Here is a 112,296-nt window from a genome sequence, read left to right as displayed (position 1 = left end):
AAGCGGCTGGTGGTGTTCACCCAGCGTTCCGGTGGGCAGTCACAATTCAGCCCATTCCTCACACCGCACGCGGAGCCGACCTCGGCGGTGGCGATGGTGCAGTTGTATGTGCTGGCCAATCTCACGGGCGATCTGACGATTGCCGATCTGGCCAATGCGGCGAACATGAGTGCGCGCAATTTCTCGCGGGTGTTTGCCCGGGAAGCCAAAGTCACCCCGGCGGAGTTCGTCGAGCGGGCGCGGGTGGATGCGGCGCGGGTGATGCTGGAAAGCACGGCGGCGCCGTTGAAGACGGTGGCCTATCAGTGCGGGTTTCGCGATGCGCAGCATATGCGCGGGGTGTTCAACCGGCGGTTGGGGGTTACGCCGCAGCAGTTTCGGCTGAATTTTGCGGTGATGGTTTGAGCCTTACCCTCACCCCAGCCCTCCCGAAACGTCGGACCGCCCATAGGGAGAGGGCGCCGATTGGGGGATGTTGAGGAGATACGCCGACCTGAGTGAGCGGTTGTGAATCCATAATCGACACCGTTCTTTCAGGTCGATGTATGGCGCAAGACACCTCAGTCGGCCCCCTCTCCCTCCGGGAGAGGGCTGGGGTGGGTAAAGACCGGGTACATCCTTTACGTTTGAGACCGGGGACATGGTTTACAGGTATCAATCATGGTCAGGAGGTGCTGACCATGCCCTGGAAACAAGAGTCCCCAATGGATCAACGAGTGAAGTTAATTAGCGATTGGCTCAGCGGCAGCTACACCAAAAGCCAATTAAGCCGGCGGTATGGCGTCAGTCGTCCAACCATCGACAAGTGGCTGGAACGGTATGCAGCGTTGGGCGTGGATGGCTTGAAAGAGCAGTCGCGTAAGCCGCTGAATTGCCCTCACCAAACTTCCGATGAAATCATCGCCAAGTTGCTGGCCAAGAAAAACGAACATCCCGATCGGGGACCCAAGCAGATCATTGGTCGCCTGCGCGATTCCGATCCGCATATCCAATGGCCGGCGGCGAGTACCGCCGGGGAGTGGTTGAAGAAAGCTGGTTTGGTGGTGGCGCGACGGCCCTATCCCCCGCGTCCCCGTGCTCCAACACATTTGCGTCCGGTCGACGCGCCCAACCAGACTTGGTGTGCTGATTACAAAGGGCAGTTCAAAATGCAGGACGGTAATTGGTGCTATCCGCTGACCATTACCGATCAGATGAGCCGCTTTTTATTCGTCTGTCGCGCTTTGCCCAGTACGCACGGAGCGCCGACGCGGGAAGGCTTCGAGTGGGCTTTTCGAGAATATGGGCTGCCGGATGTGATCCGCACTGATAATGGCGCTCCTTTTGCGTCGACAGGTCTGGCGCGACTTTCGAAGTTATCGGTTTGGTTCATCAGGCTCGGAATCCATGTCGAAACGACTACACCTGGCCGTCCCGACCAAAATGGTCGACATGAACGGATGCATCGAACGCTAAAGGCAGCAGTGCCACCGGCGGAAAACCTGGTGCGCCAGCAGCTGGCTTTTCAGGATTTCATCCAAGACTTCAACCACCACCGACCGCACACCGCGCTGGGCATGAAACCGCCGGCATCTGTCTATCGCCCGTCGATACGCGCTTATCCCGGTTACTTGCCTGCGCTTGAATACGGTTCCGATGTTGAAGTACGTAAGGTTCGGTCAAATGGGGAAATTAAATGGAAAGGACAGCTGATTTTTCTAGGAGAGGCTCTAATTGGAGAGGACATCGCGTTGAAGGAAGTGGCTGATGACGCTTGGGAACTGTACCTTTGCAGCCACTGTTTAGGCAGGCTTGAAAGAGGCGCCAAACGCGTTTCAAGCCTGTAAAGGTGTAAACGATGTCCCCGGTCTAATTTGTAAAGGATGTACCGGTCTCTACAGTGAGGGGCTTTTAAGGCGCTGCCCGCGCCGGCAACAACTTCAAGGTACTGCGCGTATTCGCTGTCACCTCTTCGGCATTGAAATGCGCCTGCACATACATCCCGTCAACATACGCCTCAGCCTGATCGTCATAGTGACTGTCAAACGGCACACCACTCTGACCGACCGGGTTGATCGTCAAGCCGTGCGCCGGGTCAGCGAAATCCACCAACCGCCGCGTCGACGGCCCATAAGTCACCGGCCACGGCGCCGGGCCGATCCTCGCCGAGAGGTTGTTCGGCACCTCATGACTGCCCGGCGCGGCAAACGGCCCGACATTGAAAATCCGCTCCAGCGGTTTCTGTTGCCCCAACGGATGGCCGTGGGTCAGCGTGTGCGCCGCGCCCCATTTCCACTCGGCCGAATTGTCGCCGAGGGTCAGCTTCAGGTGCTGCATGCTCGCCGCCCACGCCGCGCGCACGACATCGGCACGGGTCTCCTTGTTCGCCGTGTTGCGGTTATCCCACCAAGGTGAATCGGCGTTCGCCGCCAGCTTCGGCAACGCCGCATCGATCACCCGCGTCGACAGCAAGGTGTCGAAAAAATCATTGCCCAACTCATCACGCATCGCCGCATCGGCCAGGTCGTAGAGGAACTGGTTGAACAGCGTCGCACTGACCGAGTCCAGCGGATAGTCGCCCGGCCATTGCGCCAGTTGCTCGACCAGTTTCAGTTGCGCCGGATCGCTGACCACCTCGCGCAGCACCGGCAGCAATGGCGCCAGCAAGCGCGGGCCGTAGCCGGTGGCGGTGCCCAGTTGCAGTTTCTGGTTGGCTTCGTTGGTCCACTTCACGCTCTTGTCGCTGAGCTGACGATTCAGTTGCTGGCCGCGATCGGCGAGGTTGTAGTAACCAGGAATCTCCATGCCCGTCGGCGAGACGGGTTGGAAGTTGGCCGAGACGATATAACCGCGCGCCGGGTTCTCTTCCTGCGGGTTGGCGCTGAACGGGTAGAAGCCGTCCTTGTCCGCCTGATTGCTGCTGCCGTCGAGAATGAATTCCGGCCGCACCCCGGCCGGACGCTTGGGCAGCAGCGCCGAGGCCCACCAGGCGATATCGCCCTTGGCGTTGGCGTAGACGAGGTTCAGCCCCGGTGCCTGCACCTTGGATGCGGCGGCGCGGGCCTTGGCCAGCGTGTCGGCGCGGTTGAGCTGGTAGAAGCCTTCGAGGATCGGGTTCGGCGTTTCGAGGAAGGCCCACCACATGGCAATCGGCGTTTTCCCGGCAGCAGTCCCCAGCGCATCGTTGACGATCGGGCCGTGGGGCGATTGGCGCAGGGTGAGGGTGACCGGCGGCTGGCCCTTTACATTGATCTGCTGCTGTGTAACGACCATGTCGGTCCACTGGCCGCGATACCAGACCTGATTCGGATTACCCGGGTTGACCTTCTCGGCGATCAGGTCCAGATCGTCGTTCTGGAACATGGTCAGGCTCCAGCCGAAATCCAGGTTGTGTCCCAGAAACGCGAACGGCACCAGCGCCTGATGATGGCCGTACAGCTCGAAGCCCGGCGCCGACAATTGCGCCTCGTACCACACCGACGGCACCGAGAAGCGAATGTGCGGATCACCCGCCAGCAGAGGTTTGCCACTCTGGCTGCGGCTGCCGGCGATGACCCAGGCGTTGCTGCCTTCGAACTGCGGCAGGCCATGGTCGATCAGCGCTTGTTCGCTGAGGCGGGCAAGGGCGTTGAGGTCTTTCCAGTCGCCGGCGGCGAGGACCGGCGCAGGTTTGGCGTGACCGTTGGCCAGCACACCATTGGGTTGCCAGTCGAGATCGAAGACCTTGAGGTAATCAGCGCCGAGTTGATCGCGCACATAGGTCAGCAACGGCTCGGTGCGAAACGCCGCCGCAAAGCTGTAGGCCATGTAGCCGGCGACGCTGATGCTGTCTTCCGCGGTGAACGGCCGCTTGGGGATGCCCAGCACGTCGAACTCGATTGGCGCGGCGTGGGTGTCCTGATATTGGTTAATGCCATCCAGATAGGCTTGCAGGCCCTTCCACGCCGGTGACTGTTTATCGAGACTGGCGACGTAGCTGGCCGCGCGTTCACGGATGCGCAGGCTGCGGAACAGTTTGTCGGTGTCGAGCAGTTTCGGCCCGAGCACTTCGGCCAGTTCGCCGCGAGCGAGGCGGCGCATGGCTTCCATCTGGAACAGGCGATCCTGGGCATGCACGTAGCCGAGGGCGCGGTAGAGGTCGGTTTCGTTCTCGGCGCGCAGGTGTGGCACGCCGCGCTCGTCGTAGCGCACGGTCACCGAACCTTGCAGGTTGCGCAGTTCAACCTGGCCCTGGCGTGTGGGTTGTTTGCTGTAGACATACCAGCCGACGCCGGCAAGCAGAACAACGATGAGCAAGCCAAGTACGGTGAACACGCGCTTCATGGTGACTCCTTGTGCAAGCGGGATTGCCGCCCGTCGGGCTGCAAACAATTAGCACAGACCTTCTGTGCCGTGCAGCGCTGTCCTTGAAAAGTCCGGAATGCCTTACGGCGTTTCCACCGGCCACGGGCAATAACAACCGACCGCCAGGGTGTGCGTGGCATTGACCGGGCGATCCTCCGTCAGGGCATTCAAAATCGGTTCGATAAAGCTGTTGCTGGAATTGCAGGTCAGGCCTTCGCTGTAGGGGCCGAAGTACGCCAGCTTACCGCTGCGGTCCCAGATCGCCACGGCCGGGCTGGCCGGAACCTGTTCGGAGCCGGGCAATATCGTGATGGTTTTCAGACTGCTGAGGGTCGTGGGCAACTGACCGTGGCTGCCGGTTTTCTGCACGGCGAAGAACTCCACGCCTTTGCCGCCAAACCGCTCGACCATCTCGGTCAGGTGCTGTTGATTGCCGACGTTGCACGGGCAGGCCGGGTCCCAGAAATGTACCAGGCGAATCTTGCCGGGACCGGCGAGGTTGTCCGGCAGGCGCAGCGGATCACCGGAAAATACCGCCGTGTGTTCGCTGAACGCGCGCAGATAACGCCCCTGAAACCAGTCGTACGCCGCCCACAGTACCCCGGCGCAAATCAGCGCGAGCAGGCTGGCAAACAGTGCGGTGCGGTAGGGCGAACGCATGGTTTTCGTTCCAGAAGAGGTGGGCTAGCTTGCCATGCTTGCTCCGACAGATGAATATCGCAGGCCGATAAAGTCTGTTTACCGCTTTGGAATTCCCGCATGCCTGCCACTTTCGACCCCGATCAAATCCGCGCCAGCCTCAAGCCTTTGGCCGAGTGGCAGCCGTTGTCGGACGAGGCCAAGGCTTACCAGCGCTTCTACCAGACCGACTTTCCCCATCGCGATGTCTGGCGTGGCATGGGCCGTTTCGAGGTCGATGGCTATGAAGTGGTCAGCCATTGCTGGTGGCCGGAGAAGGTCAAGGCGACGCTGTTTCTGCTGCACGGTTACTACGATCACACCGGGCTGTATCGGCATGTGATCGAGTGGGCGCTGGATCAAGACTTTGCGGTAATCGCGTGTGATTTGCCGGGGCATGGTCTGTCGAGCGGGCCGCGTGCGAGCATCCGCGATTTCTCTGAATACCAGGACGTCCTGCAAGCGTTGTTCGCCGAGGCGCAGTCGATCGCGTTGCCGCAGCCGTGGCACTTGTGCGGGCAAAGCACCGGCGGGGCGATTGTGGTTGATCACCTGCTCAACCATGGCGAAAACAGCCCGGCGCAAGGCCAGGTGATTTTGCTGGCGCCGCTGGTGCGTCCAAGGGCATGGGGCTGGTCGCAATTTAGTTATTACCTGCTCCGGCCTTTCGTTCGGGGTGTCACGCGACGCTTTAGCGAGAATTCCAATGACCCGGATTTCCTGCCGTTTCTCCAGGCCGATCCGTTGCAGCCACGGCGCTTGCCGACCAAATGGGTGGGCGCGCTGTCACGCTGGATCATCCGCGTCGAGCACGCGAAAAAAAGTCCGCGACGGCCGCTGATCATTCAGGGACAGGCGGACATGACGGTGGACTGGCAACACAATTTGCAGGTGATGAAGTGGAAGTTCGACCGGCCGCAGATTCTGCTATTGGCCGAGGCGCGGCATCATCTGGCGAATGAGACGGTGGAGATGCGTGAGGAGTATTTCGAGTTTCTGAGCAAGCGCATCAGGGGCCGGAATCTTTAGCGCCTGTGAGGGCCTCTTCGCGAGCAAGCTCGCTCCCACAGGGGGGGGGGCGGGATGCTCACAAATTTTGTGTCCGCTGAAGATCCAATGTGGGAGTGTGCTTGCTCGCGAAGGCGGTTTGTCAGGCAACAAGGATCATTGCCCGACCGCCAACCCCGCGCGAATCGCCGCCAACGCTGCCTGGTAATAAGCCTTGCCCTCAGTCGATTCGGCAAATGTCGCAAACTCCTCCAGCTCTTCATCCGACAAGTCGCGATACACGTAGAGCAGCGTGTTGTTGATGTCCGCGCCAATCTGATCCATCAAACGCTGGCGCTGACCATTGAGCATGCCCTGCGCCTGACCGCCACCGAGCAATCCCGGGATCATCGAACTCAAACTGTCCGCCGCCACGCCGGCAATCGCCAGGCTCACTTCGGCGCCGGCCTCACGCGCCGGCAAGGCCTGAGCGAGGTGGCCAATGATCAGCAGACGGCTGTCGCTGGCCTGCATCTTCGGCAAGCCCTTGGCATTTTTCGCCAGTTGATCGCGACGGGTGGCGAGCAATTCAGCCGCGACAATTTTCTTGCCCAGCGGCGATTGAAAGAAAGTCAGGGCCGGTTTCGGGTCGGCAAGCTTCTGCCGCAGTTGCGCTTCGGCGCGTTGATCCACAGCTTGCGGGGCGAAGCGCTGGTTGCTGTTGTTCACCAGTGCCTGAAACACGGCGGGCGGCAGGCTGTTCTGGTAGCGCTGCTGCGCAGCAGTCAGGGCGTCATTGAAATGCGCACGTTGATCTGGCCAGCCGGCGACCTTGTACAACTGATCGTGGCCGTCCGCCCAAGCGGGCAAAACGCAGAACATCAACAGTGAAAAAAGCAAACGGCGCATAGGGACTCCTGTCAGCAGCGGACTATTCTCCGTGCGGTGCCGGTACTTGTCGAGAATTCGTAGCAAGCCGCCGCGTGGCTCTGTCGGATTTCTTGCCGCCGACATACTATGCGCGCCATGCAAATATCCTCTGAACACCCACTGCTGTTACGCATCGTCGACGACCTGGCGGAACACGGCTGGTCGCAGCAGAACATATTCCTGCCCGCCGGTTTGACCCGCGAGCTGGCGGCCGAGTGCCGTAAACGTGAGGCCGAGGGTGAGCTGGCGCCGGCGGCTGTCGGTCGCGGGCCGTTTTCAGAGATCCGCGAAGGGATTCGGGGCGACCACATTCAGTGGATCGACCCCGGCCAGGCCGAGGCCAGCGACCGTTATCTGAACTTGATGGAAAGCCTGCGTGAGGCGCTTAACCGTGGCCTGTTTCTCGGGCTTGAGGACTTTGAATGCCATTTCGCGCTGTATCCGCCGGGCGCGTTCTATCGCAGGCATGTCGACCGTTTTCGCGACGATGACAAACGCATGGTGTCAGTGGTGGTCTACCTCAATGATGCCTGGTTGCCGGAGGATGGCGGTCAATTGCGAATGTACCTGAGCGATGAGCGCGTGCACGACGTGCAGCCTACCGGCGGTTGCTTGGTGGTGTTCCTTTCCGGTGAAGTGCCTCATGAAGTGCTGCCGGCGAACCGCGAGCGCCTGTCGCTGACCGGCTGGTTCCGCCGCCGTGGCAACGAGCCGTTCTGAGATGGAAAAGATTCTGGTCAGCCGCTGCCTGTTGGGCCATCGCGTGCGTTACGACGGTGGCGCGAGCGGGCCGTTCGATCTGCTCGAACAGTGGATCGCTGAAGGGCGGGTGGTGCCGCTGTGTCCGGAGGTCGCTGGCGGATTGCCGACGCCACGGGCGGCGGCGGAGATTCCCGGAGGGCAGGGCGGTGAAGTGCTTGATGGTGTCGCGGCGGTGATCACCACTGAGGGCGAGGATGTCAGCGCGCAGTTTCTGGATGGTGCGCGGCAGGCGCTGGAGCTGGTGCAGAAGCACGGCATTCGCGTAGCAGTATTGAAAGCCAACAGTCCCTCCTGTGGAAACCTGCTGACCTATGACGGCACGTTCAGTGGCGTCAAAGTCAGTGGCGAGGGCGTGACGGCTGCGTTGCTCAAGCGCCATGGTGTGCAGGTGTTCAGTGAGCTTGAATTGCCTGAGGCGGCGGTGGCTCTGGCGGCTTTGGGCTGATCCGGAATCGTTGCCCTCACCCCAGCCCTCTCCCGGTGGGAGAGGTGGCCGACCGAGGTGTCTGGCGCTGTCCATCGACCTGAAAGACCTTATCGACTATGGATTCGAAACAGCCATGACTGATCGACTATGGATTCGACACAGGCATGACCGATCGATTATGGCGTCGACGAAGCCATGGTCAGTCGATTTCGGATTCGGTATAGCCATCCCAAGTCGGCGTATCTCTAAAGCATCCCCCAATCAGTCCCCTCTCCCTATGGGCGGTCCGACGTTTCGGGAGGGCCAGGGTGAGGGGCTTTTAAGGCTTCAACCACTTCTCAGTCAGCGCGGCCAAACGTCCATCCGCCTTGATCCGCTGCATCGCACTCGCAAGGCTGGCCTGAAACGCCGGATTACCCTTCTGGAACGGAATCGCCAAATCCACCGGCGCTGCCGCTTTCGGCTTCTCTTCCGTAAGCGCCTGCACCAGCACCATCGGCCGTGGCTGCTCATCCTTCTTCGCCAGCAGCTGCGAATCGACCTTGCCGTAAGGCTCGCTGAAGTCGAAACGATCCTTGAGCTCCGGTGTCAGTGCTATGTGGTTGAGCGCAACGTCGTACTTGCCGCTTTCAACGCCCTGGAGCAGGTCGGCTTCGTCAGTGACGATGAAGTCGGCGCGCACATCCAGCTCGTTGGCCACCAGTTGCCCAAGCTCGACCTCGAACCCCGTGAGTGTGTCGCCATCCTTGAAATTGAAGGGCGGTGTATTAGCCTCAAGGGCAATGCGCAGCTCGCCACGGTCATTGACGTCATCAATCAGTTCGGCGTGAGCCAAAGGGCTCAGAAGGGGTAGCAGGCAGATCAGGCCAGGCAGAAAGCGCATGGTCACTCCTTTGAAATCATTATCGCGACGCTCTGAGTGAGGCTCGCTTTGCTATGGTTGTCGAGTGCCTTCGACAACGAATGGTCATGAAGTTGTCATGACCCTGCGGATTTTACGGAAAAACTGGAGAAGAAAATGAAAAGCTTTATGTCACGTGCAGCGCTGGCGGGTGTGCTGATGGGTGTTTCGGTGCTGGCCAGTGCCGCCACACCGGCCCCCAAAGGTGCCGAAGTGTTCATCGTTTCTCCCGAAGACGGGGCCACGGTTTCGCAGACCTTCACCGTCAAATTCGGTACCAAGGACGTCGCGCTGGCACCGGCCGGTGACGTCACCAAGAACACCGGTCACCATCACCTGCTGATCGACGTCGACAAGCTGCCGGCCGCTGGCGCACCGATTCCGAATGACGCTAACCACATGCACTTCGGTAAAGCGCAGACTCAGGCGGACGTCAAGTTGGCGCCGGGCAAGCACACTCTGCAGCTTGAACTGGGCGACAGCGGCCACATGCCGTTCGATCCACCCATCGTCTCGAAGAAAATCACCGTCAACGTCGAATAACGTTTCGGCGTGCATGAAAAAGGGAGCCCGAAGGCTCCCTTTTTTTTGTCGCTCAACGCTTGATCAGAACAACACGCGGCTACGGATAGTGCCGTTGATGTGCTGCAGCTTCTCTTGCGCCAGATCCGAGTACTCGGCGTCGACGTCGATCACCACGTAGCCAACCTTCTCGTTGGTCTGCAGGAACTGACCGGAGATGTTGATGCCGTTTTCGGCGAAGACCTTGTTGATCTCGCTCATCACACCCGGGATGTTCTCGTGGATGTGCAGCAGGCGGTGCTTGCCAGGGTGAGCCGGCAGGGCCACTTCCGGGAAGTTCACCGACGAAACGGAGGTACCGTTGTCGCTGTACTTGACCAGTTTCTCTGCCACTTCCAGACCGATGTTGGCTTGCGCTTCGGCGGTCGAACCACCGATGTGCGGGGTCAGGATCACGTTGTCGAGGCCACGCAGCGGGCTTTCGAACTCTTCGTCGTTGGAACGAGGCTCCACCGGGAATACGTCGATGGCCGCGCCGATCAGGTGCTTGTCCTTGATCGCGTCCGCCAGGGCGTCCAGTTCGACCACGGTGCCGCGCGCGGCGTTGATCAGGATGCCGCCCTTCTTGATGGCGCGGATTTCCTTCTCGCCGATCATCCACTGGGTCGCGGCGGTTTCCGGAACGTGCAGGGTGACGATGTCGGACATGCCCAGCAGTTCGGTCAGGCTACCGATTTGAGTCGCGTTGCCCAGTGGCAGCTTGGTCACGGTGTCATAGAAGTACACCTGCATGCCCAGACCTTCAGCCAGAACCGACAACTGCGTACCGATCGAGCCGTAGCCGACGATGCCGAGTTTCTTGCCACGGATCTCGAAGGAGTTGGCTGCGGATTTGATCCAGCCGCCACGGTGGCAGGAAGCGTTTTTCTCAGGGATGCCGCGCAGCAGCAGGATCGCTTCGGCCAGCACCAGCTCGGCGACGGAGCGAGTGTTGGAGTACGGCGCGTTGAACACGGCGATACCGCGCTCGCGGGCAGCACTCAGGTCAACCTGGTTGGTGCCGATGCAGAAACAGCCGACCGCGACCAGCTTCTTCGCATGATCGAAGATCTCTTCGGTCAGTTGGGTGCGCGAACGAATGCCGATGAAGTGAGCGTCAGCGATCTTTTCCTTGAGCTGGGCTTCCGGCAAGGAACCTGTCAGGTATTCGATGCTGGTGTAGCCCGCCGCCTTGAGGACGTCGACAGCCGATTGGTGGACGCCTTCGAGAAGAAGGAACTTGATCTTGCTCTTATCGAGAGAAGTCTTGCTCATCTGCGTAAACCTGTATCCCGGAGAAAAATGGCAGGGAGGGGAGCAGCCTGGAGCTGACCCAAACGGCAGGAAAGCCGTTACCGCAGAACTGGCCTTGGGCACTGGCCTGCGGGGTCGGTATGCTAGCATAGCCTCCCCGCTAAACACTCATTCCTGCGACGTGAAGCGTTCTCAGGATGACCATGAATTGTTCGAGAGTTCTGTCGATGACCAATCCTGCCCTGATTGATGAACTGAAGACCCTGGTCGAGCCTGGCAAGGTCCTGACCGACACCGACTCCCTGAATGCTTACGGCAAGGATTGGACCAAGCACTTCGCCCCGGCGCCAAGCGCCATCGTGTTTCCCAAGACCATCGAGCAAGTGCAGGCCGTGGTGCGTTGGGCCAACACCCACAAGATTGCGCTGGTGCCGTCGGGCGGGCGCACCGGGCTTTCCGCCGCTGCGGTGGCGGCCAACGGCGAAGTGGTCGTCTCCTTCGACTACATGAATCAGATTCTCGACGTTAACCTCACCGACCGCACTGCCGTGTGTCAGCCGGGCGTGGTCACCGAGCATTTGCAGAACGTTGCCGAAGAAAAAGGCTTGTACTACCCGGTCGACTTCGCCTCGGCAGGTTCCAGTCAGATTGGCGGCAATATCGGCACCAATGCCGGCGGAATCAAGGTGATTCGCTACGGCATGACCCGCAACTGGGTGGCCGGCATGAAAGTCGTCACCGGCAAGGGTGATGTGCTGGAACTGAACAAAGACCTGATCAAGAACGCCACCGGTTACGACCTGCGTCAGCTGTTCATTGGCGCTGAAGGCACGCTCGGTTTCGTCGTCGAAGCGACCATGCGCCTCGATCGTGCGCCGAAAAACCTCACCGCGATGGTTCTCGGCACCGCCGATTTCGACTCGATCATGCCGGTGCTGCACGCCTTCCAGGGCAAGCTCGACCTGACCGCGTTCGAATTCTTCTCCGATAAGGCCCTGGCCAAGGTCATGGGCCGTGGCGACGTACCGGCGCCATTCGAAACCGACTGCCCGTTCTATGCGTTGCTGGAGTTTGAAGCGACTACTGAAGAAGTGGCCAACAGCGCACTGGAAACCTTCGAGCACTGCGTCGAACAGGGCTGGGTGCTCGACGGCGTGATGAGCCAGAGTGAAACCCAGCTGCAGAACCTGTGGAAGCTGCGCGAGTACATCTCCGAAACCATCTCGCACTGGACGCCGTACAAGAACGACATCTCGGTCACCGTGTCGAAAGTGCCAGCGTTCCTGAAGGAAATCGACGCGATCGTCGGCGAACACTATCCGGACTTCGAAATCGTCTGGTTCGGCCACATCGGCGACGGCAACCTGCACTTGAACATTCTCAAGCCGGATAACCTGAGCAAGGACGAGTTCTTCGCCAAATGCGCGACCGTCAACAAGTGGGTGTTCGAAACCGTCGAGAAGTACAACGGTTCGATCTCCGCCGAGCACGGCGTGGGCATGACAAAGCGCGATTACTTGACCTACAGCCGTTCCCCGGTCGAAATCGAGTACATGAAAGCGGTGAAAGCGGTGTTCGACCCGAACGGCATCATGAACCCGGGCAAGATTTTTGCGGTTTGATCGACAATCTTTGATGAATCAATGAAGGCAGGAGTCGGTAAATGAGCTATCAGCACCAGTACGTCGACGGTACGCGCATTCACTTCCCGATCGGGAAAGTCGTGTGCATTGGCCGCAATTACGCCGAACACGCCAAGGAACTGGACAATCCGGTGCCTACCGAGCCGTTGCTGTTCATCAAACCGGGCAGTTGCGTGGTGCCGCTGGAAGGCGGTTTCAGCATTCCGACCGAGCGCGGTTCAGTGCACTACGAAGCGGAAATCGCCGTGTTGATCGGCAAGCCGTTGTCGACCAAGCCGAGCCGTGAAGAAGTGCTCGACGCCATCTCTGGTTTTGCCCCGGCACTGGATCTGACCCTGCGCGACAAACAGGCCGAGCTGAAAGCCAAGGGCCTGCCGTGGGAAATCGCCAAGTCGTTCGACGGTGCGGCGGTGATCGCTCCGTTCGTGGTCGGCAGCACCTTTGCTGACGTGACCGACATCGGCATTCGCCTGACCATCAACGGCGAAGTGCGCCAGGACGGCAACAGCAGCGCGATGCTCAACCCGATCGTGCCGATGATCCAGCACATGGCCGGCTGCTTCTCGCTGCAGGCCGGTGACGTGATCCTCACCGGCACGCCAGTGGGCGTTGGCCCGCTGAACGTTGGCGATGACATCGTTCTCGAACTGGTTGGCGCGAGCAGCTTCAACAGCAGCGTGCGCTAACCGCGACACTGCAAATCCCCTGTGGGAGCGAGCTTGCTCGCGAAAGCATTTTGTCAGTCAACAAAGATGTCGACTGACACTCTGCCTTCGCGAGCAAGCTCGCTCCCACATTGTTTTGTGCTGCCCTGAAGATGGTTGGCAACACACGGCAATCCCGCCATTTGCCGTTTTTTTCACATCCTGTACGGATAATTCCTCTCATTCTGGCGTCTGAGCCGGCCTCTTTGTGCTATTACCCATAGCCTGAATTTTCGGAACGCGTCCCTCGATGTCATCTCAAACTCAGCTCAAACCCACCCGCCGTTCACGTTTCGCCCTGCGCTGGTATGTCTGGCTGTTGCTGGTGCTTGCCGCGGCATATGCCTTGGCGTTTGCCATGCATTGGGATGATCGCGGTGTGCTTTGGCTGCAGGAGCGCTTTGAAAGCCAGGCCGAGCAGAAGGAAAGCATCTGGCTGCCGGACTATCGGGTGGTCATCGATGCCAAACCGCTGAAGGGTATGGAGAAGGACGAGGCTTCGGATCTGGCTTACAACCCGCAGACCAAAACGCTGTTCTCGGTGATGGGCAAGAACCCGTTTCTCGCTGAACTGACGTTACAGGGCGATGTACTGCGCAAAATGCCGCTGGTGGGCTGGAGCAATCCGGAAGGCCTGACGATGATGGAAAACGGCTTGATGGCCATCGTCGACGAGCGCCAGCACATGCTGTCGATCGTCAAAGTCGATGCCGATACTCGCGAGCTGAATATCGCCGACTTCCCGAAATACGACCTCGGCCCGTCGAAAGACCAGAACAAAGCCTTCGAAGCTATTACCTGGGATTCCCACAACCAGCAATTGCTGCTCGGTGAGGAGCGGCCACCGGCGCTGTTCACCTGGAAGAGCGACGGCAGCCAGACCCTCAAGGGCGACAAGCAGAAACTTGCCAGTGATGAACTGGATATTCGCAACCTCTCGGCCTTGGCGATTGACCCGCGCACTCAGCACACACTGGTGCTGTCCGCCGACTCGCATCTGCTGCTGGAACTGGACGAGAAGGGCGAACAGGTCAGCTTCATGACCCTGCTTGGCGGCTTCAATGGCCTGAAAAACACCATTCCCCGCGCCGAAGGCGTGACCATGGACGAGGCAGGTACGCTGTACATAATCAGCGAGCCCAACCTGTTCTATCGCTTCGAAAAACAGAAATAGCAGCCTTCGGCAGCTCCTACAGGGGTTGGCTTGTGGTTTGAGGCAAGTGGCCATTAAGCTTCAGTTCAGACGGGCGTGGTATTTCATCCGCCTGTTTTGATCCCGAGCCATCCACATGCGTCGACTTGCCCGCCCCAAGCCTCTGATTATCTTCCTGTCGGTGATTGCCCTGATCGCGTTGATTGCGATCGGTCAATACATGCGCCTGTTCGAGCGCGCCTGGTTTAACTTGCACACCCTGTGGCAACCGCAGAGTAGCGAGTCGATTGGGCTGGATCAGTATCGCGTGGAGATTGAGGCGCGGGTGATTGACGGGCTGGACGACGATGTTTCGGCGCTGACCTTCGATCCGGTGCGCAAAAGCCTGTTCACCGTGACCAACAAGAATTCCGAGCTGGTCGAACTGTCGCTTGAAGGCAAGATCCTGCGGCGCATTGCCCTGATTGGTTTTGGCGATCCCGAAGCCGTCGAGTACATCAGCGCCGACACCTACGTGATCACTGATGAGCGTCAGCAGCGACTGATCAAGATTCACTTGGAGGCAGGCACCACATTCCTCGACGCGGCGGACGCCGAGCAGATGACCCTCGGCGTGCATATGGCCAGCAACAAAGGTTTTGAAGGCCTGGCGTATGACTCGGTGGGCAAGCGTCTGTTTGTCGCGAAAGAGCGTAATCCGATGCTCATCTACGAAGTGCACGGCTTTCCGCACTTCAATCCGGAAAAGTCCTACGCGGTGCATGTGATCAACGACCCCAAGCGTGACGCTGGGATGTTTGTGCGCGATCTGTCGAGTTTGCAATACGACGAGCGCAGCGGGCATTTGCTGGCGCTGTCGGATGAGTCGCGGTTGATTCTGGAGCTGGATGTCGGCGGACGGCCGTTGAGCACCATGTCCATCAGTGGCGGCCGGCAGGGTTTGAAGAAAACCGTGCCGCAGGCGGAAGGCATTGCGATGGATGATGACGGGACGTTGTATCTGGTGAGCGAGCCGAACCTGTTTTACGTCTTCAAAAAGCCTGCACAGCCCTAACCAACACCCCAAAACCATTGTAGGAGTGAGCCTGCTCGCGATAGCGGTCTGTCAGTCGACAACAATATCAACTGACAGACCGCTATCGCGAGCAGGCTCACTCCTACAGGGGGATTTCGTTTGCCCACAAATGTGTGGGTGACTGGGATTACTCAGCCTTGAGGGTTTTCACACCTTCACTGGTGCCCAGCAACAGCAAGTCCGCGGGACGCGCCGCGAACAAGCCGTTGGTGACCACGCCGACGATCGCATTGATCTGCGCTTCCAGCTCCACCGGGTTGGTGATCTGCAGGTTGAACACATCCAGAATGATGTTGCCGTTATCGGTCAAAACGCCTTCGCGGTACACCGGGTCGCCGCCCAGTTTCACCAATTGACGCGCGACGTGGCTGCGGGCCATCGGGATCACTTCGACCGGCAGCGGGAACTCGCCCAGCACCGGCACCAGTTTGCTGGCGTCGGCGATGCAGATGAAGGTCTTGGCCACGGCGGCAACGATCTTCTCGCGGGTCAGCGCTGCGCCGCCGCCCTTGATCAGGTTCAGGTGCGCGTCGCTTTCATCGGCGCCGTCGACGTAGAACTCCAGGTCGCTGACGGTGTTCAGCTCATACACCGGAATCCCGTGGCCCTTGAGGCGCGCGGCGGTAGCTTCGGAACTGGCCACCGCGCCATCGAAGGCGCCCTTGTGCTGGGCCAGGGCGTCGATGAAGCAGTTGGCGGTGGAGCCGGTGCCGACCCCGACGATGCTCTTGTCGTCGAGTTTCGGAAGGATGAAGTCGACGGCGGCCTGAGCCACTGCCTGTTTGAGTTGATCCTGGGTCATGCGGGCTCCGGAAGCGGGCAAGGTGAGAACGGAAAGGCCGGCATTATAGCCGCAAGCGAGGCTAAAACCTCTGGATTCGTGTGGTCGTCCGGGCAAAAGCCGGGTTAGACTCCTTGGCCCTGCCCAACCCGCTCAGTGATGCTTTCCGATGCTCGAACAGTACGTCAAAAAGATCCTCACCTCGCGCGTTTATGACGTTGCCGTAGAAACCCCTTTACAGAACGCTCGCCAGCTCTCCGAGCGGCTGGGCAATGACATCTGGCTCAAGCGTGAAGACTTGCAGCCGGTGTTCTCGTTCAAGATTCGCGGCGCCTACAACAAACTCACCCAGCTGACTGACGAAGAGCGCGCCCGTGGCGTGGTCACCGCGTCGGCGGGCAACCATGCGCAAGGTCTGGCCCTGGCGGCGAAAGTGCTGGGCGTCAAAGCCACCATCGTCATGCCCAAGACCACCCCCGAGATCAAAGTCGAAGGCGTGCGCTCGCGTGGCGGCAAAGTAGTGCTGCACGGGGATTCGTTCCCGGAAGCGCTGGCTTATTCGCTGAAACTGGTCGATGAAAAAGGCTATGTCTACATTCACCCGTACGATGATCCGCACACCATTGCCGGGCAGGGCACCGTGGCGATGGAAATTCTGCGCCAGCACCCGCAGCCATTGGACGCGATTTTCGTTCCGGTCGGCGGCGGAGGCCTGATCGCCGGCATCGCTGCCTACGTGAAATACCTGCGTCCGGACATCAAAGTCATCGGCGTCGAGCCGGACGACTCCAACTGCCTGCAAGCGGCGATGGCCGCCGGTGAGCGCGTGGTGTTGCCGACCGTGGGCATCTTCGCCGACGGCGTGGCGGTGGCGCAGATCGGCCAGCACACCTTCGACATCTGCAAGGAATACGTCGATGAAGTGATCACCGTCAGCACTGACGAGATCTGTGCGGCTATCAAGGATATCTACGACGATACCCGCTCGATCACCGAACCTGCCGGCGCATTGGGCGTGGCCGGGATCAAGAAGTACGTCGAGTTGCGCGGCGTCAGCGGCCAGACCTTTGTGGCCATCGACTCCGGCGCCAACGTCAACTTCGATCGCCTGCGCCACGTCGCCGAACGCGCCGAGCTGGGTGAAGGCCGCGAAGCGATAATCGCTGTGACCATCCCCGAGAAGGCCGGCAGCTTCAAGGCGTTCTGCGAAGCGATCGGCAAGCGCCAGATCACCGAATTCAACTACCGCTACAACACCGGCAGCGAAGCGCACATTTTCGTTGGCGTGCAGACCCATCCGGAAAACGATCCGCGCAGTGCATTGCTGGCGAGCCTGACCGAGCAGGGTTTCCCGGTACTCGACCTGACCGATAACGAACTGGCCAAGCTGCATATCCGCCACATGGTCGGCGGCCACGCGGCGCACGTGATTGATGAAGTGGTGTTCCGCTTCGAGTTCCCGGAGCGTCCGGGCGCGCTGTTCAATTTCCTCAACAAGCTCGGTGGGCGCTGGAACATCTCGATGTTCCACTACCGCAACCACGGCGCTGCCGATGGTCGCGTGGTCGCCGGTCTGCAAGTACCGCACGACGAACGTCATCTGGTGCCGGCGGCGCTTGAGGAAATCGGTTACCCGTACTGGGATGAAAGCGAAAACCCGGCCTATCAGCTGTTTCTTGGCTGAGCGGCTACGCTGATGGGCATGGCCCAAGGAAGAGAATTACATGGAAACCCTGACCACCCTGAAAGTCCTTCACGTCGCGGCGACCGTGGTCATACTCGCGAGCGGGCTGGGGCTTGCCGCCCTGACCTGGCGTAATCGCAGCGAAGGGCCGGCCAGCACGATGCAGCGTCCCTGGCTGTTTATCTGGTGTTTGATGCTGATCGGTATGCTGAGCATGCCTTTCACCGGCTGGTGGCTGGTGCACCTGATCGGCTGGCCATTGGGGCAGTTGTGGATTCTGGGGTCCAGCGTGATTTATGCCGTGGCCACGTTGAGTGCAGTGTGGTTGTTGGTGCGGCTTAATCGGCTGTGGACAACGGGGGTTGGCAACTGGAAATTCAATCTGGCCCTGGCGATTGTCAGCGGCGTCGGGTTTCTCGCCATTGCCGGGTTGATGGGGGCCAAGCCTGTTTAAGGCTTGAGACCGTGTCGACCCCATTCGCGAGCAGGCTCGCTCCTACATTGGAATGCGTTCCCCTGTAGGAGTGAGCCTGCTCGCGATAGCGATTTCAGTCGCGCAGAGTAATAACCGGCCAGCCACGCTTCTCGGCTTCAGCACGCAGATTCGGATCCGGATCCACCGCGACCGGATTCGCCACCTGCTCCAGCAGCGGCAAGTCATTCATCGAATCGCTATAAAAATAGCTGTCATCCAGCGAATACCCGGTTTCCTCCAGCCAACGGTTCAGGCGCGTGACCTTGCCTTCGCGAAAGCACGGAATGTCGGTGCTGCGCCCGCTGTAGCGGCCATCAACCATCTCGCATTCGGTGGCAATCAGGGTTTCAACGCCCAGGCGCACGGCAATCGGCGCCGTCACGAAGCGGTTGGTCGCGGTGATGATCACCAGTTTGTCGCCGGCGTCCCGGTGTTTTTTCAGCAGTTCCAGCGCCTTCGGCAATACGATCGGCTCAATGCAGTCGCGCATGTAATCGTTGTGCCATTGCTCAAGCACGGCCATTTCGGTGCGGCCGAGGATCTCCAGGCAGAAGTTCAGGTACGCGGCGTTATCCAGTTTGCCGGCCAGGTAATCCTGATAAAACTCGTCGTTGCGAGCCTTGTACGCAATCGGGTCGAGGAAGCCGCGTTCACACAGATAGTCGCCCCAGGCGTGATCGCTGTCGCCGCCCAGAAGGGTGTTGTCCAAATCGAATAGAGCCAGGCGCATTGCAGTTACCCGCTGAAAAGTCAGTAAAAAGGCGACAAGAATACGGTCTTTTCACAAGAGTGCACATAAGGTAGGAAGCCTCGTTGCCGCCTTATCAACCTTTGTGGAACAATGCGGCGACATGCGTTTGCGAGGTTGTTGCCGTGATCGACCCCGATGGTTTCCGCCCCAATGTCGGGATCATTCTGACGAATGACGCCGGCCAGGTGCTATGGGCTCGCCGTATCAATCAAGATGCCTGGCAGTTTCCGCAAGGGGGAATCAACCCTGAAGAGACGCCGGAAGACGCCTTGTACCGCGAGCTGAACGAAGAAGTTGGCCTGGAACGTGAAGATGTTGAAATACTGGCCTGTACCCGGGGCTGGTTACGCTATCGTTTGCCGCAACGTCTGGTGCGTACGCACAGCCAACCGCTGTGCATCGGCCAGAAACAGAAATGGTTTCTCCTGCGCCTGATCTCCAACGAGCAGCGGGTGCGGATGGATTTGACCGGTAAACCGGAGTTCGATGGCTGGCGCTGGGTCAGCTATTGGTATCCGTTGGGCCAGGTGGTGACATTCAAGCGCGAGGTGTATCGCCGCGCCCTCAAAGAGCTTGCCCCGCGCCTTTTAGCGCGCGACTGACGACGGAGTTCGACCCCGAGCCATGCTCAATACGCTGCGCAAGATCGTCCAGGAAGTTAACTCCGCCAAGGATCTCAAGGCGGCGTTGGGGATTATTGTGTTGCGCGTCAAAGAGGCCATGGGCAGCCAGGTCTGCTCGGTCTACCTGCTTGATCCCGAGACCAACCGCTTCGTCCTGATGGCCACCGAGGGCTTGAACAAGCGCTCGATCGGCAAGGTCAGCATGGCACCCAACGAAGGTCTGGTCGGTCTGGTCGGCACGCGTGAAGAACCCCTGAACCTCGAAAACGCTGCGGATCACCCGCGCTACCGTTACTTCGCCGAAACCGGTGAAGAACGTTACGCCTCGTTCCTCGGTGCACCGATCATTCACCACCGCCGCGTCGTCGGCGTGTTGGTTATCCAACAAAAAGAACGCCGCCAGTTCGACGAAGGTGAAGAAGCCTTCCTCGTGACCATGAGCGCACAGCTTGCAGGCGTTATCGCCCACGCCGAAGCCACCGGTTCGATCCGTGGTCTGGGCCGTCAGGGCAAAGGCATTCAGGAAGCCAAGTTCGTCGGCGTGCCGGGTTCGCCGGGGGCCGCAGTCGGTACTGCGGTGGTCATGCTGCCGCCGGCCGATCTCGACGTGGTGCCAGACAAGACCATCACCGACATCAATGCCGAACTGGCACTGTTCAAGACCGCCATCGAAGGCGTGCGCGCCGACATGCGCGCGTTGTCCGCCAAACTCGCGACCCAACTGCGCCCGGAAGAGCGCGCACTGTTCGACGTCTACCTGATGATGCTCGACGATGCCTCGCTGGGCAGCGAAATCACCACCGTGATCAAGACTGGCCAGTGGGCGCAGGGCGCGCTGCGTCAGGTGGTCACTGAGCACGTCAACCGTTTCGAACTGATGGACGACGCCTACCTGCGTGAGCGTGCGTCGGACGTCAAAGACCTCGGTCGCCGCCTGCTCGCCTACTTGCAGGAAGAGCGCCAGCAGAACCTGGTCTATCCGGAAAAAACCATTCTGGTCAGCGAAGAGCTGACGCCGGCGATGCTCGGCGAGGTGCCGGAAGGCACGCTGGTCGGTCTGGTTTCGGTACTCGGCTCGGGTAACTCGCACGTCGCGATTCTCGCCCGGGCCATGGGCATTCCGACGGTGATGGGTCTGGTCGACCTGCCGTACGCCAAGGTCGACGGCATCGAAATGATCGTCGATGGCACACGCGGCGAGGTCTACACCAACCCGAGCGAAGTGCTGCGCAAGCAGTTCGCCGAAGTCGTCGAAGAAGAGAAACAACTGGCGCTGGGCCTCGACACCCTGCGCGACCTACCGTGCGTGACCCTCGATGGCCACCGCATGCCGCTGTGGGTCAACACCGGCCTGCTGGCCGATGTGGCGCGGGCGCAGAAGCGTGGCGCCGAAGGTGTCGGCCTGTACCGCACCGAAGTGCCGTTCATGATCAACCAGCGCTTCCCGAGCGAGAAGGAACAACTGGCGATCTACCGCGAGCAACTCGCCGCGTTCCACCCGCAACCGGTGACCATGCGCAGCCTCGACATCGGCGGTGACAAGTCGCTGTCGTACTTCCCGATCAAGGAAGACAACCCGTTCCTCGGCTGGCGCGGCATTCGTGTGACTCTCGACCACCCTGAAATCTTCCTGGTGCAGACCCGCGCGATGCTCAAGGCCAGCGAAGGCCTGAACAACCTGCGGATTCTGCTGCCGATGATCTCCGGCACCCACGAACTCGAAGAAGCCCTGCACCTGATCCACCGGGCCTGGGGTGAAGTGCGCGACGAAGGCACCGACGTGCCGATGCCGCCGATCGGCGTGATGATCGAGATCCCGGCAGCGGTGTACCAGACCAAGGAGCTGGCGCGGATGGTCGACTTCCTGTCCGTCGGTTCCAACGACTTGACCCAGTATTTGCTGGCGGTCGACCGTAACAACCCGCGTGTGGCCGATCTCTACGACTACCTGCATCCGGCGGTGCTGCAAGCCCTGCAAACCGTGGTACGCGATGCCCATGCCGAAGGTAAACCGGTGAGTATCTGCGGCGAAATGGCCGGTGATCCGGCGGCGGCAGTGCTGTTGATGGCGATGGGTTTTGACAGTTTGTCGATGAACGCCACCAACTTGCCGAAGGTGAAGTGGATGCTGCGTCAGGTCAATCTGAGCAAGGCTCAGGAATTGCTGGCGGAGCTGATGACCATCGACAATCCGCAAGTTATCCACAGCTCGCTGCAATTGGCGCTGAAGAACCTTGGGTTGTCGAAGATGCATCCGCCGGCGGTGGTCAAGGCCCTCTGAATCAAAAGCCCCTCATCGGAACGCCGCCCGCCTAACCCTCTCCCAGAGGGAGAGGGGACTGATCCGGGGATGCTGTGGACTTACGCCGACCTGAAAGGGCTGTGCTGAATCCATAATCGAAGCGCCCCGACCTGATAGTGCTGTGCCGAATCCATAATCGACTCGGTCTTTCAGGTCGGTGTATGGCGCAAGACACCTCGGTCGGCCCCCTCTCCCTCCGGGAGAGGGCTGGGGTGAGGGTCAGCTCTTAGACACAAACCTCAACTTCCCCAAGATGCCCGCCATACGGCCCAAAACTCCGCTCCACCATCCGCCGAGTCCCGTCCGCCTGAACGATCAACGCCGTACTCGCCCGCGTCCCATAACTCTGACTGGCAATAAACACACTCGACAACAAAGTCTCAGTCGCCAACCCCACCCCTGTATCCGGCAGCTCAGCCGACGGCGCAACCTGCGCATCACTCAACAACCCCAACAACCGCGCAGGCGTCGGATCATCCAGCACTGCACCTAACGCTGCCTTGGCCTTGAGCAACTTCGGCCACGGCGTATCCAGCCCGGCATTGGATAATCCGTAAACCCCCGATCCCAGCATCACCGGTTCCGACATCCGCGCATTGAAATGCCACAGCTCATGACTATTACCGAGCAGCAGATTAAACCCGGCATATTCCGCCGCACGCCCGACCACTTCGCTCAAATAATCATCAATCGACGCATCGCCGGTCAGAAACCGCGCCACCAACTCACCCCGCGACTTACGCGCTGGCGCCTGCTGCGGATCGCGGATATTGGTCAGCGCGGCAAAGCGCCCGTTGGCGCCAATCCCCAGCCAACTCCCGCCGGCCTCAAGATCACGTCCGGCATGCACATGCGGCGCCTCTGGCCATGGCGCCAGTGGCAGGCTTGGCCGGGCGTAGAACTCGTCACGGTTGGCCGCGACGATCAGCGGCTGGGCATGGCCCGGGCGCCAGGCGAAAACAATCAGGCACATAAGGTGGTCCTTGTGTGTTTTTTGCTCACTCTACGCATCCGGCGTCCGTGCATCCATCGCCAGTGGAGCCAAAGGGTGTGCATCCGTTACCATGCCGCTCCGGTTTTGCGGATGCGGTCTGGGGAGACGGTCATGGAATTTCTGCTCTATCTGGCGCTGGGCGCCTGTGCGGGCGTGCTGGCCGGGCTGTTCGGGGTTGGCGGCGGGATCATCATCGTGCCGGTGCTGGTGTTCAGTTTCACCTTGCAGGGCTTCGATCAGTCGATCCTCACGCATCTGGCGGTCGGCACTTCGCTGGCGACGATCATCTTCACCTCGGTCAACGCCGTGCGTGAGCATCACCGTCGAGGCGCAGTGCGCTGGCCGATCTTCATGTGGATGGCCGTCGGCATTCTGTTGGGGGCCGGTTTTGGCGCGCTGACCGCTGAAGCGATTTCTGGCCCGCACCTGCAAAAGATCATCGGCGTGTTTGCCTTGATCATCTCGGTGCAACTGGCGCTGGACATCAAACCCAAGGCCAGCCGAACGGTGCCGGGTAAACTCGGTCTGACCGTGGCCGGCAGTGTGATCGGCTGGGCCTCGGCGATTTTTGGCGTGGGCGGCGGTTCGCTGACCGTGCCGTTCCTGACCTGGTGCAGCGTGCCGATGCAGCAAGCCGTGGCAACCTCATCGGCCTGTGGTCTGCCGATCGCCCTGGTCAGTGCATTAAGTTTCATGATTCTGGGGTGGCACGATCCGTTGTTGCCACCGCATAGTCTCGGTTTTGTTTATTTACCGGCGCTGCTGGGCATCGCCCTGACCAGCATGGTCTTCGCCCGCATCGGCGCGCGTTTGGCACATCGGTTGTCGCCGCGCTTGCTGAAACGGCTGTTCGCCGCTTTGCTGTTCAGCGTGGGTCTGAGCTTCTTGCTTTAACCACTTCGCAATCCTGGCTTAATCCTGTGGTGGCAGCGTCGCCCGGGAATTTTGGTTTCAACTCTAACGAGGAGTCGCAATGCTGCCTTACCCGCAGATCGACCCGGTGGCCCTGGCCATCGGTCCGCTGAAAATCCACTGGTACGGTCTCATGTACCTCGTCGGCATCGGCGGTGCGTGGCTGCTGGCGTCGCGCCGGCTCAACCGTTTCGACCCGACCTGGACCAAGGAGAAACTCTCCGACATGGTCTTCTGGATGTCGATGGGCGTGATCGTCGGCGGACGTCTGGGTTACGTGCTGTTCTACGATCTGAGTGCCTACCTGGCCAACCCGACGCTGATTTTCGAAGTGTGGAAGGGCGGCATGTCGTTCCACGGCGGTTTCATCGGCGTGATGCTCGCAGCCTTGTGGTTCGGCAAGCGTAACGGCAAGTCGTTCTTCCAGTTGATGGACTTCGTCGCACCAATGGTGCCGATCGGCCTGGGTGCTGGGCGCATCGGTAACTTCATCAACGCCGAGTTGTGGGGTAAGGCCACCGACGTGCCATGGGCGATGGTCTTCCCGCCGTTCAGCGATCCGGCGCAACTGCCGCGTCACCCGTCGCAGTTGTACCAATTCGCGCTTGAAGGCGTGGCGCTGTTCCTGATCTTGTGGATTTTCTCGCGCAAACCGCGTCCGACCATGGCCGTTTCCGGCATGTTCGCGCTGTTCTACGGCATCTTCCGGTTCATCGTCGAGTTCGTCCGCGTCCCGGATGCGCAACTGGGCTATCTGGCCTGGAACTGGCTGACCATGGGCCAGGTGCTCTGCGTACCGATGATCGTCGGCGGGCTGTTCCTGATCTGGCTGGCCTATCGTCGCGCACCGGCAGCACCGCTCGCGCCGACGGCTTAAACTACGAACCCCGGCGCGCGACGCCGGGGCTCAAAGGACACAGGTAACTCATGAAGCAATATCTCGAACTGGTCTCGCACGTCATTCAGAACGGCACCAAACAGGCCAACCGCACCGGCATCAACACCATCAGTTTCCCGGGTGCGATGCTGCGTTTCGATCTGCAGGAAGGTTTTCCGGCGATCACCACGCGCAAAATGGCCTTCAAATCGGCCATCGGCGAGATGTGCGGTTTTCTCCGTGGCGTGAACAATGCCGCTGAATTCCGGGCGCTGGGCTGCAAGGTCTGGGACCAGAACGCCAACGAAAACGCGCAGTGGCTGGCCAACCCGTTCCGTCAGGGCGACGACGACCTCGGCGAAATCTACGGCGTGCAATGGCGCAAATGGCCGGCGTACAAGCAGATCCCGCTGAGCAACACCGCTGCCATCGAACAAACCTTGAGCAACGGCTACAAGCAGATCGCTCAGGGCGAAGAAGACGGCCAGGCCTACGTGGTGTTGTACAAAGCCATCGACCAGGTGCGTCAGTGCGTCGACACGATCATCAACGATCCGGGCAGCCGCCGCATCCTGTTCCACGGCTGGAACGTCGCTCAGCTGGATGAAATGGCCCTGCCGCCGTGCCACCTGCTGTACCAGTTCCACCCGAACGTCGAGACCAAAGAGATCTCCCTGACCCTGTATATCCGCTCCAACGACTTGGGTCTGGGCACGCCGTTCAACCTCACCGAAGGCGCCGCGCTGCTGAGCCTGATTGGTCGCCTGACTGGCTACACGCCGCGCTGGTTCACCTATTTCATCGGTGATGCGCACGTCTACGAGAACCACCTGGACATGCTCAACGAACAGCTCAAGCGCGAGCCGTTCGCCATGCCGAAGCTGAAAATTTCGGATCGTGTGCCGGAGTTTGCCAAGACCGGTGTTTATCAGCCAGAGTGGCTGGAGCTGGTCGAGCCGAGCGATTTCTCGCTGGAAGGCTACGAACACCACGCGCCAATGACCGCGCCGATGGCGGTCTAAGCCGTTGCATAAAACCCCTGTGGGAGCGAGCCTGCTCGCGAAGAGGGCGTGTCAGTCATAGAGATGTCGACTGATATACCGCTTTCGCGAGCAGGCTCGCTCCCACATTTGGTTTTGCGTGAGTCTTAATGGCCGTGGCTGCGGCCTACGTGGGAATGCTCAACCTCCGTCGCGACAACCCCGCCACTCACTTCCAGCCGCTGCAAAATCCCGCATTGATCGGCCATCGGCCCTTCTCCACAACGTTGGCGCAGGTCGAGCAGTTGCGTCTGCAACGCCAACAAGCCATCAATCCGCGCCTTCACATGTTGGATGTGCTCGTCGATCAGCGTATTCACGCTTTCACACTGATCCTGCGGGCTATCACGCATGGCCAGCAGGCTGCGGATTTCTTCGAGGGTCATGTCGAGGGTGCGGCAGTTGCGGATAAAGGTCAGGCGTTCGGCGTGCGCCTGGGTGTAAACGCGGTAGTTGCCGTCGCTGCGAGCCGGTTCCGGCAGCAGGTTTTCGCGCTCGTAGTAGCGGATGGTTTCCACGGCGCAGTCGGTGAGTTTGGCCAGTTCTCCAATCTTCATGACGACAATCTCCAAAAGGGTGCTTGACCCTATAGTGGCTACAGGGTCTTTACTTGGCAACAGGCACCTTCATGGACGCGACCAATGAGCGATTCCCAGCACACCCACAAGCCCGGCGACGGACACGATCACAGTCATAAATTGCAGCCTGTGCATAAACATTCACAGGGTGGCGATTCTTGCTGCGGGTCGAAAGTCGCTGCGCCGGCACCGGTTCATGCGCACGAAGACGACTGCTGCTCGTCGAACGCTGCTGCGCCTGCGCTGGTTCAATTGAGCGAGAAGACCAGCGCCGATGCGCGGCTGAGCAGCTTTCGCATCGAGGCGATGGACTGCCCGACCGAGCAGACGCTGATCCAGAACAAGCTCGGCAAACTCGCCGGCGTGCAGCAACTGGAATTCAACCTGATCAATCGCGTACTAGGCGTGACCCACAATCTGCGGGGCACCGAACCGATCACCGAAGCGATCAAATCCCTCGGCATGCACGCCGAGCCCCTGGAGGCGGGCGTCGAAGCACCGGCCCCGGCGCCAGTGAAAAAGCACTGGTGGCCCCTGGCGCTGTCCGGTGTCGGCGCCCTCGCTGCCGAAGTCATCCACTTCACCAACGCCGCGCCCACCTGGGTGGTGGCGATCATCGCGCTGATCTCGATCCTCAGCGGTGGCCTCACCACTTATAAAAAGGGCTGGATCGCCCTGAAGAACCGCAACCTCAACATCAACGCGCTAATGAGCATCGCCGTCACCGGTGCCATCCTCATCGGCCAGTGGCCGGAAGCGGCGATGGTGATGTTCCTGTTCACCGTCGCCGAGTTGATCGAAGCGCGCTCGCTGGACCGTGCGCGCAACGCGATCAGTGGTCTGATGCAGATGACGCCGGAGCAAGCCACGGTGTTGCAGGCTGACGGTTCGTGGATTGAGCAGGACGTGAAGAGCGTCGAGCTCGGCGCCCGCGTGCGAGTGAAACCCGGCGAGCGCATCGCGCTGGACGGTGAAGTGGTCAGCGGCAGTTCGACCATCGACCAGGCGCCGATCACCGGTGAGAGCCTGCCGGTGGAGAAAACTGTCGGCGATAAAGTCTTCGCCGGCACCATCAACCAGGCCGGTTCGCTGGAATACGCGGTGACCGCAGCGGCGAACAACTCGACTCTTGCGCGGATCATCCACGCCGTCGAGCAGGCCCAAGGCGCGCGTGCGCCGACCCAGCGCTTCGTCGATCAGTTCTCGAAAATCTACACGCCCGTGGTGTTCGTATTTGCCTTGGCCGTGGCGATCATTCCGCCGCTGTTCATGGGCGCTGTGTGGTTTGACTGGATCTACCGTGCGCTGGTGTTGCTGGTGGTCGCGTGCCCATGTGCATTGGTGATTTCGACCCCGGTGACCATTGTCAGCGGCCTTGCGGCAGCTGCGCGCAAAGGCATTCTGGTCAAGGGCGGCGTGTACCTGGAGGGCGGCTTCAAACTGGATTATCTGGCGCTGGATAAAACCGGGACGATCACCCACGGCAAACCGGTGCAGACCGATTACCTGTCGCTCGATCCAACCGCCGATGCCACCGCACCGGCAATTGCCGCTGCCTTGGCCGGTCGCTCCGATCACCCGGTGTCGCTGGCCATCGCCAACGCTGCTGTGGATAAAAACTTCGCCGCGCTGATTGTGGATAACTTCGAAGCGCTGGGCGGGCGGGGCGTCAAAGGCGACATCAACGGCCAGACCTACCACTTGGGCAACCATCGTCTGGTCGAAGAACTCGGCCTGTGCTCGCCGGCGCTGGAAGAAAAACTCTTCGCGCTGGAGAAACAGGGCAAATCCGTGGTGTTGCTGCTCGACAGCTCCGGCCCGTTGGCACTGTTCGCTGTGGCCGACACCGTCAAGGAAACCAGCCGCGAAGCGATCCGCCAATTGCATGAACTCGGGGTGAAAACCCTGATGCTCACCGGCGACAACGTCCACACCGCCCAAGCGATTGCCGCACAGGTCGGGATCGACGAAGCGCGTGGCGACTTGCTGCCGACCGACAAGCTGCAAGCCATCGAAGAGCTTTATGCACAGGGCCGCCGAGTCGGCATGGTCGGCGACGGCATCAACGACGCGCCGGCACTGGCCCGCGCCGAGATTGGTTTTGCCATGGCCGCGGCCGGTACCGACACCGCGATTGAAACCGCCGATGTCGCCCTGATGGACGACGATCTGCGCAAGATTCCGGCATTCATCAGCCTGTCGCGCAATACCGCAAGCATCCTGAAACAGAACATTGCGTTGGCACTGGTGATCAAGGCTATCTTTCTTGGGGTAACCTTCGCCGGGCTCGCCACCATGTGGATGGCGGTGTTCGCCGACATGGGCGTAAGCCTGTTGGTGGTGTTCAACGGTTTGCGCCTGCTGCGCAAATAGATGAGGAAAGGTTGTGCTGAGTGCCGAGCTGAAAGCGTTTTACATGGTCGCCCGCCTGGGCAGCATCACGCTGGCGGCGAAAAAACTCGGCCTCAGCCAACCGACCGTGACCACGCAGATCCGCAATCTGGAAAGTCAGTATTCGGTGGAGTTGTTCTACCGTGGCGGCCGGCGTCTGAGCGTCAGCGACGAAGGTGCGCGGTTGCTGCCGATGGTCAAGACGCTGTTGCAGCAGGAGGCCGACATCGAGTTCTTTCTGCGCAACAGCGGTCAGGTGCAGGGTACTTTGCGCATTGCCGCGACGGCGCCGTATTACATCCTCGATCTGGTGAAGACCTTCCGCGAGCGCTTGCCGCAGGTGGAAGTGTCGGTGGAAATCGGTAACTCGCAGCAGGTGCTCGAAGCGCTGGAGGATTACCGAGTGGACGTCGCCGCTTCGTCACAGTTGCTCGACGATGCGCGATTGATTCGCCGGGTGCTCGGCACTGATCCACTGGTACTGGCGGTGCATCGCAACCATCCGCTGGCGGCCCATGATCATGTGACATTGGGCGCACTGGCCGGGCATACCTTGTTGATGCGCGAAACCGGGTCAACGACGCGGCGGCTGACTGAAGAGTTGCTGGCCAGCGCCGGGGTGAGTTTCGGTCCGTTGCTGGAGATTGGCAGCCGTGAGTCGATCCGTGAGGCGGTGTTGCGCAATATCGGCATCAGCATCATTGCCCGGCAGGAAGTGCCGCATGACCCGCAGTTGCGCGTGTTGACGATCGAGAATGCGCCGCAGATTCCTGAATATCTGTATTGCCTGAAGGAGAGGAAGGGCGCGCGGTTGCCGGCGGCGTTTCTCGGCCTGGCGCAGGAAATGTCTCCGGCCTGAGATGTTCAGTGCCTGCGCCGGCCTCTTCGCGAGCAAGCTCGCTCCCACATTGGATGCGTTCCCCCTGTGGGAGCGAGCTTGCTCGCGAAGGCGTCGGTTCAAACAACCCAAGACCTGAATCTTCTGAACCAAAATCCCCGAATACCACTATCACCAGTTTTTGCCTCACTGCCACATGACGGACGCATTACAACTCTAGGATTGGCCCCATCTGCTTGATGAGGTCTGTCCATGAATCCTGCCATCGCAACTGCCCTGACCAACCCCGGTGCGCCGATGAAAGTGCGCGGCGTACAGAAACGCTTCGGCGCGTTCACTGCGCTGGATAACGTCTCCCTCGACGTCGCCGCCGGTGAGCTGGTGTGCCTGCTCGGCCCGTCGGGCTGCGGCAAGACCACGTTGCTGCGCTGCATCGCCGGTCTGGAGAAGCAGGACAGTGGCGAGCTGTACCTCGGCGACCGCGACGTTTCGCACCTTGCCCCACAAGCCCGCGACTACGGGATTCTGTTCCAGTCCTATGCGCTGTTCCCCAATCTGACCGTCGAAGCGAACATTGCCTACGGCCTCGCTGGCAGCGGTCGTGATGAAGTACGCCGTCGCGTCGGGCAGATGCTCGAACTGGTCGGCCTCACTGGCAGCGAGAAAAAATTCCCCGGCCAATTGTCCGGCGGCCAGCAACAGCGCGTTGCTCTTGCTCGGGCCTTGGCACCAGCACCATCGCTGTTGTTGCTCGATGAACCGATGTCCGCCCTCGACGCCCGCGTCCGCGAGCATCTGTGCACCGAACTGCGCCAGCTGCAACGCAACCTCGGCATCACCACGCTGATGGTCACGCACAATCAGGACGAAGCCATGCTGATGGCCGACCGCATCGCCGTGATGAACAACGGCCGCGTCGAGCAGTACGCCACCCCGCAGGAAATCTACAACCGCCCGGCCACACCGGTCGTGGCCGAGTTCGTTGGTCAGGGCAACTGGCTGCCGTTCCAGCGCAGCAGCGACACTCACGCGCAGGTCGGCGGAATGAACCTGCGCCTCAGCGACGGCAGCATCCAGCGCGCCTCGGGCCGGTTGTTCTGCCGCCCGGAAGCGATCAACGTCAATCCGCCGGTGCACGAAGAAAACCTGTTCCCGGCCAAAGTCCGCGAGATCACCTTCCTCGGCAACCGCTGCCGCATGAGCTTCGAACTCGATCAACTGCCGGGCCACGCACTGCTCGCCGAACTCGCGCCGGAAGCCATGCCGCGCCTCGGCGCCCAGCAAATCATGGTCGCCTTGCCGCCGCGCAGCCTGCAGGTGTTTGCCTGATGAACAGCAATCTCGCGCTGCCGCTACCGCACAAGCAGGTGCGCCAGACTTCGAAAGCCGAGATCGGCGACCGCATTTTTGTCGTCGGCGGCAAAGTTGTCTTGTTGCTGTTGCTCGGCGTCGCGGTGTTGCTGCCGTTGCTGGCGATCTTCTGGCGCGGCTTCAGCAGTGAAGCCGGGCAGGGTGGTGGCTGGCTCGCGGCGAAGGAGTTGGTGACCAGCGAGAATTTCCACTGGCTGCTCGGCAACAGCCTGAAAGTTTCCCTCAGCGTCGCGGCCATCGTCGTACCGCTGGCCTACCTGTTTGCCTACGCGCTGCAACGCACGCTGATTCCGGCGAAAGGCATCTGGCGCGGGATTTCCCTGCTGCCGCTGATGGCGCCGTCGATGCTGCCGGGGATTGCGCTGGTCTATCTGTTCGGCAACCAAGGCATGTTGCGCGGGCTGCTCTCGGACAACATCTATGGATTCTGGGGGATTGTGCTGGGTGAGGTGATTTACACCTTCCCGCATGCGCTGATGATTCTGCTCTCGGCATTGTCGCTGGCCGATGCGCGCTTGTTCGATGCGGCGTCGAGCATGGGCGCCAGTCCCGCCAAGGCTTTCCGCAGCATCACCTGGCCGGCCACTCGCCAAGCGGTGTTTGCCGCGTTCTGTCTGGTGTTCACCCTGACCATCACCGATTTCGGCGTGCCGGTGGTGGTCGGTGGCGACTATCAAGTGCTGGCGCTGGAGGCCTACAAAGCCGTGGTCGGCCAACAGCAATTCGGTCGCGGCGCCTTGATCGGCATGGTGCTGTTGCTGCCGGCGCTGTTCAGCTTCGGCGTCGATGCCTGGCTGCGTCGTCGTCATGGTGATTCCATGAGCGGTCGCGCTCAGGTGTTCAAACCGGCGCCGTCGAAGTTGCGTGATGGCTGCTATCTGGCGATTGTTTTGCTGATCAGCGCCGCGTTGATTCTGGTGTTCGGCATGGCGGTGTTTTCCTCGCTGGTGAAGTTCTGGCCGTACAACCTGTCGCTGTCACTCAACCATTACCAGTTCAACGAAACCGCTGGCGGTGGCTGGCTGGCCTACAGCAACAGTTTGAAGATGGCTTTGGGCACGGCGTTGATCGGCAGCGTGCTGATTTTCACCGGCGCTTACCTGATGGAGAAAACCCGCACTCAGCGAGGCCTCAATCTGACCTTGCGCATGCTCAGTTTTGTGCCGATGGCGGTGCCAGGGCTGGTGCTCGGTCTGGGTTACGTCTTCTTCTTCAACCTCACGGGTAACCCTCTGCATGTGCTCTACGGGACGATGACGCTGCTGATCGTCTGCACGATTGCGCACTACCTGACCACCGCACAAATGACCGCGACCACCGCGCTGCGCCAACTCGATGCCGAGTTCGAAGCCGCCGCGCTGTCGCTCAAAGCGCCGCTGTACCGCCACTACCTGCGTGTCACTGTGCCGATCTGCCTGCCGGCGCTGCTCGACATCGTGCGCTACCTGTTCGTCTCGGCGATGACCACGGTTTCTGCTGCGATCTTCCTCTACAGCCCCGACACCATCCTTGCGGCGGTCGCGGTGCTGAATATGGATGACGCCGGCAACGTCGGCGGTGCGGCGGCGATGTCGACCCTGATTCTGTTCACCTCGGCGGGCGTGTCCTTGCTGCTGGCGTGGGCTTCGCGCGGCTTGCTGCGCCGTTCTCAAGCCTGGCGGCAAACCGCGCCCGGTCACTGATTCCAACCCCGTTCAACTCATTACAGGAAAACGATCATGTTCAAGCCTATGGCCCTGGCCGCTGCTGTGCTCGCTACTTTCAGCCTGAATGCCTTCGCGGCAAAAACCGAGTTGACGGTGTACACCGCCCTCGAGGCCGAGCAATTGAAGTCCTACAAAGAAGCCTTCGAAAAGGCCAACCCGGACGTCGAGATCAAGTGGGTGCGTGATTCCACCGGGATCATCACCGCCAAACTGCTCGCCGAAAAGGCCCGTCCGCAGGCTGATGCGGTGTGGGGCCTCGCGGCTTCCAGTCTGGCGATCCTCGATCAGCAAGGCATGTTGCAGAGCTACGCGCCAAAGGACCTCGGCAAGATCGGCGCGAACTACCGCGACGCTGCCAACCCGCCAGCGTGGGTCGGCATGGACGTCTGGGCCGCGACCATTTGCTTCAACACCGTCGAGGCCGAGAAGCAGGGCCTGAGCAAGCCCGTGAGCTGGCAGGACCTGACCAAACCTGAGTACAAGGGCAAGATCGTCATGCCCAACCCGGCGTCGTCCGGCACCGGTTTCCTCGACGTCAGCGCCTGGCTGCAAACCTTCGGCGAGAAGCAGGGCTGGGCCTACATGGACGGTCTGCACCAGAACATCGGCCAGTACGTTCACTCCGGTTCCAAGCCTTGCAAACTGGCAGCGGCGGGCGAATTCCCGATTGGTATTTCCTTTGAATACCCGGCAGTACAGCTCAAGCGTCAGGGCGCGCCGCTGGACATCATTCTGCCGAAGGAAGGTCTGGGTTGGGAGATCGAAGCGACGGCGGTGATCAAAGGTACGCCGCATGAAGAGGCAGCCAAGAAACTGGCTGACTTCTCAGCGAGTGCTGAGGCGATGGATCTGTACAAGGAGAACTTCGCTGTTCTTGCGCAGCCGGGGATCGCCAAGCCGCAGACCGAATTGCCGGCGGATTATGAGCAGCGTCTGATCAAGAACGACTTTGCCTGGGCGTCGAAGAATCGCGACGAGATCCTCACCGAGTGGCGCAAGCGTTATGACGGCAAGTCCGAGAAAGTGGTTGCCAAGTAAGATCTCCATCGACTGACAGGGCCCCTTCGCGAGCAGGCTCGCTCCCACATTGGATCTTCAGTGAACGCAAATGCTGTGGGCACTAAAAATCCCTGTGGGAGCGAGCCTGCTCGCGAAAGCGGTCTCTCATGCAGGACATCATCCAGATGACACAACACAAAGACCTGCTGATCGTCGGCGCCGGCATCCTTGGCCTGTCCCACGCCTACGCCGCCGCCAAACGCGGCCTCAAGGTCGCCGTTTTCGAACGCACCGCCACCCCCCTCGGCGCTTCGGTGCGCAACTTCGGTCAGGCCTTGGTCACCGGCCAACCGCCGGGCCCCATGCTCGAACTGGCCAAGGCCAGCCGCGAAATATGGGGCGACTGGGCGCAGCTCGCCGGTTTGCAAATCAAGCGCAACGGTTCCTATCTGTTCGCCCGCACTGAAGCCGAAGAACATCTGCTCGAAGCCTTCTGCAACGGTCGCGCCGTGGAACACGGTTACAACATCCAGTTGCTGCGCGGCGCTGCCTTGCGCGATCTGTATCACGGTCAGTTCAGCCACCACCGCGCCGCGTTGCACGGTATGGACGATCAACAGCTGTATTCGCGCGAAGCGATTCCGGCACTGATCGATTATCTGCGCCGCGACCTTGGTGTGGCGTTTCATTTCTCCACGCTGGTGCGCGACGTCGAACCGGGGCGTCTGCACAGCACTGTCGGCAGCTTTACGGCGAAGCAGATTATCGTCTGCTCGGGCCACGATTATCAGACTTTGCTGGCCGAGCCGATTGCCGCACTCGACCCGCAAATCTGCCGCCTGCAAATGCTCCGCGCCAAACCGCAGACCGAACTGAATCTGCAACACGCCTTGCTCACCGGCCTCAGCTGCGTGCATTACGGCGCCTTCGCCGATCTGCCGGAAGCGGCGGCGGTGCAGGCGCAAATCCTCCGTGAGCAACCGCACCTGCACGACAACGGCATCCACCTGTTGATCAGCCCGACGCCGTACGGCGAACTGATCATCGGCGACTCGCACCATTACGGCAGCGACCCTTCACCGTTCAACGCCGAGCAGGTGGATGACTGGATGCTCGAACTGGCCGAGCAGACGCTGGGCTGCAAGGTGCAAGTGGTCGAGCGCTGGCAGGGCGTCTATGGTTCCCGGGGGCCGGGGCCGTTCTCGTTCCTGCGCCCGGCAGCGGGGCTAAGTGTGGCGCTGATGCACACCGGCGTCGGCATGAGCGTCGGCCCGGCGTTGGCTGAGCGCAATATCGCGCAGTTGCTGGAGGAAGATTGATGACAGGTCACGAGCAAGTCGTCGCCCGGGTGTTCGGCTTGTATGAGCGCTTTGGCACTAGCGATTACATCGGCGAGCCGGTGTCGCAGATCGAGCACATGTCCCAGGCCGCTGAGCTGGCGATGGCCGAAGGCTTCGATGACGAAGTGGTGCTCGCGGCGTTCTTCCATGACATCGGCCATTTGTGTGCCGAGGGCGCGGAGAACATGGGCGGGTATGGCGTGGTCAGCCATGAACGGCTGGGTGCGGATTATTTGCGTGAGGCCGGGTTCAGTGAGCGTATGGCGCGGCTGGTGGAATATCACGTGCAGGCCAAGCGGTATCTGACGTTGCGTGAGCCGGGGTATTACGAACGCTTGAGTGAGGCGAGTCGGCGGACCCTGGAATATCAGGGCGGGGTGATGACCGAGGCTGAAGCGGATGCGTTTGCGCGGGATCCGTTGTGTGCGGTCAGTCTGCGGATGCGCCAGTGGGATGAGTTGGCCAAGGAGACGGCGGTGCCGGTTATTGATTTGGCGGTTCTCAAGCGCAAGGCTGAGGTTTTGTTGGCGGCTGAATGATTGCAACCCTCATCGGATCGCCGCCCGCCCAGCCCTCTCCCGGAGGGAGAGGGAGCCTACGGAGTTGTTCTCAGGTGATACATCGACCTGAAATATCCAGCCGAACTCAGGTTTTGAAAAGCCTGGAGATCTGCTCCCTTCCCCCTCTACCCCTTGGGGGAGAGGGCTGGGGTGGGTAAAGACCGGGTACATCCTTTACGTTTGAGACCGGGGACATGGTTTACAGGTATCAATCATGGTCAGGAGGTGCTGACCATGCCCTGGAAACAAGAGTCCCCAATGGATCAACGAGTGAAGTTAATTAGCGATTGGCTCAGCGGCAGCTACACCAAAAGCCAATTAAGCCGGCGGTATGGCGTCAGTCGTCCAACCATCGACAAGTGGCTGGAACGGTATGCAGCGTTGGGCGTGGATGGCTTGAAAGAGCAGTCGCGTAAGCCGCTGAATTGCCCTCACCAAACTTCCGATGAAATCATCGCCAAGTTGCTGGCCAAGAAAAACGAACATCCCGATCGGGGACCCAAGCAGATCATTGGTCGCCTGCGCGATTCCGATCCGCATATCCAATGGCCGGCGGCGAGTACCGCCGGGGAGTGGTTGAAGAAAGCTGGTTTGGTGGTGGCGCGACGGCCCTATCCCCCGCGTCCCCGTGCTCCAACACATTTGCGTCCGGTCGACGCGCCCAACCAGACTTGGTGTGCTGATTACAAAGGGCAGTTCAAAATGCAGGACGGTAATTGGTGCTATCCGCTGACCATTACCGATCAGATGAGCCGCTTTTTATTCGTCTGTCGCGCTTTGCCCAGTACGCACGGAGCGCCGACGCGGGAAGGCTTCGAGTGGGCTTTTCGAGAATATGGGCTGCCGGATGTGATCCGCACTGATAATGGCGCTCCTTTTGCGTCGACAGGTCTGGCGCGACTTTCGAAGTTATCGGTTTGGTTCATCAGGCTCGGAATCCATGTCGAAACGACTACACCTGGCCGTCCCGACCAAAATGGTCGACATGAACGGATGCATCGAACGCTAAAGGCAGCAGTGCCACCGGCGGAAAACCTGGTGCGCCAGCAGCTGGCTTTTCAGGATTTCATCCAAGACTTCAACCACCACCGACCGCACACCGCGCTGGGCATGAAACCGCCGGCATCTGTCTATCGCCCGTCGATACGCGCTTATCCCGGTTACTTGCCTGCGCTTGAATACGGTTCCGATGTTGAAGTACGTAAGGTTCGGTCAAATGGGGAAATTAAATGGAAAGGACAGCTGATTTTTCTAGGAGAGGCTCTAATTGGAGAGGACATCGCGTTGAAGGAAGTGGCTGGTGACGCTTGGGAACTGTACCTTTGCAGCCACTGTTTAGGCAGGCTTGAAAGAGGCGCCAAACGCGTTTCAAGCCTGTAAAGGTGTAAACGATGTCCCCGGTCTAATTTGTAAAGGATGTACCGGTCTCTACAGTGAGGGGGTAGCGATCTAAAGCTCAAGCACCCGATCAACCAACGCCTCAATCTGCTCCTGCCGTTCCGCTTGATTCAATTTCGCCTGCGGATTGAGCGACGACCACTGCGGATGCGCCCGCGCCTTGCTCAATGCCTCCGGCAACTTGCCCTCTCGCCAGGTCTTGTCCTGCGGTGTCGCCACCTGAACCGCATCCATCGCCGCATGCCCACGCTGATCCAGCGCCAACACCAACTGCCGCTGACGCAACGCCAGCAGCCGCAACACCCCGTCATCCACCGTCAGCTCACGCTGCCCTTTGATCTTGCCCAGCAAGCGACTGCCATAACTACGCGCCGTCTGCAGCGCACCACCGGCAATCGCCCCAGCCAACGCCGCAGCGCCGAGGGTAATCCCGCCAACCAGCAAATCCACACCAGCCCCCGCCGCCGCACCGGCAGCAATGCCGCCACCCACGCGCACGCCGAGTTGCTTTAAGGTCTCAGGGTTGAACAAATCATCGCCCCAGCGCCCATCCAGCAGCGGCAAATCACTCGCCGCCGCATCTTGCGGGCGGAACGCATACAGCTTGAGCAACGCCTCAACACACTTCTGCTCACGCTGGCGCACAGCTTTGCGCAGTTCACTGATCGCCTGCTGCTCCTGCTCAGCGTCGCTGACCACACTGCGCCGGCACGCGGCGCAGTCGATCAACAATTCAGCAATCAATCGCGCCGCACTTTGCTGACGCGCGAGGCGCTGAGCCTGTTGATCGGCAATCAACCGCTCCAATTGTGGCCGAGCATTCTCCAGCAACAACGCGAGACTTTCGTACAGCCGCCGCTCGCCATCTTCCGGCGGCGCCACGCTGTCGAAACGCACCAGCGCATGCAGCCCAAGCCGCGCCAGCGCCTCGCGCCAATCTGGTTCGCGATGGTTGGCGCTGCTGACGAAATTCAGCACTGGCAGCAGCGGTTTGCCGCAACTGGCGAGCACTTCCAGTTCATCGCGGTACTTGGCCAGCACCGGTTCGCGGGCATCGATCACATACAAACCGGCGTCGGAGGCGAGCAGTTGCCGTAGCACTTTTGCCTCCTGCTCGAAACGCTGGCGCGCTTCGCTGCCGTCGAGAAACCGCGCCAGCCGCGCCGGGCCATCGAGGCGTTCGCCGGGCCGCTCCAGGCGTTCGAGGAAGTCGAGCAGGGCGATGGCATCTTCCAGCCCTGGCGTGTCGTAGAGATCGAGCAACGGCTCGCCGTCCACCGACAACCGCGCACCTTCGACATGCCGCGTGGTACTCGGGCGATGGGAGACTTCGCCGAAGCCGACATCGCGGGTCAGCGTGCGTAGCAGCGAGGTTTTGCCGACGTTGGTGTGGCCGACCACCGCGAGTTTCAGCGGCGCTTTCCAGGTATCAGTCATGGCCAGTCTCCAGCCAGTTCAACGGTGCGCAATCGGCAAACTGCAGATCCAGCTGTTGCAGCGCGATGTGCCAGTCGCCGAGGCGCTCGGCATCCAGTGCTTCGCCCGGTGGCGCTTGCAGCAGCCACACGCGAGTCTCGCCCGCGCTGCGCGCCAGTTCAGCGATCAAGGCGAGGCTGCCGCGATCCGGCGAGCGCCGTGGGTCGCAGGCAATCGCCAGACGTGCCGGCGGGAAGCGGCTGAGTTGTTCGAGGAGTTTATGGCGCGATTCGCGACTGTCGAGGATGCCGGCGTTGCTGACATTCTTTGGCAGCGCGGGTGGCCATGGGCGTTGTTCATCGAGTTCGATGGCGACCAATAAGGCACCTTCGCTGGCGAGTCCGCCGACGCTGCTTTCGACGCGGTGCAGTTGCGCAGGCTCCGGATCGTTGACGCCGAGGCGTTCGCTGGTCGGCATCAGACGTTCACGCAACTGCGCGTAGCCGGGCAGGTTCAGCTCCAGACGCAAGCGATCCCGACCACGCTTCCAGCGCCAACGGCAGAACAGCATCAGCAGCAGACGGGGTAGCACGCCATAGATCAGCACCGCGCCGACCAGCCATATCGCCCACATCTGGCGAACCAGGACGCTGTTGTAATCGGTGTCCAGCGTCACGCGAATCATGTCCACGCTCGGCGCACTCCAGCCCAGCGCATGGGGAATCACCGTCAACGCATCAGTCAGTGCCGCGAAGAAGTCTGCGCCCAGCAGCGTGCTTTCCCAGATGAAGTCATATTGCCGAGTGGCCATCATCAATATCAGCATGCTTAGCGCGCTGAACATGATCAGCAGCCACAGGCCATTGACCAGCGTGCCAATCGCCCAGCGATTGAGTTTGTGGCGTTGCAGCAAGACCAGTAATGCGGGGGGTAATTGCGCGGCCTTGGCGTCCCGGGCAAATTTTTCGCTGAGCCACAGCCACAGGCGGCCGAGCGCTGCTCCGTGTTCGCCAGCGAAAAGCAGGCCCAGCGCCCAGCTCAGCAGGAGGATCAGATTGACCCCGAGCAAGGTGCCCAGCGCCCAGAAAATATTGACCGCTCGTGTGCCGTCGCCGAGCGCAGAAAATGCCATGCCTGCGCCAGTGACGCAGGCCAGTAGCGCCATCAGCACCAGCGCCAGACGCGCACCTTGCAGCCAGTGTTTGAGGGCAGCCGTCAGCCCGTCACGCTCGGCCAGCCATAAAGCCCGGCGCTGAATGCGGCTCGGCAGATCGCCGCCGGCCGTGCGCGCCAGTCGGTTGGCTTCCAGATCGTCCAAGGGGCCTGCGTGTTCTTCGCGCAGGCGCACGGTCTCGGTCAGCCAGAGGTTTTGCAGTGGAGTCAGTTCAGTCACGCGGCGTCCCGTCGCTTAAATGAGCGCTGAGCATAACCGCTGTGGCGCTTATCGGGGTAAGCGCGGCTCTGGTATCCTCGCCGGCATGACTAAATCACTCCCCCTCAGCCTGATCGCAGCCCTCGGTGAAAACCGCGTGATCGGCGTCGACAACAGCATGCCCTGGCACCTGCCGGGGGACTTCAAATACTTCAAGGCCACCACCTTGGGCAAGCCGATCATCATGGGTCGCAAGACCTGGGATTCGCTCGGCCGGCCATTGCCGGGGCGCTTGAACATCGTGGTCAGCCGTCAGGCCAATCTGGTGCTCGAAGGTGCGGAAGTTTATCCGTCGCTGGAAGCTGCTGTGGTTCGCGCCGAGGAATGGGCGAAGGAGCAGGGCGTCGATGAGCTGATGCTGATTGGCGGCGCGCAGTTGTACGCGCAAGGGCTGGCGCAGGCGGATCGTCTGTATCTGACTCGCGTGGCGTTGAGCCCTGAAGGGGATGCGTGGTTTCCAGAGTTTGATTTGGAGCAGTGGAAACTGGTCTCGAATGTGCCGAATCCGGCTGAGGGCGACAAACCTGCGTACAGCTTTGAGGTTTGGGAGAAAGCCTAAGAGCTTCGTCGGAACGCCGCCCGGAGCAAGCTCGCTCCCACAGGGGAAACGCATTCCTATGTGGGAGCGAGCCTGCTCGCGAAGAGGCCAGATCAGGCAAAGATGAGCTTAAGCCTGAGCCAGCTCCGCATGCTCATCCGCATCCAGCAATTCTTTATCAGTCTGCTGCATCACCTGACTGGTAATCGCCCCAGCGGTAATCGAGCCACTCACGTTCAACGCCGTGCGGCCCATGTCGATCAGCGGCTCAACCGAAATCAGCAACGCCACCAGTGACACCGGCAAGCCCATCGCCGGCAGCACGATCAGCGCCGCGAACGTCGCACCGCCACCCACACCGGCCACACCCGCCGAACTCAACGTCACAATCGCCACCAGCGTCGCGATCCACAGTGGATCCAGCGGATTGATGCCTACGGTTGGCGCAACCATCACCGCCAACATCGCCGGGTACAGACCCGCGCAACCGTTCTGGCCGATGGTCGCACCGAACGAAGCAGCAAAACTCGCCACCGATTGTGGAATGCCCAGACGACGGGTCTGCGCTTCAATGCTCAGCGGAATGCTCGCGGCGCTGGAACGGCTGGTGAACGCGAACGTCAGCACCGGCCAGATCTTGCGGAAGAAGCGCAGCGGGTTGATACCCGCCGCCGAAACCAGCAAACCGTGCACGACGAACATCAGGCCCAGACCGAGGTACGACACCACCACAAAACTGCCGAGTTTGATGATGTCTTGCAGGTTGGAACCGGCGACCACTTTGGTCATCAGCGCCAGCACGCCGTATGGGGTCAGTTTCATCACCAGACGCACCAGGCGCATCACCCAGGCTTGCAGGGTGTCGATGGCGTTGATCACTTTCTGACCTTTCTCGACGTCATCCTTGAGCAGTTGCAGCGCTGCGACCCCGAGGAACGCGGCGAAAATCACCACGCTGATGATCGAGGTTGGCTTGGCCCGCGCCAGATCGGCAAACGGGTTTTGCGGGATGAACGACAGCAGCAGTTGCGGCACATTCAGATCGGCGACCTTGCCGGCGTAGTCGGTCTGAATGGTTTGCAGACGGGCCATTTCCTGGGTGCCGGCGACCAGACCTTCAGCGGTGAGGCCGAACAGGTTGGTCAGTCCGATGCCGATCAGCGCCGCGATCGCAGTGGTGAACAGCAGGGTGCCGATGGTCAGGAAGCTGATCTTACCCAGCGACGAAGCATTGTGCAGGCGTGCCACGGCGCTGAGGATCGAGGCGAACACCAACGGGATGACGATCATTTGCAGCAACTGCACGTAGCCGTTGCCGACCAGATCGAACCAGCCGATCGATGCTTTCAGCACCGGGTTGCCGGCACCGTAAACGGCGTGCAGGGCCACGCCGAACGCAACACCCAGCACCAGCGCGAGCAGGACTTTTTTCGCCAGGCTCCACGTGGTGTGGCGGGTTTGTGCCAGACCGAAAAGCAGGGCGAGGAACACCAGCAGGTTGAGAATCAACGGTAGATTCATGAGATCTCCAGGAAAGACTGTGCCAACAGCCTTCCGGGGCTGCTGCGAACCGGCAAGCCTAACAGCTTGATTTGCAATGATTTAATACCGAAATCTTAGGGTGACCGTCGTTTTTGGAATAAGCGTGTGTCGCTCTCGGCAATGCATCTGGCGCGATAGGGACGCGGACGGTCGCTGACAGACGAGGACTGTCACACTAATTTGTTAGCGTCGGTCTCTTTGAATCAGGGAGAAGAGGCTTATGAAGTTCGCACCGAAATTTCTGGCTGTTGCACTGGCTGTGGGCATGGGACTGGCCACTCAGGCGTTCGCTACTGACCTGAAACACTGGCCGGCGGATCAGGCCAAGGCGCTGGACGCGATGATCGCCGCCAACGCCAACAAGGGTAACTACGCGGTGTTCGACATGGACAACACCAGTTACCGCTACGACCTCGAAGAATCCTTGTTGCCGTTCATGGAAAACAAGGGCCTGATCACCCGCGACAAGCTTGATCCTTCCCTGAAACTGATGCCGTTCAAGGACACCGCCGACCACAAGGAAAGCCTGTTCAGTTACTACTACCGCCTCTGCGAAGTCGACGACATGGTCTGCTACCCGTGGGTGGCGCAGGTGTTCTCCGGTTTCACCCTCAAGGAACTCAAAGGCTACGTCGATGAGCTGATGGCTTCGGGCAAGCCGGTGCCAGCGACTTACTACGAAGGCGATGTGGTCAAGAAACTCGACGTCAATCCGCCGAAGATCTTCACCGGCCAGCAAGAGCTGTACAACAAGCTGATGGAGAACGGCATTGAGGTCTACGTGATGACCGCCGCCTCTGAAGAGCTGGTGCGCATGGTCGCGGCGGATCCGAAGTATGGCTACAACGTCAAACCGCAAAACGTCATCGGCGTGACCACCCTGCTGAAGAACCGCGAGACCAACGAACTGACCACGGCACGCAAGCAGATTACCGCCGGCAAATATGACGAGAAGGCCAACCTTGGGCTCGAACTGACGCCGTATCTGTGGACGCCGGCGACGTGGATGGCCGGCAAGCACGCAGCGATTCTGACCTACATCGATGAATGGAAAAAACCGGTATTGGTCGGTGGCGATACCCCGACCAGCGACGGTTACATGCTGTTCCACGATGTCGATGTGGCCAAGGGCGGGATTCACTTGTGGGTCAACCGCAAGGACAAGTACATGACGCAGTTGAACGGCATGATGGCCAAGCACGCGGCGGCGCAGGCCAAGGAAGGTTTGCCGGTGACAGCGGACAAGAACTGGGTGATCGTCAAACCGGAGGAGATTCAGTAAGCCACACCGATCCAATGTGGGAGCGAGCCTGCTCGCGAAAGCGTAGTGTCAGTCACCTTCTTCGTTTCTGACATACCGCATTCGCGAGCAGGCTCGCACACAGTTTGATCTGCAGTGACTTTGGGATTTCGGCCAGACAAAAAAATGCCCCGCACTTGGCGGGGCATTTTCTTTTCGACAGCTGAGGCTTACAGCCCGTCGAGCATCGCTTTGTTACGCACAGCACCCTTGTCGGCACTGGTCGCCAGCAGGGCGTAGGCCTTGAGGGCGGTGGTCACTTTGCGTGGACGCACCTCGACCGGTTTCCAGCCTTTCTTGTCCTGCTCGGCACGGCGTGCCGCCAGTTCTTCGTCGCTGACCAACAGGTTGATCGAGCGGTTCGGAATGTCGATCAGCACCTTGTCGCCGTCCTGCACCAGACCGATAGCGCCGCCGGCTGCTGCTTCTGGCGAAGCGTGGCCGATGGACAGACCCGACGTGCCGCCGGAGAAACGGCCGTCGGTGAGCAGCGCACAGGCTTTGCCCAGACCTTTGGATTTCAGGTACGACGTCGGGTAGAGCATTTCCTGCATGCCCGGGCCGCCTTTCGGGCCTTCGTAGCGAATGATGACGATGTCGCCTTCCTTCACTTCGTCAGCGAGGATGCCGCGTACGGCGCTGTCCTGGCTTTCAAAGATCTTCGCGTTGCCTTCGAAGACGTGGATCGACTCGTCAACACCGGCGGTTTTCACCACGCAGCCATCGAGCGCGATGTTGCCGTACAGCACGGCCAAACCACCTTCTTGCGAATAGGCGTGTTCGAAACTGCGGATGCAGCCGTTTTCACGGTCGTCATCGAGGGTTTCCCAACGGGTCGACTGGCTGAACGCCGTCTGCGTCGGAATACCGGCAGGGCCGGCCTTGAAGAAGTGGTGCACCGCTTCATCGTCGGTCTGGGTGATGTCCCACTTGGCGATGGCTTCTTCCATGCTGCGGCTGTGCACAGTCGGCAGGTCGGTGTGCAGCAGACCGCCACGGGCCAGCGAGCCGAGGATGCTGAAGATGCCGCCGGCGCGGTGCACGTCTTCCATGTGGTACTTCTGGATGTTCGGCGCCACTTTGCACAGTTGCGGGACGCTGCGCGAGAGACGATCGATGTCGCGCAGGTCGAAATCGATCTCGGCTTCCTGAGCGGCAGCGAGCAAGTGCAGGATGGTATTGGTCGAACCGCCCATGGCGATGTCGAGCATCATCGCGTTCTCGAACGCCTTGAAGTTGGCGATGTTGCGCGGCAATACCGACTCATCGTTCTCGCCGTAGTAGCGTTTGCACAGCTCGACGATGGTGCGGCCGGCCTGCAGGAACAGTTGTTCGCGGTCGCTGTGGGTGGCGAGGGTCGAACCATTGCCGGGCAATGCCAGACCCAGTGCTTCGGTCAGGCAGTTCATCGAGTTGGCGGTGAACATGCCGGAGCACGAACCGCAGGTCGGACAGGCGCTGCGCTCGTACTCAGCGACTTTCTCGTCAGAAGCGCTGGCGTCGGCGGCGATCACCATGGCATCGACAAGGTCGAGGCCGTGGGAAGCGAGTTTGGTCTTGCCGGCTTCCATCGGGCCGCCGGAAACGAAAATCACCGGAATGTTCAGGCGCAGGGCAGCCATCAGCATGCCCGGGGTGATCTTGTCGCAGTTGGAGATGCAGACGATGGCGTCGGCGCAGTGGGCGTTGACCATGTACTCGACGGAGTCGGCGATGATTTCGCGACTCGGCAGCGAATACAGCATGCCGTCGTGGCCCATGGCGATGCCGTCATCCACGGCGATGGTGTTGAATTCCTTGGCCACGCCACCGGCGCGTTCGATTTCACGGGCGACCAGTTGACCGAGGTCCTTCAGGTGCACGTGGCCCGGTACGAACTGGGTAAACGAGTTGGCAATGGCGATGATCGGCTTTTTGAAGTCGTCATCTTTCATCCCCGTGGCGCGCCACAGTGCGCGGGCACCGGCCATGTTGCGGCCGTGGGTGGATGTTTTCGAGCGGTAATCTGGCATGGAGCACTCCGGGCGGCTAATCACTTACTAATCAGGTGCAAAAGGGGAGTGAGCTTCTATTGACGTCTGGAACACTCAGAAATGGCCGTGTGTCCGTGAAGTTGCCGATGACGTTGCGGGATCGCCGCTGGTCTCAGCCTGAGCTCATAAACCCGCCGGGGGATGAATGGCGATGAATCAGCCGATTCTACACCGCTGGCGTCTGGAGGGAATGGCGCAAAGCGTTGTTCCAGTGCCGACGGCGTGTATGGGATGACGACCGGCGGGTTTAATCACCGCCGGTCTGCGCCATGACGTTGCCTTCAAGGTTTTTCGCGCGACGGCTGAGCCGGTTGTTGAGCACCAGCGCGATCGCGCTCAGCAGCACAAAGCTGTAGCCCAGCGTCAATTGCAGATTGGCCGGACTGAGGCTGATCAATGCGCTGATCAGGCCGCCACAAATAAAGATAATCGTACTGCCCGCCGAGGCCGATGTGCCGGCGTTCTCAGGAAACAGGCCCATGGCCCGAGAGGTGGCGGCAGGGCGGGCAATGGTGGTGCCGGCGGTGCAGATCAGCATCGGGATCAACACCGTGGCCGGCGCCAACACATGATTGGCTGCCAGGTACAGCATTGCCAGTCCCGAAAGCAGTATCAGGCTCAGCCCGGTGAAGATTTGCTGAACCGGCGTGATGCGTCGATTGAGTACCGCGGCGATGATCCCGCCGACAACATACGCCGCACCGTAAACCAGCAGGATCAGCGAAAAGTCGTAAGGCGCGAGTTGCAGTTGGTCCATGAAAATCAGCGGCGAAATCACGATGAACGAGAAGTGGCAGGCGAAGGCGAACGCTGAAATCAGCCAGTAGCCGACAAACTCGAAGTCCCCCAACACGCGTCGGTAGGATTGAATGAAGCCGGTCGGCGAACCACCTGAGGCCGGTCGGCTGCTCGGTAAAAACAGCCAGGCCTTGATCAGCACCGTGGCGGACAGTGCGCAAAAGATCCAGAAGCTGCCGCGCCAACCAAGTGTCGCCTGGAGAAAAGTCCCGGCCAGCGGCGATACCGAAATGAATATCCCGGTCGCCGTGACCATCAGGATCCGTAACCGGTCGCGCTCTTCACCTTCGAACAGATCCTGCACCAGTGCCTGCGACAGCACGAAACATCCACAGCCCAAGGCCTGCATCACCCGAAATATCAGGAATAGCGTGTAATCGGAGGTCAGCACGCAACCGAACGCACCCAGCATCGATACGCTCATGCCGGCGAGTAACAGGCCCTTGCGCCCGATCACGTCCGAGAGGGGGCCGATCAAGAGCTGGGCAAACGCGATCCCCACGGCGAACAGGCTGATGGACAGTGCGATGTCTGCCGGTGAACGGAGAAAGTGCGTCGCCATTGCCGGAAAGGAGGGCAGCAGCACGTCCAGTGGAAACACACCCAGCAGCACCATGGCCAGCAACAGGCTGACAGCGGCGCGGCGCTGCCTGGTGGTTGCCACGGATTGTCCTTTATCCATCGATCAGTCCTGCCTTGGCGAAAAGTTTCTGGTTATGGGGAAGTGCGAAAAAACCGGCCTTGCGTAGTGCGTCCAGCGTTGCGACGGCGCCTGATCGTGCACGGGCCCGGTTGGCTTGCACCGTCGCCATGCCGCCGACGATTTGTTTCACGTCACTGTCGGCGATGCCTGCCCCTCGCAGGCTCTGTTGCAGCCAGCGTTCGTCGGCCTCGAAAAAAATCCCGATGATCTCCAGCAGTGTCCGGCTCACAAACGCACGCTGGCGGCTGTTCATCGACAGCCAGAAATAATGGAACACCTCGCTGAAGTAGCGGCTGTGGCGGGCTTCGTCAGTCAGGTGGTCGCGCAGCATGTCGTTGACGCTGGACACCAGGCTGTCGCGGCAGACGTCCAGCAGCTCGCGGGCAATGATGGTTTCCGAGACGAAACCGAGCAGAAACCATGCCAGTGGCCGGTTGTTTTCCGGGGTGCGGGCGATCAGTGCGTTGAGGCGGCTGATGCGCTTCGGAATCGTCGGACGTCCGGTGAACCCGTAAAACGCGGCGATCTGTTCGGCGAGACGATTGGAGAACAGCGCGTGATAACCCTCGTCGGTATAGAGCTGCAGCGCGGCGTGCTTCATCGGCAGAGGCACGTAAAGGGGCAGTTCCCGGTGCACGATGACTTCTACTGCACGATTGACGATGCGGTGTTCAAGCAAGGTGGTGTAATCGAGAAAATGCACCAGATGGTTGGCTGCCAGTCGATGCTGTACGTCGCGCCCCGCCGCCTGGATGGCCGGATGTGCCAGATAAGGCAGAAATGCCGGCGGGAACCAGTGGCGGGTTTGCAGTTGCAGCGGCACATCGGCGGGCAATTGATAGTCATGGGTACTGCTGCGCACCGAGGCCCGGCTTTCCCAGTCTCCCAAGGTAAATTTGAGCGCCCAGGACACCGGCGCTTGATCAGGGTCGGCCATCGACAGGGTCATGCCTGTCCCTCGCGCAACAGCTCGCGCATTTCGTGGCACATCACTTGCCCGTCGCTTTGTCCACAGCCAACAAAGAACAGCGGTTGTTCAGCGCTGCCCTCGAGATTGAGCAGTGCTTCGACCTGCTGGTCGGCAAATGCGCCGGTCAGCCAGGTGTTGAGGCCCAGTGCCGTGGCGACCAGTTGAAAGGTTTGCGACAAGTGGCCCGCTTCAACGAAGGCCATGCGATAGGCCCGCGAGTGTTCGTACTTCCACCAGAGCCGGTCAAAACGGGCGGTGATGAACAACCCCAGCGGCAGGTTGTTGATGAAGTGCTGACCGCCGAGCAATTGGCCCAGCGCTGGTTGAGGCAGCGGATTGATCCGGCTCAGGGTGTGGTCGGCCGGATGATAGGCATAGATGCCCGGTTCCAGGCCATCGACGTTCTGCACCAGGAGGAAGCCTTCGCAAGCGTTCAGGCCCCCCGCGGAAGGACTGCTTCGCCGTGCGCTTAGTCCTTGGGCGATGCTGTCGTCGCGATCATTGTCTCGTTCATGGAGATAACCGAGGGAAAGGTAAAGCAGGGTGCCGACGTCCTTCAGCGTTATCGCTGCACCTGTATAGGAACGGCAGGTTTTGCGCTGGAGCAGAACATTTCCCAGACTGTCGTTATTCAAAGCGCCCGGCGCAGGCAGGGCGATACGCTGCTCGGGTGCTGGCGTCGGGCGGTCTGCAGCAGGCTGTGGGGTGGCCAGTACTTCGTTGCAGTGCGCCAGATATTGCCTGGACCACTCGTGAATGTTCTGTGGGGTATGTTCGCAGGGAATATTTTGTGTGCCGATGTGATAAATTTTCGACAGCTCATCCCAGCCCCATGGCGGATTGTCTATTTTTGAAACGGTAAGAATATCTGCGCTCAATAGTTGTGTGTCTATTATGTTGTGCGCGTCGAACAGTTGAGGGTCGTTGATTAATTGCGCAAGGCGAGTTGCATAGTTCAGATCAAGTTCGTGTTGTGTATGGTTTTTATAATTCCACACAACTTGTCCGGTCTGGCGCGGCAATATAAACAAGTAAGGATTGATGTGCATATTGATCGTTTCACTCTGGAAGAAGTCAAAAGGACGCCGGGTTGCCGGCACTCCCCAGCGTCCTGACTTACTTAGCGGGCTTTAGGGGCAACCAGAAAAGCCAGGTTTGCGATTTTTTTACTTTCCAGAGAAATACTTTTCATGATGTGAACTCCTTGTTCATTGATAGTTGAAGTCACCTCGTGGTGACAACTTCATAATAGTTTGTAATGGATTATTGGCAAGGGGATATTAGGTAGGAAATTTCCAGTAATTTTGTCGGAGCAATCTTTAGCTGAAAATAAACTTGTGGGGCAAGTTTCAGTAATTAAAAGACGTAAGGAAATGTCCTGCATGTCTGCGGGAATATAATTGTAGGAAGTCCAGGAAGATAGTGAAGGGAAGGGCGATGCCAGAAACCAAAACGGGGAGCCTGCTGGCTCCCCGTTATCCGCAAAAAATCAGCTGTTGGGCAGCAGGCGGCAGGTGATGCTCTTGATGTAGCGTGTTTCGGCGATGGCAGGGTGCACCGGGTGATCCGGACCCTGGCCGCCCCGCTCGAGCAACTGGATGTTGCGATCCAGGTGACGGGCGCTGGTCAGCAGGATGTTCTGCAGGTCATCTTCCGGCAGGTGCATCGAGCACGACGCGCTGACCAGGATGCCGTCCTTGTTGAGCAGGCGCATGGCTTGCTCGTTCAGGCGACGGTAGGCGCCTTCGCCGTTTTTCATGTCTTTCTTGCGTTTGATGAACGCTGGCGGGTCGGCCACGATCACGTCGAAGCGCTCTTCGCTGGCTTTCAGCTCTTTCAAGGCCTCGAAGACGTCGCCTTCGATGCAGGTCATCTTGTCGGCGAAACCGTTCAGCGCGGCGTTGCGCTCAACGCCGTCGAGGGCGAAAGCCGAGGCGTCGACGCAGAACACTTCGCTGGCGCCGAACGCAGCAGCCTGCACGCCCCAGCCACCGATGTAGCTATAGAGGTCGAGGACGCGTTTGCCTTTGGCGTAAGGGGCCAGGCGTGCACGGTTCATGCGGTGGTCGTAGAACCAGCCGGTTTTCTGCCCCTGAATGACCGGGGCTTCGAACTTCACGCCGTTCTCTTCCAGCGCCACCCACTCCGGCACCAGGCCGAACACGGTTTCGACGTAGCGGTTGAGGCCTTCGGCATCACGGGCTGCGGAGTCGTTCTTGAACAGGATGCCGCTTGGCTTGAGCACTTGGGTCAGGGCCGCGATCACGTCATCTTTGTGCGCTTCCATGGTCGCCGAGGCGATCTGCACCACAAGAATGTCACCGAAACGGTCAACGACCAGGCCTGGCAACAGGTCGGAGTCACCGTAGACCAGACGGTAGAACGGTTTGTCGAACAGGCGCTCGCGCAGTGACAGGGCCACGTTCAGACGGTGCACCAGCAGCGACTTGTCCAGCGCAACTTTAATATCGCGCGACAGCAGGCGGGCGCAGATCAGGTTGTTCGGGCTCATCGCCACGATGCCCAACGGCTTGCCGCCAGCGGCTTCGAGGATGGCCTGGTCGCCGGCATTGAAGCCGTGAAGCGGGGTGGCGGCTACATCGATTTCGTTGCTGTAGACCCACAGGTGACCGGCGCGCAGGCGACGGTCGGCGTTGGCTTTGAGGCGCAAGCTAGGCAGGGACATGACGTCGCTCCGGAAAAAAGAGCGGGAGTATAGCGTGTTGCGACTTGTGCCGGGTTTGATGAGCGATGAAACGCTGATGGCCTCTTCGCGATCAAGCCCGCTCCCACAGGGACCTTGTGTCGATCCAGAATCTACTGTGTGAGCGAGCTTGCTCGCGAGACGGCCTCGAATACTACGCCGACAGCGCGGTGATCAGCTCCTTGCTGAACGCCGGAATATCATCCGGCTGACGGCTGCTGATCAGGTGACCATCCTTGACCACTTCTTTATCGACCCAGTTGGCCCCGGCATTCACCAGGTCATCCTTGAGTGTCTTGTAACTGGTCATGGTCTTGCCGTTGACCAGCCCGGCGGAAATCAGCAGCCATCCGCCATGGCAGATCACCGCAATCGGTTTGCCGGCAGAGGCGCCGGTCTTGACCAGGTGCTGGGCATCCTGATCGATGCGGATGGTGTCGGAGTTCTGCACGCCGCCCGGCAGGACGATCGCGTCGTACTGCTCGCTGCTGGCGCTCTGGAAAGTCTGGTCGACCTCGAAGTCGTCCGCTGGTTTATCGTGGTTCCAGCCTTTGACCTTACCGGCCTCGGCGGAGAGGATGTCGACTTGCGCGCCCGCTTGCTCCAGTGCCTGCTTGGGACCGGTCAGTTCGACCTGCTCGAAACCGTCTGTTACCAAAATGGCGACGCGTTTGCCGTTGAGGGAAGTGGCCATCGATAAGCTCCTGAGTCTGTGGGAGTTTGCCGCCGCAATGGGCCGGTGTGACCCGTTGGGCATTACAGATTCCGAAGCCTGGACGTGAATGAAAGTTCCTGACAATTGCCCACTGGTGTGTCGTCGTGCGGTTTTTAGAGGTTAGAATCGCCGCCTGTCCCAGAGTGTGTACTTATGTCCCAAGAGCTGACCACCGAACAGATTCAACAATCGCTGCAAGGCATCAGCGTGCCTGCGCAACCGCAGATCATGGTGGATCTGCAAATGGAGCAGTACATGCCCGACCCGGACCTGGAGGTGATCGCCAAGCTGATCGCCCAGGATCCCGGGCTGTCCGGCTCGTTGCTGAAGATCGTCAACTCGCCGTATTACGGCTTGAGCAACAAAATCACCTCGATTCAGCGCGCGGTGAACCTGCTGGGTAGCCGCTCGATCATCAACCTGATCAACGCGCAGTCGATCAAGGGCGAGATGAACGACGACACCATCGTCACCCTTAACCGCTTCTGGGACACCGCCCAGGATGTGGCGATGACCTGCCTGACGCTGGCCAAGCGTATCGGCACTCAGGCCGGTGACGAGGCTTACGCCTTGGGCCTGTTCCACGATTGTGGTGTGCCGTTGATGCTGCAACGGTTTCCCAATTACATGACGGTGCTGGAAAAGGCTTACGCCAATGCCAGCGCTGAATGTCGGGTGGTCGACACCGAGAACAGCGAGTTCAACACCAACCACGCGGTGGTCGGCTACTACACCGCCAAGTCGTGGCGCCTGCCGGAGCATGTCAGTGCGGCGATCGCCAATCACCACAACGCCCTGGCGATCTTCAGCGATGAATCGTCGCGCAACAGTCAGCTGAAAAACCTCCTGGCGATCCTGAAGATGGCCGAGCATATTTGTGCGTCATACCGTGTGCTGGGTAACCAGACCGAAGATTCCGAATGGAACGCCGTCGGCCCGCTGGTACTCGACTATGTAGGACTGTCGGATTACGACTTCGAAACTCTCAAACAAACAATCCGCGACCTCGGCGCGCATTGATCCGAGAACGCCATGCCTGAACTGCCAGAAGTCGAAACCACCCGTCGCGGGATTGCCCCGCACCTGGAAGGCCAGCGCGTCAGTCGGGTGATCGTGCGTGACCGGCGGTTGCGCTGGCCGATCCCCGAAGATCTCGATGTGCGCCTGTCGGGGCAGCGCATCGTGCTGGTCGAGCGTCGCGCCAAGTATCTGCTGATCAACGCCGAAGTCGGCACGCTGATCAGCCACTTGGGCATGTCGGGTAATTTGCGTCTGGTCGAAGCCGGTTTGCCGGCGCTCAAGCATGAACATGTCGATATCGAGCTGGAGTCAGGGCTGGCGCTGCGCTACACCGATCCGCGCCGGTTCGGCGCGATGTTGTGGAGCAACGACCCGCTCAATCATGAACTGCTGATTCGCTTGGGGCCTGAGCCACTGACCGATCTGTTCGACGGCGAGCGCTTGTTTCAGCTGTCACGCGGGCGGTCGATGGCGGTCAAGCCGTTCATCATGGACAACGCAGTGGTGGTCGGGGTCGGCAATATTTACGCGACCGAAGCGCTGTTCGCCGCCGGGATTGACCCGCGCCGCGAGGCCGGGGGCATTTCCCGGGGGCGCTATCTGAAGCTGGCGATAGAGATCAAACGCATTCTGGCCGCTGCCATCGAGCGCGGAGGTACGACGCTGCGCGATTTCATTGGCGGCGACGGTCAGCCGGGGTATTTCCAGCAGGAACTGTTTGTCTATGGCCGTGGCGGTGAACACTGCAAGGTCTGCGGTACCGGTTTGCGTGAAGTGAAGCTCGGCCAGCGTGCCAGTGTGTTCTGCCCGCGCTGCCAGACCTGAGACAACAGGCTGAAAAAGTCCTACGGTCTATAGTGAGTGGTCTCACTGTTTAGCCCGAAGGATCGTGCCATGAAATCCTTGCAAACCCTCGTTATTACGCTGCTGCTGTGTTCCAGTCTGGCGGTTCAGGCCACGGAAAACGGCAGCGGCGATCCGCGCTACACCATCCAGAATCCACCGGCCTACGCGATGATCGGCGACTTGCTGATTGCCCGACCTTTATTGGTGGTGGCGACGGTCATCGGTGCGGGGGCGTTCGTCGTGTCGTTGCCGTTCACCGCACTGGGCGGCGGGGTGGGCGATGCCGGGCAGGCGCTGGTAGTTGATCCGGCTAAAGCCGCTTTTGTGCGGTGCCTGGGGTGTATCGGGGAGGGGTTTGAGCAGCGCGAGTAAGCTGAGCAGGGATTTCCTGTGTGGCTGACGGCCTTTTCGCGAGCAAGCTCGCTCCCACATTGGAACGCATTTTAAATGTGGGAGCGAGCTTGCTCGCGAAGAGGCCCGAAAGAGCGCTACAAATCCGGCGGATCAAGCCTTGCCAGTGATCTTGCGGTATTTCTCCATCAACTGTTCTTCAGTCTCCGGATGCGCTTCGTCCAGCGGAATGCAATCCACCGGGCAGACCTGCTGGCATTGTGGTTCGTCGTAGTGGCCGACGCACTGGGTGCACAGGTTCGGGTCGATCACGTAGATCTCTTCGCCTTGGGAGATGGCGGCGTTCGGGCACTCGGGTTCGCAGACGTCGCAGTTGATGCAATCGTCGGTGATGATCAGGGACATGCTAACTCCAGCCGGGGCGGCAGGCCCGGGCGCTATAAATCAATGCGCGCAATTGTGCCGCATTGGCGAGCGCAGTGCACGCGGCTGCGATCAAGGGCACGAGACTGCAATCTTTTAAAAGCAAAAGATCACAGCCTTCGGCAGCTCCTACTTCTTGAAGCGCAGGGTCAACGCATCAGCCACGGCCGGGTGGACGAACTTGCTGATATCGCCGCCCAGCGCGGCAATTTCCCGCACCAGCGTCGAGGAAATGAACGAATAACGCTCGGACGGCGTGAGAAACAGGCTCTCCACATCCGGGGCCAACTGACGGTTCATGTTGGCCAGCTGGAATTCGTATTCGAAGTCCGACACCGCACGCAGGCCGCGCAGGAACACGTTAGCGTTCTGCTCTTTGGCGAAATGCGCCAGCAGTGTCGAGAAACCGACCACTTCCACGTTCGGCAGGTGTTTGGTCACTTCGCGAGCCAGTTCGACCCGTTGTTCCAGCGGGAACAGCGGGTTTTTCTTCGGGCTGGCAGCGACTGCAATAATCACGTGGTCGAACAGGCGCGAGGCGCGTTCGACCAGATCGCCATGGCCCTTGGTAATAGGGTCGAAGGTACCTGGGTACAACACTCGGTTCATCGCGTCGTCCTGGCGGGAGTCCGTTGGGGAGTCGGATGGTATCGCAGCCGTCCCGGTCGGCCAAGTCGCCTGTTGGGTAAGAAAGCACTATAGACGAGGCAATTAATTGGTTTTTTCACGGATTTCTCAGCCGATCGGCGAGGGAAGTCGCCAGTTGCGCGGTCAGGCCATACACCGATAGCTGCGGGTTGGCGCCGATGCTGGTAGGGAACAGCGAGCCGTCGTGAATCGACAGATTAGCCAGTTGATGATGCCGGCCGAGACTGTCGGTGACTGCGCTTTTCGGCTCTTCGCCCATCGCGCAACCGCCCATGACATGCGCGCTGCCCAGACGCGTGCGGTACAGCTCAAGGCTCAAACCATCGATCAACGTGCGGGCCTCGGCCAGGGTTTTCACGTAACGGGCGTCGGCGTGCATCGGCATCACCGCTTTTGCACCGCCGGCGAACTGGATTTCGGCCATGACGTGAAAAGCCCGGCGCAAGCCTTCCCAGGCGTAGGGTGACACCTGATAGTCGAGCACCGGCGAACCATCGCCACGCAGCTCGACGGTGCCGCCCGTGCTGTCCGGGTGAAAACCGTCACGTAGCAAGGCCAGCATGGCGTGGGTGTGCGGCAGGTCTGCCATGTGTTGCGCGCTCTCTGCGCCAAAGCCGCCGAGCAGGGTGGCAGCCAAGGCCGGATGCAACGGCGGCACTTCGAGTTTGAAGGCCATCGGCCCGCTGGTGCCGTCCTTCCACTGGAAATGGTCGGAATAGATCGACTGCGGCGCCCCGTAAAACGGGTTGATGACTTCGTCGAAGCGCGCTGCGGACATGTTCACCGGGTGCAGGAAGGTACGTTTTCCCAGGGTTTTATGTGGGTCCGCAGCATCCGAACGCAGCAGCAGCGCCGGGCTGTTGATGCCGCCGCCGGCGAGCACGTAATGCCGCGCCTTGACCGTGATCTTGCGCCCGGTCGGCGTGACGCAACGTTCGTCCATCGCCACGCATTGCAGGCCAGTGACCTTGTCGCCGTTGATCAGCAGCTTCTCCGCGCGGGCCAGATAAAGCAGTTCGCCGCCCTTTTCCAGAGTCGCCGGAATGGTCGTGACCATCATCGATTGTTTGGCATTGGTCGGACAGCCCATGCCGCAATAGCCGAGGTTCCAGCAGCCGCGCACGTTACGTGGGATCACGTGCCAGCTATAGCCAAGTTGTTCGCAGCCTTTACGGATCACGTCGTTGTTGGCATTGGGTGGCACCCTCCACGGGGCGACGCCGAGGCGCTGCTCCATTTTCTCGAACCACGGCGCCATCTCGGCAGGGCTGTGACCTTTGACGTTGTGTTCCTTGGCCCAGTGCTCGAGGGTCGGCTCCGGGGTGCGAAAGCTCGAGGTCCAGTTGATCAGCGTCGTGCCGCCGACCGCGCGGCCCTGAAGAATGGTGATCGCGCCGTCCTTGCTCATGCGCCCGATGCCTTCCTGATAAAGGCTGCTGTAGGCCTTGTCTTCGAGCATTTTGAAATCTGAACTGGTTTTCAGCGGGCCTTCTTCGATCAGCAGAACTTTGTAGCCGGCAGCGCTGAGGATTTCTGCCGTGGTGCCGCCACCGGCGCCGCTGCCGATGATGGCCACGTCGGCTTCAAGGCTGAGATCGTCGCTCAGTTGTGCGCCGTTGTAGGTTTTCCAGCCTCGGGCGAGGCCTTCGCGGAACGGGTCGGGTACGGGCATCGATCAGGTTCTCTTGTTTTTGTTGTTCTGGCGGGCCTCATCGCGAGCAGGCTCACTCCTACAGGGGAATGCATTTCAAATGTGGGAGCGAGCTTGCTCGCGAAGGGAGCGACACGGTTTCAGACGCTAGGCGGCCCTGGATAACCGCAATGCGCCCACGATTCTGCGCGGGTATACCAGGCCATCATCACCATCTGCTGCAACGAGCTATGCCCCATGCGCAGTAGGTTCAGCGAACTGTTTTCCCAGCGCTCGAGGAAATGGCGCATGGCCTCGGGGCTGGCATTTTCCCAGCTGCCCCAGATCCCGGTGAGTGGCCCGCGCGTCACGGCCATGCCGAGTACGTCGAACAGTTGCCGGGTGAGCTTGAGCATTTCCGGCGACAGGTGATCAAGGCTGTAGTCCAGCGACTTGAGCGTGCCATCAACCGCGCTCGGCATCTTCTCGGCTGCCACGGCGCCGTCGAGCATCACCGGAATCAGTGCGCGCAGAAACAGCAGGTCGCCGTCGCGCAACGAGACAAAGCCGTTGGCCGCGACGCTCGACGAACAGCCACTTAGGCTGGCGCCGAGTCCGGCGGTGGCGAGAAACGCCGTGGCGCCAAGGCTGAATTTCAGCAGGCCACGGCGCGACAGTGCAGGTGTTTCGGTCAGGCTTGGGTGCATTGTTTTTATTACCCGGCGATGACAAAGGTTTAGCGAATGAACAGCTTCTGGATCAGTTTCTGAATCGATGTGCCGTAGGGCGGGTAAATCAGTCGGGCTGCGTTGAAGCGCTGTTTAATCAGCACGCCCTTGGCCTTGCTGAAGGTCAGGAAGCCTTCGTGACCGTGGTAGTGGCCCATGCCCGAAGCGCCGATGCCACCGAATGGCATATCGTCCTGAGCCACATGCAGCAAGGTGTCGTTCAGGCACACACCGCCGGAATGAGTTTCGTGTAGCACCCGGTTCTGTTCGCGTTTGTCGTAGCCAAAGTAGTAAAGAGCCAGAGGACGTGGCCGCTGATTGATGTAAGCAAATGCCTGCTCCAGGTCCTGATACGGCACGATCGGCAGCAGCGGGCCGAAGATTTCGTCCTGCATCACCGTCATCTCATCGCTGACATTCAGCAGCACACTGTGCGGCATGCGTCGGCCCTGGCCCTGCTCGAACAGCGGAATCAACAGCGCGCCCTTGCTGGTGGCGTCGCTTACATAGCCGTTGAGCCGCGCCAGTTGGCGTTCGTTGATGATCGCCGTGTAGTCCGGATTGTCGGTGAGTGTCGGGTAAAAACCCTGCACCGCCTGGCGATAGGCTTCGACAAAAGCACCGACCCGGTCTTCCGGCACCAGCACGTAATCCGGGGCAACGCAGGTCTGGCCGGCGTTGAGGGTTTTACCGAAGGCTATGCGCTCGGCGGCATCCTTGAGCGGTACATCGCGGGAGACGATGGCCGGCGACTTGCCGCCCAGTTCCAGGGTGACCGGGGTGAGGTTTTCGGCGGCGGCGCGCATCACGTGTTTGCCGATGCTGGTGGCGCCGGTAAACAGCAAGTGGTCGAAGCGCAAGCGCGAGAACGCCACGCCGATGTCGGCTTCACCGAGCACCACGCAGACCAGGTCTTCGGGGAAGATCCGCGCCAGCAATTCCTTGAGCAATAGGCCGGTGGCGGGGGTTGATTCACTGAGTTTGAGCATCACCCGGTTACCCGCCGCCAAGGCGCCAACCAGCGGGCCAACCGCCAGATACAACGGGTAGTTCCACGGCACGATGACGCCAACCACGCCCAATGGTTGATACACCACTTTTGCCGAAGCGGGCTGAAACGCGATGCCGACCTTGCGCCGCGAAGCTTTCATCCAGCCTTTGAGATGGCGGTTGGCGTAATGAATGCCGTGCAGGCTCGGCATCAGTTCGGCGAGCAAGGTTTCGTCGGCGCTGCGATGGCTGAAATCGGAGCTGATCGCCTCGATCAAGGCCTGACGCTCGTTGTTGAGCAAATCACTCAGGGCCTTGAGCCATTGCTGGCGCTGGGCGGCGGGCGGCATCGGATTGGCGGCATACGCAGCCCGCTGCGCCTCGAACAACCGGTCCAGTTCGGCCAGCGGTTGTTGCAGCGTTTGCAGGTAAGCAACGTCGGCAGTCATGGTCTGCTCCGGATTTATTGTAGTGATGAACTTTTTAGAGTCTATGCTCTATAAAGTCAAATGACTTCCTTGCACGGCAGTGTTTTATCCATTTCCGGTTAGGTCGTAAGATGCCCCCCAACGCACTCTGAATTAAAGCTCAAGCCATGGCCCCACGAATAAAAACCAGCGAGCGTATCGTGCTGAACAGCCTTGAGCTGTTCAATCAACAGGGCGAGCGCAGCATCAGCACCAATCATATTGCCGCCCACATGGAGATTTCTCCGGGCAACCTGTACTACCACTTCCCCAACAAGCAGGCGATCATCGCCGTGTTGTTCAGTGAGTACGAAAGCCTCGTGGACAGCTTTCTGCGTCCGCCGCAGGGGCGCGCGGCGACGGTCGAGGACAAGCGTTTCTATCTCAAGGAATTGCTCTCGGCGATGTGGCGCTACCGCTTTCTGCACCGCGATCTGGAGCATCTGCTCGACAGCGATCCGGAACTGGCCGCCCGCTATCGGCGCTTTTCCCAGCGCTGCGTGATTCAGGGCGCGGCGATCTACGAAGGTTTTGTTTCCGCCGGGATCCTTGATATGGATCGCGTGCAGATCGAATCCCTGACCCTCAATGCCTGGATCATCCTGACGTCCTGGGTGCGCTTCCTGTGCACCACGCGCGAAAACTCCAACCACCTCAGTGAACAAGCTATTAAACGTGGCGTGTATCAGGTACTGGTGCTTGAAGCCGGGTTTGTCACCGAGCAGGCGCGTGACGAGGTCAATGCGTTGTTCGAGGAATTCTACGTGCCGCTGGCCCAGGCCCTCGAAGACGTGAAATAAACCGTTCTGTTGAAATCCCTCAGGGAGCCCGTTATGCCGATTGCGCAACTGATCAGCCCCGAAGCACTGGACGCCCGCAAGGCGCAGCCGGGACTGGTGATTCTCGATTGTCGTTTTGCCCTCGAAGACCCGGACTACGGTCAGCGCAGTTATGCCGAAGGGCACATTGCCGGGGCGAGCTTTGCCGACCTTGAGCGTGACCTCAGCGGTAAAGTGGTCAAAGGCGTGACTGGCCGTCACCCGTTGCCCGAGCCGGCGGCGTTTATCGAGCGGCTGCAGGCTTGGGGCATCAACAACGACAGCGACGTGGTTTTGTACGACGACGGTCCCGGTGCCTACGCGGCGCGGGCGTGGTGGTTGCTGGCGTGGCTGGGCAAGCGCGATGGCGTGTTCATTCTCGATGGTGGGCTCAAGGCGTGGCATGCGGCGGGGCTTCCGCTGAGCCTGGATGCGCCGACGGATACCCGTGGCAATTTCATTGGCCAGCCGGACACCCGCCTGCTGCTCAGCGCCGAGCAACTGCAACAGCGGCTTGGTCAACCGGCGCTGACGTTGATCGATGCCCGGGCTTTGCCGCGTTTCAAAGGTGAGGTCGAGCCGATTGATCCGGTTGCCGGGCATATTCCCGGTGCGCAATGCACGGCGTTCACCGACAACCTCGGCAGCGATGGACGATTCCTGCCGGCGGATCAACTCAAGCAGCGTTTTGCCGCGAAGCTGGGTGAGCGTTCGCCAGCGGATCTGGTTGCGTATTGCGGGTCCGGCGTGACGGCGTGTCATAACCTGTTTGCCTTGTGTCTGGCGGGTTATCCGTTGGGGTCGTTGTATGCCGGGTCGTGGAGTGAGTGGATCAACGAGCCTTCGCGCGGTATCGCCACCGGCGAATAACCAATACCTGTGGGAGCGAGCCTGCTCGCGAAGGCGTCGGATCAGTCGACATTAATGTTGAATGAACAACCGCTTTCGCGAGCAGGCTCGCTCCCACATTGGTTATTCGTTGTCTGAAGGACGCTGTCGGGCGCTACGGTAAGCGGCGGGCCCAACACCATAAGCCTGCTTGAACTGTCGACTCAGATGGCTCTGGTCGGCAAAGCCCAGTTGCGTGGCGACTTCAACCGGCAAGCAGCCGTGCTGCAGGAGTGTGCGGGCCTGTGCGATGCGCTGCTGCATCAGCCAGGTGTGCGGCGGCATGCCGGTGGCGCGACGGAATACTCGGGCGAAATGGAAGGGTGACAGATTGACCGCCGCCGCGAGCTCTTCCAGCGATGGCGGCGCCGCCAGTTGCGCGCGCAGCAGTTCTTTGCCCAACAGCACCGCGCGGTGTTCCTTGCCGGCTCGGCCGGGCACGGGCACTGCCGCATGGCGCTGCAACAGCCGCAACATCATCTCGCGCCACACCGTCTGCTGTTGCAGCGCGGTGGTCGGGCTTTCGAGCAAGCGGTGCAACTGCGCAAAGCCGTTGACCAGATCCGCATCGCGATACAACGTGGCGCCGAACGCCGGCAGGTTGCTGGTGGACAGCCCCAGCTCATCCAGCAGCGAAACGATTTGCGCGGTATCGGGATAGAACGCCCGATACAGCCAGCCATCCTCGGTGCCCTTGTGTCCGGTGTGCAGTTCGTCGGGATTGATCAACACCAGCGTGCCGCTGCCAGCCAGATGCTCGGCGCCGCGATAGCGATAACGCTGGGCGCCGGCCATGATCATGCCGATCACATAGCCGTCATGCACATGCGGGGCGAAACGATGATCGATGTAGCGCGCCGACAGCAACTCGACCCCGGCCAGCGGCGCGGTTTGCCAGAAGCGGATCGACTCGCCCTGATCGCTCATGCGGGCACGCGCGCCAGCCACTGCGGGATGCGTCGTTCCAGATAGTAGCCGGGCTGACGCAGCGAGCCGTCGACAAAGCCGACATGCCCACCACGCGCCTGCAGTTCGAAAGCGGTCGACGGCGACAGCTCATTGACCTGCGGCAAACTGTGGGGGAACACGAACGGATCGTCCGCCGCCTGAATGATCAGGGTCTGCGTGCGGATCTCGCCGAGGAAATAGCGGCTTGAGGCGCGACGATAGTAATCCTCGGCATCCTCGAACCCGTGCAACGGCGCGGTTACCCGGCCATCGAAATCCCAGAAGGTGCGCATGTTTTCCAGCGAGCCGAGGGCGGCCAGCGCGGCGAGTCCTTCTTCACGCCCGTCGTGTTGAAACTGCCGCTGCTTGTTCTTGATATAGGCGACCATCTCGCGCATGAAGTGCGCCTGATAGACCTTGGAAAATCCCTGGCCGATGCGGTCGGCGCATTGGTCGAGGCGAAACGGCACTGATACCGCCACGGCGCCGAGCACGCCGCTGGCGCTGCCGGTTTCCCCGAGGTGTTTAAGCAGCACGTTGCCGCCCAGGGAGTAGCCGACGGCATACAGCGGTGCCAGCGGTCGTTTGGCGCGCAGATGTCTGATGGTTTCGGCGAGGTCTTCGCTGGCGCCGGAGTGATAGCTGCGCGGCAGCAAATTCGGTTCGCCAGAGCAGCCGCGCCAGTTCAACGCAACACTGGCCCAGCCTTGATCAGCCAGTGACTTCTGGATGCCCGCTACATAAGGCGAATTGGAGGACCCGGTCAGACCGTGTAACACCAGCACCAGTGGTGCATCGGCGGTGTGCGGGCCGTGCCAGTCGAGATCGAGAAAGTCGCCATCCTCAAGCCACAGGCGTTCGCGTTCACGCTCGATATGTACGGTTTTGCGCCACAGCGGCCCCCACAAGGTTTGCAGGTGCGGATTGCCGAGGCCGAAGGCGGGGTTGAAGCGTTCTGAAGAGGTGGACACGATGGTTCTCGATGCAGAGCGGCGACCCTGTTGGAAGGGGCGCCGCTTATTCAGACCGGTCGGTTAACCGGCGATCTCTGCCGTACGTTGCCACAGCGCGTAGTAAACCCGGCCGGATTTCTGCTCGCGGTGCAGGCGCCAGTTGCCCGGCAGGCCCAGCGTCGATGGCGCCGTTTCGCTTTCAGTGTAGATCCACGAGTCCGGCGCCAGCCACTGGCGCTCTTCGAGCAAGGTGCAGACGGCAGGCAGCAGGTTCTGGTTGAACGGCGGGTCGAGGAATACCAGGTCGAACGGAGTTGCGGTCTGGGTTTCCAGATAACGCAGGGCGTCGGCGGTCTGTACCTGGCCGTTGGTGCAGCGCAGGGTACCGAGGTGTTCTTTCAGGCTGGACACTGCAATGTTGCTGGCATCCAGCGCCTGACCCATGGCTGCGCCACGGGACAGCGCTTCGAGAAACAGCGCGCCACTGCCGGCGAACGGATCAAGCACCTTGGCCCCTTCAACGTACGGTGCGAGCCAGTTGAACAAGGTTTCACGCACGCGATCCGGCGTCGGGCGCAGGCCCGGTGCGTCGGGGAAGCTCAGCTTGCGGCTGCGCCATTGGCCGCCAATGATGCGCAACTGGTTCACACCGTTGTGAACGTTTTGCGCAGGTTTCTTGGGTGCTCGAGTCGCCATTAGTGCTCCGGAACCCCGAGCGGTTGCTCGGCAGGTTTATCAGATGGGGCCGGTAACGGCTTTTGCGGCACGGTCGGGCCAGCGGTGACGATGACCATTTTGTCCGTGCTCAGGTGTTTGTTCAGAGCGTCGCGGACTTGTTCCACGGTCAGGCTTTGCGACTGACGCATGAAGTCATCCAGGTAGCTCAGCGGCAGATTATAGAAGCCCATCGCGCCGAGTTGGCCGACGATATCGGCATTGCTCGCGGTGGACAGCGGGAAGCTGCCGGCCAGTTCGCGTTTGGCGTCGTCGAGTTCCTTCTGCGTCGGCCCGGTTTTCAGGTAGTCAGCGAGCACGTCCTGCACCAGTTTCAGGGTGCCCTCGCTCATTTCTGCGCGGGTTTGCAGGTTGATCATGAACGGGCCACGTACCTGCATCGGGCTGAACGCCGAGTACACGCCGTAGGTCAGGCCGCGCTTCTCGCGCACTTCACTCATCAGGCGCGTGCCGAAACCGCCGCCACCGAGGATCTGGTTGCCCATCGACAGCGCGGCGTAATCCGGATCGTCACGGTCGATACCCAGTTGCGCGATCATCAGATTGGTCTGCTTCGACGGGAACTCGATATGGCCTGTGCTGGCCTTCGGTTCCTGTGGCTGGGCGATCTTCGCCAGCGCCGGGCCTTTCGGCAGGGCAGAAGAGACCTGATTGGCAATTGCTTCGGCGTCCGCCCGCGACAGGTCGCCGACCAGCGCGATCACCACGTTGCCAGCGGCGTAGGCCTTGGCGTGGAACTCACGCAACTGCGCGAGGGTGATCTTCGGCACGCTCTGCGGGTTACCGTCACTCGAATGCGCGTACGGGTGATCGCCGTATAGACGCTTCATCAGCTCAAGGCTGGCGAGTTTGCCGGGGTTCTGTTTCTGGTATTCGAAACCGGCGAGCAGCTGGTTCTTGATGCGTGCGAACGAATCGGCCGGGAAGGTCGGTTTGCCAACCACTTCCGAAAACAGCTTCAGCGCCGGTTCACGCTTGTCGGTGGCACTCAAGCTGCGTAGCGAAGCCAGCGCCATGTCCTTGAAAGCACCGTTGCCGAAATCCGCACCGAGGCCTTCGAAGCCTTGCGCGATGGCGCCGACGTCTTTACCGGCGACACCTTCGTTGAGCATTGCGTTGGTCAGCACCGCCAGACCCGATGCGCTGCCGTCCTGGCTGCTGCCGGCGGCGAAGATCAGGCGCATGTCGAACATCGGCAGCTCATGGGCTTCGACGAACAATACTTTGGCGCCTTCGGCGGTGTTCCAGGTTTGCACGTCGAGTTTGCGGCTGGCCGGGGCCTTGCCGTCGAGTTCGGTCAGTGATTGCAGCTTCTGGCTGGTCTTGGCGTTGTCGAGGGCTTCGCTGGCATTGCTGTCAGCGCCAGGCGACAGGTACAGCGCGGCAGAGCCGATCACCGCCACGGCGATCAGGCCGAGCAGCAGGCGTGGGGATTTGCGCTTACTCATGAGTCGTCTCCAGTGGCAGGACGTGGGCGACGCTGAGACGTTCGCGGGTGAAATACAGCTTGGCGGCGTTCTGGATGTCTTGCGGGGTCACGCTTTCCAGATCGGCGAGTTCGGTGTCCATCAGTTTCCACGACAGACCTACGGTCTCGAGTTGACCGATGGCGGTGGCCTGACTGGTGATCGAATCACGTTCGAAGACCAGACCGGCAATCACTTGTGCTCGCACGCGCTCCAGTTCTTCAGCGGACGGCGCGGTGGTTTTCAGCTGTTCCAGCAGTTTCCACAAGCCCGCCTCGGCTTGCGCGATAGTCTTTTTCTTCTGGGTGTTCGGGGTTGCCGACAGGGTGAACAGACTGTCGCCACGGGTATAGGCGTCGTAGCTCGACGAACCGCCGGAGACCAGCTCTTCGCCGCGCTCCAGTTGCGTCGGGATGCGCCCGCTGTAACCGCCGTCGAGCAACGCCGAGATCAGGCGCAAGGCGTTGACCGAGCGTTTGTCTTCAGCCGTGGCAATGCTTGGCACGTTGAAACCGAGCATCAAGCTAGGCAACTGAGTCTGCACGTGTAGGGTGATCTGGCGTTCGCCGGGTTCGGCCAGCTCCAGCGGTTTTTTCGCTGGCGGCACGTCGCGCTTGGCGATCGGGCCGAAATAGCGCTGGGCGAGGGTTTTCACTTCGTCCGGAGTAACGTCACCGACTACGACCAGCGTGGCGTTGTTCGGCACGTACCAGGATTGGTACCAGTGGCGCAGCTCCTCGACTTTCATCCGGTCGAGGTCGGCCATCCAGCCGATGGTCGGCGTATGGTAACCGCTGGCCGGGTAAGCCATGGCCTTGTAGCGCTCGTAGGCCTTGGACATCGGCTTGTCATCGGTGCGCAAGCGGCGCTCTTCCTTGATGACTTCGATTTCCTTGGCGAACTCGTCGGCCGGCAGGCGCAGATTGGCCATGCGGTCGGCTTCCAGTTCGAAGGCGACGCCCAGACGGTCGCGGGCCAGCACCTGGTAATAAGCGGTGAAATCGTCGCTGGTGAAGGCGTTCTCTTCGGCGCCGAGGTCACGCAGGATCAGCGAGGCTTCGCCGGGACCGACTTTTTCACTGCCCTTGAACATCATGTGCTCAAGCGCGTGGGACAGACCGGTCTGGCCCGGGGTTTCGTAGCTGGAGCCGACCTTGTACCAGACCTGCGAGACCACCACCGGCGCGCGATGGTCTTCGCGCACGACGACCTTGAGGCCGTTGTCGAGGGTGAATTCGTGAGTCGGTTGCGGGTCGGCCGCCAGGGCCGAAAGGGGCAGGCAGACTGTGCTGAGCAGCAGGCCTGCGGCGCGGCGGGCTAGAGCATTCATTCGTTTTTTAACCTGTTGGGCTGCCCGCTTGGTCTTAGCGTCGGCGGGCGAGAGGGTGCTAGGATACTGATCCGTTTTACCGGCGACCACGCCTATCAGGTTTTCAGACCTGATCTGGCTGAATGGGTTTGCGGCAGAAAGCTACGGTTTATCGACTAAACTTCGCTTTTTCGCCGAATTTGCCGGTTTAGTCCTTCGTTTATACGATTCTTTGAGGTGCCGCTGGCGCCTCGACAAAATGTTGCGCGTGAACAAGCTGGATGAAACACAGTCTGTTCTGCATCGAATATTTATTTGCCGGGGCGCCCTTATGGCGCGTCGCTACCGTGAGATAGCCGTCCTCCATGTTTGGTTCCAACGACGACAAGAAGACCCCAGCTGCGGCTGGCGAGAAGAAAAGCCTGTTCGGATGGCTGCGTAAGAAACCGCAGGAACCCGTCGTCGAACAGCCGCCGGTGACTCCTGAGCCAGCGCCTGCGCCGGCTCCAGTCATAGAAGAAGAGCCGGCACCGATTGTGCTGCCGATTGCCGAGCCGGTGTTGCAACCGGTTGAGCCAGAGCCAGAGCCAGAGCCTGAAGCGCCTGTGGCGGCTGAGCTACCGCTGACTCCTGCAGTTGAACCGTGGCTGACCTTGCCGGTGGCGGAAGAGCCGGTGGCGTTGGTTGAAGAAGCTGCGCCACACATCACCCCGGAAATTCCAGCGCCTGCTGCGTTGGTGCCCGAGGTGGCTCTGGCGCCTGTGGTTGAGCCGGTTGTCGAGCCTGTGCCGGTTGTTGCTGAGCCTGTTGCTCCGGTCGTTCAACAACCCGAGCCTGCACCTGCACCTGCACCTGCACCGGTCGTCGCTGCTCCAGTTGTGCCGGTTGAAGTGGTTACCGAGGCCCCAGTCGAAGCCCCGCGCACCGAAGAAGCCAAAGCCGGTTTCTTCGCCCGCCTCAAGCAAGGCCTGTCGAAAACCAGCGCCAGCATCGGCGAGGGCATGGCCAGCCTGTTCCTCGGCCGCAAAACCATCGATGACGATCTGCTCGATGACCTCGAAACCCGTCTGCTCACCGCCGACGTCGGCGTCGAAGCCACCACGCAGATCATCCAGCGCCTGACCCGGAAGGTCGCCCGCAAAGAGCTGGCCGACGCCGACGCGCTGTACAAATCCCTGCAGGCCGAACTGGCGGCGATGCTCAAGCCGGTCGAACAACCGCTGAAAATCGTTTCGCAGAACAAGCCGTTCGTGATTCTGGTGGTGGGCGTCAACGGCGCCGGCAAAACCACCACCATCGGCAAACTGGCGAAGAAGCTGCAACTGGAAGGCAAGAAAGTCATGCTCGCCGCCGGTGACACCTTCCGCGCCGCTGCCGTGGAACAGCTGCAAGTCTGGGGCGAGCGCAACAAGATCCCGGTCATCGCCCAGCACACCGGCGCCGACTCGGCTTCAGTGATCTTCGACGCCGTGCAGGCCGCCAAGGCCCGTGGTATCGATGTATTGATCGCCGACACCGCCGGTCGCCTGCACACCAAAGACAACCTGATGGAAGAACTGAAAAAAGTTCGCCGGGTGATCGGCAAGCTCGACGCCGACGCGCCGCACGAAGTGCTGCTGGTGCTCGACGCCGGCACCGGCCAGAACGCCATCAACCAGGCCAAGCAATTCAACCAGACCGTCGAACTGACCGGCCTGGCGCTGACCAAACTCGACGGTACCGCCAAGGGCGGCGTGATTTTCGCCCTGGCCAAGCAGTTCGGCCTGCCGATCCGCTACATCGGCGTCGGTGAAGGCATCGACGATTTGCGTACCTTTGAAGCCGAACCCTTTGTCCAGGCACTGTTTGCCGAGCGGGAGCGTTCATGATTCGTTTCGAACAGGTCGGTAAACGCTACCCGAACGGTCACGTCGGCTTGCATGAGCTGAGCTTTCGAGTCCGTCGTGGCGAGTTCTTGTTTGTCACCGGCCACTCCGGCGCCGGTAAATCCACGTTGTTGCGCCTGTTGCTGGCGATGGAGCGTCCGACCAGCGGCAAACTGCTGCTGGCCGGGCAAGACCTGAGCACCATCAGCAACGCGCAGATTCCGTTCCTGCGTCGGCAGATCGGCGTGGTGTTCCAGAATCACCAACTGCTGTTCGATCGCACGGTGTTCAACAACGTCGCCTTGCCGCTGCAGATTCTTGGCTTGTCCAAGGCCGAAATCGCCAAGCGTGTCGACTCGGCGCTGGAGCGCGTGGCGCTGTCGGATAAAACCGATCTGTACCCGGGCGACCTGTCCACCGGTCAGCAACAGCGCGTCGGCATCGCCCGCGCCATCGTGCACCGCCCGGCCTTGCTGCTGGCGGACGAACCGACCGGTAACCTCGACCCGCGTCTGGCGGCGGAAATCATGGGCGTATTCGAAGACATCAACCGTCTGGGCACCAGCGTGCTGATCGCCAGTCACGACCTGGCACTGATCGCGCGCATGCGTCACCGCATGCTGACCCTCCAACGCGGCCGATTGATTGGCGACGGGGAGGCCGGGGAATGAGTGCGACACGCAGTCCGAAGGTTTCCGAACGCGTGGCCCCGAAAGCCGCCGATCCGCAGCCACCGAAGAAGAAAAAACACGACGAAGACGATGGCCCGGACTTCGCCACGCTGTTCCGTGCCTGGATCGAAAGCCATCGCGCCAGTCTGCTCGACAGCCTGCGTCGTCTCGGCAAGCAGCCGATCGGCAGCTTCTTCACCTGCATGGTGATGGCGGTCGCGCTGAGTCTGCCAATGGGCTTGTCCCTGTTGCTCAACAACGTCGAGCGTCTTGGCGGTTCGTGGCAGCGTGCGGCGCAGATTTCGCTGTATCTGCAACTCGACGCCAGCCCGGAGCAGGGCGAGTCGTTGCGCGAGCAGATCAAAGGCATGCCCGGCGTAGCGGATGCTGAATATGTCGGCCGCGATCAGGCGCTGGAAGAGTTTCAGCAGCAATCCGGGTTGGGCGAAGCCCTGCGCGAGCTGCCGGAGAACCCGTTGCCGGGCGTGGTGCTGGTCACCCCGAACGAGGTCGACAAGCCGACGCTGGAAGCATTAAGACAAAAACTTTCCGAATTGCCCAAGGTACAACAGGCGCAACTTGATCTAGTCTGGGTCGAGCGTTTGGCCGCGATCCTCAAGCTTGGCGATCGTTTTGTCTTCGGTCTGACGGTGCTGCTGGTTTCTGCATTACTTTTGGTGATAGGCAATACCATTCGTCTTCATATTGAAAACCGCCGCACCGAGATAGAAGTGATTAAACTCGTCGGCGGCACTGACAGCTATGTGCGTCGTCCCTTCCTTTATATGGGGGCGTTGTATGGCTTCGGTGCGGGGCTACTGTCCTGGGGTGTATTGGCGTTCGGCCTGAACTGGCTGAACGATGCGGTGGTTGGACTGGCCGGCTTGTACGGCAGTGATTTCGCGCTGGCCGGAGTGCCAGTTGCCGACGGTCTGTCGCTCTTGCTTGGCGCGGTGCTGTTGGGTTATATCGGTGCATGGATTGCAGTCGCACGCCATCTCAGGGAGCTGGCGCCGAAGTAGAATCTTTTTTGCGCGTGATTGACCTCGCGGTTTTTTTGGGAACTTGCACTTGAATTCCCGGTCAATTTTTCGCAGTGCCGAGAGGCACGAGTATGTAAGTGGGAGGTTTTTTCGTATGACCAATTCTTTGCAACCTGCGTATGCGTTGGTTCCGGGTGCGAACCTGGAAGCCTACGTGCACACCGTCAACAGCATTCCATTGCTGACGCCGGAGCAGGAGCGTGAACTGGCCGAGAGTCTCTACTATGAGCAGGATTTGGGGGCGGCTCGGCAGATGGTGCTCGCCCACCTGCGTTTTGTCGTACACATTGCCCGTAGCTATTCCGGCTACGGTCTGGCTCAGGCTGACCTGATCCAGGAAGGTAACGTCGGCCTGATGAAGGCTGTGAAGCGCTTCAACCCGGAAATGGGTGTGCGTCTGGTGTCGTTCGCCGTGCACTGGATCAAGGCGGAAATTCACGAGTTCATCCTGCGCAACTGGCGCATTGTGAAAGTCGCGACCACCAAGGCCCAGCGCAAGCTGTTCTTCAACCTGCGCAGCCAGAAAAAACGTCTGGCGTGGCTGAACAACGAGGAAGTCCACCGTGTGGCGGAAAGCCTCGGCGTCGAGCCGCGTGAAGTGCGCGAAATGGAAAGTCGCCTGACCGGCCATGACATGGCCTTCGACCCGGCTGCTGAAGCCGACGACGACAGCGCTTTCCAGTCGCCGGCCAACTACCTGGAAGACCACCGGTACGACCCGGCGCGTCAACTGGAAGATGCCGACTGGAGCGACAACTCCAATCACAACCTGCACGAAGCGCTGGAAGTGCTGGACGAACGTAGCCGCGACATCCTCTACCAGCGCTGGCTGGCCGAAGAGAAAGCCACGCTGCACGATCTGGCGCAGAAGTACAACGTGTCGGCCGAGCGGATCCGTCAGCTCGAGAAGAGCGCGATGAACAAGCTCAAGTTGTCGATCGCCGCATAACCGGCGAGCAGGCAATAAAAAAACGCCCCGATCAGCGATGATCGGGGCGTTTTCATTTCCGGCTTCACACAAAACCCATGTGAGAGCGAGCTTGCTCGCGAAAGCGGAGTGTCAGTCACCGCCACTGCTGGATGATCCACCGCATTCGCGAGCAAGCTCGCTCCCACAGGGGATCTTCAGCGTTATTCAGACCAAGGTGCGCGGCGGGAATCGTTGAGCCCCAACAGATAACTGTCCCCACCCAACTGACTCATCTGCTGACGAATCCACCCGGCCCGGCGCGAGACATAAGCGGTCGGATGGCTAGCGCTCCACACCCGAGGGTTGGGCAGAACAGCCGCCAGATAACTCGCCTGCTGCCGCGACAACGACTTTGCGCTCACACCAAAGTGATGGCGGGCTGCGGCTTCGGCGCCAAACACCCCGTCATCCCACTCGACGCTGTTCAGGTACACCTCAAGAATCCGCTGCTTGGGCCAGAACACCTCGATCAGCGCGGTAAACCACGCCTCCAGGCCTTTACGCAGATAGCTGCGGCCGGCCCACAGAAACAGGTTTTTCGACACCTGCTGGCTCAAGGTGCTGGCGCCGCGAATCGACCCGCCAAGCTCGTTGTGGGCCAACGCTGCCTGGATCGCACTGAAATCAAAGCCCCAATGCTCGGGAAACTTCTGATCCTCACCGGCCATGACCGCGACTTTGAGGTCATCGGAGATCTCGTCCCACGGCTTCCACGTGCGTTGCAGGTCAATCGGCTCGCCATCGACCCAGGATTCGACCTTGCGCTCGACCATCAACGCCGTGCCCGGCGGCGGCACGAAGCGAAACACCAGCACCAGCAAGACGCTGCCGCCGGCGAACCAGAGCAGGGCCTTCGTGAGACGACGGAAAATAGTACGCAGCATAGAGATGGCTTGGCCGAACCGGTGGAGCGGGCCATTATACAGACCCTGCCGATCGCGTCTGACTGGAGTTCCCAATGCTGCGTGGCTTTTTGATGCTGGCCGCTTTTTTCGGTTTTACCGGGGTCGCCTTGGGTGCATTCGCCGCCCATGGCCTGAAAAACCGCCTGACACCCGAGTATCTGGCGATCTTCCATACCGGCGTCACCTATCAATTGGTGCACACCTTGGCGCTGTTTGGTGTGGCACTGTTGGCCACGCAGATTCAGGGCCGACTGGTCACTTGGGCCGGCGTGTCATTCACCATTGGCATCCTGCTGTTCTCCGGCAGCCTGTACGTGCTGACCACCACCGGCATCAGCAAGCTCGGCATCATCACCCCATTTGGTGGCCTGGCGTTCCTGATTGGCTGGCTATGCCTGGGCCTCGCCGCCTGGCGCTTGCAACCAACCGCTTGACGCTTGGTGCTGACCTTTAGGTCATGATCGGGCTAGAATGCCAGCCCCTAAAAATGATGGCGGCGTTACGCATGCGCATTCAGTTGAACGGCGAATCCCTTGAACTGCCCGACGGCGAGACCGTTGCGGCCCTGATCACTCGTCTGGAACTGACCGGACGCCGGGTGGCAGTCGAACTCAATCTGGATATCGTCCCGCGCAGCCAGCATGCCGACACCACGCTCAACGACGGCGACAACGTTGAAGTGGTGCACGCCATCGGCGGCGGCTGATCGCCCGCCCCGCAAGGGCACAGAATTCTGCAAGACCCTCACTCCTAAAGAGGATTCCCCATGAGCATCGTTCGTAGCGACAAGCCTTTTGTGCTGGCCGGTCGTACTTACCAGTCGCGTTTGCTGGTCGGTACCGGCAAGTACCGTGACATGGAAGAAACCCGTCAGGCCATCGAAGCCTCGGGTGCCGAGATCGTCACCTTCGCCGTGCGCCGCACCAACCTGGGCCAGATCGAAGGCGAGCCGAACCTGCTCGACGTGCTGTCGCCGGAGCGCTACACCTTCCTGCCGAACACCGCCGGTTGTTACGACGCCATCGAAGCTGTGCGCACCTGCCGCCTGGCCCGTGAGCTGCTCGATGGCCACAACCTGGTGAAGCTGGAAGTACTGGCCGACCAGAAGACCCTGTTCCCTAACGTCATCGAAACCCTCAAGGCCGCGGAAACGCTGGTCAAGGAAGGCTTCGACGTGATGGTGTACACCAGCGATGACCCGATCATCGCCCGCCAACTGGCGGAAATCGGCTGCATCGCGGTCATGCCGCTGGCCGGTCTGATCGGTTCCGGTCTGGGGATCTGCAACCCGTACAACCTGCAGATCATCCTCGAAGAAGCCAAAATCCCTGTGCTGGTCGATGCCGGTGTCGGCACTGCGTCCGATGCGACCATCGCCATGGAACTGGGTTGCGATGCGGTGCTGATGAACTCGGCCATCGCCCACGCCCAGCAGCCGGTGATGATGGCTGAAGCCATGAAACACGCCATCGTTGCAGGCCGTCTGGCCTACCTCGCTGGCCGTATGCCGAAAAAACTCTATGCCAGCGCCTCTTCGCCGCTGGATGGTCTGATCAAGTAAGAGCCATTGATGACTGAATCGAACGACACGCCTGTCCAGACGGAAGAGGGCGACGAGCGCCAACACCGCCGCATCAAGAGCTTCGTGATGCGCGCCGGGCGCATGACCGAAGGCCAGCAACGCGGCCTGGATCAGGGCGCGCCGCTTTACGTGCTGCCGCTGGCCGACACCCCGGTGGATTACGATCAAGTGTTCGGCCGTTCGGCACCGCGCTCGCTGGAGATCGGTTTCGGCATGGGCCACTCGCTGCTGGAAATGGCTGCGGCCGCGCCGGATCAGGACTTCATCGGCGTTGAGGTTCACCGTCCGGGTGTTGGCGCGCTGCTCAATGGCGTGCTGACTCAGGGCCTGACCAACCTGCGGGTCTATGATTGCGACGCGATCGAAGTGCTCAACCGCTGCATCGCCGACAACAGTCTCGATCGCCTGATGCTGTTCTTCCCGGATCCGTGGCACAAGAGCCGTCACCACAAGCGCCGTATCGTTCAGGCCTCGTTCGCTGAGCTAGTGCGCAGCAAGTTGAAGGTTGGCGGCATTCTGCACATGGCCACCGACTGGGAACCGTACGCCGAGTACATGCTGGAAGTGATGAACGTCGCCCCGGGCTACCGCAACCTCGCCGAAGACGGCAAGTGCGTACCACGCCCGGCCGAACGCCCGATCACCAAGTTCGAACGCCGCGGCGAACGACTGGGCCATGGCGTGTGGGACCTGAAGTTCGAAAAACTCGCTTAAGCATCACGCAACACCCCTGTAGGAGCTGCGGCACGCTGCGATCTTTGATCTTGATTTTGAAGATCAAAGATCGCAGCGTGCCGCAGCTCAGTTGTTTCTGGAGTTTGCTCAAGTTTGGCTATGATCCGCCGACAGCTCGAGGCCCCCATTTGTAAAGGAAGACAAATCTTGAAAGCCATTTTTGCCTGCACGCTGGTTCTGGGTCTCATTTGTTGCGCAGCGTGCGAACGGGTAGTCAGTCCCGAGGAATACTTCGCGAGTGCGCAGAGAACGGCGGCAAAGATCGAGCGCGACGCCAATGACCGGATCAAGCGTGAGGCCGCCGGGGAAAGCGTGCAATACACCCCTGAACAGTTGCGCGTTGCCGAAGGTGATCTCGAGGCTCTTGTGGACAACCTCAAGCATGCGTCGGACGGCGGGCACACGCTGGCCACCTATTTTTTGGCCAGCCTGCAGGACAACCCGATGTTTTCCGAGCAGACGCGCTTACAGACCTGTGGTCTTTATCAGCAGGCCATGGATGATGGGGTGTTAGCGGCTGCGGTGGGCTATTACCATTTGTGCGACAAAGCGTATGAACGATTTGATGCGCAAAATCCTGATCATTTGAAATTCTTGCAGTCTCTCGAGCAGTTGCTGCTCAAGCCTGATGCGCATGCTGACGACTATCCGTTGCAGGCCAAACGTTCGCTGTGTTTCGAAGAAAACGGGGCGCCTGCCGGCAAGGTCGGGCCGATGGCCGCCATGCGAGCCCGCGCAGCTGGCTTGGTATTGTCCGAAGACCAGTTTCGGGCTGAGGCTTACTACATACTCGCGTTGACTCGTGTGAACGGCAGCGATATGCGCGACAGCGGCAATATCGAACACTTCGATAAAGCGATAGCGCTGGGTTGCAAGGATTCCGTTGGCCTCAAGGCGATCCTTCAGGCGCAGAGCCGCTTATCGAAGAATCATTGAACCAAGGCCCAATAGTGGGAGCGAGCCTGCTCGCGAAAGCGGTCTGACAATCAACGATGTTGTTGGATGTTAAGACGCCTTCGCGAGCAGGCTCGCTCCCACAGTTGTTTTGGGGCGTTTGCGGAGTCAGCGGCGGTCGGCGACTACGCCGATGAGGACGAGGACTACCAGCAACACAGGCGCCAGGCTGTAGTTGTTGAACTGGCTCAAACCCTTGATAACCCAAGGCGTTGCATAGATCAGCGCCGCACCGCTGCCGATCACGCAGAGCAGCGCCATCAATGGCACGCGCAGGGCGCCGGCGATGCTGCCCAGGCGTTGCTCAACCCAGCCTTTGAAGTCGGCGCCGAACAGCACCAGCAGGCAGCCGACCAGCGCCAGGGCGATTTCCGAGAGGTTGCTGCGGCTCCAGCGGGAGACGGTGGCGAGCAGGTCGAGTATCAAATCCATGCGTTTTCCCTTGGAACTGAAATCAGTTCAGAAATTGTTGCAGCAAGTCGTTGAGAAACAGCTGTCCGCGCTCGGTGGCCGCCAGACGTGACGGTTCGACCTGCAACAGACCGCTTTGTTCTGCCGCTGCCCGGCCTTCAGCGAGGCTTTCCAGCGACAGCCCGGTGCGCTCAGGATACAGGCGCGATTCGACGCCTGCGGTCAGGCGCAAAGCGTTCATCAGAAACTCGAACGGCATCTCGTCGTTGGTCAGTGCTTTCTCGCCGGCCTGAAAGCTTTTTGCCGGATTGAGATAGTCCTTCGGCAGACGCGTCTTCCAGGTACGCACGATGCGTCCGTCCGGATGACTCAGCTTGCCGTGGGCTCCCGCGCCTATGCCGATGAAGTCGCCGAAACTCCAGTAATTGAGGTTGTGCCGCGCTGGCCGACCGGCCTGGGCATAAGCCGACACTTCGTATTGCGCATAACCGTGTTCCGCCAGCAGCGCTTGCCCGGCCTCTTGAATGTCCCACAGCGTGTCATCTTCCGGCAGCACCGGCGGCTGGTTCCAGAACACGGTGTTCGGCTCCAGCGTCAGCTGATACCAGGAAATGTGCGTTGGATTCAGCGCGATGGCCTGGCGCAGATCGCTGAGGGCATCGTCCAGCGACTGATCGGGCAAACCGTGCATCAAGTCGAGGTTGAAGTTATCGAACCCGGCCTGCCGCGCCATACCGGCCGCGCGTACCGCTTCGTCACCGTTGTGAATCCGCCCCAGCGCCTTGAGCTTTTCCTGCTGGAAGCTCTGGATGCCGATCGACAGGCGATTGATCCCCAGCTTGCGGTACGCGACGAACTTCTCTTGCTCGAAGGTCCCGGGGTTGGCTTCCAGAGTGATTTCGATGTCGTGGGCAAACGGAATCCGCTGTTCGACGCCTTCCAGCAGCCGCCCAAGCGCTTCGGCGCTGAACAGGCTCGGCGTGCCGCCACCGAAAAAGATCGAACTGATTTCACGACCGTACACGGCGTGCAGATCCTGATCGAGATCGGCCAGCAGCGCATCAACGTATTCCTGCTCCGGCAACACCGGGCTGGCAGTGTGCGAGTTGAAGTCGCAATACGGGCATTTGCGCACACACCACGGGATGTGGATGTACAGCGCCAGGGGCGGCAGCGTTGGTAACGGTGCCCGAGGCGAAGAAGCGGCGCCGCCGACAATCAGCGACGGCGCAGAAGAGTCACGGGTCATTTCAGGCCCAGACGCTGGCGCAGCAGATCCATTGCACGGGCGCGGTGGCTGATCTGGTTCTTGTCGGCCGGACTCAGTTCGGCGCTGGACACATCACGCTCCGGCACCCAGAACAGCGGGTCATAACCGAAACCGTGCTCGCCGCTGGCGGCCGTCAGGATGCGTCCGTGCCACAGGCCTTCGCAGAGGATCGGCAACGGATCATCGGCGTGACGCACCAATGCCAGCACGCAGACGAACTGCGCACCGCGCTCGGCTTCCGGCACATCTTTCAGTGCATCGAGCAATTTGGCATTGTTCGCCGCATCGCCCTTGCCGTCGGCATAACGCGCCGAATAGATGCCCGGCGCACCGCCAAGGAAATCCACCGCCAGACCGGAGTCGTCGGCCAGCGCCGGCAACCCGGAAATGCGCGCGGCATTACGCGCCTTGAGGATCGCGTTCTCGACGAACGACAGACCGGTTTCTTCCGGCTCGACCTTGCTCCACTCGCCAATCGAGCGCAGTTGCACCGATTCGCCGAGCATGGCCTGGAGTTCTTTGAGTTTGCCGGCGTTATGGCTGGCCAGTACGAGCTGCTTGATGTTCATCATTCGCCGGGAAAGAGTTCTTGGTTGAAATTGATGGTGTTGATCTTGTCGCCGTTCTGCACCTTGATTTCAAAGGTGCGGGTTTCCTGCTGCTCCACCGGGTACTGGGCGATGTAATAGATCGCGCCCTGTTCGGTGATCTGGCGGAAATTCAGCGGCACGCTCTGGCTGGTCAGGTCTTTGACCATGCCGGTGACGTTGGCGATCAGTGGTTTGCCGTCCTTGATCACCGAGACATTGATCACGCCCTGATTTTTGCTGCGGATCAGCTCCGCTGCCTTGGCGATGTCCGGCGTCAGAAACGTCGAGTTGAAAGTGTTGTAGTGCACCGTGACGTCGCCAAAGGTTTCCTGGCGCTCGCCCTTGATGACGTCGGCCGCCATGGCGCTGGCGCTCAGGCAGGCAGTCAATAACAACAACGCTAAACGACCCATGATCGTGCTCCTCGAAATGACGGGATTCAGACCGCGACTTTGTGGTCTGCAAGCTGCGGGCTGCTGACGCGGTAGATACCGATCTCACCTAACAGATTAGGCCATAGCTTACTGGCCCACCCGTGACGGTGCTGTTGATCCACGGCAAGCCGATCAATGACCTTCGCATCACGTTCGCGGCAAAGTTCTTCAAAGTCTTCGAAGGTGCAGAAGTGAATGTTCGGTGTGTTGTACCAGGTGTACGGCAGAAATTCCGACACCGGCATGCGCCCCTTGCTTGCCAGGTACCAGCGGCAGCGCCAGTGACCGAAATTCGGGAAGGTGATGATGCATTGGCGACCGACCCGGAGCATTTCGTCGAGGATCTTGTCCGGGTAGTGCACGGCTTGCAGGGCCTGGGTCATGACGACGATGTCGAAACTGTTGCTGGCGAAGTTGCCCAGCCCCTTGTCCAGATCCTGCTCGATAACGTTGACGCCTTTGGCCACGCACTGGGCAATGTTGTCAGCGTCGTTTTCCAGGCCATAACCGGTGACGTTCTTGTTGTCGCGCAGCCAGGTCAGCAGCTCGCCGTCACCGCAACCGAGGTCGAGGACGCGGCTGCCGGCGGGGATCCATTCCTGGATGATTTCCAGATCAGCTCTCATGGCTTTCTCACAACGTGATGCGGTTCATGTAATTGCCGAACGCCTGCAAGTAGCGCGGGATCGGAATCAGGAAGGCGTCGTGGCCCTGCGGTGCGTCGATTTCCAGATAACTGACGTCTTTGCGTGCCGCCATCAGCGCATCCACCAGTTCCCGCGAGCGGGCCGGGGAGAAGCGCCAGTCGGTGGTGAACGACATTACGCAGAACTTGGCCGTGGCGTTTTCAAAGGTTTTCGCCAGGTTATCGTCGAAGTTCGCCGCCGGATCGAAGTAATCCAGTGCCTTGGTCATCAACAGATAGGTGTTGGCGTCGAAGCGTCCGGAGAACTCTTCGCCCTGATAACGCAGGTAGCTTTCGACCTGAAACTCGACGCTGTGGAAGTCGTAGTTGAGCTTTTCGCTCTTCAGGCCACGGCCGAATTTCTCGCCCATCGAATCGTCGGACAGGTAGGTGATGTGCCCGACCATCCGTGCCAGCATCAGCCCGCGCTTGGGGATTACACCTGCTTCCTGGAACGAACCGCCGTGGAATTCCGGGTCGGTGAGGATCGCCTGACGCGCCACTTCGTTGAAGGCGATGTTCTGCGCCGATAGCTTCGGTGCCGAGGCGATGGCCAGGCAGTGACGCACGCGATCCGGGTAAGTGATGGTCCATTGCAGCGCCTGCATGCCGCCGAGGCTGCCGCCGATCACGGCTGCCCACTGGCCGATGCCGAGCAGATCAGCGAGGCGTGCCTGGCTGTGCACCCAGTCTTCCACGGTGAGCACCGGGAAATCGGCACCGAACGGTTTGCCGGTCTCCGGGTTGATGCTGCTCGGGCCGGTGGAGCCGTTGCAGCCGCCGAGGTTATTCAGGCTGACCACGAAGAACTTGTTGGTGTCGATCGGCTTGCCCGGGCCGATGCAGCTGTCCCACCAACCGGGTTTGCGGTCGTCGACGCTGTGATAGCCGGCAGCGTGGTGATGGCCGGACAAGGCATGGCAAATCAGCACGGCGTTGCTCGCCTGCGCGTTCAGCGTGCCGTAGGTTTCGTAGATCAGGTCATAGGCGGCCAGCGAACGGCCACAGGCCAGCGCCAGCGGATCGCTGAAGTGCGCGGTTTGCGGCGTCACCAGACCAACAGAATCGGGGGGAAAGGCAGTTGGCATCGACCCTGCTCTCGTTGAAATGAGGCGTAAGTCTAAAGACCGGGGGGGTTAGCGGCAAGCGGCCCTCACCCTAGCCCTCTCCCAGAGGTAGAGGGGACCGACCGAGGTGTTCTTTTGAGCTGCACCGACCTGATCTATCGAGCCGAACTCAGGCCTTGAAAACCAGCCAAATCAGGTTCCTCTCTCGGAGGGAGGGGGGACTGATTGGGGTGGATGTTCGAGATACACCGGCGTGGGATATCGAGTTGAACTCAAGTTTTGAAAACACCATAGATCGGCTCCCTCTCCAGGGGGAGAGGGCTGGGGTGAGGGGCACAGACGCCGCCAAACTCAAGACAAGCGCCCAACCAGCCCAGGCAAATCCGGCAACTTCTTCGGCGAGCAGATCTTCACCCGCTTCTGCCGGTTCAGCTCACCACTGAGCAAACTGACCTGGCTCTTGGAAACGCCAAACGCCTTGGCCAGAAAGCCCATCAGATAAGCATTGGCCTTACCCTCGACCGGCGGTGCAGTCAGGCGAATCTTCAAACGATCACCGTGCAGCCCGGCGAAGTCATCGCTGCGGGCTGCCGGTTGCAGGTGACACTCGAGGATCAAGTCGTCACCGTCCCAACGGAACCAGCTCACATCAGCAAGCGCAGGATTTCCGGCATCATCGTCATCGCCGCCAGATTGTTGATCACCAGCATGTCGATCAGTTTCAGCGCGAGGAAGGCGAAGATCGGCGACAGGTCCAGACCGCCAAGATTCGGCAGGAACTTGCGGAACGGCGCCAGCGCCGGCTCGCAGATCTGGTTGACCAGCTCAGCGCCGGGATTGTGGCTGCCCGGCGCAACCCACGACAGAATCACGCTGATGATCAGGGCGAAGAAGAAGATCTTCAGGAACAGTGCGGTCACGCCGATGATCGACCAGATAAACAGTTGCAGCGGGTTGCCGGTGGTGCCGTAAGTCAGCAGCAGGGTCAACGCCATCAGCGCCAGTTGCACCAGAATCGCCAGCACCAGCGACGACATGTCCAGACCAAACAGGCTCGGAATGATCCGGCGCAGTGGCTTGAGCAGCGGCTGGGTCGCCTTGACCACGAACTGGCACAGCGGGTTGTAGAAGTTCGCCCGCACCAGTTGCAGGACGAAGCGCAGCAGCACGATCAGCAGGTACAGACTGCCGAGGGTTTGCAGCACGTAAACCGCTGCGGTGTTCAATCCAATCATGTAAGGCTCCTTATTTGCCCAGTTGTTCGGCCATTTCGGCCGAGCGGTGCGCGGCGGCGCCGAGTGCGGTTTCGACCAGTGCTTCGAAGCCATTGGCCTGGAATGATTTGATTGCAGCTTCCGTGGTGCCGTTTGGCGAAGTCACGCGGCGGCGCAGTTCGGCGGCGTCAACGTCGCTGGACACCGCCATATGCGCAGCGCCAAGCGCCGTTTGCAGAGTCAGTTGTTCAGCGATGTCCTTCGGCAAGCCGAGTTTGACGCCAGCAGCAGTCATGGCTTCGATCAGCAGGAAGAAGTACGCCGGGCCGGAACCGGAGACGGCGGTCACCGCATCGAGTTGCTGTTCTTCGTTCAGCCACAGGGCGATGCCGACGGCGGACAGCAGCTCTTCAGCTTGCTGACGTTGCTCGGCGGTCACTTCACTGGTTGCATACAAACCGCTGACGCCCTGACGCAGCAGCGCCGGGGTGTTGGGCATGCAGCGCACAATCGGCTGCTCGCCGAGCCACGCGGTCATGCTCGCGCAAGTGATGCCGGCCGCAATGGAGACCACCAGTTGATTCGGTTTCAGGCTTGGGCGAATCGCCTCGCACACGGCTTTCATCGCCTGTGGCTTGACTGCCAGCACAATCACATCGACGCCGTCGATGGCCTGGGCGTTGTCGGCGAAAGTTTCGATGCCGTGTTCGGCACTGACTTTGGCGCGGGTTTCTTCGCCCGGGTCGCTGGCGCGGATCTGTGCGGCTTCCAGCCCCTTGGCGCGCAGGCCGCCAATCAGACTAGCCGCCATGTTGCCCGCACCGATAAACGCAATACGTGTGTTGCTCATGTGTGGTCCTTATCTGGAATCGTTCAAGACTGGGAATAATCTCTGGCACCAAACAGGGCCGTACCGATACGCACCCAAGTGGCGCCTTGGGCAATGGCCGACTCGAGGTCGTGGCTCATGCCCATGGACAGTGTGTCGAGCGGCAGATCGAGGCTGGCCTGCAATTTCTGCACGGCGGCGAAGGCCGCGTCTTGCTCGGCGCGATCTTCGGTCGGCTCGGGAATTGCCATCAAGCCGCGCAGCTTCAGGCGCGGCAATGCGTTGATGGCCGCGGCCAATGCCGGCAGATCGGCCGGCGTGCAGCCAGATTTGCTGACCTCACCGCTGACGTTGACCTGAATGCAGATGTTCAGCGGCGGCAACTCGGCCGGGCGCTGTTCGGACAGGCGTTGAGCGATTTTCAGGCGATCCACGGAGTGCACCCAGTCGAAATGCTCGGCGATGGCGCGAGTCTTGTTCGATTGAATGGGGCCGATGAAGTGCCAGATCAAGGGCAGGTCGGCCAGTTCGAGCTGTTTGCCCAGGGCTTCCTGCAGGTAGTTCTCGCCAAAGTCGCGCAGGCCGGCGGCATATGCTTCGCGCAGGGCCTGGGCGGGTTTGGTCTTGCTGACCGCGAGCAGCTGGACGCTGTTTTCAGCGCGGTTTGCAGCTGTTACCGCTGCCTGGATGCGCGAACTAACCAGTTGGATGTTGTCTGCTATCGTGGACATCAAGAGGCGCCAGCGGTCGGAAGGTTCGCGGCATTCTACTGGAATTGAGGAGCGCTATGGATATCACTGAACTGCTGGCCTTCAGCGCCAAACAGGGAGCTTCCGACCTGCACCTGTCGGCCGGTCTGCCGCCGATGATCCGCGTCGATGGCGACGTGCGGCGGATCAATCTGCCGGCGCTGGATCACAAGCAAGTGCACGAACTGATCTACGACATCATGAACGACACCCAGCGGGTCGACTTCGAGAAACATCTGGAAACCGACTTTTCTTTCGAAGTGCCGGGTGTCGCGCGTTTCCGGGTTAACGCCTTTAACCAGAACCGTGGCGCCGGCGCCGTATTCCGTACGATTCCGTCGAAAGTGCTGAGCATGGAAGACCTTGCCATGGGCGACGTCTTCCGCAAGATCACCGATGCCCCGCGCGGGTTGGTGTTGGTCACCGGGCCGACCGGTTCCGGCAAATCGACCACGCTGGCGGCGATGATCGATTACCTCAATACCCACCGGCATCACCACATCCTGACTATCGAAGATCCGATCGAGTTTGTTCACGAATCGCGCAAATGCCTGATCAATCAGCGTGAAGTCCACCGTGATACCCGCAGTTTCGCCACTGCGTTGCGCTCGGCACTGCGTGAAGACCCGGATGTAATTTTGGTCGGTGAGATGCGTGACCTGGAAACCATTCGCCTGGCGCTGACCGCAGCCGAAACCGGGCACTTGGTGTTCGGCACGCTGCACACCACCTCGGCGGCGAAAACCATCGACCGCGTGGTCGACGTGTTCCCCGGTGACGAGAAGTCGATGGTGCGCTCGATGCTGTCGGAGTCGTTGCTGGCGGTGGTTTCGCAGACGCTGATCAAGAAGATCGGTGGCGGGCGGGTGGCGGCGCACGAGATCATGTTGGGGACGTCAGCGATCCGTAACCTGATCCGTGAGGACAAGGTCGCGCAGATGTATTCGGCGATTCAGACGGGTGGGTCGTTGGGCATGCAGACACTGGACATGTGCCTGAAGGAACTGGTGACCAAGGGCTTGATCAGCCGCGAACATGCGCGGGAGAAGGCGCGCACGCCGGATAATTTCTGAGGGAGATTTTCGGTGTTCTAGCCGGCCCTTTCGCGAGCAAGCTCGCTCCCACAATTGATTGCATTCCTTCAATTGGAATGCTTTCACCTGTGGGAGCGAGCTTGCTCGCGAAGAGGTCAGTGCTGGCGATACCCGTTGCGGATCAGTCAGCTCAGCGTTGAACGACGCGCATCTGCTTGCTTGCAGGCTCTTTCGGCAATACTCGCTTGGCAACTACGTAATGCTGTTCCCAATACGGCTTGTTCAACGTATCGATGCTCACCGCTTTGCCACGACGCGGAGCGTGGATGAAGCGATCGTTGCCCAGGTAGATGGCAACATGGTTGACCCGACGGCTCTTGATGTTGAAGAAAATCAGGTCGCCCGGCTTCAGATCCTTGCGCTCGACTTTCTCGCCGTGACCGCTGGCCATGGCGTTGGAGGTGCGTGGCAGGTCGAACGTAGCGTCGTTGAACGCGTATTTCACCAGACCGCTGCAATCGAAGCCTTTACTTGGGCTGCTGCCGCCCCAACGATAAGGGGTACCGAGGACGTTCACCGCACGGCTCAGCACGTTGCTGCTTTCCTTGCTCGCCATCGGTGGCACCAGCTTGCTGTGGCTTTTGCTGCTCAGCGTGGTGGTTCTGCTTTTGCTGCTTTTGCTCGAGGGAGCCGAAGCATGGGATTTAGGGGTAAAGCCGTTAACGTTAGGAAGACGTTGCTCACGATTGGTGGCGTGGGCGGCCAGTGGCATTAATAGGCAGATGGTTAGCCATGTCTTGAAAAATGGTCGCATTAGGCGTGGCTCTTTAGTGATAGCGCGCAACTTTATAACAGAGTTTTTTTTCATTCCGAGTCCGTTGGTCGATTCAGTTGGAGGCCAACGGAACCAAATAAGCGGCAAATGGACGCAATTGTCGGACAGAAGTCAGGTGCTATAAGGCTTTGACGGTAGCAACGGTAACATTTGCCGTACGTCGGCTACCTGTAAAAAAGTCACAAAGAATTCAAGAATATTTATCTATCGTGTGAATCGAGGTCTTCATGAACCCCTATCAACAATTTGTTCAGCAGCAAGATACGCACAGCAAAATCATCGGTTATCTGCTGTGGATTTTCGGTTTTACCGGTGCTCACCGCTTCTATTACGGCAAACCGGTGACCGGGACGATCTGGTTCTTCACCTTCGGTTTGCTGGGTATTGGCTGGCTGATCGACCTGTTTCTGATCCCGGCGATGGATCGCGAGGCGGATCTACGTTTTACCGCAGGGCCGATCGAGTACAACGTGGCGTGGATTCTGCTGACGTTCCTCGGAGCATTGGGTGTGCACCGGATGTATCAGGGCAAGTGGATCAGTGGGCTGATCTATCTGCTGACAGGCGGGTTGTTCTTTCTGGGGGTGCTGTATGACTTCTGGACGCTGAATGATCAGGTCTCGGTGCGTAACGCCGAAGGCAGAGGCGCCTTCCAGTAAGTCTTCGCGAGCAGGCTCGCTCCCACAGGGGATTTGTGTCGTTCACAGATCCAATGTGGGAGCGAGCCTGCTCGCGAATGGGGCGACGCGGTATCAAGCCTGGTGACTGATCCGCCCATCCACCAGCGTATAGCGAACCACACCCGGCAAAGTGTGCCCAATGAACGGGCAGTTCTCACCCTTCGACAACCAGCCTTCACCGGCCACCGTCGAAGCCTGCGGATCGAACAGCACGATATCCGCCGCACCACCCACCGCCAGTTTGCCCGCCGGCAGACGCAGCGCTTCAGCCGGGCCAGCGCTCAAACGCGCCAGCAAGGTAGGCAGATCCAGCAACCCATCCTCAACCAACGTCATCGCCAGCGGCAACAGCAACTCAACACTGCTGATGCCCGGCTCGGTCGCGCCGAATGGCGCCAGTTTGGCGTCGCGTTCGTGCGGCTGGTGATGGCTGGAAATCGCCGTGACCACACCGGACTTCACCGCTTCACGCAGGCCATCACGGTCAGCACGGGTACGCAGCGGCGGTTGCACGTGGTACAGGCTGCTGAAGTCGATCAGCGCTTCGTCGGTCAGAATCAGCTGATACAACGCCACGTCCGCCGTCACCTTCAGGCCACGGGCCTGAGCCTGAGCAATCAGGGCAACACCGCGAGCGCTGGTCAACTGGCTGAAGTGCGCACGTACGCCGGTCTGCTCGACCAGCAGCAGGTCACGGGCAAGGGCCACGGTTTCAGCGGTTTCCGGAATTCCCGGCAGACCAAGGAAACTGGCCACCGCGCCTTCGTGAGCCAAGCCACCTTCAGCCAAGTCGTGATCCTGCGAGTTGAAGATCACCGTCAGGTCGAAGGTCGCCGCGTATTCCAGCGCCCGGCACAGGGTGCGGGTGTTGCGGAAGCTCTCCAGACCGTTGCCGAACGCCACACAACCGGCGTCGCGCAGCGCCACCAGTTCGGCCAGTTGCTCGCCGTCCAGACCTTTGCTCAGCGCGCCAATCGGGAAGACTTTGGTGTTGCCGGCCTCGCGAGCGCGGTCGAGGATCAGTTCGGCCACGGCGGAGGTGTCGAGCACCGGTTTGGTTTTCGGCGGGCAGCACAGGCTGGTCACGCCACCGGCGGCGGCCGCGCGGGTTTCGCTGATGATCGAGCCTTTGCGGCTGTAACCCGGCTCGCGCAGGGCCACGTTCAGATCGACGAGGCCCGGAGCGGCGACAAGGCCTTGGGCATCGATGGTTTCCACTGCCGTGAAACCCGCTGGAGCGGCGCCAAGGGCGACGATCTTGCAGGCTTCAACGTGAATGTCGGTGATTTGATCCAGGCCGCTGCTTGGGTCGATGACGCGTGCGCCGAGAATGCTGAGCTTCACTGGGCGTTCTCCTGCTCGAATTGACGCTGCGCGGTTTGCCCGCTCATGGCCATGGACAGCACGGCCATACGAATCGCGATGCCGTAGGTGACCTGGTTGAGGATCACCGAGTGCGGGCCGTCGGCCACTGCGGACTCGATCTCCACCCCCCGGTTGATCGGCCCCGGGTGCATGACGATGCAATCCGGTTTGGCCCCGGCCAGGCGCGCGGTGGTCAGGCCGAACAGGCGGTAGAACTCGCCTTCGCTCGGCAGCAGGCCGCCGGTCATGCGTTCACGCTGCAGGCGCAGCATGATCACCACGTCGACGTCTTTCAGGCCTTCGGTCATGTCGGTGTAAACCTTCACGCCGTATTGCTCGATGCCGATCGGCAGCAGGGTTTTCGGCGCGATCACGCGGATATCCGGGCAGCCGAGGGTTTTCAGCGCGAGCATGTTCGAACGTGCAACCCGCGAGTGCAGGATGTCGCCAACGATGGCCACCGAGAGGTTTTCGAAGCCGCCCTTGTGCCGACGGATGGTGAGCATGTCGAGCATGCCCTGCGTCGGGTGCGCGTGACGGCCGTCGCCGCCGTTGATGATCGCCACTTGCGGGCAAACATGCTCGGCGATGAAGTGCGCGGCGCCGGAATCACCGTGGCGCACGACAAACATGTCGGCGGCCATGGCTTCGAGGTTGCGCAGGGTGTCGAGCAGCGTTTCGCCCTTGCTTGCCGACGAGGTCGACACGTTCAGGGTGATCACGTCCGCCGACAATCGCTGGGCCGCCAGTTCGAAGGTGGTGCGGGTGCGCGTGGAGTTTTCGAAGAACACGTTGCACACGGTTTTGCCGCGCAGCAACGGGACTTTCTTCACCGCCCGGGCACCGACTTCGAGGAACGAGTCGGCGGTGTCGAGGATTTCCGTCAGCAACTCGCGGCGCAGGCCGTCGAGCGAGAGGAAGTGGCGCAGCTGGCCCTGATCATTGAGCTGCAGCGGGCGCTTGGTATCTAGAGGCGTCATCGCGAAGGGGACTCTCAATAGGGCGGATTAAAGGTTGAAGTCTTGCAGTTCGAGCGTCAGCGGCTCGGGGCCGGACAGCTTCACCCGTTCATGTGCGGCCAGCGACAGCGTCGCGCCAACCACGTTCGGGCGGATCGGCAGCTCGCCGGCGTCGAGGTCCAGCAGGCAGACCAGGGTCACGCTGGCCGGGCGGCCGTAGTCGAACAATTCGTTCATGGCAGCGCGGATGGTGCGGCCGCTCATCAATACGTCGTCGATCAGCACCAGATGCTGGCCTTCGATCTCGAAGGGCAGGGCGGACGGGCGCACTTGCGGGTGCAGGCCGTTCTGGCTGAAGTCGTCGCGGTAAAAGGACACATCCAGCGTGCCCAGTGGTGCATCGCTGCCCAGTTCCTTGAGCAAGGCCTGCGCGACCCAGATGCCGCCGGTGCGGATGCCGATGTAACGCGGTTCAGTGATTTCACGCTGGGCAAGGTGCGCCTTGAGGCGGGTCGCCATCTGGCTGATCAGATCGGCGGGATTTGGCAGGCTCATGGTTGCTCCTTGTTGGGGGCGAGTCGGATCCTTGGACGCGACTCGGTTTTTCACTCAAAAGAAAAGCGCCGAAGCGCTTGTCAGGACTCAAACAATGCAGTGTTTTCATCGAGCCAGCCCTGCAACAGCAGAGCGGCGGCGATGGCGTCCACCGGGTTGTCGCGGTAACTGCCTTTTTGACCGCCACGGGCCAGTCGCTCGCCTTTGGCTTCAAACGTGGTCAGGCGTTCGTCGTGGGTATAGAAGGGCAGATTGAAGCGGCCATTGAGGCGGCGGGCAAACTTTTCCGCGCGTACGCACATGTCGCTCGGGGTGCCGTCCATGTTCAGCGGCAGTCCGACAACAACGGCGTCGGGTTTCCATTCTTTTATAAGGGCTTCGACCTGGTTCCAGTCCGGCACGCCGTTCTGTGCCTTCAAGGTGCACAGCTCACGAGCCTGGCCGGTAATCACCTGGCCGACCGCGACGCCGATCTGTTTGGTGCCGTAGTCGAAGCCGAGAATCAGGCGCAGGGCCATCAGGCGTGACCTGCCTGGCTGGTCAGCAGGCTGAGGTTGATCCCCAAGTGCCGGGCCGCCGCTTCCAGACGCAGTTCGCTGCTGGTGTTGAACAGGATGTCGGCGTCGTACGGGCAGTTCAGCCAGGCGTTGTCGGCGAGTTCGGCTTCCAGTTGCCCGGCTTCCCAACCGGCGTAACCGAGGGCAATCAGGCTTTTTGCCGGGCCGACGCCGTCAGCGATGGCGAACAGCACGTCCTGCGAGGTCGAGAGGGCCAGATCACCGTCCAATTGCGCGGTGGCCTGGAAGGTCTTGCCCGCCGGGTGCAGAACAAAACCGCGATCGGTCTGCACCGGGCCGCCAATGAAGATCGGCACATGCTGGCAGAGTGCTGGCGGGTCGATGTCCGGACGTAATTGCTCAAGGATGTCGGCCAGATTCAGCTCTTGCGGCCGGTTGACCACAATCCCCATAGCGCCATTGGCCGTGTGCTCGACGATGTAGGTCAAGGTGTGGGCAAAGTTCGGGTCGGCCATGTGTGGCATGGCGATCAGGAATTGATGCTTGAGGTAGCTGGGGCTGACGTTTTTCATGTGCGCTAGTGTGGCGTCGAAGGGGCAAACTGACAAGCTGAGGATCAGAGAACAACGCAGATCAAATGTGGGAGCGAGCTTGCTCGCGAAGGCGCCAGGTCAGGCAATATCAATGGTGCATGTGCCGGCCTCTTCGCGAGCAAGCTCGCTCCCACAAGGTTTCTGTGGTCTGTCAGTTGCTCGAGAGCTTGTCGCCCCGGGCAAATTTCCAGGTACGAATGATTTCCAGACGATCGATATCCGACAAGTCCCCGGTAAACGGCGCAAACGGTGCTGCCAACCGGACGATGCGCTGCGCCGCCTGATCCAGCAGCGGCTGGCCGGACGATTCCAGCACCAGCACTTCATACAGCGAGCCGTCGCGGTTGATCGAGACCATCAGGCGCAAATTGCCGTAGATCTGCTTGCGCCGTGCTTCTTCGGGATAATTGAGGTTGCCGATGCGCTCGACCTTCTTGCGCCAGTCGTCTTTGTACCAGGCACCCTTGTCGCGCATGGTCGACGCCGCGCTCAAACGGTGGATGCGTGGGCGTTTGGCGTACAACTGCTGTTCCTTGGCCAGTTCGGCTTCGAGGCTGGCGATGTCGCTGGACAGCTGTGAGCTGTCGAATTCTGGCGCGTCGACTGTCGGTTTGACTTCGGTTTTGGCTTCTTCTTTCTTGGTCGGCGCTTTTTTAGGTTTCGGCGCGACGGTGGTCACCGCAGCTTTGGGTGCGGCTTCCTGCACTTGCGGTTTGGCGGCCGGTGGCGGGGTGACTTTTTTGACCTGATTGTCCTGGAACGGCGCCACCTCAGTGGTCTTCGGAATCGCCTTCTTGTCCAGCGTGCCGCTGCCTTCCTGATGCTGTTGAGCGAGAAAGTCAGCCTTCTCCGGCTTCTTTTCGCTCTTGAAGGTGGCGAGGGTGATTTCCAGGGTTTTGCTGATTTGCTTGGGCTCGACCATCGTGAAGCCGACGCCGAGCAGCAGCGCCAAATGGATCAGCGCCGCAAGAAACAGGGTAAATCCGAGGCGATCGGCCGGGCGCACGCCACGGTGGGCGAGTTCTGCGGGTAGATCGGACGGGAGGGTCATGACAAGAAAACCAACATCGCGTTTTTCAGAGGCTGCGCATGATAACGCAATGTTGGTTTCACGCCTTGGGCTTCACGCTTCAAGCGACAGACTGCATGTGACGTGCATCAAGCTTGTGGCATTTTGCCGGCGGCTTGCAGCTTCTTGGCGATGGCATCCATCAACATGCCGCCGATATCGGTGCCAAACGCATTGTCGATTTCACGGATGCAGGTCGGGCTGGTGACGTTGATTTCGGTGAGGTTTTCGCCGATCACATCGAGGCCAACGAACAGCAGGCCTTTCTCACGCAGGGTCGGGCCGACTTGGGCGGCGATCCAGCGATCCTTTTCAGTCAGCGGGCGCGCCTCACCACGACCACCGGCCGCGAGGTTGCCACGGGTTTCGCCCTGCGCCGGAATCCGCGCCAGGCAGTAATCCACCGGCTCGCCGTCGATCATCAGAATGCGTTTGTCGCCGTCCTTGATCGCCGGCAGGTAAGCCTGGCCCATGATCTGCTGGCCACCGAGGGCGGTCAGGGTTTCCAGAATCACCGACAGATTTGGATCACCGGCACGGTGACGGAAAATCGAAGTACCGCCCATGCCGTCCAGCGGCTTGAGGATCACGTCGCCGTGTTTCGCGGCAAATTCACGCAGCACGTCAGCGCGACGGCTGACCACGGTTGGCGGCGTGCACTGCGGGAACAGCGTGGCGAACAGTTTTTCATTGCAGTCGCGCAGGCTCTGCGGCTTGTTCACCACCAGCACGCCAGCGGTTTCGGCCTGTTCGAGCAGGTAGGTGGAGTAAACGAACTCCATGTCGAACGGCGGATCCTTGCGCATCAGTATCACGTCGAGATCGCTCAGCAGGTTGTCCTGCTCGGCGTCCAGTTCGAACCATTTTTCCGGGTTGGCGAAGACTTTCAGCGGCTTCATGCGCGCCCGGGCCTGACCTTCACCCTGATACAGGTCGCGCTGTTCCATATAGAACAGTTCCCAGCCACGCTTCTGCGCGGCCAGCAGCATGGCCAGCGAGCTATCCTTTTTATAGGAGATGCTGGCGATAGGGTCCATGACAATCCCGACGCGAACGCTCATTGGGTTTTCCTCGAAAATTGGCTACCGGATCGGTATTGAAAAAGTGCCGCCAGAGTGGCGCCGGGCGGGTTTTCGGTCAAGGAAAAACCCGTCGATAGATTGCATCTGGAGACTGTGCTAAAAAGGCTGCCAAGCAGTGCTGGCCCTTGAACATCAAGGGTTTCCGGCCATCAGTCATCGCAAAACGGACAAATTGATTCGCAAAGGCGACGGTAGAGCCCTCTTATGGAACAGCAGTCCAGCGCCTTGAAGGTCATGGTGATCGACGACTCGAAAACGATTCGTCGCACCGCCGAAACATTGTTGAAGAATGTCGGTTGCGAAGTGATCACGGCGATCGACGGTTTCGACGCCCTGGCGAAGATCGCCGACAACCATCCCGGGATCATTTTTGTCGACATCATGATGCCGCGTCTGGATGGTTATCAGACCTGCGCTTTAATCAAGAACAACAGCGCGTTCAAGGCGACGCCGGTGATCATGCTGTCATCGCGCGACGGGCTGTTCGACAAGGCCAAGGGGCGGATTGTCGGCTCTGATCAATTTTTGACCAAACCTTTCAGCAAGGAAGAACTGCTCAACGCGATTCAGGCCCATGTTCCGGGCTTCGCCGCCGTTTTGCCGCAGTAAGACACGTACAGTGACGCTCGGCCAGCGGGCCGCGCGTCGACAAGAAAAATGGGGAAAACCATGGCACGCATCCTGATCGTTGATGATTCGCCGACTGAAATGTACAAACTCACCGGCATGCTCGAAAAGCACGGCCATGAAGTGCTGAAGGCCGAAAACGGCGCCGACGGCGTGGCCCTGGCCCGTCAGGAAAAACCTGACGCGGTATTGATGGACATCGTCATGCCCGGCCTCAATGGTTTTCAGGCAACCCGTCAGTTGACCAAAGACCCGGAAACCGGACATATCCCGGTGATCATCATCACCACCAAGGATCAGGAAACCGACAAGGTCTGGGGCACCCGTCAGGGCGCCAAGGATTACCTGACCAAACCGGTCGACGAAGACACCCTGATCAAGACCCTGAACAACGTGCTCAAAGGCTGATCGCGCAACCATGAGCGAATCGCTGACCGCGTTCGAACTGCTCTGGCAGATCGACCAGCGCTGCCGCTTGCTGGCGGCGGACCTGCCGTCGCAAGCGGCGCGCCAGGATCGCTGGAGCGGCATCGGCTTTCGCCTTGGCGAGCATTGGTATGTGGCGCCGATGGGCGAAGTCAGCGAAGTGCTGCATGAACCGCGATTCACCCAGTTGCCCGGGGTCAAACCATGGGTCAAAGGCGTGGCTAACCTGCGCGGGCGGCTGCTGCCGATCATGGATCTGTGCGGTTTCTTCGGGCATGAGCTGTCGCCGTTGCGTAAACAGAGACGGGTATTGGTGGTCGAGCATGGCGATGTGTTTGCCGGGTTGATGGTCGATGAAGTCATTGGCTTGCAGCACTTTGAGCAGAACAGCTTCGAACCGATCTCGATCAGCAAGCTCCAGGGTTCCAAGGCCGAGTTCGTCAAAGGCTATTTCCGCCGTGAGCAGAACTGGCGGGTGTTCAGCCTGTTTGCGCTGGCCAAATCCCCGGTGTTCATGAGTGTCGCGATATAACAGATTCAACACCGTCCCCTGTGGGAGCGAGCCTGCTCGCGAAGAGGGCGTGTCAGGCAAGATAAATATTGGCTGACCCAGCGCTTTCGCGAGCAAGCTCGCTCCCACAGGGATTGCAGCAGGCCTCAAAGGTGTGGGTTAAGGGCGAGGACCGATGACAAAAGCAAAAACAGGCAAGCCGGCGGAAGGCTCGCGCAGTCGCTCGCAGATCATCGTGCTGTTCATCGCACTGATCGTGTTCATCATGCTGCTGTTCGCCAACTTCGCTTACCTCAACACCCAGGCGAACTACGACAAACAGTACATCGGCCACGCCGGTGAACTGCGCGTGCTCTCGCAACGCATCGCCAAGAACGCCACCGAAGCCGCCGCCGGCAAGGCTGCCGCGTTCAAATTGCTCAGCGACGCGCGCAACGATTTCGCCCAGCGCTGGGGTTACTTGAAGAAGGGTGATCCGGCGACCGGCCTGCCTCCCGCCCCGGCTACTGTGCGCCCGGAAATGCGCGCCGTGCAGCTCGACTGGGAGCGCCTTCTGAAAAACACCGACGCGATTCTTTCCAGCGAACAAACCGTGCTGTCGCTGCATCAGGTCGCCGCAACGCTGGCCGAAACCGTGCCGCAGTTGCAGATTGAATACGAAAAAGTCGTCGAAATCCTCCTCCAGCGCGGTGCCCCGGCCGCGCAAGTGGCGATGGCCCAGCGCCAATCGCTGCTCGCCGAACGCATTCTCGGCGCGGTCAACACCGTGCTCGCTGGCGACGAAAACTCGCAGCAAGCCGCCGACGCTTTTGGCCGCGATGCCACGCGCTTCGGCCAAGTGCTCAACGGCATGCTGCAAGGCAACCCGACGCTGAAAATCAGCCAGGTCGAAGATCGCGACGCCCGTGCTCGTTTGAGCGAAATCTCCGAGCTGTTCCAGTTTGTCTCCGGCTCCGTCGATGAAATCCTCGAAACCTCGCCGGAGCTGTTCAAGGTTCGTGAATCGGCGAGCAATATCTTCAGCCTCTCGCAAACCCTGCTCGACGAAGCCTCGCACTTGGCCACTCGCTTCGAGAACCTTGCCGGTGGGCGCAACACTGACACCATCGGCGGCTACGTCCTCGGTTTGCTGGCGCTGGCCTCGATCATCCTCATCGGCATGGTCATGGTCCGCGAAACCAATCGCCAGTTGCGTGAAACCGCCGAGAAGAACGAGCGCAACCAGAACGCGATCATGCGCCTGCTCGACGAAATCGAAGACCTCGCCGACGGCGACCTCACCGTGACCGCTTCGGTGACCGAAGACTTCACCGGCACCATCGCCGACTCGATCAACTACTCCGTCGACCAATTGCGCGATCTGGTCGCGACGATCAACCTCACCGCCGGCCAGGTTGCCGCCGCCGTGCAGGAAACCCAGGCCACCGCCATGCACTTGGCCCAGGCCTCGGAGCATCAGGCTCAGCAGATTTCCGAAGCCTCGACGGCGATCAGCGACATGGCCGAATCCATCGACCAGGTTTCGGCCAACGCCGCTGAGTCTTCAGCGGTAGCCGAGCGGTCCGTGGAGATCGCCAACAAGGGCAACGAGGTGGTGCACAACACCATCCACGGCATGGACAACATCCGCGAGCAGATTCAGGACACCGCCAAACGCATCAAGCGTCTGGGCGAGTCGTCGCAGGAAATCGGCGACATCGTCAGCCTGATCGACGACATTGCCGACCAGACCAACATCCTCGCCCTCAATGCGGCGATTCAGGCGTCGATGGCTGGTGATGCCGGGCGCGGGTTTGCCGTGGTCGCCGATGAAGTGCAGCGACTGGCTGAACGCTCGTCCGCCGCGACCCGGCAGATCGAAACCCTGGTGCGGGCAATTCAGACCGACACCAACGAAGCGGTCATTTCGATGGAGCAGACCACCACCGAAGTGGTGCGCGGCGCGCGACTGGCGCAGGATGCCGGTGTGGCCCTGGAAGAAATCGAAGGCGTGTCGAAGACCCTCGCGGCGCTGATTCAAAGCATCTCCAACGCAGCGCAGCAGCAGACGACTTCGGCCGGGCAGATCTCGCTGACGATGAACGTGATCCAGCAGATCACCTCGCAGACCTCGTCCGGCTCCACGGCCACCGCCGAGAGCATCGGCAACCTGACGAAAATGGCCAGTCAGCTACGACGTTCGGTGTCCGGCTTCACCTTGCCGGCGGCGACAGATAAAGCGTGAGTGGAGTGGTTATGGGTGATCGGCACGACTACGTGGCCCTCGAATGGGTCAAAGGCGAAATTGCCGAAACGCTGAAACAGGCGCATCAAGCAATTGAAGCCGTGCTCGACGACCCGCAAGCCTTTCCCGGGCTGGACGAGTGCCTGGATCACATCCATCAGGTCCACGGCAGTTTGCAGATGGTCGAGTTCTACGGCGCAGCCTTGCTCGCCGAAGAAATGGAACATCTGGTCGAAGCCTTGCAGCACGAGCGCGTCAGCCATCGCGACGAAGCCCTGCATCTGTTGCTGCAAGCCCTTGGGCAATTGCCGATTTACCTCGACCGCGTGCAGAGCGCCCGGAGAGATTTGCCGTTGGTGGTGCTGCCGCTGATCAACGATCTGCGCAGCGCCCGTGGCGAAAGCCTGTTGTCTGAAACCAGCCTGTTCAGCCCGCAATTGCCCGAACTGGCACCGCTAAACGCAGAAGCGCTGGCACTGCTGGAACCGGCAGAACTGCCGAACGTGCTGCGCAAATTGCGCCAGATGCTGCAAATGGCTTTGGTCGGTTTGCTGCGCGAGCAGGATGACCAGACCCACCTCGGTTATCTGGCCAAAGTATTCACTCGCCTCGAAGCGCTGAGCGGTGATTCGCCGCTGAGTCCGCTGTGGCAAGTCGCCTCGGCGCTGGTCGAGGGCATGCGCGCAGGCGTCATCGCCAACAGCCCGGCGCTGCGCAGCCTGTTCAAGGATGCCGACAAAGAGCTCAAGCGTCTGCTCGAGCAAGGTATGTCCGGCCTCAATCAGCCGCCTCCGGCTGAGCTGCTGAAAAGCCTGTTGTTCTATATTGCCAAAGCCGAACATCCCACCGGGCAGATGCTGACCATGAAAGATCGCTACTCCCTGGACGACGCTTTGCCCGACAGCGCGATGGTCGACGAAGAACGCGCGCGCCTGGCCGGCCCCGATCGCGATGCGATGCGCTCGGTGCTGGCGGCGTTGTGTGAAGAACTGGTGCGGGTCAAGGAGCGCCTCGACCTGTTCGTGCGCAGCGACCGCCAGCACACCTCGGATCTGGAAAACCTGCTCGCACCCCTGCGGCAGATTGCCGACACCCTCGCGGTGCTCGGTTTCGGCCAGCCGCGCAAAGTGATCATTGATCAATTGGCCGTGGTGCTCAGCCTCGCTCAGGGCCAGCGCGAACCGAACGACGCGATCCTGATGGACGTTGCCGGCGCGCTGCTCTACGTCGAAGCGACGCTGGCCGGAATGGTCGGTACCGTCGAGCCGGAAAGCCCGGAAGATACGCGCCTGCCGACCACCGACCTGACGCAGATCCATCAGATCGTCATCAAGGAAGCGCGCATCTGCCTGCAACAGGCCAAGGACATGATCGTCGACTACATCGACGCCGATTGGGATCGCCAGCACCTGCAACCGTTGCCGGCGCTGCTGACTCAGGTGCGCGGGGCACTGGCGATGATTCCGTTGAACCGCGCGGCAAGTCTGGTCGAGGCGTGCAACGGGTTTATCCGCGAACATCTGTTGCTTGATCCGCACGAGCCGGGTTGGGAAGAGCTGGATCATCTGGCCGATGTCATCAGCAGCCTCGAGTATTACCTCGAACGTCTGAGCGACGACCCGCAGGCGCCGAGCGAGCAGTTGCTGGATGTCGCGCAGAAGTCCCTTGCGAGTCTGGGGTTCTTTCCAAATGAGCCGCATGTGCCCGTGCTCGACGACGTGCTCAGCCCCAGCGAAGCGCTGGTGATGCAGGACATGCAAGCGCTTGATGACCCGGAAACCGTGCAGTCGCTGGCCGACGTTCTGGCCAGCCCGGTTTCAGCGCTCAACCCGCCGGCATTGATCACGCCGGGCAGCTTGATGCCGCCGCCAGCCGATGAAGAACCGGTCGACGATGAACTGCGCGAAGTGTTCCTCGAAGAGACCGACGAGGTCCTCGAAGTCCTCCACGAATACCTGCCGCGCTGGATTGCCAATCCGCAGGACCGCGATGCGCTGACCGAGCTGCGTCGCGCCTTCCACACCCTCAAGGGCAGCGGGCGCATGGTCCGCGCGCTGATTCTCGGTGAGCTGGCGTGGTCGGTGGAAAACCTGCTCAACCGTGTGCTCGAACAAAGTGTCGAACCGGGCTCGGTGGTGCAGCAAGTGCTGACCGACACCGTGCTGTTGCTGCCCGAGTTGATCAGCGAATTCGCCACCAACAGCCAGCGTCAGCGCAGCGATGTCGATCAACTCGCTGCTCGCGCCCACGCCTTGGCCAAAGGCGATGAACCGCTGGCCGCCGAAGACGTGGACGATGTCGCGGCGCTCGATCCGCTGCTGCTGGAAATCTTCCGTAAAGAAGCCGAAACCCACCTCGCCAGCCTCAATCGCTTTCTCGATCAAGCCGCCGAGCATGTGCCGCTACAGGCCAGCGATGAATTGCAGCGCGCCCTGCACACGCTCAAGGGCAGTGCTTCGATGGCCGGCGTATTGCCGATTGCCGAACTCGCTGCGCCGCTCGATCAACTGGCCCGCGAGTTCAAGGCGCACCAGTTGCCGCTGGACCTCGACGAAGTGGAGTTGCTGCTGGAAGCCGAGGGCCTGTTCCGCGTCGGCCTGCGTCAACTCAAGCATGATCCGCTGGCGCCGATTGTCGGTGCACAGTCGCTGATCAAACGCTCGGAAACCCTGCTTGCCGAGCGCCTGGAATCGATCCTCGATGCGCCGCACACCGGCCTGCGGATCAAGCGTGATCCGCAACTGATCAACAACTTCCTCGCTCAGGGCATGGACATCCTGCTCGACGCCGAAAGCCTGTTGCAGCGCTGGCAACAACACCCCGGCGAGCGTCAGGAACTCAGCGCCTTGCTGGATGAACTGACCACCCTTGGCGAAGGCGCGCATTTGGCGGATCTGCTGCCGGTGGACGTGTTGTGCGAAGCCTTGCTCGACCTGTATGGCGCGGTTGAAGAAAGCAGCCTGGCGGTCAGCGAACAGTTTTTCCGCGAAGCGCAGAACGCCCACGAAGCGCTGATCAACATGCTCGACGAACTGGCCGCCGGGCAGGAAGTCACGCCACAACCGGCGCGGATCCGGGCGTTGCATGATCTGCTCGATCAGAGCCTCGACCCATCGTCCATGGGCCTGATTCGCAGCGATGGCAGCCGTACCCTGAGCATCCGTGAACTGGGCAGCGCCACCGCTGAGTTGCAGCAAAAGGCAACGGCGCTTGAACCCGATGACGAGATTGTCGAGATCTTCCTTGAAGAAGCGGTCGACATTCTCGACAGCTCAGGCCAGGCCTTGCAGCGCTGGTTGAGCGACCCGGACAATGCCGCGCCGCTGTCCTCGTTGCAGCGCGATTTGCACACCCTCAAGGGCGGCGCGCGGATGGCTGAAGTCGAGGCCATTGGCGATCTGGCTCAGGAGCTGGAAAGCTTTTACGAAGGCTTGGTGGATCGTCGCTACCACTACAGCGAAAGCCTGGGGCGCTTGCTGCTCAAGAGTCATGAGCGTTTGGCATTGTTGCTTGATCAACTGCAAAGCCATCAGCCGCTGATCCCGGCGCAGGATCTGATCGACACGATTCGTCAGGTACGTCAGGGCCACAGCGTCGCCGAAGTGCCGCCAGCAACAACCGAGCACGACAGCGCTGGCCACGATCCCGAACTGCTGGAAATCTTCCTCGAAGAAGGTTTCGACATCATCGAAAACTCCGGCGCCGCGCTGCTGCGCTGGCAAGCCGAGCCGGGCAATCGCCAGGAAGTGGAAACCCTGCTGCGCGATCTGCACACCCTCAAGGGTGGCGCGCGGATGGTCGAGATCGGCCCGATCGGCGACCTTGCCCATGAGCTGGAATACCTTTACGAAAGTCTTTCCAGCGGCGCTTTGCAGCCGTCGGCGGAGCTGTTTGCGCTGGTGCAGCGCGGCCATGATCGGCTGGCACAAATGCTCGATGGCGTGCGCGCCGGGCAACCGTGTCCACCGGCCGATCGGCTGATCAATGCGATCCAGAATTTCAGCCATCCGGTGACGATAGAAACGCCGCCAGTGCTACCCGTTCCGGTCAAGACTGACGCGGCGCCGCCGGCTGCTGACGCTGGCGCGGACATGGTCAAAGTCTCCGCCGAACTGCTCGATGAGCTGGTCAATCTGGCCGGGGAAACCTCGATCTTCCGTGGTCGCATCGAGCAGCAGGTCAACGACGCACAGATCGCCCTGAACGAGATGGAAACCACCATCGAACGCATGCGCGATCAGTTGCGTCGTCTCGATACCGAAACCCAGGGGCGGATTCTCAGCCGTCAGCAAGTCGATGCCGAACGTCTCGGCTACGAGGAATTCGACCCGCTGGAAATGGACCGCCATTCGCAGTTGCAGCAACTGTCCCGCGCGCTGTTCGAATCGGCTTCCGACTTGCTCGACCTCAAGGAAACCCTCGACCGCCGTAATCACGACGCCGAGAACCTGTTGCAGCAACAGGGCCGCATCAACACCGAATTGCAGGAAGGCCTGATGCGCACGCGCATGGTGCCGTTCGAGCGCATGTTGCCGCGTTTGAAACGCATCGTCCGCCAGGTCGCTGAAGAGCTGAACAAAGACGTCGCGTTTGTCGTCGGCAACGCCGAAGGCGAGATGGATCGCAACGTACTCGAACGCATGGCCGCGCCGTTGGAACACATGCTGCGCAATGCCGTCGATCATGGTCTGGAGTCCGCCGAGGTGCGGCTGGCGGCAGGCAAACCGGCGCAGGGCACGGTAAGCCTGGACCTGTCCCGCGAGGGCGGCGACATCGTTTTCGACATTCGCGACGACGGTGCCGGCGTGCCGCTGGAAGCGGTGCGGCGCAAGGCGATCAAGCGCGGCATGCTCGCGCCGGAGGCCGAAATCAGCGACCGCGACGTGTTGCAGTTCATCCTCCAGCCGGGGTTTTCCACGGCGGAAAAGATCACGCAGATTTCCGGACGCGGCGTCGGCATGGACGTGGTGCATGAAGAAGTGCGGCAACTCGGCGGCAGCATGAGCATCGACTCGGTGCCGGGGCAGGGCGTGCATTTCCGTATTCGTTTGCCATTCACCGTGTCGGTCAACCGCGCGTTGATGGTGCAGTGTGGCGAGGATCAATATGCGATTCCGCTGAACACCATCGAAGGCATCGTCCGCGTGTTGCCGAATGATCTGGAAGCTCACTTCCGGGTTGATCCGCCGCGTTATCAGTACGGCGGCCAGACCTACGAACTGTGCTACCTCGGCGAACTGCTGAAAACCGCGCCACGGCCGAAACTGCTCGGCCAGAACCTGCCGTTACCGGTGCTGCTGGTGCATTACAACGACCGGCGCATCGCGGTGCTGGTCGATACCATGGCCGGCACCCGCGAGATCGTGGTCAAGAGCCTTGGCGCGCAATTCGCGGCGGTGCAGGGCGTGTCCGGCGCGACGATTCTCGGCGATGGCCGAGTGGTGCTGATTCTCGATTTGCTCGCACCGATTCGGGCGATGCAAGCGCGGATTGCGCAGACGCCAACGCTGCCGGATATCGACAGCGAACCGCACAAACCACTGCTGGTGATGGTGGTCGACGACTCGGTCACCGTGCGCAAGGTCACCAGCCGCTTGCTCGAACGCCATGGCATGAACGTGCTGACCGCCAAGGACGGTGTCGACGCCATGCTGCTGCTCGAAGAACACATGCCCGACCTGATGCTGCTCGACATCGAAATGCCGCGCATGGACGGCTTCGAAGTCGCCACCCAGGTGCGCAACGACGAACGCCTGCAGCACCTGCCGATCATCATGATCACCTCACGCACCGGGCAGAAACACCGCGACCGTGCCATGGCGATTGGCGTCAACGACTACCTCGGCAAGCCGTATCAAGAGTCGGTGCTGCTTGAAAGCATTGCCCAATGGAGCAAGAAACATGCATGAGCGCCGGCATAATCAGCGCAGCAGCCAACTCACCGGGTTGCTGCTGCCGTTGGCGGATCGCAATTTGATCCTGCCTAACGTCGCCGTGGCCGAGCTGATCGATTACCAGGCCAGTGCTTTCGATCTGGATACGCCACCGTGGTATCTCGGCAAGGTTACGTGGCGTGAGCGGCAGATTCCGTTGCTGAGTTTTGAATCGGCGTGCGGGCAGAAAATCGTTATCGGCGAGCGCGCGCGGATCGTGATTTTGAATGCGCTGGGCGGGTTGCCGGAGTTGAAGTTCATTGCGCTGCTGGTGCAGGGGATTCCGCGCTCTTACAAGCTCGACAGTCAGTTGAGCTATGTCGATGTGCCGTTGTGTGCGCTGGAGCAGGCGGCGGTGCAGGTCGGGGAGCAAGTGGCGAAGGTGCCGGATTTGTTGGGGTTGGAGAAGTTGTTGGTGGAGGCGGGTCTCGTCCACTGATCCTGAGTTTGCGGTGATCTTGCTGGCCTCTTCGCGAGCAAGCTCGCTCCCACAGTGGGCTTATGTCGTCCACAAAATCTGCATTCACTGAAGATCCCCTGTGGGAGCGAGCTTGCTCGCGAAAGCGTCGTTCGCCACACCTTAAATCCGACAGACAAATCCTCAATCTTTGTGCGCAATAAACACCCTTTATCTCAGCTGTTTAAATACACCCGATGTTACGGCTCCCTAGCCTACAAATCCTTGCGCCGCTGCCTACGCATGCACCAGAATCCGCCGGCTTGTGCGCCGTGGGCTGGCTGCGTAACGTGGATTGGGTCACTGATTTCCAGTGATCGGGTTTAGCAGCCCGGCTTTGTCCTTACCTCGGTTGTACAAGTCTCATCCAGTCAGGCATTCGCCTGCGCTTGATGGTGGCTGTGCGCATGGCACCTTCGGGTGCGCCGGGTTGGGGTTTGACCGGTCTGCTAACTTGCGCATAGCCGCCACCCTACCGTTTAGCAGCGAGATGGTGAGGCCTAATAGAGGTTCATCCCCATGTTCAAAGTAACGCCAAACCCGCCGGTCACCGACCCGGCATCCCCCTACGAATCCCCCGATTCGAAGAAATTCCACGAAGCCGCCGAACGCGCCCTCGATCATTACCTTGGCCCGACCAACGCCGACCTGATGGCCACGCCCTACACCCCCAACACGCTGTACATGGCCAACCCGAATGCCGACACCGAATCCCTGCTGGCCGACGCCAGCGAAACCCTCGGGTCGGCCACTGTCATGCTTAATAACCATGCGGCAATGGTGGAAGGTACGCACCGCAAGACTGTGCAGGGTATTGCGCAGGTGGTGATGGTGGCGGAGATGGCCGTCAATCGTTTGTTGGATAGGTTGGTGCCGACGGAGTAGCGAAAAAGCTGACCCTCACCCCAGCCCTCTCCCGGAGGGAGAGGGGGCCGACCGAGGTGTCTTGCGCTATACATCGACCTGAAAAGCCAAGTCGATTATGGGTTTGGTAAAGCGAGTCGATTATGGATTCGGTAAAGCACGATCAGGTCGGCGCAATTCCCGAATATCCCCCAATCAGTCCCCTCTCCCTCCGGGAGAGGGCTAGGGTGAGGGCGGCTCTTGATCGTTACCCTGAGCGTAATGATTCACCACCGCGCTTGATTGATGCCCCCACCCCACACGCCTACCTTAGCTCCACGACAGCGAACCCCGTGGAGTGAGCATGACAACAACAATTTCCCCCGACTCGCGCTGGACGCGGCGGCGCGATGAGAAGCAGCGCCGGCTCGACAAGGTGCGCGGGCTGGCCGACGGTGTGGTGTTGCCCACCGACAAGATCGTCGCCGCGCTCGAAGCGCTGATCCACCCCGGTGACCGTGTGGTGCTGGAGGGTAACAACCAGAAGCAGGCGGATTTCCTTTCGCGCTCGCTGGCCAAAGCCGACCCGGAAAAGCTCCACGACCTGCACATGATCATGCCCAGCGTCGGCCGCTCCGAGCACCTCGACCTGTTCGAACACGGCATCGCCCGCAAGCTTGATTTCTCCTTCGCCGGCACCCAGAGCCTGCGCATCAGCCAGTTGCTGGAAGACGGCCTGCTGGAAATCGGCGCGATCCACACCTACATCGAACTCTACGCCCGGCTGGTGGTGGACCTGATCCCCAACGTCGTGCTCTCGGCCGGGTTCATGGCCGACCGCGCCGGCAACATCTACACCGGCCCGAGCACCGAAGACACTCCGGCACTGATCGAACCGGCCGCCTTCAGCGACGGCATCGTCATCGTCCAGGTCAACCAATTGGTCGACGACGTCAGCGAACTGCCGCGCGTGGACATCCCCGCCTCATGGGTCGACTTCGTGGTGGTGGCCGACAAGCCGTTCTACATCGAACCGCTGTTCACCCGCGACCCACGCCATATCAAGCCTGTGCACGTGCTGATGGCGATGATGGCGATCCGTGGCATCTACGAAAAACACAACGTGCAGTCGCTCAACCACGGCATCGGTTTCAACACCGCCGCCATCGAGCTGATCCTGCCGACCTACGGTGAATCCCTCGGCCTCAAAGGCAAGATCTGTCGCAACTGGACGCTCAACCCGCACCCAACTTTGATCCCGGCAATCGAGAGCGGTTGGGTCGAAAGCGTGCATTGCTTCGGCACCGAACTGGGTATGGAAAACTACATCGCCGCGCGCCCGGACGTGTTCTTCACCGGCCGCGACGGCTCGTTGCGTTCCAACCGGATGTTCTGCCAACTGGCCGGGCAATACGCGGTGGATCTATTTATCGGCGCGACGTTGCAGGTCGATGGCGATGGCCATTCCTCGACCGTGACCCGTGGTCGCCTCGCCGGTTTCGGTGGCGCGCCGAACATGGGCCACGACCCGCGCGGTCGCCGTCACGGCACCCCGGCGTGGCTGGACATGCGCCACGACGACTCGCAGCAACCGATGCTCGAACGCGGCAAGAAACTCGTGGTGCAAATGGTCGAGACGTTCCAGGAGGGCGGCAAACCGACCTTCGTCGAGACCCTCGACGCGGTGGAAGTGGCGAAGAAAAGCGGCATGCCGCTGGCACCGATCATGATCTACGGCGATGACGTCACCCACCTGCTCACCGAAGAAGGCATCGCCTACCTGTACAAGGCACGCTCGCTGGAAGAGCGCCAGGCGATGATCGCAGCGGTCGCCGGCGTCACCGCGATCGGCCTGCGCCACAACCCGAAAGACACCGAACGCATGCGCCGCGAAGGCCTGATCGCCTTGCCGGAAGACCTCGGCATCCGCCGCACCGACGCCACCCGCGAATTGCTCGCGGCGAAAAGTGTGGCCGATCTGGTCGAGTGGTCCGGCGGCCTGTACAACCCGCCCGCGAAATTCAGGAGCTGGTAATGCACGCATTTAACCTGCAAGCGAAACCGCTTTCTCTGGCTGATCGATTGGCTGATCTGGCGGTGGACGCGCTGATTGACGAAGCCGATCTGTCGCCGAAACCGGCGCTGGTCGACCGTCGCGGCAATGGCGCGCACACCGATCTGCACCTGGGCCTGATGCACGCTTCGGCGCTGTCGTTGTGGCCGGCGTTCAAGGAAATGGCCGAAGCGGCGGTTGCAATCGGCGAAGTCGATTCAACGTTGCGCGAAGCGATTGGCCGCATCGGTCGAGAAGGCGAGCAAGCGATGCTCACGACCACCAACGGCGTGAACACGCATCGCGGCGCCATTTGGGCGCTGGGATTATTGGTGACGGCTGCTGCGCTGGAGCCGCAATCCTCCAGCGCTAACGCCGTGACCCTCCGCGCCGCACGTCTGGCCTTACTGGAGGACCGCTACGCACCCAAACCATTGAGCCACGGCGCCCAGGTCGCCCTGCGTTACGGCGCACGCGGCGCGCGTGAAGAAGCGCAACTCGGCTTCCCCTCGGTGCTGCAACGCGGCCTGCCGCAACTCAAGCGCAGCCGCGCCAACGGCCATGGTGAGCAGAACGCTCGGCTCGACGCCTTGCTCGCAATCATGACGAATCTGGCCGACACCTGCGTGCTCTACCGCGCCGGTGAAGAGGGCCTGCACGCCATGCAGTCCGGCGCGCAAGCGGTGCTCGACGCCGGTGGCAGCGCCAGCCTCAGCGGACGCCGTCGCTTGCACGAACTCGATCAACAACTCATCGCATTGAATGCCTCGCCCGGTGGCGCCGCCGACTTGCTCGCCGCCACGCTGCTGCTCGATCGCATCGAGCGCGACGGCATCCTTCAGGGAGCGTTTTGATGGAAACCCTATCGTTTGAATTCCCCGCCGGGCAGCCGCCACGCGGTCGCGCGCTGGTCGGTTGTGTCGGCTCGGGTGATCTGGAAGTGCTGATCGAACCGGGTCTGGCCGGCAAACTGACAATCAATGTGCAGACCTCGGTCAACGGCGCGCAGTTGCGTTGGCAGCACCTGTTTGCGCGGATGTTCGACGGCACCACGCCGCCGGCGATGGCCATCGATATCCACGATTTCGGCGCGACGCCGGGGGTGGTGCGCTTGCGTCTGGAACAAGGTTTCGAGGAGATCGGCCATGACTGACAGCGCAGCGTTGCTCAACAAACACAGCTTCGTCGAGCTCGGCGCGCGGCAACGGGCGAAAGCCTTGCTCGATGCCGGCAGCTTTCGTGAATTGCTCGACCCGTTTCAACGGGTGATGTCGCCGTGGCTTGAACGTCAGGGCGTGGTGCCGCAGGCCGATGACGGCGTGGTGATCGCCAAGGGCAGCCTCGACGGTTTGCCAGTGGTCATTGCCGCAATTGAAGGCGCGTTTCAGGGCGGCAGCCTTGGCGAAGTCGGCGGGGCGAAGATTGCCGGCGCACTGGAACTGGCGGCTGAAGACAACCGCAAAGGCATTCCGACCCGCGCGGTGTTGCTGCTGGAAACCGGTGGCGTGCGCTTGCAGGAAGCCAATCTTGGGTTGGCGGCGATTGCCGATATTCATGCGGCGATTGTCGATTTGCAGCAGTACCAACCGGTGGTCGGTGTGGTGGCGGGCAGCGTGGGTTGCTTCGGTGGTATGTCGATTGCGGCGGCGCTGTGCAGCTATTTGCTGGTGACTCAGGAAGCACGCCTCGGTTTGAACGGCCCGCAAGTGATCGAGCAAGAAGCCGGGATCGAGGAATACGACTCCCGCGACCGGCCGTTCATTTGGAGCCTGACCGGTGGCGAGCAGCGTTTCGACACTGGTCTGGTGGATCGTTATGTCGCCGATGATGTGGCGAAGATTCGTCAGCAGGTCGGCGAATTGCTGCAGCAAGGTTTGCCAAAGCAACCACGCAGGCAACGCGCCGAATGGTTTCTGCAACGCCTGAGCAGCCTGAACACTGACCCGCAAATCGAACCGTCAGTGGTTCGCGATCTTTACCAAGGAGAGCGCTCATGAGCGGTTATTCACTGCGCGGTTTGAACTGGTTCGACGCCTTGAGCGCCGGGGCGAAAGCCGTTGAGGGTTTGCCGCCATCGCTGCGGGTTGCCGATGGTGAACTTGGGCGTTTTATCGCCGTGGTCGCTGATCCGGACAATCGTTTTCCGCGTGCGCGCAACGGCGAAGTCGGCTTGCTCGAAGGCTGGGGTCTGGCCAAGGCTGTGGATGACGCGATCACTGCTGATCGTGACAAAGCGCAGAAACGCCCGATCATCGCCATCGTCGATGTGCCGAGCCAGGCTTATGGTCGGCGCGAAGAAGCCCTCGGCATTCATCAGGCGCTGGCCGGTGCGGCGGACAGTTATGCCCGTGCGCGGTTGGCCGGGCATCCGGTGATTGCATTACTGGTCGGTAAGGCAATGTCCGGGGCGTTTCTCGCTCATGGTTATCAGGCCAACCGTTTGATTGCGCTGCGCGATCCGGGCGTGATGGTGCATGCGATGGGCAAGGCGTCGGCGGCGCGGGTGACGTTGCGCAGTGTTGAAGAGCTCGAAGCGCTGGCCGCCAGTGTGCCGCCGATGGCTTATGACATCGACAGCTACGCGAGCCTCGGATTGCTCTGGGAAACCCTGTCGGTGCAGCAGATTGAGCAGCCGACGGCGGAGGATCTATCGAGAGTTAACGAGTGCCTGAAGCAAGCCATCGGCGATGTCGTCAGCACTGATCTGAGCAATCGTCTCGGCGCAAAAAATCGTGCGGCCTCCAGCAAGGTTCGCGAACTGTTGAGGGCGCAATGGTGAACACGCCTCTGGCCCACGACCTGCTGTGGGGCATGACCCCGGCGCAGTTGCCGGCGGATGCGCCGCTGTGGGCCGTCGAGTCATTGGCCGCCGGGCAACCGGTGGTAGTGCGACGGGCGTTGAGTGCTGAGGGTTTTGTCGCGGTCGGCGTGCGCGGTGTGTTGCGCGAGCAGCGGCTGGCGGCGTTTATGGCGCTCGATTCGATTGCCTGTCGGGTCAGCCCCGAAGGGCTGTGTCACGTCGACTGCGAGCGCGATCTGCCGGTCATGCAGGCGCTCAAACAGCTGCGGCTGATGCTCGACGATTGCGGTTGGGTCTGGGGTGTCAGCGGCAGTGTCGGCTTTGAATTGGCCAGCAGTTTTACCGCGATGCACGCGGCCAGTGATCTCGATTTGATTCTGCGCACACCGCAACTGATCACGCGTAATCAGGCACGCAAATTGGTTGCGGTTTTTGATCAGGCCGTGTGCCGGGTCGACCTGCAATTGCAGACGCCATTCGGTGCTGTGGCGTTGCGTGAATGGGCTAGCGGTTCGGCGCGGGTGCTGCTGAAAAATGCTCATCAGGCTTGCCTGGTGATCGATCCGTGGAATCCGCAGGAGCAGGCAGCGTGAGCAGTCTGCTGGTGTTCCCCGGCCAGGGCGCGCAGCAGGCGGGCATGTTTCAGCGCTTGCCTCGGGAAACCTTGGTCGAAGCCAGTGATGTACTTGGCGAAGATGTTTTGCTGCTCGATTCTGCTCAAGCATTGCGCACGACGAGGGCGGTTCAGCTGTGCCTACTGATCGCCGGCGTCGCGGCTTCACGACAGTTATTGCAGGACGGACTCACGGCGGATTACGTCGCCGGCTTGTCCATCGGCGCTTACCCGGCAGCGGTGGTCGCTGGAGCGTTGAGCTTCAGCGATGCGCTGCATCTGGTCAGCCTGCGCGGTGAGTTGATGCAACAGGCTTATCCACAGGGCTACGGCATGACCGCGATCATCGGCCTGCAATTATCCACAGTCGAAACACTGCTCGCACAGGTGCACAGCGAAGATTCGCCGGTGCACCTGGCCAACATCAATGCCGATAACCAGGTGGTGATCGCCGGTAGTGACGAGGCCATGCAAGTGGTGGCTGAACTGGCGCGCAGTCGTGGCGCTGGTCTGGCGAAACGCCTGGCGGTGAGTGTGCCGTCGCACTGTCCGCTGCTGGAGGCACCTGCACAAACCCTCGCCGAGGCCTTCGCCAAAGTTGAACTGAAAACTCCGAAAATCGCTTACCTGAGCGGCAGCCGCGCGCGTCCTGTGACCAAAATCGAAGCGCTGCGCGACGACCTCGCCTTCAACATGTGTCGCGTAGTGGATTGGCGCGGCACCGTACAAAGCGCCTACGAGCGCGGCGTGCGTTTACAGATCGAACTGCCGCCCGGTGCGGTGCTGACCGGGCTGGCGCGCCGGGTGTTCGAACAGGGCACGGTCACTGCCTTCGACAGTGCGCGTCTCGACACCTTGCAGGCGCTGTTGCGTGAGGAGGGTGGCCACCAACTCTAAAACCGCCGACTCAAGCTTCGAACAACAAAAACAACATTCGACGATGCACTTTGAGGACTACAACAATGATTATTTACGGTGTGGCGTTTCTCGCCTTTTGTACGTTGGTGGGTATCTGGGTCGGTGAGCTGCTCGGCAAGCTGATCGGCGTGCCGGCCAACGTCGGCGGCGTCGGCATTGCGATGCTGCTGTTGATTGGCCTGGGCAGTTATCTGAACAAAAGCGGCTGGCTCAAGGGCAAGACCGAGCAGGGTGTCGAGTTCTGGAGCGCTATCTACATTCCGATCGTGGTCGCCATGGCCGCGCAGCAAAACGTCTATGGCGCGCTCAAGGGCGGGCCTATGGCGATTCTTGCCGGCACCCTCGCCGTGGTGATCGCTTTTGCCCTGGTGCCCGTGCTGACGCGCATGGGCAACAAGGAGCAGACCCCGATCGCTCCAGCCAAGACTGCGGGGTAATCGCCATGTACGAATCAATGATGAAAGTGATCACCGGCTACGGTTTGATCAGCGGTTTCCTGATTGTCGGCCTGACCATGTGGGTGTCCTACTGGATGTCCAACACCTTCACCAAAGGTCGTTTGCACGGCTCGGCCATCGCCATTCTGCTCGGGCTGGTGCTGTCGTATGTCGGCGGTGCGCTGACCGGTGGGCAGAAGGGCGTAGTGGATATTCCGTTGCTGTCGGGCATCGGTTTGCTCGGTGGTGCGATGCTGCGCGATTTTGCGATTGTGGCCACGGCGTTTGGCGTGAGTGTCGATGAGCTGAAACGGGCAGGGTTCGTCGGGGTGCTGGCGCTGTTTGTCGGCGTAGGCACGTCGTTCGTGGCGGGTGTTGGTGTGGCGATGGCGTTCGGTTATACCGATGCCGTTAGCCTGACCACTATTGGTGCCGGCGCGGTGACCTACATCGTCGGCCCGGTGACCGGCGCGGCGATTGGCGCCAGTTCCGAGGTCATGGCGCTGTCGATTGCAGCGGGGTTGATCAAGGCGATTCTGGTGATGGTGATGACGCCGTTCGTGGCGCCGATGATTGGCCTGAACAATCCACGCAGCGCGGTGATTTTCGGCGGGCTGATGGGCACGTCCAGTGGTGTGGCCGGCGGGTTGGCGGCGACGGATCCGAAGCTGGTGCCTTATGGGTGTCTGACGGCGGCGTTTTATACCGCGCTTGGGTGTTTGCTTGGGCCTTCGCTGTTGTTTTTGGCGATGCGCGGGTTGGTGGGATAACAGCTAAGAGCTGCCCTCACCCTAGCCCTCCCGAAACGTCGGACCGCCCGTAGGGAGAGGGGACTGACCGAGCTGAATGTTGGAAGTACGCCGACCTGAAATTTCCGAGTCGAACTCAGGTTTTGAAAGGCCCCCGGTCTGCTCCCTTCCCCCCTCTACCCCTTGGGGGCGGTCCGACGTTTCGGGAGGGCCGGGGTGAGGGGGTAGCTCTTGATCTTGATTTTGCTCTAAATCCCAGCCTGTCGATTGGCATACATCCGACACTCCGCCAGCAACGCCAGCAAATTCGGATCCCTCTCCTTGGCCTTCAAAAACACCACGCCAATGTGCTGCTGCAACCGGTACTTCTCCTGCAGCGGAATCAACTTCACCCGATTCTCATACACCGCCGCAATCCGCCCCGGCAGCAATGCATAACCCACTCCCGAACTGACCATGCTCAACAGCGTGAAGATGTCATTCACCTGCATCGCCACCTTCGGCTCGAACCCCGCCTGCTTGAATACCCGGTTACCGTCCTGATGCGTGGCAAAACCCTGGGTCAAGGTGATAAAAGTTTCATCCCGGACTTCCGCCAGATCCACTTCACTGCGCTGGGCAAACTTTGAATCCGCCGGCGTGGCGAGGAAAATGTCGTCGGAAAACAGCGCAATCTGCTCGCAATCCGGGTCGTTGATGCTGTCGTCCAGCGACACCAGAATCGCGTCGACTTCCATGTTCTTCAGCTTGTAGAGCAGGTCGATGTTCGAGCCGAGGATCAGGTCGATATTGAGTTCGCTGCGGCGGATTTTCAGGCCCATGATCAGTTGCGGTACGGTTTTCACGGTCAGCGAATACAGCGAGCCGAGTTTGAAGCGTTCGGCGGAGAACCCGGCGGCTTCGCGGGTCAGGCGCACGCTTTCGACGACGTCGTTGATCAGCTTCTGCGCCCGTTCTTCGAGCACGTAAGCGCTTTCCAGCGGCGTCAGGTTGCGCCCTTCGTGTTTGAACAGCGGGCAGCGCAGGGCGCTTTCCAGCGAGTGGATCGCGCGGTGCACGCTGACGTTGCTGGTCTGTAACTCGGCAGCGGCGCGCGCGAGGTTGCCGGTACGCATGAAAGCGAGGAACACCTCGAGTTTTTTCAGGGTCAATTCTTCGTCGATCAGCATGGCGCGGACTCTTTTTGGAATGCTTCGATTGTGCCCAATTACCGTGGCGTGCGCAGGTCCGCGTTGAACAGAAACATTGCGCTTTTACGCTTAAGGCCCGAGCCTTGCGCGCTGCGGTAACGAATATTGAGGTGAGCGATACATGTATCACGGAGAAAAACTCAACGCCTGGACGCATTTGGTCGGGGCAGTGGCAGCGTTTATCGGCGGCGTCTGGATGCTGGTGATCGCCAGCCTCGACGGCAGCCCGTGGAAGATTGTCAGTGTGGCGATCTACGCGTTTACCTTACTGGTGCTCTACAGCGCCTCGACCGTGTACCACAGCGTGCGCGGGCGCAAGAAAGCGATCATGAAGAAAGTCGATCACTTTTCGATCTACCTGTTGATCGCCGGCAGTTACACGCCGTTTTGCCTGGTGACCCTGCGTGGGCCGTGGGGCTGGACGTTGTTCGGGATTGTCTGGGGGCTGGCGCTGATTGGCATCCTGCAGGAGATCAAACCGCGTTCGGAGGCGCGGATTCTGTCGATCGTGATTTACGCGGTGATGGGCTGGATTGTGTTGGTGGCGGTGAAGCCTTTGATTGCGGCGCTGGGTACGGCCGGGTTTGCCTGGCTGGCGTCGGGCGGGGTTTTGTATACGGTGGGGATTATCTTTTTTGCCCTGGATCACCGACTGCGGCATGCGCATGGGATCTGGCATTTGTTCGTGATTGCCGGGAGTTTGCTGCACTTTGTCGCGATTCTGTTTTATGTCCTGTAAATGCAATCCCTGTGGGAGTGAACTTGCTCGCGAAGGCGTCAGGTCAACCAACATTTTTGCTGAATGACACACCGCATTCGCGAGCAAGCTCGCTCCCACACTGTATCTAGGGTGTTCACAAAATCTGTGCTCACTGGAGATCTACTGTGGGAGCGAGCTTGCTCGCGAAGAGGCCTTAGAAGTCACCCCAAAGCTGCTGGGCCACCGCCAGTGCAACCACTGGCGCCGTCTCGGTACGCAATACGCGCGGTCCAAGGCGGGCGGCGTGGAAGCCGTTGCTCTTGGCCTGCTCGACTTCGGCATCCGTCAAACCACCTTCCGGCCCGATCAGGAACGCCAGCGTCGCCGGTTTGGCATGACTCACCAACGGCTCCGCCACCGGGTGCAGCACCAGTTTCAACTCGGCTTCGGTCTGCTTGATCCAGTCCGCCAGCAACACCGGCGGATGAATCACCGGCACCCGCGAGCGTCCACATTGTTCACACGCGCTGATCGCCACCTGACGCCAATGCAGCAGGCGTTTGTCGGCGCGTTCGTCCTTGAGGCGGACTTCACAGCGATCACTGAAGATTGGGGTGATTTCATTCACGCCCAGTTCGGTGGCTTTCTGAATCGCCCAGTCCATTCGCTCGCCACGGGACAGGCCCTGGCCGAGGTGAATGTGCAGCGGCGATTCGACCTGGCCGGCGAATTGCTCATCGATCTGTACGGTCACGCGCTTCTTGCCGACTTCCAGCAGGGCGCCGCGAAATTCATGGCCGGAACCGTCGAACAGCTGCACCGCATCGCCCTCGGCCATGCGCAGTACGCGGCTGATGTAATGCGCCTGGGCTTCCGGCAATTCGTGTTCGCCGGTGCTCAGCGGGGCGTCGATAAAGAAGCGGGACAGTCTCATTTCGGGTCTCTGGAAAGATGTGAATCAGGTGGATCGGTGTCGACTTCATTCGCGAGCAAGCTCGCTCCCACATTTGGAATGCATTCCCCTGTGGGAGCGAGCTTGCTCGCGAAAGCGGCAGTTCAGGCGCCACAAATTTTTTGAATCAGCCTGGATCGCGGAACCCCGGGTGGAAGTCTTTTGGCACGGCGACGCTGACGCTGTCACGCGTAGCTATATCGATGCCTTCGCTGGCCACTTCGGCGAGGAAGTCGATCTGCTCCGGGGTGATCACGTACGGCGGCAGGAAATACACCACGCTACCGAGCGGGCGCAGCAACGCGCCACGTTCCAGTGCATGCTGGAACACTTTCAAACCGCGACGTTCCTGCCAAGGGTAGGCCTCTTTCGTGGCTTTATCCTTGACCATCTCGATGGCCAGGACCATGCCGGTCTGGCGTACTTCGGAGACGTTCGGGTGATCGACCAGATGCGCCGTCGCCGACGCCATGCGCTGAGCCAGCGCCTTGTTGTTCTCGATGACGTTGTCCTGCTCGAAGATATCCAGCGTTGCCAGTGCCGCCGCGCACGCCAGCGGGTTGCCGGTGTAGCTGTGCGAGTGGAGGAAGGCGCGCAGGGTTGGATAGTCGTCGTAGAACGCGCTGTAGACCTCATCGGTGGTCAGGCACGCCGCCAACGGCAGATAGCCGCCGGTCAGCGCCTTCGACAAGCAGAGGAAGTCCGGGCGAATGCCGGCCTGTTCACAGGCAAACATGGTTCCGGTGCGACCAAAGCCGACGGCGATTTCGTCGAGAATCAGGTGAACGCCATAACGGTCGCATGCCTCGC

At 60.5% G+C, this 112,296-nt stretch carries 110 protein-coding genes (2 of these 110 only partly in view); 60 read left to right on the top strand and 50 right to left on the bottom strand.

The features are described from left to right. On the top strand, positions 1-405 hold the end of the coding sequence (locus CLU80_RS11910; RefSeq protein ID WP_099757455.1) for a GlxA family transcriptional regulator. Its footprint begins 561 nt before the window's first position; 405 of the gene's 966 nt are visible here — the last part of the coding sequence; the start codon falls outside the window, past its left edge; the stop codon is at positions 403-405. Positions 406-680: 275 nt separating this feature from the next. Further along, entirely contained in the window at positions 681-1,826 is a 1,146-nt protein-coding gene (locus CLU80_RS11905; RefSeq protein WP_099757454.1) for an integrase core domain-containing protein, read from the top strand. Between the two features lie 64 nt (positions 1,827-1,890). Here the strand turns inward: CLU80_RS11905 and CLU80_RS11900 are convergent, their stop codons facing one another. Both CLU80_RS11900 and CLU80_RS11895 read right to left on the bottom strand, forming a co-directional pair. Further along, the gene (locus CLU80_RS11900) at positions 1,891-4,302 is read right to left on the bottom strand and encodes a penicillin acylase family protein (RefSeq protein ID WP_099757453.1); all 2,412 of its coding nucleotides are present in this window, start codon (positions 4,300-4,302) and stop codon (positions 1,891-1,893) included. Positions 4,303-4,404: 102 nt separating this feature from the next. Beyond that, positions 4,405-4,983: a DUF6436 domain-containing protein gene (locus tag CLU80_RS11895; RefSeq protein ID WP_099757452.1), complete on the bottom strand. Its 579-nt coding sequence runs from the start codon at positions 4,981-4,983 to the stop codon at positions 4,405-4,407. A gap of 99 nt (positions 4,984-5,082) precedes the next feature. Between CLU80_RS11895 and bipL the strand changes: the two genes are divergently transcribed. Then, a complete protein-coding gene (gene bipL, locus CLU80_RS11890; protein ID WP_099757451.1) occupies positions 5,083-6,030 on the top strand; it encodes a phospholipase BipL in 948 nt (315 codons plus the stop codon). Between the two features lie 135 nt (positions 6,031-6,165). On the opposite strand, the gene CLU80_RS11885 is transcribed toward bipL, so the two are convergent. Next, positions 6,166-6,897, bottom strand: a complete 732-nt coding sequence (locus CLU80_RS11885) for a DUF2059 domain-containing protein (RefSeq protein ID WP_093429786.1) — start codon at positions 6,895-6,897, stop codon at positions 6,166-6,168. A gap of 108 nt (positions 6,898-7,005) precedes the next feature. On the opposite strand from CLU80_RS11885, the gene CLU80_RS11880 reads away from it, so the two are divergent. Both CLU80_RS11880 and CLU80_RS11875 read left to right on the top strand, forming a co-directional pair. Then, positions 7,006-7,638, top strand: coding sequence for a 2OG-Fe(II) oxygenase (locus tag CLU80_RS11880; protein ID WP_093429787.1), 633 nt, complete (start codon positions 7,006-7,008; stop codon positions 7,636-7,638). Position 7,639: 1 nt separating this feature from the next. Next, the gene (locus CLU80_RS11875; protein WP_099757450.1) at positions 7,640-8,125 is read left to right on the top strand and encodes a 2-thiouracil desulfurase family protein; all 486 of its coding nucleotides are present in this window, start codon (positions 7,640-7,642) and stop codon (positions 8,123-8,125) included. 301 nt (positions 8,126-8,426) lie between these two features. On the opposite strand, the gene CLU80_RS11870 is transcribed toward CLU80_RS11875, so the two are convergent. Continuing rightward, positions 8,427-8,990, bottom strand: coding sequence for a transporter substrate-binding domain-containing protein (locus CLU80_RS11870; RefSeq protein ID WP_099757449.1), 564 nt, complete (start codon positions 8,988-8,990; stop codon positions 8,427-8,429). Between the two features lie 135 nt (positions 8,991-9,125). Between CLU80_RS11870 and CLU80_RS11865 the strand changes: the two genes are divergently transcribed. Beyond that, positions 9,126-9,551: a DUF4399 domain-containing protein gene (locus CLU80_RS11865; RefSeq protein WP_093429790.1), complete on the top strand. Its 426-nt coding sequence runs from the start codon at positions 9,126-9,128 to the stop codon at positions 9,549-9,551. 63 nt (positions 9,552-9,614) lie between these two features. On the opposite strand, the gene serA is transcribed toward CLU80_RS11865, so the two are convergent. Then, positions 9,615-10,844 (bottom strand): phosphoglycerate dehydrogenase, encoded by a 1,230-nt coding sequence (gene serA, locus CLU80_RS11860; RefSeq protein ID WP_008085296.1) that lies wholly within the window; start codon positions 10,842-10,844, stop codon positions 9,615-9,617. 206 nt (positions 10,845-11,050) lie between these two features. Between serA and CLU80_RS11850 the strand changes: the two genes are divergently transcribed. From CLU80_RS11850 to CLU80_RS11835, 4 genes are all read left to right on the top strand, one after another. Then, positions 11,051-12,445: a D-2-hydroxyglutarate dehydrogenase gene (locus CLU80_RS11850; protein ID WP_099757448.1), complete on the top strand. Its 1,395-nt coding sequence runs from the start codon at positions 11,051-11,053 to the stop codon at positions 12,443-12,445. 41 nt (positions 12,446-12,486) lie between these two features. After that, positions 12,487-13,152 (top strand): fumarylacetoacetate hydrolase family protein, encoded by a 666-nt coding sequence (locus CLU80_RS11845; protein WP_099757447.1) that lies wholly within the window; start codon positions 12,487-12,489, stop codon positions 13,150-13,152. A gap of 268 nt (positions 13,153-13,420) precedes the next feature. Further along, the gene (locus CLU80_RS11840; protein WP_099757446.1) at positions 13,421-14,344 is read left to right on the top strand and encodes an SdiA-regulated domain-containing protein; all 924 of its coding nucleotides are present in this window, start codon (positions 13,421-13,423) and stop codon (positions 14,342-14,344) included. 115 nt (positions 14,345-14,459) lie between these two features. Next, the gene (locus tag CLU80_RS11835; protein ID WP_099757445.1) at positions 14,460-15,377 is read left to right on the top strand and encodes an SdiA-regulated domain-containing protein; all 918 of its coding nucleotides are present in this window, start codon (positions 14,460-14,462) and stop codon (positions 15,375-15,377) included. A 148-nt stretch (positions 15,378-15,525) separates the two neighbouring features. On the opposite strand, the gene rpiA is transcribed toward CLU80_RS11835, so the two are convergent. Next, on the bottom strand, positions 15,526-16,200 hold the full coding sequence (gene rpiA, locus CLU80_RS11825) for a ribose-5-phosphate isomerase RpiA (protein WP_007913886.1): 675 nt from the start codon (positions 16,198-16,200) through the stop codon (positions 15,526-15,528). Between the two features lie 148 nt (positions 16,201-16,348). Here rpiA and ilvA point away from each other — a divergent pair, with 148 nt between their 5' ends. Further along, on the top strand, positions 16,349-17,863 hold the full coding sequence (gene ilvA, locus CLU80_RS11820; RefSeq protein ID WP_099757444.1) for a threonine ammonia-lyase, biosynthetic: 1,515 nt from the start codon (positions 16,349-16,351) through the stop codon (positions 17,861-17,863). A gap of 40 nt (positions 17,864-17,903) precedes the next feature. Beyond that, a complete protein-coding gene (locus tag CLU80_RS11815) occupies positions 17,904-18,317 on the top strand; it encodes a DUF2269 family protein (protein ID WP_093429794.1) in 414 nt (137 codons plus the stop codon). A gap of 94 nt (positions 18,318-18,411) precedes the next feature. On the opposite strand, the gene CLU80_RS11810 is transcribed toward CLU80_RS11815, so the two are convergent. Beyond that, the gene (locus CLU80_RS11810) at positions 18,412-19,068 is read right to left on the bottom strand and encodes a histidinol-phosphatase (protein ID WP_095125831.1); all 657 of its coding nucleotides are present in this window, start codon (positions 19,066-19,068) and stop codon (positions 18,412-18,414) included. 143 nt (positions 19,069-19,211) lie between these two features. On the opposite strand from CLU80_RS11810, the gene CLU80_RS11805 reads away from it, so the two are divergent. Beyond that, positions 19,212-19,691 (top strand): RNA pyrophosphohydrolase, encoded by a 480-nt coding sequence (locus CLU80_RS11805; RefSeq protein ID WP_003229203.1) that lies wholly within the window; start codon positions 19,212-19,214, stop codon positions 19,689-19,691. Positions 19,692-19,713: 22 nt separating this feature from the next. Beyond that, positions 19,714-21,993 (top strand): phosphoenolpyruvate--protein phosphotransferase, encoded by a 2,280-nt coding sequence (ptsP, locus tag CLU80_RS11800; RefSeq protein ID WP_007913900.1) that lies wholly within the window; start codon positions 19,714-19,716, stop codon positions 21,991-21,993. 247 nt (positions 21,994-22,240) lie between these two features. On the opposite strand, the gene CLU80_RS11795 is transcribed toward ptsP, so the two are convergent. After that, complete coding sequence (locus CLU80_RS11795; protein ID WP_093429797.1) at positions 22,241-22,987, bottom strand: NRDE family protein; 747 nt, start codon at positions 22,985-22,987, stop codon at positions 22,241-22,243. 132 nt (positions 22,988-23,119) lie between these two features. On the opposite strand from CLU80_RS11795, the gene CLU80_RS11790 reads away from it, so the two are divergent. The 3 genes from CLU80_RS11790 to CLU80_RS11780 all read left to right on the top strand — a co-directional run bounded on the left by CLU80_RS11790 (position 23,120) and on the right by CLU80_RS11780 (position 25,819). Further along, the gene (locus CLU80_RS11790; protein WP_099757443.1) at positions 23,120-23,902 is read left to right on the top strand and encodes a sulfite exporter TauE/SafE family protein; all 783 of its coding nucleotides are present in this window, start codon (positions 23,120-23,122) and stop codon (positions 23,900-23,902) included. A 79-nt stretch (positions 23,903-23,981) separates the two neighbouring features. Continuing rightward, positions 23,982-24,797: a prolipoprotein diacylglyceryl transferase gene (gene lgt, locus CLU80_RS11785; RefSeq protein WP_016983202.1), complete on the top strand. Its 816-nt coding sequence runs from the start codon at positions 23,982-23,984 to the stop codon at positions 24,795-24,797. Positions 24,798-24,847: 50 nt separating this feature from the next. After that, the gene (locus CLU80_RS11780) at positions 24,848-25,819 is read left to right on the top strand and encodes a thymidylate synthase (RefSeq protein WP_034153704.1); all 972 of its coding nucleotides are present in this window, start codon (positions 24,848-24,850) and stop codon (positions 25,817-25,819) included. Between the two features lie 125 nt (positions 25,820-25,944). On the opposite strand, the gene cadR is transcribed toward CLU80_RS11780, so the two are convergent. Further along, the gene (gene cadR, locus CLU80_RS11775; RefSeq protein ID WP_016983204.1) at positions 25,945-26,394 is read right to left on the bottom strand and encodes a Cd(II)/Pb(II)-responsive transcriptional regulator; all 450 of its coding nucleotides are present in this window, start codon (positions 26,392-26,394) and stop codon (positions 25,945-25,947) included. 84 nt (positions 26,395-26,478) lie between these two features. Between cadR and CLU80_RS11770 the strand changes: the two genes are divergently transcribed. From CLU80_RS11770 to CLU80_RS11735, 8 genes are all read left to right on the top strand, one after another. After that, positions 26,479-28,788 (top strand): heavy metal translocating P-type ATPase, encoded by a 2,310-nt coding sequence (locus CLU80_RS11770; RefSeq protein WP_099757442.1) that lies wholly within the window; start codon positions 26,479-26,481, stop codon positions 28,786-28,788. 13 nt (positions 28,789-28,801) lie between these two features. Beyond that, positions 28,802-29,665, top strand: a complete 864-nt coding sequence (locus tag CLU80_RS11765; RefSeq protein WP_099757441.1) for a LysR family transcriptional regulator — start codon at positions 28,802-28,804, stop codon at positions 29,663-29,665. A 231-nt stretch (positions 29,666-29,896) separates the two neighbouring features. Further along, positions 29,897-30,973, top strand: a complete 1,077-nt coding sequence (locus tag CLU80_RS11760) for a putative 2-aminoethylphosphonate ABC transporter ATP-binding protein (protein WP_099757440.1) — start codon at positions 29,897-29,899, stop codon at positions 30,971-30,973. Then, the gene (locus tag CLU80_RS11755) at positions 30,973-32,697 is read left to right on the top strand and encodes a putative 2-aminoethylphosphonate ABC transporter permease subunit (RefSeq protein ID WP_099757439.1); all 1,725 of its coding nucleotides are present in this window, start codon (positions 30,973-30,975) and stop codon (positions 32,695-32,697) included. The genes CLU80_RS11760 and CLU80_RS11755 overlap by 1 nt, the downstream gene beginning before the upstream one ends. 36 nt (positions 32,698-32,733) lie before the next feature. Then, on the top strand, positions 32,734-33,759 hold the full coding sequence (locus tag CLU80_RS11750; RefSeq protein ID WP_093429804.1) for a putative 2-aminoethylphosphonate ABC transporter substrate-binding protein: 1,026 nt from the start codon (positions 32,734-32,736) through the stop codon (positions 33,757-33,759). A 146-nt stretch (positions 33,760-33,905) separates the two neighbouring features. After that, the gene (locus CLU80_RS11745) at positions 33,906-35,039 is read left to right on the top strand and encodes a TIGR03364 family FAD-dependent oxidoreductase (protein WP_099759370.1); all 1,134 of its coding nucleotides are present in this window, start codon (positions 33,906-33,908) and stop codon (positions 35,037-35,039) included. Beyond that, a complete protein-coding gene (locus CLU80_RS11740) occupies positions 35,039-35,599 on the top strand; it encodes a phosphonate degradation HD-domain oxygenase (RefSeq protein ID WP_093429805.1) in 561 nt (186 codons plus the stop codon). The genes CLU80_RS11745 and CLU80_RS11740 overlap by 1 nt, the downstream gene beginning before the upstream one ends. Positions 35,600-35,854: 255 nt before the next feature. Further along, positions 35,855-37,000, top strand: a complete 1,146-nt coding sequence (locus tag CLU80_RS11735; protein ID WP_099757438.1) for an integrase core domain-containing protein — start codon at positions 35,855-35,857, stop codon at positions 36,998-37,000. A 69-nt stretch (positions 37,001-37,069) separates the two neighbouring features. Here the strand turns inward: CLU80_RS11735 and CLU80_RS11730 are convergent, their stop codons facing one another. Both CLU80_RS11730 and CLU80_RS11725 read right to left on the bottom strand, forming a co-directional pair. Continuing rightward, complete coding sequence (locus CLU80_RS11730; protein ID WP_099757437.1) at positions 37,070-38,455, bottom strand: GTPase/DUF3482 domain-containing protein; 1,386 nt, start codon at positions 38,453-38,455, stop codon at positions 37,070-37,072. Next, positions 38,448-39,827, bottom strand: a complete 1,380-nt coding sequence (locus tag CLU80_RS11725; protein WP_099757436.1) for a DUF2868 domain-containing protein — start codon at positions 39,825-39,827, stop codon at positions 38,448-38,450. The genes CLU80_RS11730 and CLU80_RS11725 overlap by 8 nt, the downstream gene beginning before the upstream one ends. An 85-nt stretch (positions 39,828-39,912) precedes the next feature. Here CLU80_RS11725 and CLU80_RS11720 point away from each other — a divergent pair, with 85 nt between their 5' ends. Next, positions 39,913-40,425 (top strand): dihydrofolate reductase, encoded by a 513-nt coding sequence (locus CLU80_RS11720; RefSeq protein ID WP_099759369.1) that lies wholly within the window; start codon positions 39,913-39,915, stop codon positions 40,423-40,425. A gap of 108 nt (positions 40,426-40,533) precedes the next feature. Here CLU80_RS11720 and CLU80_RS11715 read toward each other — a convergent pair whose 3' ends face one another. Next, the gene (locus tag CLU80_RS11715; protein WP_099757435.1) at positions 40,534-41,925 is read right to left on the bottom strand and encodes an L-cystine transporter; all 1,392 of its coding nucleotides are present in this window, start codon (positions 41,923-41,925) and stop codon (positions 40,534-40,536) included. Positions 41,926-42,166: 241 nt separating this feature from the next. Here CLU80_RS11715 and CLU80_RS11710 point away from each other — a divergent pair, with 241 nt between their 5' ends. Then, complete coding sequence (locus CLU80_RS11710) at positions 42,167-43,228, top strand: HAD family hydrolase (RefSeq protein ID WP_099757434.1); 1,062 nt, start codon at positions 42,167-42,169, stop codon at positions 43,226-43,228. 188 nt (positions 43,229-43,416) lie between these two features. Here CLU80_RS11710 and ilvD read toward each other — a convergent pair whose 3' ends face one another. From ilvD to CLU80_RS11680, 6 genes are all read right to left on the bottom strand, one after another. Next, entirely contained in the window at positions 43,417-45,258 is a 1,842-nt protein-coding gene (gene ilvD / locus CLU80_RS11705) for a dihydroxy-acid dehydratase (RefSeq protein ID WP_099757433.1), read from the bottom strand. A gap of 268 nt (positions 45,259-45,526) precedes the next feature. Further along, positions 45,527-46,759, bottom strand: a complete 1,233-nt coding sequence (locus tag CLU80_RS11700; RefSeq protein WP_099757432.1) for a multidrug effflux MFS transporter — start codon at positions 46,757-46,759, stop codon at positions 45,527-45,529. Continuing rightward, positions 46,752-47,729, bottom strand: coding sequence for a diiron oxygenase (locus CLU80_RS11695; RefSeq protein WP_099757431.1), 978 nt, complete (start codon positions 47,727-47,729; stop codon positions 46,752-46,754). The genes CLU80_RS11700 and CLU80_RS11695 overlap by 8 nt, the downstream gene beginning before the upstream one ends. Then, the gene (locus CLU80_RS11690) at positions 47,726-48,799 is read right to left on the bottom strand and encodes a SagB family peptide dehydrogenase (RefSeq protein WP_099757430.1); all 1,074 of its coding nucleotides are present in this window, start codon (positions 48,797-48,799) and stop codon (positions 47,726-47,728) included. Before CLU80_RS11690 ends, CLU80_RS11695 begins: the two co-directional genes overlap by 4 nt. Before the next feature lie 440 nt (positions 48,800-49,239). Further along, entirely contained in the window at positions 49,240-50,436 is a 1,197-nt protein-coding gene (locus CLU80_RS11685) for a class I SAM-dependent rRNA methyltransferase (RefSeq protein ID WP_093429813.1), read from the bottom strand. Between the two features lie 172 nt (positions 50,437-50,608). Next, complete coding sequence (locus CLU80_RS11680) at positions 50,609-51,148, bottom strand: type 1 glutamine amidotransferase domain-containing protein (protein ID WP_093429814.1); 540 nt, start codon at positions 51,146-51,148, stop codon at positions 50,609-50,611. Positions 51,149-51,376: 228 nt separating this feature from the next. Between CLU80_RS11680 and CLU80_RS11675 the strand changes: the two genes are divergently transcribed. The 3 genes from CLU80_RS11675 (at position 51,377) to CLU80_RS11665 (ending at position 53,407) form a co-directional block, all read left to right on the top strand. Further along, positions 51,377-52,189: an HDOD domain-containing protein gene (locus CLU80_RS11675; RefSeq protein ID WP_175559546.1), complete on the top strand. Its 813-nt coding sequence runs from the start codon at positions 51,377-51,379 to the stop codon at positions 52,187-52,189. Positions 52,190-52,201: 12 nt separating this feature from the next. Continuing rightward, complete coding sequence (gene mutM / locus CLU80_RS11670) at positions 52,202-53,014, top strand: bifunctional DNA-formamidopyrimidine glycosylase/DNA-(apurinic or apyrimidinic site) lyase (RefSeq protein WP_095125836.1); 813 nt, start codon at positions 52,202-52,204, stop codon at positions 53,012-53,014. A 69-nt stretch (positions 53,015-53,083) separates the two neighbouring features. Then, positions 53,084-53,407, top strand: coding sequence for a multidrug transporter (locus tag CLU80_RS11665; protein WP_095049443.1), 324 nt, complete (start codon positions 53,084-53,086; stop codon positions 53,405-53,407). Between the two features lie 132 nt (positions 53,408-53,539). On the opposite strand, the gene CLU80_RS11660 is transcribed toward CLU80_RS11665, so the two are convergent. The 5 genes from CLU80_RS11660 to CLU80_RS11640 all read right to left on the bottom strand — a co-directional run bounded on the left by CLU80_RS11660 (position 53,540) and on the right by CLU80_RS11640 (position 58,272). Then, entirely contained in the window at positions 53,540-53,791 is a 252-nt protein-coding gene (locus CLU80_RS11660; RefSeq protein ID WP_003195146.1) for a YfhL family 4Fe-4S dicluster ferredoxin, read from the bottom strand. Between the two features lie 147 nt (positions 53,792-53,938). Beyond that, complete coding sequence (gene coaD, locus CLU80_RS11655) at positions 53,939-54,418, bottom strand: pantetheine-phosphate adenylyltransferase (RefSeq protein ID WP_003229157.1); 480 nt, start codon at positions 54,416-54,418, stop codon at positions 53,939-53,941. Between the two features lie 115 nt (positions 54,419-54,533). Beyond that, a complete protein-coding gene (locus CLU80_RS11650) occupies positions 54,534-56,129 on the bottom strand; it encodes a GMC family oxidoreductase (RefSeq protein ID WP_093429817.1) in 1,596 nt (531 codons plus the stop codon). Between the two features lie 119 nt (positions 56,130-56,248). Next, entirely contained in the window at positions 56,249-56,794 is a 546-nt protein-coding gene (locus CLU80_RS11645; protein ID WP_093429818.1) for a twin-arginine translocation pathway signal protein, read from the bottom strand. A 29-nt stretch (positions 56,795-56,823) separates the two neighbouring features. After that, the gene (locus CLU80_RS11640; RefSeq protein WP_502694639.1) at positions 56,824-58,272 is read right to left on the bottom strand and encodes a coniferyl aldehyde dehydrogenase; all 1,449 of its coding nucleotides are present in this window, start codon (positions 58,270-58,272) and stop codon (positions 56,824-56,826) included. A gap of 128 nt (positions 58,273-58,400) precedes the next feature. On the opposite strand from CLU80_RS11640, the gene CLU80_RS11635 reads away from it, so the two are divergent. After that, on the top strand, positions 58,401-59,072 hold the full coding sequence (locus CLU80_RS11635; protein WP_099757428.1) for a TetR/AcrR family transcriptional regulator: 672 nt from the start codon (positions 58,401-58,403) through the stop codon (positions 59,070-59,072). 33 nt (positions 59,073-59,105) lie between these two features. After that, positions 59,106-59,960 carry a sulfurtransferase gene (locus CLU80_RS11630; protein WP_099757427.1) on the top strand — a complete coding sequence of 285 codons (855 nt, stop codon included), beginning with the start codon at positions 59,106-59,108 and terminating at the stop codon, positions 59,958-59,960. Positions 59,961-60,062: 102 nt separating this feature from the next. On the opposite strand, the gene CLU80_RS11625 is transcribed toward CLU80_RS11630, so the two are convergent. The 5 genes from CLU80_RS11625 to CLU80_RS11605 form a co-directional block, all read right to left on the bottom strand. Continuing rightward, positions 60,063-60,905: an AraC family transcriptional regulator gene (locus tag CLU80_RS11625; RefSeq protein WP_099759368.1), complete on the bottom strand. Its 843-nt coding sequence runs from the start codon at positions 60,903-60,905 to the stop codon at positions 60,063-60,065. Continuing rightward, positions 60,902-61,897, bottom strand: a complete 996-nt coding sequence (locus tag CLU80_RS11620; protein ID WP_095049448.1) for a hydrolase — start codon at positions 61,895-61,897, stop codon at positions 60,902-60,904. The genes CLU80_RS11625 and CLU80_RS11620 overlap by 4 nt, the downstream gene beginning before the upstream one ends. Positions 61,898-61,960: 63 nt before the next feature. After that, positions 61,961-62,575: a 16S rRNA (guanine(966)-N(2))-methyltransferase RsmD gene (gene rsmD, locus CLU80_RS11615; RefSeq protein ID WP_093429823.1), complete on the bottom strand. Its 615-nt coding sequence runs from the start codon at positions 62,573-62,575 to the stop codon at positions 61,961-61,963. Further along, positions 62,575-64,062 carry a M16 family metallopeptidase gene (locus tag CLU80_RS11610; protein WP_099757426.1) on the bottom strand — a complete coding sequence of 496 codons (1,488 nt, stop codon included), beginning with the start codon at positions 64,060-64,062 and terminating at the stop codon, positions 62,575-62,577. Before CLU80_RS11610 ends, rsmD begins: the two co-directional genes overlap by 1 nt. Further along, complete coding sequence (locus tag CLU80_RS11605) at positions 64,055-65,410, bottom strand: M16 family metallopeptidase (protein WP_007913612.1); 1,356 nt, start codon at positions 65,408-65,410, stop codon at positions 64,055-64,057. Before CLU80_RS11605 ends, CLU80_RS11610 begins: the two co-directional genes overlap by 8 nt. Positions 65,411-65,754: 344 nt before the next feature. Between CLU80_RS11605 and ftsY the strand changes: the two genes are divergently transcribed. From ftsY to rpoH, 4 genes are all read left to right on the top strand, one after another. Further along, on the top strand, positions 65,755-67,257 hold the full coding sequence (gene ftsY, locus CLU80_RS11600) for a signal recognition particle-docking protein FtsY (RefSeq protein ID WP_099757425.1): 1,503 nt from the start codon (positions 65,755-65,757) through the stop codon (positions 67,255-67,257). Continuing rightward, positions 67,254-67,925 carry a cell division ATP-binding protein FtsE gene (gene ftsE / locus CLU80_RS11595; protein ID WP_008065082.1) on the top strand — a complete coding sequence of 224 codons (672 nt, stop codon included), beginning with the start codon at positions 67,254-67,256 and terminating at the stop codon, positions 67,923-67,925. The genes ftsY and ftsE overlap by 4 nt, the downstream gene beginning before the upstream one ends. Continuing rightward, on the top strand, positions 67,922-68,947 hold the full coding sequence (gene ftsX, locus CLU80_RS11590; protein ID WP_099757424.1) for a permease-like cell division protein FtsX: 1,026 nt from the start codon (positions 67,922-67,924) through the stop codon (positions 68,945-68,947). The genes ftsE and ftsX overlap by 4 nt, the downstream gene beginning before the upstream one ends. A 115-nt stretch (positions 68,948-69,062) precedes the next feature. After that, on the top strand, positions 69,063-69,917 hold the full coding sequence (gene rpoH, locus CLU80_RS11585) for an RNA polymerase sigma factor RpoH (protein WP_003229146.1): 855 nt from the start codon (positions 69,063-69,065) through the stop codon (positions 69,915-69,917). Positions 69,918-70,099: 182 nt separating this feature from the next. On the opposite strand, the gene mtgA is transcribed toward rpoH, so the two are convergent. Next, positions 70,100-70,822, bottom strand: a complete 723-nt coding sequence (gene mtgA / locus CLU80_RS11575; RefSeq protein ID WP_093429826.1) for a monofunctional biosynthetic peptidoglycan transglycosylase — start codon at positions 70,820-70,822, stop codon at positions 70,100-70,102. Positions 70,823-70,896: 74 nt separating this feature from the next. Here mtgA and CLU80_RS11570 point away from each other — a divergent pair, with 74 nt between their 5' ends. The 5 genes from CLU80_RS11570 to CLU80_RS11550 all read left to right on the top strand — a co-directional run bounded on the left by CLU80_RS11570 (position 70,897) and on the right by CLU80_RS11550 (position 74,096). Further along, positions 70,897-71,277, top strand: coding sequence for a DUF423 domain-containing protein (locus CLU80_RS11570; protein ID WP_095049454.1), 381 nt, complete (start codon positions 70,897-70,899; stop codon positions 71,275-71,277). A 71-nt stretch (positions 71,278-71,348) separates the two neighbouring features. Beyond that, on the top strand, positions 71,349-71,549 hold the full coding sequence (gene thiS, locus CLU80_RS11565) for a sulfur carrier protein ThiS (protein WP_122604433.1): 201 nt from the start codon (positions 71,349-71,351) through the stop codon (positions 71,547-71,549). A gap of 60 nt (positions 71,550-71,609) precedes the next feature. After that, the gene (locus CLU80_RS11560; protein ID WP_007913621.1) at positions 71,610-72,404 is read left to right on the top strand and encodes a thiazole synthase; all 795 of its coding nucleotides are present in this window, start codon (positions 71,610-71,612) and stop codon (positions 72,402-72,404) included. 9 nt (positions 72,405-72,413) lie between these two features. Continuing rightward, positions 72,414-73,139 carry a tRNA (guanosine(46)-N7)-methyltransferase TrmB gene (gene trmB / locus CLU80_RS11555; protein WP_095049455.1) on the top strand — a complete coding sequence of 242 codons (726 nt, stop codon included), beginning with the start codon at positions 72,414-72,416 and terminating at the stop codon, positions 73,137-73,139. 168 nt (positions 73,140-73,307) lie between these two features. Then, positions 73,308-74,096 (top strand): hypothetical protein, encoded by a 789-nt coding sequence (locus CLU80_RS11550; protein ID WP_095049456.1) that lies wholly within the window; start codon positions 73,308-73,310, stop codon positions 74,094-74,096. A 126-nt stretch (positions 74,097-74,222) separates the two neighbouring features. Here the strand turns inward: CLU80_RS11550 and CLU80_RS11540 are convergent, their stop codons facing one another. From CLU80_RS11540 to CLU80_RS11495, 10 genes are all read right to left on the bottom strand, one after another. After that, on the bottom strand, positions 74,223-74,546 hold the full coding sequence (locus CLU80_RS11540; protein ID WP_007913629.1) for a DUF3392 domain-containing protein: 324 nt from the start codon (positions 74,544-74,546) through the stop codon (positions 74,223-74,225). Between the two features lie 22 nt (positions 74,547-74,568). Then, complete coding sequence (hemW, locus tag CLU80_RS11535) at positions 74,569-75,774, bottom strand: radical SAM family heme chaperone HemW (RefSeq protein WP_099757421.1); 1,206 nt, start codon at positions 75,772-75,774, stop codon at positions 74,569-74,571. Further along, positions 75,771-76,367 (bottom strand): RdgB/HAM1 family non-canonical purine NTP pyrophosphatase, encoded by a 597-nt coding sequence (rdgB, locus tag CLU80_RS11530; protein WP_008083802.1) that lies wholly within the window; start codon positions 76,365-76,367, stop codon positions 75,771-75,773. Before rdgB ends, hemW begins: the two co-directional genes overlap by 4 nt. Continuing rightward, entirely contained in the window at positions 76,364-76,798 is a 435-nt protein-coding gene (locus CLU80_RS11525; protein WP_099757420.1) for a DUF4426 domain-containing protein, read from the bottom strand. Before CLU80_RS11525 ends, rdgB begins: the two co-directional genes overlap by 4 nt. A 26-nt stretch (positions 76,799-76,824) precedes the next feature. Beyond that, the gene (metW, locus tag CLU80_RS11520) at positions 76,825-77,445 is read right to left on the bottom strand and encodes a methionine biosynthesis protein MetW (RefSeq protein WP_007913638.1); all 621 of its coding nucleotides are present in this window, start codon (positions 77,443-77,445) and stop codon (positions 76,825-76,827) included. Positions 77,446-77,452: 7 nt separating this feature from the next. Beyond that, positions 77,453-78,592, bottom strand: coding sequence for a homoserine O-succinyltransferase MetX (gene metX / locus CLU80_RS11515; protein WP_093429832.1), 1,140 nt, complete (start codon positions 78,590-78,592; stop codon positions 77,453-77,455). Between the two features lie 330 nt (positions 78,593-78,922). Then, a complete protein-coding gene (locus CLU80_RS11510) occupies positions 78,923-79,219 on the bottom strand; it encodes a DUF167 domain-containing protein (RefSeq protein ID WP_007913642.1) in 297 nt (98 codons plus the stop codon). Next, positions 79,216-79,806, bottom strand: coding sequence for a YggT family protein (locus CLU80_RS11505; protein WP_099757419.1), 591 nt, complete (start codon positions 79,804-79,806; stop codon positions 79,216-79,218). The genes CLU80_RS11510 and CLU80_RS11505 overlap by 4 nt, the downstream gene beginning before the upstream one ends. Before the next feature lie 10 nt (positions 79,807-79,816). Then, positions 79,817-80,635, bottom strand: a complete 819-nt coding sequence (gene proC, locus CLU80_RS11500) for a pyrroline-5-carboxylate reductase (RefSeq protein WP_093429835.1) — start codon at positions 80,633-80,635, stop codon at positions 79,817-79,819. 23 nt (positions 80,636-80,658) lie between these two features. Next, positions 80,659-81,345, bottom strand: a complete 687-nt coding sequence (locus tag CLU80_RS11495) for a YggS family pyridoxal phosphate-dependent enzyme (protein ID WP_099757418.1) — start codon at positions 81,343-81,345, stop codon at positions 80,659-80,661. A gap of 56 nt (positions 81,346-81,401) precedes the next feature. Here CLU80_RS11495 and CLU80_RS11490 point away from each other — a divergent pair, with 56 nt between their 5' ends. Next, the gene (locus tag CLU80_RS11490; RefSeq protein ID WP_041063525.1) at positions 81,402-82,436 is read left to right on the top strand and encodes a type IV pilus twitching motility protein PilT; all 1,035 of its coding nucleotides are present in this window, start codon (positions 81,402-81,404) and stop codon (positions 82,434-82,436) included. 151 nt (positions 82,437-82,587) lie between these two features. Here CLU80_RS11490 and CLU80_RS11485 read toward each other — a convergent pair whose 3' ends face one another. Next, the gene (locus CLU80_RS11485; RefSeq protein ID WP_099757417.1) at positions 82,588-83,211 is read right to left on the bottom strand and encodes a C40 family peptidase; all 624 of its coding nucleotides are present in this window, start codon (positions 83,209-83,211) and stop codon (positions 82,588-82,590) included. 248 nt (positions 83,212-83,459) lie between these two features. On the opposite strand from CLU80_RS11485, the gene CLU80_RS11480 reads away from it, so the two are divergent. Beyond that, positions 83,460-83,891: an NINE protein gene (locus CLU80_RS11480; RefSeq protein ID WP_007913651.1), complete on the top strand. Its 432-nt coding sequence runs from the start codon at positions 83,460-83,462 to the stop codon at positions 83,889-83,891. Positions 83,892-83,984: 93 nt separating this feature from the next. Here the strand turns inward: CLU80_RS11480 and CLU80_RS11475 are convergent, their stop codons facing one another. The 7 genes from CLU80_RS11475 to gshB form a co-directional block, all read right to left on the bottom strand. Beyond that, the gene (locus CLU80_RS11475) at positions 83,985-85,256 is read right to left on the bottom strand and encodes a dihydroorotase (protein WP_099757416.1); all 1,272 of its coding nucleotides are present in this window, start codon (positions 85,254-85,256) and stop codon (positions 83,985-83,987) included. Beyond that, positions 85,253-86,257, bottom strand: a complete 1,005-nt coding sequence (locus CLU80_RS11470) for an aspartate carbamoyltransferase catalytic subunit (RefSeq protein ID WP_007913665.1) — start codon at positions 86,255-86,257, stop codon at positions 85,253-85,255. The genes CLU80_RS11475 and CLU80_RS11470 overlap by 4 nt, the downstream gene beginning before the upstream one ends. A gap of 27 nt (positions 86,258-86,284) precedes the next feature. Next, positions 86,285-86,791, bottom strand: coding sequence for a bifunctional pyr operon transcriptional regulator/uracil phosphoribosyltransferase PyrR (gene pyrR, locus CLU80_RS11465; RefSeq protein WP_034153653.1), 507 nt, complete (start codon positions 86,789-86,791; stop codon positions 86,285-86,287). Positions 86,792-86,871: 80 nt separating this feature from the next. Further along, positions 86,872-87,309, bottom strand: a complete 438-nt coding sequence (gene ruvX / locus CLU80_RS11460; protein ID WP_064589634.1) for a Holliday junction resolvase RuvX — start codon at positions 87,307-87,309, stop codon at positions 86,872-86,874. After that, a complete protein-coding gene (locus CLU80_RS11455) occupies positions 87,309-87,881 on the bottom strand; it encodes a YqgE/AlgH family protein (protein WP_016985971.1) in 573 nt (190 codons plus the stop codon). Before CLU80_RS11455 ends, ruvX begins: the two co-directional genes overlap by 1 nt. Before the next feature lie 172 nt (positions 87,882-88,053). Next, positions 88,054-88,953: an energy transducer TonB gene (locus tag CLU80_RS11450; RefSeq protein WP_093429840.1), complete on the bottom strand. Its 900-nt coding sequence runs from the start codon at positions 88,951-88,953 to the stop codon at positions 88,054-88,056. Between the two features lie 107 nt (positions 88,954-89,060). Next, a complete protein-coding gene (gene gshB / locus CLU80_RS11445) occupies positions 89,061-90,032 on the bottom strand; it encodes a glutathione synthase (RefSeq protein WP_099757415.1) in 972 nt (323 codons plus the stop codon). Between the two features lie 225 nt (positions 90,033-90,257). On the opposite strand from gshB, the gene pilG reads away from it, so the two are divergent. The 16 genes from pilG (at position 90,258) to madM (ending at position 108,665) form a co-directional block, all read left to right on the top strand. Further along, entirely contained in the window at positions 90,258-90,662 is a 405-nt protein-coding gene (gene pilG / locus CLU80_RS11440) for a twitching motility response regulator PilG (protein WP_007913673.1), read from the top strand. 60 nt (positions 90,663-90,722) lie between these two features. Further along, positions 90,723-91,088 (top strand): twitching motility response regulator PilH, encoded by a 366-nt coding sequence (gene pilH / locus CLU80_RS11435; RefSeq protein WP_026000666.1) that lies wholly within the window; start codon positions 90,723-90,725, stop codon positions 91,086-91,088. 10 nt (positions 91,089-91,098) lie between these two features. Further along, positions 91,099-91,638, top strand: coding sequence for a chemotaxis protein CheW (locus CLU80_RS11430; protein WP_099757414.1), 540 nt, complete (start codon positions 91,099-91,101; stop codon positions 91,636-91,638). 154 nt (positions 91,639-91,792) lie between these two features. Then, entirely contained in the window at positions 91,793-93,841 is a 2,049-nt protein-coding gene (locus CLU80_RS11420; protein WP_093429842.1) for a methyl-accepting chemotaxis protein, read from the top strand. A gap of 11 nt (positions 93,842-93,852) precedes the next feature. Further along, a complete protein-coding gene (locus tag CLU80_RS11415) occupies positions 93,853-99,750 on the top strand; it encodes a hybrid sensor histidine kinase/response regulator (protein WP_099757413.1) in 5,898 nt (1,965 codons plus the stop codon). After that, positions 99,743-100,213 (top strand): chemotaxis protein CheW, encoded by a 471-nt coding sequence (locus tag CLU80_RS11410; RefSeq protein ID WP_007913679.1) that lies wholly within the window; start codon positions 99,743-99,745, stop codon positions 100,211-100,213. The genes CLU80_RS11415 and CLU80_RS11410 overlap by 8 nt, the downstream gene beginning before the upstream one ends. 537 nt (positions 100,214-100,750) lie before the next feature. Next, a complete protein-coding gene (locus tag CLU80_RS11405) occupies positions 100,751-101,116 on the top strand; it encodes a DUF6124 family protein (protein WP_093429845.1) in 366 nt (121 codons plus the stop codon). Positions 101,117-101,438: 322 nt separating this feature from the next. Next, positions 101,439-103,109: a malonate decarboxylase subunit alpha gene (gene mdcA / locus CLU80_RS11400; protein ID WP_099757412.1), complete on the top strand. Its 1,671-nt coding sequence runs from the start codon at positions 101,439-101,441 to the stop codon at positions 103,107-103,109. Next, positions 103,109-103,981, top strand: coding sequence for a triphosphoribosyl-dephospho-CoA synthase (locus CLU80_RS11395; protein ID WP_099757411.1), 873 nt, complete (start codon positions 103,109-103,111; stop codon positions 103,979-103,981). Before mdcA ends, CLU80_RS11395 begins: the two co-directional genes overlap by 1 nt. Next, a complete protein-coding gene (locus tag CLU80_RS11390) occupies positions 103,981-104,280 on the top strand; it encodes a malonate decarboxylase subunit delta (protein WP_007913697.1) in 300 nt (99 codons plus the stop codon). Before CLU80_RS11395 ends, CLU80_RS11390 begins: the two co-directional genes overlap by 1 nt. After that, positions 104,273-105,124 carry a biotin-independent malonate decarboxylase subunit beta gene (locus tag CLU80_RS11385; protein WP_093429848.1) on the top strand — a complete coding sequence of 284 codons (852 nt, stop codon included), beginning with the start codon at positions 104,273-104,275 and terminating at the stop codon, positions 105,122-105,124. Before CLU80_RS11390 ends, CLU80_RS11385 begins: the two co-directional genes overlap by 8 nt. Continuing rightward, complete coding sequence (gene mdcE / locus CLU80_RS11380) at positions 105,121-105,906, top strand: biotin-independent malonate decarboxylase subunit gamma (protein WP_099757410.1); 786 nt, start codon at positions 105,121-105,123, stop codon at positions 105,904-105,906. The genes CLU80_RS11385 and mdcE overlap by 4 nt, the downstream gene beginning before the upstream one ends. Beyond that, the gene (locus CLU80_RS11375) at positions 105,900-106,520 is read left to right on the top strand and encodes a malonate decarboxylase holo-ACP synthase (protein WP_099757409.1); all 621 of its coding nucleotides are present in this window, start codon (positions 105,900-105,902) and stop codon (positions 106,518-106,520) included. Before mdcE ends, CLU80_RS11375 begins: the two co-directional genes overlap by 7 nt. Then, positions 106,517-107,437, top strand: a complete 921-nt coding sequence (gene mdcH / locus CLU80_RS11370; RefSeq protein WP_099757408.1) for a malonate decarboxylase subunit epsilon — start codon at positions 106,517-106,519, stop codon at positions 107,435-107,437. Before CLU80_RS11375 ends, mdcH begins: the two co-directional genes overlap by 4 nt. A 65-nt stretch (positions 107,438-107,502) precedes the next feature. After that, positions 107,503-107,895, top strand: a complete 393-nt coding sequence (madL, locus tag CLU80_RS11365) for a malonate transporter subunit MadL (RefSeq protein WP_016984760.1) — start codon at positions 107,503-107,505, stop codon at positions 107,893-107,895. A gap of 5 nt (positions 107,896-107,900) precedes the next feature. Beyond that, positions 107,901-108,665, top strand: coding sequence for a malonate transporter subunit MadM (gene madM, locus CLU80_RS11360; RefSeq protein ID WP_016984761.1), 765 nt, complete (start codon positions 107,901-107,903; stop codon positions 108,663-108,665). Positions 108,666-108,892: 227 nt separating this feature from the next. On the opposite strand, the gene CLU80_RS11355 is transcribed toward madM, so the two are convergent. Then, positions 108,893-109,813: a LysR family transcriptional regulator gene (locus tag CLU80_RS11355; RefSeq protein ID WP_099757407.1), complete on the bottom strand. Its 921-nt coding sequence runs from the start codon at positions 109,811-109,813 to the stop codon at positions 108,893-108,895. Positions 109,814-109,955: 142 nt separating this feature from the next. Here CLU80_RS11355 and trhA point away from each other — a divergent pair, with 142 nt between their 5' ends. After that, entirely contained in the window at positions 109,956-110,573 is a 618-nt protein-coding gene (gene trhA, locus CLU80_RS11350; RefSeq protein ID WP_007964065.1) for a PAQR family membrane homeostasis protein TrhA, read from the top strand. 175 nt (positions 110,574-110,748) lie between these two features. Here the strand turns inward: trhA and CLU80_RS11345 are convergent, their stop codons facing one another. After that, positions 110,749-111,468: a 16S rRNA (uracil(1498)-N(3))-methyltransferase gene (locus CLU80_RS11345; protein ID WP_099757406.1), complete on the bottom strand. Its 720-nt coding sequence runs from the start codon at positions 111,466-111,468 to the stop codon at positions 110,749-110,751. A gap of 145 nt (positions 111,469-111,613) precedes the next feature. Beyond that, positions 111,614-112,296, bottom strand: partial view of an adenosylmethionine--8-amino-7-oxononanoate transaminase gene (locus tag CLU80_RS11340; RefSeq protein ID WP_099757405.1) — the final stretch only. Its footprint extends 724 nt past the window's final position; only the last 683 of its 1,407 coding nucleotides appear in the window; its start codon lies beyond the right edge, outside the window; it ends in the stop codon at positions 111,614-111,616.

The organism is Pseudomonas sp. 29 (assembly GCF_002754355.1).
GTDB lineage: Bacteria > Pseudomonadota > Gammaproteobacteria > Pseudomonadales > Pseudomonadaceae > Aquipseudomonas > Aquipseudomonas neuropathica.
Note: the sequence above shows the minus strand (reverse complement) of the source record. Positions and strands in the feature narration are given on the sequence as shown.

Excerpts from the sequence above, each read along its gene's own strand:
- CLU80_RS11905 (WP_099757454.1), top strand. The coding sequence starts at position 681 with ATGCCCTGGAAACAAGAGTCCCCAATGGATCAACGAGTGAAGTTAATT.
- CLU80_RS11900 (WP_099757453.1), bottom strand. The coding sequence starts at position 4,302 with ATGAAGCGCGTGTTCACCGTACTTGGCTTGCTCATCGTTGTTCTGCTT.
- CLU80_RS11895 (WP_099757452.1), bottom strand. The coding sequence starts at position 4,983 with ATGCGTTCGCCCTACCGCACCGCACTGTTTGCCAGCCTGCTCGCGCTG.
- bipL (WP_099757451.1), top strand. The coding sequence starts at position 5,083 with ATGCCTGCCACTTTCGACCCCGATCAAATCCGCGCCAGCCTCAAGCCT.
- CLU80_RS11885 (WP_093429786.1), bottom strand. The coding sequence starts at position 6,897 with ATGCGCCGTTTGCTTTTTTCACTGTTGATGTTCTGCGTTTTGCCCGCT.
- CLU80_RS11880 (WP_093429787.1), top strand. The coding sequence starts at position 7,006 with ATGCGCGCCATGCAAATATCCTCTGAACACCCACTGCTGTTACGCATC.
- CLU80_RS11875 (WP_099757450.1), top strand. The coding sequence starts at position 7,640 with ATGGAAAAGATTCTGGTCAGCCGCTGCCTGTTGGGCCATCGCGTGCGT.
- CLU80_RS11870 (WP_099757449.1), bottom strand. The coding sequence starts at position 8,990 with ATGCGCTTTCTGCCTGGCCTGATCTGCCTGCTACCCCTTCTGAGCCCT.
- CLU80_RS11865 (WP_093429790.1), top strand. The coding sequence starts at position 9,126 with ATGAAAAGCTTTATGTCACGTGCAGCGCTGGCGGGTGTGCTGATGGGT.
- serA (WP_008085296.1), bottom strand. The coding sequence starts at position 10,844 with ATGAGCAAGACTTCTCTCGATAAGAGCAAGATCAAGTTCCTTCTTCTC.
- CLU80_RS11850 (WP_099757448.1), top strand. The coding sequence starts at position 11,051 with ATGACCAATCCTGCCCTGATTGATGAACTGAAGACCCTGGTCGAGCCT.
- CLU80_RS11845 (WP_099757447.1), top strand. The coding sequence starts at position 12,487 with ATGAGCTATCAGCACCAGTACGTCGACGGTACGCGCATTCACTTCCCG.
- CLU80_RS11840 (WP_099757446.1), top strand. The coding sequence starts at position 13,421 with ATGTCATCTCAAACTCAGCTCAAACCCACCCGCCGTTCACGTTTCGCC.
- CLU80_RS11835 (WP_099757445.1), top strand. The coding sequence starts at position 14,460 with ATGCGTCGACTTGCCCGCCCCAAGCCTCTGATTATCTTCCTGTCGGTG.
- rpiA (WP_007913886.1), bottom strand. The coding sequence starts at position 16,200 with ATGACCCAGGATCAACTCAAACAGGCAGTGGCTCAGGCCGCCGTCGAC.
- ilvA (WP_099757444.1), top strand. The coding sequence starts at position 16,349 with ATGCTCGAACAGTACGTCAAAAAGATCCTCACCTCGCGCGTTTATGAC.
- CLU80_RS11815 (WP_093429794.1), top strand. The coding sequence starts at position 17,904 with ATGGAAACCCTGACCACCCTGAAAGTCCTTCACGTCGCGGCGACCGTG.
- CLU80_RS11810 (WP_095125831.1), bottom strand. The coding sequence starts at position 19,068 with ATGCGCCTGGCTCTATTCGATTTGGACAACACCCTTCTGGGCGGCGAC.
- ptsP (WP_007913900.1), top strand. The coding sequence starts at position 19,714 with ATGCTCAATACGCTGCGCAAGATCGTCCAGGAAGTTAACTCCGCCAAG.
- CLU80_RS11795 (WP_093429797.1), bottom strand. The coding sequence starts at position 22,987 with ATGTGCCTGATTGTTTTCGCCTGGCGCCCGGGCCATGCCCAGCCGCTG.
- CLU80_RS11790 (WP_099757443.1), top strand. The coding sequence starts at position 23,120 with ATGGAATTTCTGCTCTATCTGGCGCTGGGCGCCTGTGCGGGCGTGCTG.
- lgt (WP_016983202.1), top strand. The coding sequence starts at position 23,982 with ATGCTGCCTTACCCGCAGATCGACCCGGTGGCCCTGGCCATCGGTCCG.
- CLU80_RS11780 (WP_034153704.1), top strand. The coding sequence starts at position 24,848 with ATGAAGCAATATCTCGAACTGGTCTCGCACGTCATTCAGAACGGCACC.
- cadR (WP_016983204.1), bottom strand. The coding sequence starts at position 26,394 with ATGAAGATTGGAGAACTGGCCAAACTCACCGACTGCGCCGTGGAAACC.
- CLU80_RS11770 (WP_099757442.1), top strand. The coding sequence starts at position 26,479 with ATGAGCGATTCCCAGCACACCCACAAGCCCGGCGACGGACACGATCAC.
- CLU80_RS11760 (WP_099757440.1), top strand. The coding sequence starts at position 29,897 with ATGAATCCTGCCATCGCAACTGCCCTGACCAACCCCGGTGCGCCGATG.
- CLU80_RS11755 (WP_099757439.1), top strand. The coding sequence starts at position 30,973 with ATGAACAGCAATCTCGCGCTGCCGCTACCGCACAAGCAGGTGCGCCAG.
- CLU80_RS11750 (WP_093429804.1), top strand. The coding sequence starts at position 32,734 with ATGTTCAAGCCTATGGCCCTGGCCGCTGCTGTGCTCGCTACTTTCAGC.
- CLU80_RS11745 (WP_099759370.1), top strand. The coding sequence starts at position 33,906 with ATGACACAACACAAAGACCTGCTGATCGTCGGCGCCGGCATCCTTGGC.
- CLU80_RS11740 (WP_093429805.1), top strand. The coding sequence starts at position 35,039 with ATGACAGGTCACGAGCAAGTCGTCGCCCGGGTGTTCGGCTTGTATGAG.
- CLU80_RS11735 (WP_099757438.1), top strand. The coding sequence starts at position 35,855 with ATGCCCTGGAAACAAGAGTCCCCAATGGATCAACGAGTGAAGTTAATT.
- CLU80_RS11730 (WP_099757437.1), bottom strand. The coding sequence starts at position 38,455 with ATGACTGATACCTGGAAAGCGCCGCTGAAACTCGCGGTGGTCGGCCAC.
- CLU80_RS11720 (WP_099759369.1), top strand. The coding sequence starts at position 39,913 with ATGACTAAATCACTCCCCCTCAGCCTGATCGCAGCCCTCGGTGAAAAC.
- CLU80_RS11715 (WP_099757435.1), bottom strand. The coding sequence starts at position 41,925 with ATGAATCTACCGTTGATTCTCAACCTGCTGGTGTTCCTCGCCCTGCTT.
- CLU80_RS11710 (WP_099757434.1), top strand. The coding sequence starts at position 42,167 with ATGAAGTTCGCACCGAAATTTCTGGCTGTTGCACTGGCTGTGGGCATG.
- ilvD (WP_099757433.1), bottom strand. The coding sequence starts at position 45,258 with ATGCCAGATTACCGCTCGAAAACATCCACCCACGGCCGCAACATGGCC.
- CLU80_RS11700 (WP_099757432.1), bottom strand. The coding sequence starts at position 46,759 with ATGGATAAAGGACAATCCGTGGCAACCACCAGGCAGCGCCGCGCCGCT.
- CLU80_RS11695 (WP_099757431.1), bottom strand. The coding sequence starts at position 47,729 with ATGACCCTGTCGATGGCCGACCCTGATCAAGCGCCGGTGTCCTGGGCG.
- CLU80_RS11690 (WP_099757430.1), bottom strand. The coding sequence starts at position 48,799 with ATGCACATCAATCCTTACTTGTTTATATTGCCGCGCCAGACCGGACAA.
- CLU80_RS11685 (WP_093429813.1), bottom strand. The coding sequence starts at position 50,436 with ATGTCCCTGCCTAGCTTGCGCCTCAAAGCCAACGCCGACCGTCGCCTG.
- CLU80_RS11680 (WP_093429814.1), bottom strand. The coding sequence starts at position 51,148 with ATGGCCACTTCCCTCAACGGCAAACGCGTCGCCATTTTGGTAACAGAC.
- mutM (WP_095125836.1), top strand. The coding sequence starts at position 52,202 with ATGCCTGAACTGCCAGAAGTCGAAACCACCCGTCGCGGGATTGCCCCG.
- CLU80_RS11665 (WP_095049443.1), top strand. The coding sequence starts at position 53,084 with ATGAAATCCTTGCAAACCCTCGTTATTACGCTGCTGCTGTGTTCCAGT.
- CLU80_RS11660 (WP_003195146.1), bottom strand. The coding sequence starts at position 53,791 with ATGTCCCTGATCATCACCGACGATTGCATCAACTGCGACGTCTGCGAA.
- coaD (WP_003229157.1), bottom strand. The coding sequence starts at position 54,418 with ATGAACCGAGTGTTGTACCCAGGTACCTTCGACCCTATTACCAAGGGC.
- CLU80_RS11650 (WP_093429817.1), bottom strand. The coding sequence starts at position 56,129 with ATGCCCGTACCCGACCCGTTCCGCGAAGGCCTCGCCCGAGGCTGGAAA.
- CLU80_RS11645 (WP_093429818.1), bottom strand. The coding sequence starts at position 56,794 with ATGCACCCAAGCCTGACCGAAACACCTGCACTGTCGCGCCGTGGCCTG.
- CLU80_RS11635 (WP_099757428.1), top strand. The coding sequence starts at position 58,401 with ATGGCCCCACGAATAAAAACCAGCGAGCGTATCGTGCTGAACAGCCTT.
- CLU80_RS11630 (WP_099757427.1), top strand. The coding sequence starts at position 59,106 with ATGCCGATTGCGCAACTGATCAGCCCCGAAGCACTGGACGCCCGCAAG.
- CLU80_RS11625 (WP_099759368.1), bottom strand. The coding sequence starts at position 60,905 with ATGAGCGATCAGGGCGAGTCGATCCGCTTCTGGCAAACCGCGCCGCTG.
- rsmD (WP_093429823.1), bottom strand. The coding sequence starts at position 62,575 with ATGGCGACTCGAGCACCCAAGAAACCTGCGCAAAACGTTCACAACGGT.
- CLU80_RS11610 (WP_099757426.1), bottom strand. The coding sequence starts at position 64,062 with ATGAGTAAGCGCAAATCCCCACGCCTGCTGCTCGGCCTGATCGCCGTG.
- CLU80_RS11605 (WP_007913612.1), bottom strand. The coding sequence starts at position 65,410 with ATGAATGCTCTAGCCCGCCGCGCCGCAGGCCTGCTGCTCAGCACAGTC.
- ftsY (WP_099757425.1), top strand. The coding sequence starts at position 65,755 with ATGTTTGGTTCCAACGACGACAAGAAGACCCCAGCTGCGGCTGGCGAG.
- ftsE (WP_008065082.1), top strand. The coding sequence starts at position 67,254 with ATGATTCGTTTCGAACAGGTCGGTAAACGCTACCCGAACGGTCACGTC.
- ftsX (WP_099757424.1), top strand. The coding sequence starts at position 67,922 with ATGAGTGCGACACGCAGTCCGAAGGTTTCCGAACGCGTGGCCCCGAAA.
- rpoH (WP_003229146.1), top strand. The coding sequence starts at position 69,063 with ATGACCAATTCTTTGCAACCTGCGTATGCGTTGGTTCCGGGTGCGAAC.
- mtgA (WP_093429826.1), bottom strand. The coding sequence starts at position 70,822 with ATGCTGCGTACTATTTTCCGTCGTCTCACGAAGGCCCTGCTCTGGTTC.
- CLU80_RS11570 (WP_095049454.1), top strand. The coding sequence starts at position 70,897 with ATGCTGCGTGGCTTTTTGATGCTGGCCGCTTTTTTCGGTTTTACCGGG.
- thiS (WP_122604433.1), top strand. The coding sequence starts at position 71,349 with ATGCGCATTCAGTTGAACGGCGAATCCCTTGAACTGCCCGACGGCGAG.
- CLU80_RS11560 (WP_007913621.1), top strand. The coding sequence starts at position 71,610 with ATGAGCATCGTTCGTAGCGACAAGCCTTTTGTGCTGGCCGGTCGTACT.
- trmB (WP_095049455.1), top strand. The coding sequence starts at position 72,414 with ATGACTGAATCGAACGACACGCCTGTCCAGACGGAAGAGGGCGACGAG.
- CLU80_RS11540 (WP_007913629.1), bottom strand. The coding sequence starts at position 74,546 with ATGGATTTGATACTCGACCTGCTCGCCACCGTCTCCCGCTGGAGCCGC.
- hemW (WP_099757421.1), bottom strand. The coding sequence starts at position 75,774 with ATGACCCGTGACTCTTCTGCGCCGTCGCTGATTGTCGGCGGCGCCGCT.
- rdgB (WP_008083802.1), bottom strand. The coding sequence starts at position 76,367 with ATGATGAACATCAAGCAGCTCGTACTGGCCAGCCATAACGCCGGCAAA.
- CLU80_RS11525 (WP_099757420.1), bottom strand. The coding sequence starts at position 76,798 with ATGGGTCGTTTAGCGTTGTTGTTATTGACTGCCTGCCTGAGCGCCAGC.
- metW (WP_007913638.1), bottom strand. The coding sequence starts at position 77,445 with ATGAGAGCTGATCTGGAAATCATCCAGGAATGGATCCCCGCCGGCAGC.
- metX (WP_093429832.1), bottom strand. The coding sequence starts at position 78,592 with ATGCCAACTGCCTTTCCCCCCGATTCTGTTGGTCTGGTGACGCCGCAA.
- CLU80_RS11505 (WP_099757419.1), bottom strand. The coding sequence starts at position 79,806 with ATGATTGGATTGAACACCGCAGCGGTTTACGTGCTGCAAACCCTCGGC.
- proC (WP_093429835.1), bottom strand. The coding sequence starts at position 80,635 with ATGAGCAACACACGTATTGCGTTTATCGGTGCGGGCAACATGGCGGCT.
- CLU80_RS11495 (WP_099757418.1), bottom strand. The coding sequence starts at position 81,345 with ATGTCCACGATAGCAGACAACATCCAACTGGTTAGTTCGCGCATCCAG.
- CLU80_RS11490 (WP_041063525.1), top strand. The coding sequence starts at position 81,402 with ATGGATATCACTGAACTGCTGGCCTTCAGCGCCAAACAGGGAGCTTCC.
- CLU80_RS11485 (WP_099757417.1), bottom strand. The coding sequence starts at position 83,211 with ATGCGACCATTTTTCAAGACATGGCTAACCATCTGCCTATTAATGCCA.
- CLU80_RS11480 (WP_007913651.1), top strand. The coding sequence starts at position 83,460 with ATGAACCCCTATCAACAATTTGTTCAGCAGCAAGATACGCACAGCAAA.
- CLU80_RS11470 (WP_007913665.1), bottom strand. The coding sequence starts at position 86,257 with ATGACGCCTCTAGATACCAAGCGCCCGCTGCAGCTCAATGATCAGGGC.
- pyrR (WP_034153653.1), bottom strand. The coding sequence starts at position 86,791 with ATGAGCCTGCCAAATCCCGCCGATCTGATCAGCCAGATGGCGACCCGC.
- ruvX (WP_064589634.1), bottom strand. The coding sequence starts at position 87,309 with ATGGCCCTGCGCCTGATTCTCGGCTTCGACTACGGCACCAAACAGATC.
- CLU80_RS11455 (WP_016985971.1), bottom strand. The coding sequence starts at position 87,881 with ATGAAAAACGTCAGCCCCAGCTACCTCAAGCATCAATTCCTGATCGCC.
- CLU80_RS11450 (WP_093429840.1), bottom strand. The coding sequence starts at position 88,953 with ATGACCCTCCCGTCCGATCTACCCGCAGAACTCGCCCACCGTGGCGTG.
- gshB (WP_099757415.1), bottom strand. The coding sequence starts at position 90,032 with ATGAGCGTTCGCGTCGGGATTGTCATGGACCCTATCGCCAGCATCTCC.
- pilG (WP_007913673.1), top strand. The coding sequence starts at position 90,258 with ATGGAACAGCAGTCCAGCGCCTTGAAGGTCATGGTGATCGACGACTCG.
- pilH (WP_026000666.1), top strand. The coding sequence starts at position 90,723 with ATGGCACGCATCCTGATCGTTGATGATTCGCCGACTGAAATGTACAAA.
- CLU80_RS11430 (WP_099757414.1), top strand. The coding sequence starts at position 91,099 with ATGAGCGAATCGCTGACCGCGTTCGAACTGCTCTGGCAGATCGACCAG.
- CLU80_RS11420 (WP_093429842.1), top strand. The coding sequence starts at position 91,793 with ATGACAAAAGCAAAAACAGGCAAGCCGGCGGAAGGCTCGCGCAGTCGC.
- CLU80_RS11415 (WP_099757413.1), top strand. The coding sequence starts at position 93,853 with ATGGGTGATCGGCACGACTACGTGGCCCTCGAATGGGTCAAAGGCGAA.
- CLU80_RS11410 (WP_007913679.1), top strand. The coding sequence starts at position 99,743 with ATGCATGAGCGCCGGCATAATCAGCGCAGCAGCCAACTCACCGGGTTG.
- CLU80_RS11405 (WP_093429845.1), top strand. The coding sequence starts at position 100,751 with ATGTTCAAAGTAACGCCAAACCCGCCGGTCACCGACCCGGCATCCCCC.
- mdcA (WP_099757412.1), top strand. The coding sequence starts at position 101,439 with ATGACAACAACAATTTCCCCCGACTCGCGCTGGACGCGGCGGCGCGAT.
- CLU80_RS11395 (WP_099757411.1), top strand. The coding sequence starts at position 103,109 with ATGCACGCATTTAACCTGCAAGCGAAACCGCTTTCTCTGGCTGATCGA.
- CLU80_RS11390 (WP_007913697.1), top strand. The coding sequence starts at position 103,981 with ATGGAAACCCTATCGTTTGAATTCCCCGCCGGGCAGCCGCCACGCGGT.
- CLU80_RS11385 (WP_093429848.1), top strand. The coding sequence starts at position 104,273 with ATGACTGACAGCGCAGCGTTGCTCAACAAACACAGCTTCGTCGAGCTC.
- mdcE (WP_099757410.1), top strand. The coding sequence starts at position 105,121 with ATGAGCGGTTATTCACTGCGCGGTTTGAACTGGTTCGACGCCTTGAGC.
- CLU80_RS11375 (WP_099757409.1), top strand. The coding sequence starts at position 105,900 with ATGGTGAACACGCCTCTGGCCCACGACCTGCTGTGGGGCATGACCCCG.
- madL (WP_016984760.1), top strand. The coding sequence starts at position 107,503 with ATGATTATTTACGGTGTGGCGTTTCTCGCCTTTTGTACGTTGGTGGGT.
- madM (WP_016984761.1), top strand. The coding sequence starts at position 107,901 with ATGTACGAATCAATGATGAAAGTGATCACCGGCTACGGTTTGATCAGC.
- CLU80_RS11355 (WP_099757407.1), bottom strand. The coding sequence starts at position 109,813 with ATGCTGATCGACGAAGAATTGACCCTGAAAAAACTCGAGGTGTTCCTC.
- trhA (WP_007964065.1), top strand. The coding sequence starts at position 109,956 with ATGTATCACGGAGAAAAACTCAACGCCTGGACGCATTTGGTCGGGGCA.
- CLU80_RS11345 (WP_099757406.1), bottom strand. The coding sequence starts at position 111,468 with ATGAGACTGTCCCGCTTCTTTATCGACGCCCCGCTGAGCACCGGCGAA.